The organism is Gaetbulibacter sp. M235, assembly GCF_043876835.1.
In the GTDB taxonomy this organism is placed as follows: Bacteria; Bacteroidota; Bacteroidia; order Flavobacteriales; family Flavobacteriaceae; genus Yeosuana.
The window spans coordinates 229,953-343,402 of record NZ_JBAWJZ010000004.1; the positions used below are offsets into that span (position 1 = coordinate 229,953).

Genomic DNA, 113,450 nt, shown 5'->3' on the forward strand with positions numbered 1-113,450 from the left:
AAACTGTGTGAAAAAATGGTGCAGGCAGGCATTACGGCGGCGGCTATACATGGCAACAAAAGTCAGGGAGCCAGAACCAAAGCGTTAAGTGGTTTTAAACATGGTGATGTAAGGGTATTGGTAGCTACCGATATTGCTGCCCGCGGACTGGATATTCCGTTATTGCCCCATGTTATTAATTTTGAATTGCCTAATATTCCTGAAGATTATATTCACAGAATAGGCAGAACGGGCAGAGCAGGAGCCAGAGGTGAAGCTTTATCGTTAGTAAGTGCTGATGAAACTACCTTTTTAAGAGATATTGAAAAACTGGTAGGGATGCGCTTTCCGGTAGAAATCATCGAGGGTTTTGAACCCGACCCCAATGCATCAACCGAGCCAGAAAAAAGACAACAACGAACAGGCGGCAACAGGAGTAGAAATAATGCAGCTCCCAAAAATGCCGGTGGAGACAGTTCAAGACGACGCAATAATAAAAGCAGACGAAATTAACACCCATGCAAAAGATTTTAAGAGATAAAATTCTGGAAGTATGCGATAAAAAGATTGCCGAAAAAGGAGATCAGGTTGGTATTTCTTTTTATGCCTTTTTTAAAAATAAAAATGAAAATCCGGAGTTGTTAATGGAAGCGGCACAGTGGTGGATTATGACCCATAAGTTAGACCACTTTGAGAAAGCTGTAAAAATTAAACGTTTAATACATGGAAACACAACCCAATAATCCGCTACACGGCATTACTTTAGAAAAAATCTTGAATGATTTAGTGGCGCATTACGGTTGGGAGTATATGGGGTATACCATTAAAATTAAATGTTTTACCGATAATCCTTCGGTAAAATCCAGCTTAACATTTTTGCGCAAAACACCTTGGGCACGTGCCAAAGTGGAAACCATGTATTTAAAAATGCTTAAAAAGAAGTTTTAATATAATTTTTTAGGCAAGCGCTTCTAGTTTTTCTTTTTATCGGTGATATAAGCTTTAATAATATAATCTAATTTAGGGTAGTTTTTCTTTAGATACTTATTTCCTAAATCATGAATGGAATCTTGCTTATTATCCAATTCGTCTTCATAACCATTATAAAATGTTTCTACAATGTCCATTCCTTTTATTACTTTGGCAACTACAGGAAACCCTTTAACTTTTGAATAGTTAAGGGTGTCTAAGCGTATATTATCTTTTAAGTTTATAAAAATTTGATTGGTTCTGGTTCCGGGCGTACTTCTTGCAAATGCTATGGTAGCTTTTAAATTGCTTTCAATTACCGGTTCATCTGGTACTTTAAATTTGTTCCAGGCATTCGTTTTTATACTGTCGTTATGAATACCAAATTGCGCAACAAAATCTGGGATTACCCTAAAAATGGCAATATTGGTATAAAAACCTTTATGGATTAATTGGTAAAGACGATCGACTGCGTATGGAGACCAGGTTCTTTTGGCTTCAATTTCAAAATTTCCTTTTGTGGTTTCAAATGTAGCCTTAAAATATTCAGGGGCTTTTTCTTTGGTCCACTTTTCATGAAACGCTGTATGGCATGAAAATATTTGAAAAGCAAGCACTATCATTAATGTTTTATAAATAAATGGTCTGTTGTTGTAAAATTTCATAGGTAACTGTTGTTATTTAAAATGATACGCTGGTTAATACATTTTGTTTCCGCACTAAAACACCTTGTTTAAAAAAGTGGCAATGTTTTCCTGATTCGCCCTGATGAGTTCTGCTTTGGCGTTGGCTATATCCTGTGGTTTTTTGTCTTGCGAGAGCTTAAATTTACCTTCCCAATGGGTAATGGTTATTTCAAAACCGTTCACATACGATAAGGCACCTTCCATACGTGGGTTGTTGGGTTCTAACACATACCTGTGCTCGGGTTGTTCTAAAAACTCGGTCATTGTTATCATGCTTTCTTTAATGGCTTCGGCATCGTTTATGGCTTTTACCGTTCCTTTTATGTGCACTTTTATATAGTTCCAGGTTGGTAACTGGGTGGTGGTATAAATGCTTGGCGAAATGTAACATTGTGGGCCTGAAAAAATAAGGGCTATCTCGTTATTATCCTGCAACAAACTGGCATGCGGATTAAATTTGTCGATATGCCCGATAAGTTTACCATCGGCTTCTCTGTAAATTAAGGGTAAGTGTGTAATAAACGGTTCGTTGTTTTTTACAGAAATGAGGGTAGCTAACGGATAGGTTTTTATCACCTCTATCATATGATGGATGTTGCTGTCCTGATGATGTTTTGGAGGATAACTCAAGTTGTTACTAATTTAAATTAATGATTGTTGATTTATAAAATTACAATATTTATCTTTATCAGATGCAAGAAAAACCTACCTCGTTTTCCATTAAAAATTGGTCGCAGGATGACCAGCCACGAGAGAAATTACTTTATAAAGGTAAAGCTGCCTTAAGTGATGCAGAGCTGGTTGCTATTTTAATAGGTTCTGGCAATAGAGAGGAGAGTGCCGTTGATTTGTGCAAGCGCATTCTGGCAAGTGTTGATAATAACTTAAGCGCGTTGGGTAAACTATCCATCAAGCAACTTATGGATTTTAAAGGCATAGGTGAAGCAAAGGCCATAACCATAGCTGCCGCCTTAGAGTTAGGAAGACGGCGTAGAGGCGAAGAGGCTTTAGAAAAAAAGAAAATTACTTCGAGCCAATCGGTTTTTGAGTTGATGCAGCCTATAATTGGCGAATTGCAGCATGAGGAATTCTGGATTATTTATTTGAACAATTCCAATAAAGTGATTCAAAAAAGCCAGTTAAGTAAAGGCGGTATTACCGGTACGTTGGTTGATGTTAGACTGGTTTTAAAAAATGCTTTGGAAGTAGGTGCAACAGGTATTATTTTGGCACATAACCATCCGTCGGGAACTCTAAAACCCAGCGAGGCAGATAAACAACTTACCAATAAACTAAAACTGGCTTCAGAAAGTTTAGATATAAAAGTATTGGACCATTTGATTGTAACAGAAAAGGCATACCTTAGTTTTGCCGATGAAAACCTATTGTAAATGCTTTTAGTTTATACACATAAAATTGCACCACGATTGCGATATGTATTTAAACATATCTGCACCAGGGTTTTAGGTATTGAGGTTTCTTTTACTACTACTATTGAAGAGTTTATAGCGCATGATAGTTTAAAAATGTCGTACACCAAACAGCAACTGGGTAACGAGTTTTTTGTGAAAAGTAACGATATACTGTATGAACAAGGTCTGTCGGATATAGAGATTAATGTGCATGACTGGGAAAATACCAAATGCTTTTTTTATATTGGAGAGAAGAGTGCGATTCCTTTTGATATTTTTGCCGCTTCGTTTTATTTGTTATCAAGATATGAAGAGTATTTGCCCCATGTAAATGATGAATACGGACGGTTTTCGGCAACGGAAAGTATCGGGTACAAATATGGGTTTTTACATCAGCCAGTTGTAGATATCTGGGCTTACAAGTTTAGAGACAAATTGCAAAGCCAATATCCTGAATTTGTGTTTCCAAAAAGAACTTACAGTATAAAACCAATTATAGATGTGCCTAGTGCCTATAATTTTAAATTAAAAGGTTTTATGAGAACTTTTGGGGGCACTGTAAAAGATTTAAGTGAATTAAAACTAAAACGATTGTATTACAGATATATGGTTATTTTAGGCTTTAAGCACGACCCGTACGATACCTTTAAGTACATTGTAAACAAACAAAAGCAAACTAAATATAAATTCCTGTTCTTTTTTTTAATAGGCGATTATTCTACTTACGACAAAGGCATTAACCCTAATAAAAAGAAATTTGTATCGCTTATAAAACGCGTAGCAGATTACTGTAAAGTTGGTTTAAAAGCGTCGTATTTTGCAATTCACGACCCTGCCATTTTGAAAAAGGAAAAACTAAAAATGGAGGCCATTATAAATAGGTCGTTATCAGCTTCAAGACAGTCTTTTTCAAAACTTAATTTACCAGAATCTTACAGAAGTCTTATAGAACTTGAAATTAAGGAAGATTATACCATGGGTTACGTAAATCAAATAGGTTTTAGAGCCGGAAGCTGCACACCTTTTTTGTTTTATGATTTAGATTACGAGGTGCAAACCCCTTTAAAAATATGGTCGTATAATTTACTGGATTATACCTTGTTAAAAACACATTCTCTTTTAGACAAAAAGAAAGCTTTAATGAAAATTATTAACGAAATAAAACAGGTTGACGGCGTGTTTGTACCTGTTTTTCATAATTATACCTTTAGTGAATTGGAGCGCTGGAAAGGATTTAAGGAATTGTTTAATATTATTTTAGAATCTACTAATGACATCCCACCTGTAGAATAATAAAAACCAACAGATGAAAATTGATAATATAACCGATATATTTTTTGATTTAGACCATACACTTTGGGATTTTGATAAAAATTCTGGTCTGGCCTTCGAAAAAATATTCAATATTAACAACATAAAAGTTGATACAACCCAGTTTTTAAGTTATTATGAACCCATAAATTTAGAATACTGGAAACTGTACCGCGAAGAAAAAATTGATAAAGCATCTTTACGGTTTGGCAGATTAAACGATGCCTTTTTAGCTGTGAATCAGGTAATTGATAAAGAATTGATCTTTAAGTTGTCTGAAGATTATATAACGCACCTTACTACATTTAATCATCTTTTTGATAACACCATTGATGTTTTGGAGTATTTAAGCGTAAAATACAATCTGCATATTATTACGAATGGTTTTGCAGAAGTTCAGCAAAAAAAGCTAACATATTCTAAAATTGACCATTATTTTAAAACGGTAACAAATTCAGAACAGGTTGGAGTAAAAAAGCCAAACCCTAAAATTTTCAATTTCGCCATCGACATTGCAAAAACCCATGTTAAAAAAAGCATTATGGTAGGCGATAATTTTGAAGCGGATATATTAGGGGCCAGAAATATTGGAATGGATGTTATTTTTTTTAATGTTAAAGCAGAAAGTACCGATAACAGTGTCAAGCAGATTGATAATTTAATTGGGTTAAAAAACTATTTGTAAAACCATACTAAGTACCCAATATTGTCGTTTTTATATATTTATGCTCAAATTCGTTTTTAAATATCTTATAATAGTGGTTTCATTTGCTTTGACAACCATATCCTGTACCAAGGATGTCGATTTTAATCAAGCCAATGACATACTGCTGACTCCGGTTTTTGAGTCTGATTTGGTATATATCAATGTGCCTGCCAATAAGTTCCTTGTTGAAGGGCAAGAAGTTGTTAATCTTAAAGATTCAGTTAATATTGATTTTTTTCAAGATGAATTTATTGTAGACTATTTGGTTAAAGCTGAGTTTATGCTTGAAACCACCAACACCATCAATAGGGCCTTTACCGTTCAGATTGATATGTTTGATGATTTTAACCAATTGCAACATACCTTTTCGTTTTTCTCGAGTGCGTCACCAAATAACAGTGAAGTGGTTACCGAACATGTCGAGATTTTTGAAGGGAACACCCTAGTGGCACTAAAAAACACCACGAAGCTTATTTTTACATTAACGATTCAGCCTGGCGAACAAATAAACGAAAGCACTCCTGGTAGAATTATTTTAAAGTCTAAAGGAACTTTTTATTTGAACATCGATAGTTGATTATGAAAAGTGCCTGTTTATTCTTTATGATAGTCTCCTTTTTATCTTGGTCTCAAAACAAGCAGATACTTTATGGGTTTTCTGAAATTCCGCAGTCATTATTGATAAATCCGGGAGGAAAAGTAACCAACGACTGGTGTTTTGGAATTCCGTTACTATCGCACATCCATGTCAATGCCGGAACCTCGGGAGTAACTGTTTACGATTTGTTTGCCAATGATGGTTTGGATTTTAATTTAAAACTGCAAAAAGCCATTTATAGCATGCAGGCAAACGATTTTTTTACTCTAAATGAGCAGTTGGAACTGTTCTCGGGAGGCTTTGCAATTGGCTCTAGTTACAATAAAAACCAGTATATTAGTTTTGGTATGTATCAAGAGCTGGATTTTATAGGGTACTTTCCAAAAGATTACGCCATTTTAGCCTATGAAGGGAATCAATCCAACATCAACAGGGTTTTTGATGCCAGTGATTTTAGTGCCAAGGGAGAACTTATTTCTGTATTGCATGTGGGATATAACAAAAAGGTCAATGATAACTTTACGGTGGGTGTTAGAGGAAAAATATATTCGGGCATCATGGATTTCAATTCAACAAAAAATAGAGGCTCGTTTGTAACGGTTAACGGAACCAATAATTTTTACGACCATATCTTTAATTTAGACTTGCAAGTGAGAACTTCGGGTTTATTGGCAGTAACAGATGATAATGCAAGCTCAGATAAGGTGGTTAGCGATATAAAAAAAAGGCTATTTTTGGGTGGAAGTTTAGGTTTGGGCTTTGACGTTGGGTTTACCTATCAGATCAATAAACAGTGGATGATTGATGGGAGTTTGCAAGACGTTGGTTTTATAAGGCACAGTAAAGATGTTGAAAATTACAGTGTAAAAGGCAACTATGTATTTGAAGGTGTAAACCCTATATTTCCAGAAACGGGTTCAGGACAAACTGCCGAAGAGTACTGGGATGAGATAGAAAATGAGTTTGAAGATTTGTTTAATGTTGATACAACCAATACAAAATATACAACCTGGAGACCCGTAAAACTGAACGCATCATTAAATTATGCTTTTGGAAAAAGAAGAGACAAAGAGTGCAATTGTTTGCCTGATGAGGATGGTTACCAAAACGCAGTTGGCTTACAGGTATTTGCCATAAATAGGCCCAAACAACCTCAAATGGCGTTAACGGCCTATTTTTTAAGAAAAATTTTTAAAGGACTGCAAGCTAAAGCTACGTACACCATAGATTCCTACTCCTTTAGCAATATTGGGTTAGGGCTTTCTGCCAATGTTGGAAATATGAATTTTTATATTATGGCCGATAATTTTTTAGAATACCAAAACATATATAATGCACAAAGTGTATCTTTACAATTAGGATTTAACTATATATTTAAAAAAAATGAAGATTAAGATTTTTACAGTATTAGCAATATTAATGGCAACTTTAAGCACATTTTCACAAGAAAACCTTAATGCCTACAAATATATTATTGTTCCAAAAAAATATGATTTTTTAAAGACAGACGATCAATATAAAATCAATTCGTTGTCTAAGTTCCTGTTTGAAAAATATGGTTTTGAAACCGTAATGGAAGGAGAAGACTATCCGGAAGATTTAATTAGAAACAGATGTTTAGGATTAAAGTCGAATGTAACTAAAGAGTCTGGACTTTTTAAAACAAAATTAGTTGCAGAGTTAAAGGATTGTTATGATAAAACGGTTTTTACAAGCAGAGTAGGAGAAACCAGAGAAAAAGAATATGAAAAAGCCTATAATTTGGCGTTAAGAGATGCTTTTACATCGTTTGAAGCACTAAACCATAAGTTTGACCCTAGCGAAAGCCATATGGCTGCAAATGCACAAATAGCAGAGGAGGAGAAAAGCGAAACCGCGCAGGAAATTCAAAAACTTAAAGAAGAAATTGAAAGTTTAAAACAAGAAAAAATAGTTGAGGTTGCACCAGTTGAACCTGCAATGGAAGTTAAAGCTGTAAAGCAAGTAGATCCTGTAAAAGTTGAAGCTATAAAGGCTGAGGTTGTAAAGGAAACCCCTAAAGAAACCATAAGCATGGAGGCTAAGTCAGGCGTATTGTATGCACAAGAAATTGATAATGGGTTTCAATTGGTTGACAGCACCCCAAAAGTTGTATATAAAATTAAAAAGACAGGTTTAGACAATGTATTTTTAGTTGAAAACATGAATGCGACTTTATATAAAAAAGGGGAACAGTGGATTCTAGAATATTATGAAAATGGTGTGTTAAAACAAAATACACTCAATATCAAGTTCTAGAAGTTTAAAACTAATAGTTGTATTTATCTTTCCAGCGTTGTTTTAAAAAATCCAGATAGGCTTTTTCGCGGGCATTATTTCCGGGTTCATAAAGTTTAGTACCTTTAAGTTCATCGGGCATAAACTCTTGGTTTGCAAAATTGTTTTCGTAGCTATGGGCGTATTTATAATGTTCGCCATAACCAAGTTCTTTCATTAATTTGGTCGGGGCATTCCTTATATCTAATGGCACAGATAAATCACCTGTTTCTTTTACCAGTTGTTGCGCATTACTTATAGCCATATAAGAAGCATTACTTTTTGGAGAGCATGCCAGATAAGTGGCACATTGACTGAGAATAATCCTTGATTCCGGGTAACCTATAGCTGCAACCGCCTGAAATGCATTGTTGGCAATTACCAAAGCCGTTGGGTTAGCATTGCCAATATCTTCGCTAGCTAAAATAAGCATGCGTCTGGCAATAAACTTTACATCTTCACCACCTTCTATCATTCGGGCTAACCAGTAAACGGCAGCATTGGGATCACTTCCTCGAATGGATTTTATAAAAGCCGAAATAATATCGTAATGCTGCTCACCGGTTTTGTCATATCTAACCGTATTATTCTGGATTTTTTTCAGTACAGACTCATCTGTGATGATGATTTCGTCTGTATCTTCTGAATTGATAATAAGTTCAAAAATGTTTAAAAGTTTTCTGGCATCACCACCCGAAAGCTTTAAAAGGACATTAGTTTCTTTAAGTGTTATGTTTTTTTTTGATAGATAAACATCTTGTTCAACGGCCCGCTTTAAAAGCGTTTCCAGATCGTTTTTATCAAATGAATTAAGTATATAAACCTGACAGCGAGATAAAAGTGCAGGTATCACTTCGAAACTGGGGTTTTCAGTAGTGGCGCCTATAAGAGTTATCCAGCCTTTTTCGACAGCCTGCAATAAAGAATCTTGTTGCGATTTACTAAAGCGATGAATTTCATCAATGAATAAAATAGGATTTTTCGTGGTAAACAACCCGCCACTTTGTTTGGCCTTATCAATAACATCGCGAATGTCTTTTACGCCAGAATTGATGGCACTTAAGGTATAAAATGGCCTACCAGATTCTGTAGCAATAATATTTGCCAAAGTTGTTTTGCCTGTGCCCGGTGGACCCCAAAAAATCATGGATGGAATAAGCCCTTGCTTTATCTGTGGCGTTAATGAACCCTGTTTACCAACTAAATGGGATTGACTCAAATAATCGTTGAGGGTTTTGGGTCGTAATCGTTCGGCTAAAGGTTCATTCATAGAAGTAAAATTAAAGTAATTTTTTAATTTTTGGTCTTGGCTTCAATAAAAAATATTTGATATTTAACTGACATTTTAGCATTTATAATAATGTTGGTTGACTATTTGCTACTTTTATTATTATGAAAGAAGAAGAGCATTTTAAATTTTCTACAGGTGTTGTTGCTTATCCAATTGCAATTACCCTTTTTATTTGGCTGGTATTTTGGTTTGAAGTTCGCTTTGGGTTTAATTTCACAAAATTTGGAATTTATCCGCAAGAAATTAAAGGGTTGAAAGGAATTATTTTTAGCCCTTTTATACATGGCGATATTTACCATATTTACCATAATACTATTCCTTTATTTATATTATCGATGGCCTTGTTTTATTTTTACAGACCAATTGCATGGAAAATCCTTCTTTTTGGAATTTTAATATCTGGATTTTTAACTTGGTGTATTGGGCGACCATCCTACCATATTGGCGCTAGCGGATTAATATATGTACTTGTTAGTTTTATTTTCTTTAAAGGCGTATTTGCAAAATATTACCGACTTATAGCCTTATCGTTACTTGTGATTTTTCTTTACGGAAGTATGATATGGTATGTGTTTCCAATAGAAGAAAACATGTCTTGGGAAGGACATTTATCTGGATTGATTACCGGATTAGCCTTTGCCTTATATTTTAAAAAGGAAATTCCTAAACCTCAAAAATATATATGGGAAGATGAAAATTATAATGCCGATGATGACCCTTTTTTAAAACAGTTTGATGAAAATGGAAACTTTATAGAATATATAGAACCTAAAGTTGAACAACAGGAACAACCAACTATTAACTATAACTATAAAGAAAAAGAGGATTAAATACGTTGTCTCACCACTTCATACAAAAACGCACCACAGGCAACAGATACATTAAGGGATTCGATGTCTCCAAGCAACGGTAATTTTGCTTTATCATCAACAATTTTCAATATGGATGGATTGATGCCTCTATCTTCAGATCCCATGATAATGGCACAAGGTTCAACAAAACTTACGTCATATAAAGTGTTTTCTGTTTTTTCGGTGGCAGCAATAACTTTTATGCCGGAGGCCTGCATATAAAAAACAGCATCTTTTATATGATCTACTTTGCAGATGGGAACTTTAAAAACGGCACCAGCACTCGTTTTAATGGTGTCGCCATTTACAGGGGCACCACCTTTTTTTTGTATTATGATACCATTTACGCCAGTGCATTCGGCAGTTCTAATGATGGCTCCAAAATTTCTAACATCACTTATTTGGTCTAACAATAGAAATAAAGGCTTTTTGCCAGATTCAATAACATTTACCACTAACTGATCTAAATCATAAAATTCTATAGGAGATATTTGGGCAACAGCCCCTTGGTGATTGCTTTTAGTAAGTCTGTTCAGTTTTTCAACCGGAACATATGAAGAGCTCACGTCTTTCTTTCTCAACAAACTTTCTAGCTCTGTAAAAAGTTCGCCTTTTAAACCTTTTTGAAGAAATACTTTATCAATAGTTTTATCGGCATTTATTGCTTCAATAATTGCTCTTATTCCAAAAATTTGTGTTTGATCTTGCATGGGGTAAAGGTATAAAAAAACCACCTTTATATAAGGTGGTTTTTTAAATAATCTAAATCAAGATTTAAGGATAATCTTCTATTTTAGCAGTGCTTTTATAACCTTCATATATCCATGGTTCACCAGGAATATCAGAAAATTCTACTTCAAAATGAATACTATCTACTGTCTCCCCACTTGGGGTAGTAGCACCACCTTTAGTGATTGAGCCGTTAATAGTAACAGTTACACCATAATAGTGCTCATCTGCATCGGTAGCAGAAAAAGTCAAAGTATTAGGATCAAAATTTACTTTAGCAAGCAAACCCCAGCCATGACCTTGGTCATCTATCCATATTTTATCTGCGTCATTGTCGCCAGTATTAAGAGTTGATATGGTATTATGATCATAAAAGTCTCCATCCCAATACATGTCAACAACCCATGTTCCTCGTACATCATCAGTAAGGACTCCATTAGGTTCTGGAGTAACATCGTCTTCTTCACAAGAAACAAAAGAAGTCATTAATGTAAGACTTAATAATAAAAGGCTTAACTTTTTTAAAATTATATTATATTTCATTTTTTTAATTTTTGATTAATAGTAATCTTCAGTTTGAGTAAAGACAGTTACGAACGCATAAGGGCCAGCATCCCAGTTAACTTTTAGTGTTAGAGTTTTGGCAACAGGATCTACTGTTAAACTAGTAAAAGTATTAACTCCTCCGAATGTATTAGTAGTAACAGTACCTTCGCTAGTAAAATCGTTTGCTGCTATATTATTGGCTTTAAGGACCAAACCTAGTGTGGCATAAGCGACACCAAGTCCTCTTCCGTATTCATACCAACCACCTTGTGCATCAGATATTGCATATCTATCATTGCCCAAGTCCTTAATAATAAAAGGACCGTTATCCTGGTATCCAGAAGGAGAACTGCCGTTCCTTGAAACGGAAGCTGTATACATACCAGCGATACTAGTTACAAGATCACCATTACATTCAGGGTACAAGACTACTCTATTTGAAGTAGCTGCAATGCCGTCGTCATTAAAAGCGCTATATGAGACTAAATAAACATCAGGACCACCTTCTACTGAAGTTCCTCCAAAGTATTTCCCTTTTACACGTGTTTCTAAATCTATTTCTGCCCCTCCAGCTGTTGCCACTGCTCCTGGATCAGAATAAGAGGTTGCATTACAATCAAGCACAACATTACCTCCATCGAGCGTAATCTTAGGTAAATAAGTGATTCTTGATGCATTATCACCAAGATATGGTGTATCACTATCAGTACAATTGGTCAGCATCAATCCAATGATTGAAAATGTAAATAATAATTTAAATCTTTTCATATTTAATTTTTTTATTAATTATCCCAAAATATTTTATCCGTAATAAGTCTTTGCGGTAATGCATTAGGGTTTAAACTTCTTTCTGTTTCTGGATATAACCATGTAGAAGGGAAGCCGTTATTTGGTAGCACCGATAATGGTGGATTTTGCCAAATTCCATCAGAAAATAATCTACTCTGAGTTCTATCAAACCTACGGGCTTCTATCCATCCCTCATCTTCTTGAGTTCCGTTTAAAGATATCCATTTTTGAATTGCAATCATATCAATTTTATCAACCAATGGATCTGAACTGGAGTATCCAAGAGCGCTTAAATAAGATGCTGAATCTGCAGCAAGACCCATGTAAGTAAAATTTAATGCAACTGCTGTTTCGAATGCATCTGTTTCGTCGTCTGCTGTTCCATATCGTGCATCGGCTTCAGCTCTTAAAAACCAAACCTCCCATGGACTCATTAAAAGGACAGGCTTATCTTGGCCATAAGAATAGTTGTTAGCCAAGCTGTAATTAGTTGCTGGTGCTGTAAATGGTTCATCATCTATGGTACCTTGATCTATACCATGTAATTGTCCTGCAAAAGTTCCTGTAGTTGCTTTTGTATACAATACCTCACCTCTAGGATCTTCTAAATCTGTAATCACATTTAAAAATGCATTACTAGCAAAATAAAACATACCAACTCCAAATTCAGCTCTGGCAAACATTGGATTTTGATCACCGGAAGCACCAGAAAAAGGTATAACAGGCATGTCTGCTACGGTCTCAATAAACGTACCAGAAGATATTAGACTTTGAATAACGGCTCCTTGAGGATTAACTTCAGAAGTTCTCATAAGAACTCTCAATTTCAAAGAATTGACAAATTTTTTCCATTTAGAGATATCACCACTATAAATAAAATCTGCGCTTCCAACTTCTCCTTCAGCGGCCACATCGAATTCACTTAATGCTTCATCTAACATAGTTACTAAAGCAGGGTAAATTACAGTCTCAGCAGAATCATAATTTGGAGCCAATATTGAACCATCATTAATAGCGCCTGATACGGCTTCTGTAAATGGAATATCTCCAAAATGGTCTACCAACCCTTGATACATATAAGCTATTAAAGTTTTAGAGATACCGCGATAGGCAGCGGAATTACTATTTTTATTAATATAACTTAAATCTGCAAGGACATTGGCATAAGCACGTTGCCAGTAACCATTATTATCAGTAGCTGCTGAAATGTAACGTTCTGGATTTCCAGTTGAAACTCCAATACCCCAAGTGTTGTATTGTGACCATAGAAATGAGTCACTGTAATTTAAATCTGTCTCGATAACGTATCCCATAAAGCCAAGAGCCGAAGCTAAAATCTGTGAATCACCAGCTGAAGGGAATGTATTAGGGTCTATATTAACTTCTTCTAAACTATCTTCACATGAAAAGCTTAGTGTTAAAAATAGAATAAGAATTATTTTAAAATTGTTCTTCATCGTATTATTTTTTTTGTTAAAATGACAATTGTATGTTAAGCCCAAAGCTTCTAGAAGAAGGTGTTTGAGTGGTCTCAATACCTTGTGCATTGCCTGTTAAAGCAGGTCCATTTACTTCTGGATCTGCATATTTATTTCCGTCTGGTAACCAGTATTTTAGGTTTTTACCATAAAGTGATAATCTAGCATTTGTCAAAAATACATTTTCCAACATCTTTTTTGGAAATGTATAACTCAATTCAACCTCTCTTAATTTCAAATAACTTGCATCAATTAAATGATCTGTAACTGGCGCATCAAAATCAGTCCAATATTGTTCTTCAGTTATTATATTTGTATTTTCAGAATAAGTTCCGTCACCATTATCTACTACGGAATTTGGAAATATAAAAGGCTCTCTATTAAATTCAGTAGTTCTAAGAGCAGTACCATTAAAATGAGTATTATATGAGGTTTGAGAAGCAAAGTATCCTCCTTTTTTCATATCAAATAAGATTTTAAATCCAAAACCTTTATATTGGGTATTGGCACCAAAACTCATTAAGTAATCAGGTTGAAAATTGCCTATATAGTCATCATCAGCATATACTGGATAGCCAGTGTTAGGATCAACAATAACTTGTCCTTGATCATTATACTTATAATCATTACCTTTGAAAGTACCAAAAGGTAGACCTTCCTTCGCTACTAAAGTAATTGTTGTACCAGCAGCAAACCCAAATTGTCCTACGGTTAATTCATCTATATCATCAGAAATTTTGATAACTTCACTTTCGTTTTTGGAATAAGTTCCAAATAGTTCAAAATCCAAACCATCAACTACTCCGTTAAGTGGTTTAAGACTTAAAGTAACTTCATGACCTTTATTCACCATCTTACCAATATTACTTGTAGTTGTTGTATACCCTGTAGATCTAGGTAGGCTAATAGATACGATTTGATCTGAATGGTCTGAATGATAATAAGTATAAGAAACATTTACTTTATTATTAAAGAAACCAAGATCAGCACCAACTTCATAAGTAGTAGTAAGCTCTGGTTTTAAATCAGGATTTCCAATCGTATTTCCAATGGTGAATCCTGGTACTCCATTTTTCGGGAAGAATAATGAATAATCTCCTAAGCCAACAATATCAGGGTTTCCAATAAAATATGAATTTAGAAGATATATACCTGCATCTTTACCTGAAGTACCATAACTTCCTCTAATCTTACCGTAGTTTAAAATATCGTTTTTAATATTGAAAAGGTCAGTAATTATAACTGAAGCTCCTACCGCACCATATAGAAATGAATTGCTTTGTGCAGGAAGTGTAGAAGACCAGTCATTTCTGGCAGAAAATTCTAAAAATGCTGCATTCTTGTAACCAATACTGGCATTACCTAAAACACCATAAATTCTATATTTGCTTCTAAACATATTAGAACCAGGTGTTTGTACACTATTTGATAAGTTAAATACATCAGGAACAACCAATCCTCCAACTGTAAATCCAGTTAATGATTTAGATTCTTTTTGAAAGAAATTATAACCTGCAGAAGCAGTTATTTTAAAATCTTTATTAAGTTCTTTGGTGTAATTTGCTAAAAAACTAGCATCAAGTGTTAATGTTCTATCATTATAATTAGTATAATCTCCTAAGGAACTATGTTTAGTATTACGTGTTGCAATTTCTGCATTATCAGTCCAAACTAATTGTGGTGCTGGAGTAAAAGTTGGTGTCCATATATCTGTTTGAGTAGTTACAATATTTCCACCAAAACGACCTGTTAAGGTTAGATCACTAATAATTTCATAGGATAGGGATGCATTTGCAAGAAAGTTATCAATATTCGCCTCATTCCCATATTCATTTAAAATGAAATATGGATTTACAGAGGAATAAGAACCCCAATAACCATTTATGTCGTGAAATGGACTTTTATAATCTCTTAATTCAGTAAATGGAATATTAATTGGAGATTGTACTGCCATGGCATAAGCGTTGTTACCTTCAAACGCACGAGATCCTTCTTGTGCAGTATTTTGTTTAACATTGGCATAACTAACTTTAAAATTTGATTGCAACTTATCGCTCAATTTAGCCGAAGAGTTGAAAGTAATGTTATTCCTTTTGTAGTAGGTGTTATCTAGAACCCCTGTTTGATTTGTATTGCCATAAGATGCAAAGTATGAAAATCCATCAGTAGTACCAGATATGTTGAAACTATGCGTTTGAGTATAACCAGTATTAAAAAAATCTTCTAATTGGTTTGGTACTGCACTATATGGTCTAAGCAATGCTTCTAAGGAACCATCACCATCTGAATCAATTGGGGAAGTCCAAGGCCTAATAACACCATCTACTCTAGGTCCCCAAGACCAGTTCTCACCTGAATCAAGGCTAATATTACCATATCCTTGACCGAATTGATTTTGGCGTTTTAAAATAACATAAGCCTCTTCCATAGAAGAAGAACCATTATAATTAATTTTCAATTTATCGCCTTTACTACCAGATTTGGTTGTAATCAAAACAACACCAGAAGCACCACGAGAACCATATAAAGAGGTTGCAGAAGGGCCTTTAAGTATAGTTACAGATTCAATATCATCTGGATTTATATCATTAAATCTATTTCCAAAATCTGAATATCCAGTTGTAGAACCTCCATCTCCACCTCGAGTAGCAGAGTTGTCAATAGCTACACCATCAACAACGATTAATGCATTGTTATTTCCTGTAAGCGATCCTTCGCCCCTAAGTACAATTCTTGTAGACGCCCCTACAGAACCTGAACCAGTTGATAATTTTACACCAGCAGTTTTACCTCTTAATGCTTCTAAAGCATTTTTATTAGGTGTTGATAATAAGTCTTCAGATTTTACCGTTTGGTTAGCATAAACTGTTTCTCTTGCATTTCTGTCACCAGTACCCAAAGCAGTTACAACAACTTCTTCTAAAGTTTCTGCATCTTCTTTCATAGAGACATTAACTGTGCTGGAAGCACCAATAGGTATTTCTTGTGTGGTATATCCAACAAAACTAAAGACAAGAGTAGACCCTTGACTTGTTGAGATTGAATACTTACCATCGAAATCTGTTGAAGTACCTGATGTAGTACCTTTAATTAAGACTGTGGCTCCAGGAAGCGGTAAACCAGAAGCGTCTAATACTGTGCCTGAAATAGTCTTTTCTTGAGCAAACGTTATTTGCACAACAAACGCTAGAAATAGCGTTAGAATTCCACTAAACTTTGTTTTCATTTTACGATTTATTTGAATTAGTCAATGCCAAAAATCATAATAAAAAGTTAATAAAACAATAAATTTTGGTTAAAATTCACATTTTACTTAAAAAAAAAATCAAAATACATGAGTATATGCCTAAAAATTCGCTGTTAAACTAACGTGAATCTGAGAATTTGAGAATTTTAATTTTTGATTGTTGGTTTTTCCGTTAGCAAAATTCAGTTTTAAAAGCCCAACATTGGATAGTATTCCAAAGCCAAAACCGTACGCGTAAAGTTTTTCTTTGGTATTGGTAATTTTATTTTCAAATGTAGCAGCATCAATTATTGAATGTATATATATTGTAGAATTTAATTGAAGTCTGTATTCAGTATTAATAATTCCATATGAAGTGCCTAAAATGCTATTCTCATCAAAACCCCTAATAGAGTTTATACCTCCAAATCGATATAATTCGTTTTCAAAGTAATTATCTGATAAAAGACCAGAACCATTTATTCGTAAATAAATGCTGTTTTTCTGATTGAGATTAAAAATTTTAAAAGCATCTAAAACCAATTGAGTTTGTTTTTCTGAAGTATCTGAATTCTTCCGTTTTCCAAATCCAGTTTCTACATATAAATTTGAATTTACTGGGAATAGTAAGTTGGAGTATTGTGGTTTTCTAAATTCATAACCTAGTGTTAAGTAATTAGATTTATAATCTGAAACTGCTAAGTATGAATTTGTTTTTAATAGATTATTGGATTCTGTAGTTTTAATCCCTGTGTATAACTTGTGTTTAGAATTTATTTGATAATTAAGTTTTACAGATTGATTTATGGTTGTAAATGATGAATCTTGTTTAAAAATGTGAAGTTGTAAATCCACTCCAACAGGAGTATTTAATATGTATGGCATATTAATTTCTGCCTGAAAAAGTTTTTGGCTACTTTGAGTGCTTTTGTATTGAAGGTTGAATGATTCACCATAATTTAATGTGTTTATTAGATTTAAATTTAAATACCCATTTAAATCAAGCTTATTGGTTTGTTCGTTTGTCCCAAAACCTAAAAACCCATCAAACGTATTGCTTTTTGTTTTTTCTACATATATATATAATGTAGTAGAGTCTCTTGTAAATAAAACTTCAGGTGATTTTATTTGCTTAGCAAATCTTAGGCTATTTAGTTGTTCGGCTTTCTCTTTTAAGGTTTTTAAATCAAATATTTGATTAGGCTTAATTTTTAAATAATGTTTTAAATACGATTTTGGAAATTTCTCATAACCTTTAATGATTATGTTGTTTAGGTTTCTTTTTGCTGTTTCTGAATCTAATATTAAATCGGCCTTTAAAATACCATTGTTATCTGTTTGAATATTAGATAAACTTAATTTGGAAAATGGAAATCCTTTATTTGAGATTTCAGAGTTAATAATGTTTAAAGCGCTTTCTGTTTTTGTTATTGGCAATTCAAAATAGTTAGGATGTACTTTTTTTGAAACTGAGTTTAGTATAGATTTATAGAGATTAGATTTATCATAGTATATATATATGGTATGATATTTCTTTTTTAATTGAATTTTAACCAAATAGGATGAGTCATTTTCTTTTTCAATTTTTGAAGACTCGTTTTCAATATATCCAATTTTGAATAGTTTCTTTTGAACAGAATCTATTTCAGAGGATATTAACGAATAATTTTTATGACTTTTTGAATACCCTATTGAATCAACTAACCTGCTTTCAATATCATCATTACCAAAAATTTTAAGTCTTAAATTTTGGCCAATTGCTTTACAAGAAAAAAGTAGGTATATAATTAATATTGTGATTGATGTTTTTTGCACAACTAATAATCAAGGTTAATACATCGTAAAACTAACGGAAAAAGAACATTTATTATATAGTGTATAAATTAATTTTTGAATTCAAATGAAATTATTGCTCTACCTTTTATTAAAAAAGATAAAATAATTAATAAAAACACAAATTTAAAGTGTTGAATACTAATCAAAACGAGCTTATATTATAACTACTTTAAAAAAAATATGGTTATGTTGTGAAAATTAATCTTTTAGGGTTTGAAAAATACTTTTTTATTTCTACATTTGCAGCCCTCTAAACAGAGGTAATTTAAATAAACATATAAATTATATGCCAACAATTTCACAATTAGTACGAATAGGAAGAGCCAAAATAACCAAGAAGAGTAAATCGGCTGCTTTAGATTCGTGTCCTCAAAGACGTGGAGTATGTACTCGTGTTTATACTACAACACCTAAAAAACCAAACTCAGCAATGCGTAAAGTTGCAAGGGTAAGGTTAACAAACGGTAATGAAGTAAACGCATACATTCCAGGAGAAGGACACAACCTACAAGAGCACTCGATAGTATTGGTTAGAGGTGGAAGAGTAAAAGATTTGCCAGGAGTTAGGTATCACATCGTTCGTGGAGCTTTAGACACAGCAGGTGTTGCAGGTAGAACACAACGTAGATCTAAGTATGGAGCAAAACGTCCAAAACCAGGACAAGCCCCAGCAGCAACTGGTAAGAAAAAGTAATTAAAATCTTTTAAAGAAAAGACATGAGAAAAAGACAAGCGAAAAAAAGACCGCTTTTACCAGATCCACGATTTAATGATCAGTTAGTAACACGTTTTGTTAACATGATGATGTGGGACGGTAAGAAGTCAGTAGCTTTTAAAGTATTCTATGATGCAATGGATATTGTAGAAGCAAAAAAAGCTAGTGAAGAAAAAACAGCATTAGAAACTTGGAAAGATGCTTTATCAAATGTTATGCCTCACGTAGAAGTACGTAGTCGTAGAGTTGGTGGTGCAACATTCCAAATCCCAATGCAAATACGTCCAGACCGTAAAGTTTCTACGGCTATGAAATGGCTTATTAGCTATTCGCGTAAAAGAAATGAAAAATCAATGTCACAAAGACTTGCTTCAGAAATTTTAGCAGCAGCTAAAGAAGAAGGAGCAGCTGTTAAGAAAAGAGTTGACACTCATAAAATGGCAGAGGCAAACAAAGCGTTCTCTCACTTTAGATTTTAATAGGAAATGGCAAGAGATTTAAAATATACAAGAAATATAGGAATTGCGGCTCACATTGATGCTGGTAAAACAACAACAACAGAGCGTGTTCTTTATTATACTGGAGTATCTCACAAAATAGGTGAAGTGCATGATGGTGCAGCAACTATGGACTGGATGGAGCAAGAGCAAGAGCGTGGTATCACTATCACATCTGCTGCTACAACATGCGAATGGGTATTTCCAAGAGAAAATGGTGTTCCGACTGATGATTCACATAGTTACCATTTTAATATTATTGACACTCCTGGTCACGTTGATTTTACGGTTGAAGTAAACCGTTCATTACGTGTATTAGATGGTTTAGTGTTTCTTTTTAGTGCAGTTGATGGTGTTGAGCCACAATCTGAAACTAACTGGAGATTAGCTGATAACTATAAAGTGCCAAGAATTGGTTTTGTGAATAAAATGGACCGCCAAGGATCTGATTTCATGATGGTTAATAGACAGGTTAAAGAAATGTTGGGTTCTAATGCAGTGCCTATCGTTTTACCAATTGGTGAAGAAATTGATTTTAAAGGTGTAGTAGATTTAGTAAAGAACAGAGCTATTATTTGGCATGATGAGACACAAGGATCTACTTTTGACATCATTGAAATTCCTGAAGAATTAAAAGCTGAAGCTAAACAATACAGGGCATTACTTATTGAAGAAGTTGCTGGATATGATGAAAATCTTCTTGAAAAATTCATGGAAGATGAAGATTCAATTACAGAAGATGAAATTCATGCTGCTCTTAGAGCTGCAGTTATGGATATGTCAATTATCCCTATGATTTGTGGTTCTTCATTTAAAAATAAAGGAGTACAGTTCTTATTAGATGCTGTTTGTCGTTATTTGCCTTCTCCAATGGATAAAGAAGGTATTATAGGTACAAACCCAGATACTGAAAAAGAAGAAATCCGTAAGCCAAGTGTTAATGAGCCATTTGCTGCATTGGCATTTAAAATTGCTACCGATCCTTTTGTTGGTCGTTTAGCATTCTTCCGTGCTTATTCAGGTCGTTTAGACGCAGGTTCTTATGTGTTGAACAATCGTTCAGGAAATAAAGAACGTATTTCACGTATCTATCAGATGCACGCTAACAAACAAAATGCTATTGATTTTATTGAAGCAGGAGATATTGGTGCAGCTGTTGGATTTAAAGATATTAAAACAGGAGATACATTAACATCAGAAAAACATCCTATCGTTTTAGAAAGTATGAATTTCCCTGATCCAGTAATTGGTATCGCTATTGAGCCTAAAACTAAGGCTGATGTAGATAAGTTAGGAATGTCATTAGCTAAATTAGCTGAAGAAGATCCAACTTTCCAAGTGCGTACTGATGAGGCTAGTGGTCAAACTATTATATCAGGTATGGGTGAGCTTCACTTAGATATTATTGTAGACCGTTTAAGACGTGAGTTTAAGGTTGAAGTAAATCAAGGAAAACCACAAGTTGAATACAAAGAGGCTATTACAAAACTTGCACAACATAGAGAAGTTTACAAAAAACAATCTGGTGGACGTGGTAAATTTGCTGATATTGTTTTCAAACTTGAACCAGCTAGTGAAGGAAAAGTAGGTTTAGAATTCGTTAATGAAGTAAAAGGTGGTAACGTTCCTAAAGAATATATCCCTTCTGTTGAAAAAGGATTCAGACAAGCTATGGCTAATGGTCCATTAGCAGGATTCGAGGTTGATGCTATGAAAGTTACGCTTTTAGATGGGTCTTTCCATGCGGTGGATTCGGATGCACTATCTTTTGAATTGGCTGCTAAATTAGGTTTCAAAGCAGTTGCAAAACAAGCTGGAGCAGTAATTTTAGAACCAATCATGAAACTTGAAGTTATTACTCCTGAAGAAAATATGGGTGATATAGTAGGTGACTTAAACCGTCGTCGTGGTCAAGTTAATGATATGGGAGATAGAGCAGGTGCAAAAACTATTAAAGCTGAAGTGCCACTTTCTGAAATGTTTGGTTATGTAACTACATTAAGAACATTATCTTCTGGTCGTGCAACATCAACTATGGAATTTTCACATTATGCTGAAACACCTTCAAATATTTCTGAAGAGGTTATAAAAGAAGCAAAAGGTTTACAATCATAAAAAGTTAAGAAAATGAGTCAAAAAATCAGAATAAAATTAAAGTCTTACGATCATAACTTAGTAGACAAGTCTGCCGATAAGATTGTAAAAACTGTAAAAAGTACAGGTGCAGTTGTAACGGGTCCAATTCCATTACCAACTCACAAGAAAATTTTCACAGTATTGCGTTCTCCGCACGTAAATAAAAAAGCAAGAGAACAATTTCAATTAAGTTCTTACAAAAGACTTCTTGATATTTATAGCTCTTCATCAAAAACAATTGATGCTTTGATGAAACTAGAATTACCAAGTGGTGTAGAAGTAGAAATTAAAGTATAGTTAATACAACAAGGTAATTTCCTTGGAAACATGTCCTAAGCTGCGAGCGAAGGAAAAACGGTAAAAATACATTCAGGGTTGAACGTATTTCGACCCTGAATTTTTTAAATAAGTAAGTAATAAATTAAATAAATAATTATGTCTGGGTTAATTGGAAAAAAAATCGGTATGACCAGCATTTTCGACAGTAACGGGAAAAACATTCCTTGTACAGTAATCGAAGCTGGACCATGTATCGTTACCCAAGTCAGAACTGAAGAAATTGATGGCTACAAAGCTGTTCAATTAGGTTTCGATGACGCGACAGAAAAAAGTGCTACTAAAGCTGATCAAGGTCACGCTAAAAAAGCAGGAACTTCTGTTAAACGCAAAATCGTAGAATTTCAAGGTTTTGATAAGGAGTACAAGTTAGGTGATGCAATCACCGTTGAGCACTTTTTAGAAGGTGAATTTGTTGATGTATCAGGTATATCAAAAGGAAAAGGTTTTCAAGGCGTTGTAAAACGTCATGGTTTCGGTGGTGTAGGTCAAGCTACTCACGGTCAGCATAACCGTTTAAGAGCACCAGGTTCTGTAGGAGCTTCTTCTTACCCTTCAAGAGTATTCAAAGGAATGCGTATGGCAGGAAGAATGGGTGGAGAAAAAGTAAAAGTTGAAAATTTAAGAGTTTTAAAAGTAGTTGCTGAAAAGAACTTACTTGTTGTTAAAGGTTGTGTGCCTGGGCATAAAAACGCTTATGTAATTATTAGAAAATAATGAAAGTAGCAGTTTTAGATATAAACGGAAAAGACACAGGAAGAAAAGCAGAGCTTTCTCAAGATGTGTTTGCTATTGAGCCTAATAATCACGCTGTATATTTGGATGTTAAACAATATTTAGCAAATCAAAGACAAGGAACTCATAAATCTAAAGAAAGAAATGAGATTTCTGGAAGTACACGTAAGATTAAAAAACAAAAAGGAACTGGTACAGCAAGAGCAGGTAGCATTAAGTCTGGAGTTTTTAAAGGAGGAGGTCGCATGTTCGGTCCAAGACCAAGAAGCTACAGTTTTAAACTTAACAAAAGCTTAAAGCGTTTAGCGCGTAAATCAGCCTTAAGTATTAAAGCAGGAGAAAAGTCAATCGTAGTATTAGAAGACTTTAATTTTGATGCTCCAAAAACCCAAAATTTTACTGCGGTTTTAAAAGCTTTAAACTTAGAAAACAAAAAATCTCTCTTTGTGTTGGGAGCGTCAAATAATAATGTATATTTGTCGTCACGCAATTTAAAAGGGTCTGAAGTCATAACTAATTCAGAATTAAGCACTTACAAGATTTTAAATGCAAATCAAATTGTGCTTTTAGAGAGCTCTTTAGAAGGAATTGAATCGAATTTAAGTAAATAAGAAACAGATGAGTATCTTAATTAAACCTATAATCACAGAAAAAGCGACAGCTAATAGCGAAGTTAATAACTGCTATTCTTTCGCAGTTGATACAAAGGCGAACAAGGTGGAAATTAAAAAAGCAGTTGAGGCTGCTTATGGTGTTTCTGTTGAAAAAGTTCGTACTATAAATGTCCGTCCAGAAAGAAGAACCCGTTACACAAAAACAGGTATTCAACATGGTAAAACAAATGCTGTTAAAAAGGCAATTGTACAACTGGCGGAAGGTGAAATGATTGATTTATACAGTAACATGTAATTAAAGACTAATGTCAGTAAGAAAATTAAAACCAATCACACCAGGACAGCGATTTAGAGTAGTAAATGGATTTGACGCCATCACTACTGATAAGCCGGAGAAAAGTTTAATTGCTCCGCATAAAAAGTCTGGTGGTAGAAACAGTCAAGGAAAAATGACCATGCGCTACATAGGTGGTGGTCATAAAAAGAAGTATCGTATCATTGATTTCAAAAGAAACAAAGCAGGAATTCCTGCTGAAGTTAAATCAATTGAATACGATCCAAACAGAACAGCTTTTATCGCATTATTAAATTATCAAGACGGCGAAAAAAGATATATCATTGCTCAAAACGGTTTACAAGTAGGTCAAACTGTAGTTTCAGGAGAAAATATTGCTCCAGAAATTGGAAACGCAATGCCTTTAAGTCAAATTCCTTTAGGAACTATTATTTCTTGTGTAGAGTTAAGACCGGGCCAAGGAGCTATTATGGCTCGTAGTGCTGGAGCTTTTGCTCAATTAATGGCAAGAGATGGTAAATTTGCAACAATCAAATTGCCTTCTGGTGAAACAAGATTGATACTTGTTAATTGTTTAGCTACTATTGGAGTTGTTTCAAACTCAGATCATCAATTGTTAGTATCTGGTAAAGCAGGTAGAACAAGATGGTTAGGTAGAAGACCAAGAACTAGAGCAGTAGTAATGAACCCAGTTGACCATCCAATGGGTGGTGGTGAAGGTAAATCTTCAGGAGGACATCCACGTTCTAGAAATGGTATCCCAGCTAAAGGATATAGAACTCGTTCTAAAAAGAATGCAAGTAATAAATATATTGTAGAACGTAGAAAGAAATAAGACATGGCAAGATCATTAAAAAAAGGACCTTACGTTCATTATAAATTAGAGAAAAAAGTAGCTGTAAATGTTGAAGCTAACAAAAAAACAGTCATCAAAACCTGGTCTAGAGCTAGTATGATTACTCCAGATTTTGTTGGACAAACAATAGCTGTTCACAATGGACGTCAATTTGTACCAGTGTATGTAACTGAAAACATGGTAGGTCATAAATTAGGAGAGTTTTCACCAACAAGATCATTTAGAGGTCATGCAGGTGCTAAAAATAAAGGTAAAAAATAGTAAGCAATGGGAAGTCGTAAAAAACAAATGGCAGACACTATTAAGGAAGAGAAAAAGCAAGTTGCTTTTGCTAAACTTAACAATTGTCCTACATCACCAAGAAAAATGCGTTTAGTAGCCGATTTAGTAAGAGGTGAACGCGTAGAAAAAGCGCTTAGTATTTTGAAATTCAATCAAAAAGAAGCTTCTAGTAAATTAGAGAAATTGTTGTTATCAGCAATTGCTAACTGGCAATCTAAAAACGAAGAAGCAAGTATTGAAGATGCTGAATTAATAGTAACAGAGATTAGAGTTGACGGTGGCGCAATGTTAAAAAGATTACGTCCAGCACCTCAAGGTCGCGCACACAGAATTAGAAAACGTTCTAACCACGTAACATTGGTAGTTGGAGCTAACAATAACACACAAAGCTAAGATAGAAGTATGGGACAAAAAACAAATCCAATCGGAAATCGCTTAGGTATTATCAGAGGATGGGAATCTAACTGGTACGGAGGTAATGATTATGGAGATAAGCTTGCCGAAGACGATAAAATTAGAAAATACGTACACGTACGTTTATCTAAAGCTAGTGTATCAAGAGTAATTATTGAAAGAACTTTAAAGCTTGTAACCGTTACTATCACAACGGCTCGCCCAGGTATCATTATTGGTAAAGGCGGTCAAGAGGTAGACAAGTTAAAAGAAGAACTTAAAAAAATTACCGGTAAAGAAGTTCAGATTAACATTTTTGAAATTAAAAGACCTGAACTAGACGCATTTTTAGTAGCATCAAGTATCGCTCGTCAAATTGAAAACAGAATTTCATACAGACGTGCAATAAAAATGGCAATTGCAGCTACTATGCGTATGAATGCAGAAGGAATAAAAGTTCAAATTAGTGGCCGTTTAAATGGTGCTGAAATGGCACGTAGTGAACACTACAAAGAAGGACGTATTCCATTATCAACCTTTAGAGCCGATATTGACTATGCTTTAGTTGAAGCGCACACTACTTATGGTAGATTGGGTGTAAAAGTATGGATCATGAAAGGTGAAGTATACGGAAAAAGAGAACTTTCTCCACTTGTTGGAATGACCAAGAAGCAAGGAAAAAGTGGAGCAACATCAAATGCAGGTCGTCCTGCAAATGGTCCCGCTAAACCTCGTCGTAGAAAGTAATTTTTTATAAAGTAAAGAAAAATGTTACAGCCTAAAAGAACAAAATTTCGTAAAATGCAAACAGGACGTATGAAGGGGATCTCTCAAAGAGGGCATCAACTTTCAAACGGTACTTTTGGTATAAAATCGATCGATTCAAGTTTTTTAACATCACGTCAAATAGAAGCTGCGCGTATTGCTGCTACACGTTACATGAAAAGAGAAGGGCAACTTTGGATTAAAATATTTCCAGATAAGCCAATTACAAAGAAACCTCTTGAAGTACGTATGGGTAAAGGTAAAGGTGCCGTTGAATATTGGGTAGCTGTTGTAAAACCAGGAAGAATTTTATTTGAAGTTGGAGGAGTGCCTTTAGATATCGCAAAAGAAGCGTTACGTTTGGCTGCACAAAAACTTCCTGTTAAAACTAAGTTTTTAATCGCTAGAGATTACGAAGCATAATTTATTTGATATCATGAAACAATCAGAGATTAAAGAATTATCTGTAACTGAGTTACAAGAGAAACTTAGTGAAACAAAAAAGAGTTATTCAGACCTAAAATTAGCTCATGCAATATCTCCTTTAGAAAATCCAATTCAGTTACGTAATGTAAGACGTACTGTAGCTAGAATTGCGACAGAATTAACTAAAAGAGAATTACAATAATTCTGCTATAAGATGGAAACAAGAAATTTAAGAAAAGAACGTATAGGAGTTGTTACTAGTAACAAAATGCAAAAGTCTATTGTAGTTGCAGAGGTTAAAAAAGTAAAACACCCTATGTATGGTAAGTTCGTGTTAAAAACAAAAAAATATGTTGCACACGACGAAACAAACGATTGTAACATTGGAGATACAGTAAGGATCATGGAAACAAGACCTTTAAGTAAATCTAAATGTTGGAGATTAGTTGAAATAATTGAAAGAGCTAAATAATTATGTTACAGCAAGAATCAAGATTAAAAGTAGCAGATAACACTGGAGCAAAGGAAGTTTTAACTATCCGTGTTCTAGGTGGTACTAAAAGAAGATACGCTTCTGTTGGAGACAAAATAGTTGTTTCTATTAAAGATGCAACACCAAACGGTAACGTTAAAAAAGGTGCTGTTTCAACTGCAGTTGTAGTACGTACTACAAAAGAGGTAAGAAGACCAGACGGATCTTATATCAGATTTGATGATAATGCATGTGTGCTTTTAAATGCTCAAGGTGAGATGAGAGGAACACGCGTTTTTGGTCCTGTTGCTAGAGAACTTCGTGATAAACAATTCATGAAAATTGTATCATTAGCACCTGAAGTGCTTTAATGAATTATAAGATGACAAAGCTTAAAATAAAATCAGGAGATACTGTAAAAGTAATTGCCGGAGACCATAAAGGTTCTGAAGGTAAAGTACAAAAAGTATTGTTAGATAAGAATAAAGCGATCGTTGAAGGTATAAACGTGGTTAAGAAACATACTAAACCAAGCGCAAAAAACCCTCAAGGTGGAATCGTTGAAAAAGAAGCACCTATTCATATTTCTAACTTATCGTTGTTAACTGCAAAAGGTGAAACAACAAGAGTTGGATTTAAAATTGAAGGTGATAAGAAAGTAAGATTTTCTAAAAAATCTAATGAAGTAATTTAGTTATGGCATATATACCTAGACTTAAAGAAGAGTATAAAAGCAAAGTAATTGCTGCTCTTACAGACGAATTTGGATATAAAAATGTAATGCAAGTTCCTAAACTTAAAAAGATAGTAATATCTAAAGGAGTTGGAGCTGCAGTTGCAGACAAAAAGTTAGTTGACTACGCTGTAGAAGAATTAACTACTATATCAGGACAAAAAGCTGTTGCAACAATCTCTAAAAAAGACGTTGCATCATTTAAATTACGTAAAGGAATGCCAATTGGTGCGAAAGTAACTTTACGCGGTGAAAGAATGTATGAGTTTTTAGATCGTTTAGTTACTTCAGCCTTACCACGAGTAAGAGATTTTAACGGAATAAAAGCAACTGGTTTTGATGGAAGAGGTAACTACAATTTAGGAGTTACTGAACAAATTATATTTCCAGAGATTAATATTGATAAAGTTAATAAAATCTCAGGTATGGATATTACATTTGTAACTTCTGCAGAAACAGATAAAGAAGCAAAATCATTATTAACTGAATTAGGATTACCTTTTCAAAAGAACTAAGTTATGGCTAAAGAATCAATGAAAGCCCGTGAGGTAAAAAGAGCTAAAACAGTAGCTAAATATGCTGAAAAACGTAAAGCTTTAAAAGAAGCTGGAGATTATGAAGCATTACAAAAGTTACCAAAAAATGCTTCTCCTATTCGCATGCATAATAGATGTAAATTAACTGGAAGACCAAAAGGATATATTAGAGATTTTGGAATTTCACGTGTTACCTTCAGAGAAATGGCCAATCAAGGCCTTATCCCTGGAGTAAGAAAAGCAAGTTGGTAATATTATTTTAATAATCAGATTTAAGGTTCAACAAGAGGTTGAAAACCAAAATCACAAAATCAATTCATTATGTATACAGATCCAATAGCGGATTATTTAACAAGAATTAGAAACGCAGTGCGTGCTAACCACAGAGTGGTTGAGATTCCTGCTTCTAATTTGAAAAAAGACATTACAAAAATATTATTCGAACAAGGATATATTTTAAGCTACAAGTTCGACGATTCTTCTGTACAAGGAACAATTAAAATTGCTCTTAAATACAATAAAGAAACAAAAGAACCTGTAATTAAGAAAATTGAAAGAATAAGTAAACCAGGTTTACGTAAATACGCAAGTTCAAAAGAATTACCTAGAATTCTTAATGGTCTTGGAATTGCCATCGTTTCTACTTCTCACGGAGTAATGACTGGTAAACAAGCAAAAAGAGACAATGTAGGTGGTGAAATTTTGTGTTACGTTTACTAAAAAGATAAGACATGTCAAGAATAGGTAATAACCCAGTAGTAATTCCACAAGGAGTTACAGTTGATATAAAGGACGGAATAGTTACAGTAAAAGGAAAATTAGGAGAATTATCTCAAAATTTTGACTCTGTAGATATTAAAGTTGAAGATGGCAATGTTTTAGTAACGCGTTCTTCTGATACAAAAGACCAAAAAGCAAAACATGGTCTTTACAGATCATTAATGCTAAACATGATTCATGGTGTATCTAAAGGATGGACTAAAGAATTAGAGTTAGTAGGTGTAGGATATAGAGCTAGTAACCAAGGACAAACCCTTGAATTAGCTTTAGGTTTTTCTCATAATATTGTAATGAGTTTAGCTCCAGAAGTTAAAGTTGAAGCGGTAAATGAGAAAGGTAAAAATCCAATCATTAAATTAACGTCACATGACAAACAACTTGTAGGTCAAATAGCTGCTAAAATCCGTGATTTTAGAAGACCAGAACCTTACAAAGGAAAAGGTATTAAGTTTGTTGGTGAAGTATTAAGAAGAAAAGCAGGTAAATCAGCTTAATAAGTAAGTTATGGCATTGACAAAATACGAAAGAAGAATAAGAATTAAAAGCAGGATTCGTAAAATAGTTTCTGGAACAGAAGCTAGACCAAGATTAACTGTTTTTAGAAGTAATAAAGAAATTTATGCTCAAATAGTTGATGATGTTACTGGTAAAACTATCAGTGCAGCATCTTCAAGAGATAAAGATATTAGTTCTGTTAAAGCAAATAAAACAGAAGTAGCTACATTAGTAGGGAAAGCTGTTGCAGAAAAAGCTTTAAAAGCAGGTGTAGAAACCATCGCTTTTGATAGAGGTGGATATTTATATCATGGTAGAGTAAAATCACTAGCTGATGGAGCTAGAGAAGCAGGACTTAAATTCTAAGAAATTATGTATCGTAAATACAAAAGCGCAGAGTTAGTAAAACCAGGTGGATTAGATCTTAAAGATCGTTTAGTTGGTGTACAAAGAGTTACAAAAGTAACAAAAGGTGGTAGAGCATTTGGTTTTTCAGCAATTGTAGTAGTTGGTGATGAAGCTGGTGTTGTAGGACAAGGTTTAGGAAAATCAAAAGACGTAGCAAGTGCAATTGCAAAAGCTATTGAAGATGCTAAGAAAAACCTAGTAAGAATTCCTATTAAAAAAGGAACTTTACCACATGAGCAAAAAGGTAAATATGGTGGAGCAAGAGTAAATATTATTCCTGCAGCTGCCGGTACTGGAGTTATTGCTGGTGGAGCTGTTAGAACGGTTCTTGAAGCAGTTGGAGTTCATGATGTATTGTCAAAATCTCAAGGATCTTCAAACCCTCATAATGTTGTAAAAGCTACGTTTGATGCTTTACTTCAATTAAGAGATGCTAAAACAATAGCTAAAGATAGAGGTATTTCACTTGAAAAAGTTTTTAACGCATAATCACGATAGAGATGGCAAAAATTAAAGTAACAAAAGTTAAAAGCGCAATCAATCGTACTTTAAGACAAAAAAGAATTTTAGAATCTTTAGGTCTTAGAAAGATTGGTCAAGTAGTAGAGCACGAAGCTACATCAAGTATTCTTGGTATGGTAAATAAAGTAAATCACTTAGTTTCTGTAGAAGAAATTAAATAATAATAATACTGAAATGGATTTAAGTAATTTAAAACCTGCAGAAGGTTCAGTTAAAAATCAAGGGAAAAGAGTAGGTCGTGGTCAAGGATCTGGTAAAGGTGGTACAGCCGCTAGAGGTCACAAAGGAGCTAAATCTCGTTCTGGATATTCTAAGAAAATTGGTTTTGAAGGTGGTCAAATGCCACTTCAAAGACGTGTTCCTAAATTTGGTTTCACAAACATAAACCGTAAGGAATATCAAGGAATCAATTTAGATACTCTACAACTTTTGGTTGATGATAAGAAAATTAAAGATACAGTAGATTTAGATACATTATTCACAAACGGATTGACTACCAAAAACGATTTGGTTAAAATCATGGGAAGAGGTGAACTAAAAGCTAAATTAAAAGTATCAGCTCATAAGTTTACTGCTACAGCAAAAGCTGCAATAGAAGCTGCGGGTGGAGAAGCTGTAACTTTATAAGATCTTATTAAGAATATGAAATTTATAGAATCAATAAAAAATGTTTGGAAAATAGAGGAACTGAGAAACCGTATCATTCTTACACTTGGAATGCTTTTAGTGTATAGATTTGGTGCTCATGTAACTATTCCAGGTATTGATGCCGCACAGTTAGAGGGACTTAACTCAAGTACAAGTACAGGTATATTAGGTTTGCTTAGTGCATTCACTGGTGGTGCCTTATCTAGAGCTTCTGTTTTTGCATTGGGTATTATGCCATACATTTCAGCTTCTATTGTTGTTCAATTAATGGGAATAGCCATTCCATATTTACAAAAACTTCAAAAAGAAGGAGCAAGCGGTCAAAAGAAAATAAATCAGATTACACGTTGGTTAACCATAGCAATCTGTTTATTGCAAGCTCCAGGTTATTTGGCAAGTTTACCTGCTTTAGGTGTGCCACAAAGTGCCTTTTTATTAGGAACAGGGTTTACATTTTATTTTTCATCAGTAGCTATTTTAGTAACAGGTTGTATTTTTGCTATGTGGTTAGGTGAAAAAATTACTGATAAAGGGATTGGTAATGGTATTTCACTATTAATTATGGTGGGTATTATTGCTAGAATGCCAGCTGCATTTATTCAAAATGCTGCTAACCGATTAGAAGGTAATAACGTAATGCTTATTCTTTTTGAGTTAGTTATTTGGTTTGTTATCATTTTAGCTGCAATATTATTAGTAATGGCGGTTAGAAAAATAGCTGTTCAATACGCAAGAAGAACTGCATCTGGAAGCTATGAAAAAAATGTGATGGCAGGATCTAGACAGTATATTCCTTTAAAGTTGAATGCTGCTGGGGTAATGCCAATTATATTTGCTCAAGCAATTATGTTTGTTCCTGGATTAATCGGTCGTTCTTCTTTTCTTAAAGAAACTGCTACCGGAGCTTGGTTACAAACTAATTATGCAGATATTTTTGGGTTGGTATATAATATTACTTTCGCTTTATTAATAATAGTATTCACATATTTTTATACAGCGATTACTGTTCCAACAAACAAAATGGCTGACGATTTAAAACGTAGCGGAGGTTTTATTCCAGGTATTAGACCAGGTTCTGAAACTTCTGAATATTTAGATAAAATAATGTCGCAGATTACTTTGCCAGGATCTATATTTTTAGCACTTATAGCTGTGTTCCCAGCATTAATAGTTAAAATTATGGGTGTACAACAAGGTTGGGCGCTATTTTTTGGTGGAACTTCACTAATTATTTTAGTAGGTGTTGCCATTGATACTATGCAACAAGTAAATTCTTATTTGTTAAATAGACATTATGATGGCTTGATGAAAACTGGTAAAAATAGAAAAGCAATAGCTTAATACCATGGCAAAACAAGCAGCAATAGAACAAGACGGAACCATTATAGAAGCATTATCAAATGCCATGTTTCGTGTTGAATTAGAAAATGGTCATATTGTGACTGCGCATATCTCTGGTAAGATGCGTATGCATTACATTAAATTATTACCAGGAGATAAAGTAAAATTAGAAATGAGTCCTTATGATTTATCTAAGGCTAGAATAACTTATAGATACTAATACGATGAAATCGTGAGATTACATCTGACAGTAAAAAACAACTAATAAGAAACAGATGAAAGTAAGAGCATCAGTTAAAAAGAGAAGTGCAGATTGTATAATCGTGCGCAGAAAAGGTAGACTTTACGTAATTAACAAAAAGAATCCTAGATTCAAACAAAGACAAGGGTAGTTATGGCAAGAATTGCAGGTGTAGACATACCAAAAAACAAAAGAGGAGTTATCTCTTTAACTTATATCTATGGAATAGGTAGAAGTAGAGCAAAAGAAATTTTAGCAGCAGCTAAAGTTGATGAAAGCATTAAAGTGCAAGATTGGACAGACGATCAGATTGGAAACATTCGTGAGGCTGTATCTTCCTTTACAATTGAAGGTGAATTACGTTCAGAAACACAATTGAACATTAAGCGATTAATGGATATTGGCTGTTACAGAGGTATTCGTCATAGAGCTGGTCTTCCGTTAAGAGGACAACGTACAAAAAACAACTCTAGAACAAGAAAAGGTAGAAGAAAAACAGTTGCTAACAAGAAAAAAGCAACTAAATAATAATTAGTAATATGGCAAAGGCAAGTACTAAAAAACGTAAAGTTATTGTAGATTCTGTTGGTGAAGCACATGTTACTGCTTCTTTCAATAACATCATTATTTCACTTACCAACAAAAAAGGAGACGTTATTTCATGGTCTTCTGCTGGTAAAATGGGATTTAGAGGTTCTAAGAAAAACACACCTTATGCGGCTCAGTTGGCTGCAGAAGATGCTTCAAAAGTAGCTCAAGAAGCTGGTTTAAAGAAGGTAAAAGTGTACGTTAAAGGTCCAGGAAATGGTAGAGAATCTGCTATTCGTTCAATCCACAATGCTGGTATAGAAGTAACTGAAATCATTGATGTTACTCCACTTCCACATAATGGTTGTAGACCTCCAAAACGTAGAAGAGTTTAAGTTTAAACTGAAATTTTCAGTTAGCAATAATTATTTAACAAGTATCAACGGGAGATCAACGTTTATCGAAGGATAAGATTAAGACCTTAATTCATAAACACTCTCAAAACTAAATTTTAAAAATGGCAAGATATACTGGTCCTAAAACTAAAATAGCTCGTAAATTTGGCGAAGCTATATTTGGAGAAGATAAGTCTTTTGAAAAAAGAAATTATCCTCCAGGTCAACATGGTGCAAACAAGCGTCGTGGAAAAAAATCTGAATATGCAATCCAATTAATGGAAAAACAAAAAGCAAAATATACTTATGGTGTATTAGAGCGTCAATTCAGAAACATGTTTAAACGTGCAAGAGCTGCTCAAGGAATTACAGGTGAAGTTCTTTTACAACTATGTGAGTCTAGATTAGACAATGTGGTGTTCAGAATGGGTATTGCTCCTTCTCGTAGTGGTGCAAGACAATTAGTGTCTCACAGACATATTACTGTTAACGGAGAAGTTGTTAATATACCATCTTACTCTTTAAATGCTGGAGATGTAGTTGCTGTAAGAGAAAAATCAAAATCACTTGATGCTATTGATAGATCTTTATCAAATTCAAGTCACGTTTACGAATGGATTACATGGAACAATGAAACTAAACAAGGAACTTATGTAAGCATTCCTTCTAGAATTCAAATTCCAGAAAGCATTAATGAGCAATTCATCGTCGAATTATATTCTAAATAATAAATTAACAACATTGGTATTTAGCCAAAGGGTTTATTCGTCCTTCTTCAAACTTATAAACCGCGCAACTAAGTAACAATTAAAAAGAAGAAAAATAGTATGGCAGTATTTAATTTTCAAAAGCCCGACAAAGTAATCATGATTGATTCTACAGATTTTGAAGGGAAATTCGAATTTCGTCCTTTAGAACCTGGGTATGGATTAACAGTAGGAAATGCTTTAAGAAGAGTTTTATTGTCTTCTTTAGAAGGATTTGCTATTACATCGGTTAGAATTGAAGGTGTGGACCATGAATTTTCTGCAATTTCTGGTGTAGTAGAAGATGTTACAGAAATCATTTTAAATTTAAAACAAGCACGTTTTAAAAGACAAATAGAAGATATAGACAATGAGTCTATTTCTATTTCAATTTCTGGACAAGAACAAATCACAGCGGGTGATTTCCAAAAATTCATTTCTGGATTTCAAGTTTTAAATTCAGAATTAGTAATCTGTAATTTAGACCCAAAAGTGAGTTTAAATATGGAAATTACTATTGAAAAAGGTAGAGGATATGTTCCTGCTGAAGAAAACAACAAACCTTCTGCTCCAATAGGAACTATTTTTACAGATTCAATTTATACGCCTATAAAAAATGTTAAGTATAGTATTGAAAACTATCGTGTTGAACAAAAAACTGATTATGAAAAATTAGTTTTTGAAATCATTACTGATGGATCAATTACGCCTCAAGATGCTTTAACAGAAGCTGCTAAAACATTAATTCACCACTTTATGTTGTTTTCTGATGAGAGAATAACTTTAGAAGCTGATGAAATTGCACAAACTGAAACTTATGATGAAGAATCTCTTCATATGAGACAGTTGCTTAAAACTAAGTTAATTGATATGGATTTATCTGTTCGTGCATTAAATTGTTTAAAAGCTGCAGAAGTTGACACATTAGGAGACTTAGTATCTTTCAATAAAAATGACTTAATGAAGTTCCGTAATTTCGGTAAAAAATCTTTAACAGAGCTTGAAGAGCTTGTAATAGTAAAAGGTTTAAACTTTGGAATGGATTTAAGCAAATATAAATTAGATAAAGATTAATTACTTCATAATTTGCTCCTCAATAGTGGGTTGAAGCAAGATGAAGTTTAAAAACAAATGTCATGAGACACGGAAAAAAAGTTAACCATTTAAGTAGAAAAACAGCTCATAGAAAATCAATGTTGGCTAATATGGCTTGTTCATTAATTGAACACAAACGTATTAATACAACAGTTGCTAAAGCAAAAGCTTTAAAACAATTTGTTGAGCCAATGATTACTAAATCTAAAGAAGATACTACACACAACAGACGTCTTGTTTTTAGTAGTTTAAGACAAAAAGAAGCTGTAGCTGAATTGTTTAGAGATGTAGCTGCTAAAGTTGGTGATAGACCAGGAGGTTATACAAGAATTATTAAACTTGGAAATCGTTTAGGAGATAATGCTGATATGGCTATGATAGAACTTGTTGATTACAATGAAATCTACAACGCAGACAAAGCTAAAAAGAAAACAACTCGTAGAAGTAGAAGAGGTGGTACTAAAACAGAAGCCCCAGCTGCTCCAGTTGTTGAAACTCCAGCTTCAAATGAAGAAGAATAAATGTTATAAACATTCATAAAATTTAAGGATAAACTTTTTAGTTTATCCTTTTTTTTGCAATTTTGCCAAACCTTTCGAAAAAAATGAAATACCAAAAAAGACAAATAGCTATTATTTTACTGGCAGATGGAACTATTTTTTATGGAAAATCTGTAGGAAACAAACAAGGAACAGCCTTTGGAGAAGTTTGTTTCAATACCGGAATGACCGGATATCAAGAAATTTTTACCGACCCTTCTTATTTTGGTCAGCTAATGGTTACCACCAATGCTCATATTGGAAATTATGGAACCAATGTTGACGAAGTAGAATCAGATTCAATTAAAATCGCCGGTTTAATATGCAAAAATTTTAGTTATGATTATTCTCGTGACGCAGCAGATCAATCTTTAGAAGATTTCCTTAATACTAATAATTTATTTGCAATTTCAGATGTAGATACAAGAGCATTGGTTAGTTATATAAGAGATCATGGTGCTATGAATGCTGTTATAACTACAGAAATTGATGATGTTGAGAAATTAAAAATGCAATTAGCAGATGTGCCTAGTATGAATGGTTTAGAACTTGCATCAAAAGTATCTACAAAAGAACCTTATTATTTTGGAAACGAGAATGCAACTTATAAAATTTCTGCACTGGATATTGGTATAAAAAAGAACATCTTACGCAACTTGGCTAAACGTGATGCTTATATAAAAGTGTTTCCATATAATGCAACTTTTGAAGAGTTGCAGGCCTTTAATCCAGATGGATACTTTTTATCAAATGGCCCAGGTGATCCAGAACCATTAGTTGAAGCACAAGCTCTAGCAAAAGAAATAATTAAAAGAGATTTACCTCTTTTTGGAATTTGTTTAGGACATCAGGTTATAGCCTTGGCAAATGGGGTTTCAACCTATAAAATGCACAATGGACATAGAGGAATTAATCATCCTATTAAAAATTTAAAAACAGGTAAAGGTGAAATTACTTCACAAAACCACGGTTTTGCTGTTAATAGAGAAGAAGCCGAATCACATCCAGATTTAGAAATTACCCATGTTCATTTAAATGATAATACGGTTGCTGGTTTAGCAATGAAGTCTAAAAACTGTTTTTCAGTCCAATACCATCCAGAAGCTAGTCCTGGTCCTCATGATTCGTCTTATCTTTTCGACCAGTTTATTGAAAATATTAAAATAAAATAAATAAAAACCTCAGATATGTATTTAATGTTTGAGGTTTTTATTTTACTAAAACGTTATAGACAAGAATTTCTGTAATTCTTTAAAAACAAGTGAATTAAAACAAGATTAAACCGTAAATTTGAATAATAAAAGTTTTTAAATAAAAGTACTTATGAGTATAATAATTAATATCCATGCTAGACAAATTTTAGATTCTAGAGGAAATCCTACTATTGAAGTAGATGTTGTAACTGAAAATGATGTTTTAGGAAGAGCGGCAGTTCCGTCTGGGGCTTCTACAGGAGAACATGAAGCTGTTGAATTAAGAGATGGCGGAAAAGCCTATATGGGAAAAGGTGTTTTAAAAGCTGTAGATAATGTAAATTCTATAATTGCACAAGAACTGCTAGGTGTTTCTGTTTTTGAACAAAACTTAATCGATCAAATGATGATTGATTTAGATGGTACACCAAACAAATCAAAATTAGGCGCTAATGCTATTTTAGGAGTGTCTTTAGCAGTTGCTAAAGCAGCAGCAGCAGAGTTAAATATGCCATTATATCGTTATGTTGGTGGTGTTTCTGCCAATACACTTCCAGTACCAATGATGAATATTATAAATGGAGGCTCACATAGTGACGCTCCTATTGCTTTTCAGGAGTTTATGATTATGCCAGTAAAAGCGAAAAACTTTACTCATGCTATGCAAATGGGAACTGAGATTTTCCATAACCTAAAAAAAGTATTACATGATAGAGGATTAAGTACTGCTGTAGGTGATGAAGGAGGTTTTGCACCAACTTTAGCAGGAGGAACTGAAGATGCTTTAGATTCTATTAAGTTAGCTGTAGAAAATGCAGGTTATACTTTTGGTGGAGATGTCATGATTGCTTTAGACTGTGCTTCTGCTGAGTTTTATGTAGATGGAAAATACGATTATACTAAGTTTGAAGGTGATAAAGGAAAAATTAGAACCAGTGCAGAACAAGCTGATTATTTAGCTGAATTAGTTTCTAAATATCCAATTATTTCTATTGAAGACGGTATGGATGAAAATGACTGGGCAGGATGGAAATTATTAACCGATAAAATTGGTGGTAAAGTTCAATTAGTTGGTGACGATTTATTTGTTACTAATGTAAAACGTTTATCTCGTGGTATTGAAGAAGGAATTGCCAATTCAATTTTAGTAAAAGTTAATCAAATTGGATCTTTAACTGAAACTATTGCTGCTGTAAATATGGCAAAAAATGCAGGGTATACTTCTGTAATGTCTCATAGGTCAGGTGAAACTGAAGATAATACTATTGCAGATTTAGCAGTAGCTTTAAATTGTGGTCAAATTAAAACAGGTTCTGCATCACGTAGTGACCGTATGGCTAAATACAATCAATTACTTCGTATTGAAGAAGAATTAGGAGAAACAGCTTATTTTCCACAAGAAAAAGCATTTAAGGTTAAATAAACCTTGAACAAAATATTTTAGAAAAGCCAAATTCTTATGAATTTGGCTTTTTTTATGCCTTAAAAGCAACCCATTCATTTGTAACAATTGATACATATCTGATATTTAGTGACATAAGTCATTTTTTTTCTGGTTATTAAATAATAAATTTATAAACCTACACTTCATGCTAAACAAATTAAACTAATGATATGAACAATTTAAAAGACAAATTATATAGTAAAATTCTAGAGCATAGGCCCAGAACAGAAAGACTACTAAAGGAACACGGAGATGAAATTATTGATCAAGTTTCGGTTTCTCAAATAATAGGTGGAATGAGAGGGATTAAAAGTCTAATAACAGATATTTCCTATTTAGATCCTTTTGAAGGAATTCGTTATAGAGGTTATACATTGCCTGAGGTTTTAGAAAAATTACCAAAACCGGAAAATGCGGAGATGCCTTACGTAGAAGGGTTATATTATTTGCTGTTAACAGGTGAAATCCCCACAAAAGATGAGGTTGAGTCTTTAGTAGTGGATTTTAAAAATCGTAGAGTAGTTCCAAGATATGTATGGGATGTTATTGATGCATTTCCAAGTAATAGTCACCCTATGGCTATTTTATCTGCAGCTGTAATGAGTCTGGAAAGAGAGTCTCATTTTAGTAGTAATTATAAAAAAGGAATGAGTAAGATGGATTATTGGAGCTGTACTTATGAAGATGCTACCAATCTACTTGCTAAAATGCCATTAATTGGAGCTTACATCTATAATAAATTATATCATCCGGAACACGGTCATCGTTTCCCCGATCCATCTTTAGATTTAGGAGCTAATTTTGCTTATATGATGGGTAAAGATAAGCCTTACGATGATGTTTCAAGAATGTATTTTATTATTCATGCAGATCACGAGAGTGGTAATGTAAGTGCACATACTGGTCATTTAGTGGCAAGCTCTCTATCAGATGTTTATTATGCTACTTCAGCTATGATTAATGGATTGGCTGGTCCACTTCATGGATTGGCAAATCAAGAGGTCCTTAGATGGTTACAAGGATTAAAAGATCAAATGAATGGTAAAATACCAACAGAAGAAGAGATGAAAAACTATGTATGGGAAACTTTAAACAGTGGTCAGGTTATACCAGGCTATGGACATGCAGTTCTTCGTAAAACAGATCCAAGATATACTGTGCAAAGAGAATTTTGCTTAAAACACATGCCAGATGATCATTTATTTAAATACGTTGATGTTTTGTATAAAGTAGTTCCAGATATTTTAAGAGAACAAGGTAAAGCCAAAAACCCATGGCCAAATGTAGATGCACAATCAGGTGTTGTACAATGGCATTATGGGGTTACTGAATATGACTTTTATACTGCTTTGTTTGCAATAGGCAGATCTTTTGGGGTTTTATCTAATATAATTTGGGATAGAGCTTTAGGATATTCACTTGAAAGACCAAAATCAATAACAACTGAAATGTTAGAAAAAATGGTTGAAACTAAAAATCAAATGGCATTATCAAATTAGATTATTGTAAAAAAAGTATTTAAATTTTTAAATAAAAATAACAAAAGCGTTTATTTCTAATAAATGCTTTTTTTTGTATAACAAATTACCAATAATTGTATATTCTTAACCAAAATGTAGTAGTAATTTTTGTAAATTAGCATACCACAAAAAAAAATTAAACTTTATTATTTATGTCAGAAAAAGCCACTTTAGAAGTAAACGGTAGAAAATATGAATTTCCATTAAAAACAGGAACAGAAGATGAAGTTGCTATTGATATTAGTAATCTTAGAAGTGAAACAGGTGGAGTAATAACTTTAGATTCTGGATTTAAAAATACAGGCTCTTGTGAAAGTGCCATTACATTTTTAGATGGAGAAAAAGGAATTTTAAGATATAGAGGATATTCTATTGAAGAGTTAGCTGAAAAAGCAGATTTTTTAGAAGTAGCATACCTTCTAATTTTTGGTGAACTTCCAACAAAAGCACAACGCGATAAATTTCATGCCGATATTAAAGCGCAATCAGTTGTTGATGAGGACGTAAAAAAGATTTTAGATGCATTTCCAAAGTCCGCTCATCCAATGGGAGTTTTATCATCACTTACAAGTGCTTTAACTGCTTTCAATCCATCTTCAGTAAATGTAAATTCTGAAGAAGATATGTATAAAGCTATTGTTAAAATAATGGGCAAATTTCCAGTTTTGGTAGCTTGGACACACCGAAAAAAACAAGGCTTACCTTTAGATTATGGAGATAAAAATCTTGGTTATGTTGAGAATGTTTTAAAAATGATGTTCAGGCAACCTAATGAAGATTATGTTCAAAACAGAATTTTAGTTGATGCATTGGATAAACTTTTAATTCTACATGCCGATCATGAACAAAACTGTTCTACTTCTACAGTAAGAATAGTTGGTTCTTCTCATGCAGGTTTATTTGCCTCTTTATCTGCAGGAATTTCAGCACTTTGGGGGCCACTTCACGGAGGTGCAAATCAAGCAGTTTTAGAAATGCTCGAAGCTATTAAACTTGATGGAGGAGATACCAAAAAGTATATGGCAAAAGCCAAAGATAAAGACGACCCTTTCCGTTTAATGGGATTTGGACACAGAGTTTATAAAAACTTCGATCCACGTGCAAGAATCATTAAAAAAGCTGCCGATGAAGTATTGGATGATTTAGGAATTGAAGATCCAATATTAGATATAGCAAAAGGTTTAGAAAAAGAAGCTTTAAGTGATCCTTTTTTTGTAGACCGTAAGTTATATCCTAATGTCGATTTTTATTCTGGAATAATTTACAGAGCAATGGGAATACCAACAGATATGTTTACCGTTATGTTTGCTCTAGGACGTTTACCAGGTTGGATTGCTCAATGGAGAGAAATGCGCTTAGGAAAAGAACCAATTGGAAGACCAAGACAATTATATACCGGGGCAACCCAACGGTCTTTCGTTACGGTTGATGAAAGATAAAAAAATCTAAATTCAAAAATTTAAGCTTCATAATTTCTATGAAGCTTTTTTTATATCTTAGTCTCATGTTACAATTGAATATAAATAACGAAACATCTCGTTTAAGAGCCGTGGTTTTAGGAACTGCTCTTAGCAATGGACCTGTGCCAAAAATTGAAGAATGTTATGATCCTAAAAGCATTGAAAACGTAAAAGCTGGCACTTATCCAAAGGAAGAAGATATGATTCTGGAAATGGAAGCTTTTGAAGAGGTTTTTAAAAAATATGATGTTGAAGTTTTTAGGCCAGAGGTTATAAAAGATTGTAATCAAATCTTTTCAAGAGATATCGCTTTTGTTATTGAAGACAAAATTATAAGAGCCAATATTTTACCAAATAGAGAAGAAGAAATTCGTGCCATTGATTATATATGGAAACAAATTGATCCAGATAAACGAATAATTTTGCCAGAAGAATGTCATGCTGAAGGCGGTGATGTGATGCCTTGGAATGACTATATTTTTGTTGGCACCTATTCAGGTGAAGACTATTCAAGTTACATTACCGCAAGAACAAATATAGATGCCGTAATTGCATTGCAGGAATTGTTTCCACATAAAATGGTTAAGGCGTTTGAACTAAGAAAATCCAACACAAATGCTAAAGAAAATGCTTTGCATTTAGATTGTTGTTTTCAACCTATTGGAAAAAATAAAGCGATTTTACATAAAAATGGGTTTCTTATAGAACGGGAATACCAATGGTTGGTTGACTTCTTTGGAAAAGAAAATATTTTTGAAATTACCAAAGAAGAAATGTATAACATGAACAGCAATGTGTTTTCAATTTCTGAAAAAGTGATAGTTTCTGAAAAAAACTTTACACGTTTAAACACATGGTTACGCAAACAAGGTTTTACTGTAGAAGAAATACCTTATGCAGAAATAGCTAAACAAGAAGGTTTATTACGTTGTTCTACTTTACCTTTAATTAGGGATTAATTAAGTTTCGTTTAACTGTTAGTATAAGAATAGTTGCGTGATTAAGCACCTAATTTAGCAAAAAGAGAACGAACCAAAGGAAAATCCGTAGGATTTTCCGAATAGGCACGAAACAAGCAATTATTTTTAAACGGTGTTGTGCATTGTGTTTGTATTCAAATATGTTTAATATTAGATACTCAAATACTTAGAAATTTATTTAATAAAAATTTCTAAATTTGTATTCATGTCTCTTGAGTTACACGATTTTTTTTTAAAGTATCCAACCAATAGCAAACTTATAGGTGATGATTATTTATTTGTAGAATATAAATGTCCACTTGATTCCGGCAAATTTAAAATGTGGACAGATACACCTTTTTTAAGTTATGTTATAAGCGGTAAAAAAGACTGGACGTCTATTGATAAGACCTATACAATAAGTGCGGGAGAGGCTCTTTTTTTTAAAAAAGGACTTTACAACACTAAACAGTATTTTGAAGAAGATTACTGCACTATCGTATTTTTTATAACGGAAGACTTTATCAAGCGCTTTATGAATAGAAATCCAGAGATGTTTAAACAAAAAGATACTGAAATTGTAGAAACTCAAATTTTCAATATTAACGTTACTGATTCGCTAAAGGCATTAATTCTTTCAATTTTCAGTTATTTAAATCAAAATCATATTCCTAAAGAATTGGTTGAAATAAAGTTTAATGAGTTGCTTTACAATATTCTATTAAATTCAGCCAATAAAAACTTACTTTCTTTTTTCAATTCTTTAAAACAAGAGCAAAAGATAAATGTTGAAGAAGTAATGCTTAAAAATTTCCATTATGATCTTAAAATTGAAGAATATGCAAGATTGTGTGGAAGAAGCTTATCAACTTTCAAAAGAGATTTTCAGCAATATTTTAAAGTAACACCAGGAAAATGGTTAAATAACAAAAGATTAGAATATGCAAAAACGTTACTTAGCAACCTTGATTTAAATATCAACGATGTTTGTTTTGAGAGTGGATTTAAAAATATTTCACACTTCAACAGCAGTTTTAAAAAACACTACAAGTATCCTCCAAACCAATATCGAAAACTTTTTACAAAGGCTTAATAATTAAATATTTGCCAATTTTTTTAATTTGAACTTCTAAACAAAAAAAATGAACTTTTAAAAAAAATCAAAGAGTTAAAGACGCTATAGATTTGCATTATTATTAATTTTAAAAACAATAAAAATGGAAACATTAGCAAAAAAACTTAATGGATTTAGTTTAGAAGGGATTTCTAACACAGTAAGCGCTATTCAACAAAACCCAGAAATTGCAAAATTTGAATTACGCGCAAAAAACAAATGGATAACAGGAGGGCACAACAGAAGTAATATACAAGGTTTTTACGGTGCTTGCCAAGAAGATACATCTCGCGTAGTTCCATTTGTGTATGATAATGATGAACCACCAATTTTACTAGGAGAAAACAAGGGAGCAAACCCTGCGGAGGTTATTTTACATGGATTGTTGGGATGTATGACTACGTCAATGATGTTATTAGCATCTGCTCATGGTATAGAAGTTTCTAGCGTTTCATCTAGTGTTGAAGCTGATTTTGATTTACAAGGCTTTTTAGGTTTAGATCCTTCTATTGAAAAAGGAAGCCAACAAATTAGAGTGGAATTTGAGGTAGAAGGTGTTACAGAAGAACAAAAACAAGAATTGCTAAGTTTAGCAAAGCAATCTCCTGTTTATAACACAATCTTAAACCCAACCGATGTTCGAGTTGAGATTAAATAAGACTGTTTATTTGGCATTAATTAATTACATAAAAATCTCAGAAAATTTTCTCTTTCTGAGATTTTTATGTAATATTTAAAATTATGTTGCCTTTATTCAGGAAGGGTCAGCATTATGCACAACTATTATGATATGAAATCGTTTTAATATTTCATGTCAGACGTTAAACGAAGTTAGTTAAAAATTCTTACAGAATCAAGTTTTTTGAACCCTTAAAAAAGGAATCCATAATATTATCAAGTAAACACAATTAGCTTTACTTTTGTACTTTATAATATCATTATGAAACAAACTACTAACACTATTTTAATGATTCGTCCTGTAAATTTTAGGATGAACGAACAAACTGCTGTAAACAATTATTACCAAAAGGTTTTAGATAATTTACTGCCAGAAACGGTTAATGCTAAAGCACAGAAAGAGTTTGACACTTTTGTTGAAAAACTTCAGCAAGTTGGAGTGCATGTTATTGTTGTTAATGATACTAAAGATACTGATACACCAGATTCTATTTTTCCAAACAACTGGATATCGTTTCACCAAAATGGAACTGTTGGCTTATACCCAATGTTTGCAGAAAACAGACGTTTGGAACGACGTGATGATGTATTAGATATTCTTGAAGCCAAAGGATTTGTAATAAACGATATTGTTGATTATACAAGCGCAGAAGAGCAATCGGTTTTTCTTGAAGGTACAGGAAGTTTGTTGCTTGATCGAGTAAATAAAAAAGCTTATTGTGCAATTTCTCCAAGAGCAGACGAGGATTTGTTTATAGAGTTTTGTGAAGATTTTGATTATATGCCTGTTTGGTTTACAGCTAATCAAACCGTTAACGGAAAGCGAATGCCTATTTACCATACCAACGTCATGATGTGTTTGGGAGAAACTTTTGCTGTGATTTGTTTGTCAAGTATTGATGACAAAAAAGAGCGAAAACTTGTGGTTCAGCATTTAAAAGAAACAGGTAAAGAGATTATTGATATTTCTGAAGATCAGGTAAATTGTTTTGCAGGTAATATGTTACAAGTAAAAGGAGCTAACGATGAATTATATTTGGTGATGAGCCAATCTGCTTACGCCTCACTTACCAATACACAGTTAGAAACCCTGAAAAAACATAATAAGGCTATTGTTTCCAGTTCTTTGGATATTATTGAGGCTTGTGGCGGTGGAAGTGCAAGATGTATGATGGCTGAGGTTTTTTTACCTAAAGCTTAATAATTAATTTATTTAGATTTTGGAAGCTGTACATAAAAAGTGCTTCCAACATTTAAGTTACTTTCAACCCAAATTTTACCGTTATTTAACTCAACGAGTTCTTTACAAATAGAAAGCCCTAAACCAGTACCTTTTTCATTCTTGGTTCCAATGGTGGTGAATGAATTATTTTTAAAGAGTTTTTCAATGTTCTCTTTTGAAATTCCTATACCCGTATCGGCAATACTAATAATACAACTACCATTACTTATGTGATTTGAAATGGTAATTGAATCTCCATTTTTACAGAATTTTACAGCATTTGCAAGCAAGTTTTGAATTACAATTTCGAACATACTTCTATCGGCATAAACAAAATCACGTAGTGAATGGTCAATTAAATCAATGCCTTTACTGTCTAAACGTTGTTCTATTAATTTAATTTTGTCTTCAAAAACCTCTTGTACATCAAACAAAGTTGGTTTTGGCTCTAGTGAATGCATCTGGGATTTAGACCAGTTGAGTAAATTAAAAAGCAGTAAAGAAGCATTGTTTGCATTTTCACTTAATTCTGGAATTAAATTGTCGAATTCATCTCTAGATAATGAACCGTCTTTTAATAAATCGATAAAACCATTGATAGAAGAAAGAGAATCTTTTAAATCGTGTGAAATGATGGAGAACAACTTGTCTTTTACATTATTTACGTTTTCAAGATGTTTGGTTTGTTCTTGAAATGCTTTGTTTTGCAACTCAATTTTAATGTTCTTTTCTTCTAATTCTTGGGTGTATTTTATACTATTATTTCGTTTTAAATAAATCAAAATTAAGAAAGTAGAAACAATAGCCAATGCACCTAAAAGGGCATAAAATATTAATTGAAAACGATTTAATTTTTCATCATCTTCAATTTTAGTTTCTTTTAATAAAGTAGTGTTGTCTGTCTTTTCAATAATATTATCAAAGTCTGGATTGAGTTCTAAAGAGCTGTTAGATAAGGAGTCTTTAAAAGCATTATTATCATCAATACTATTCTTTAAATTATAATACTCTCTTTGCCAGGTGAAAGCTCTATCAAATTTTCTTTTGGTAGAATCTATAGCTTTCATGAGCTTGTAATACTTTAATAATTCTGTTTTATTATTAATGGATTTGGCAAGTGTGCCAGCTTCATAAAGCTGATTTTCGGCAAGTATTAGTTTTTTTTGATTATAGTTTAATTCACCAAGATTATTCAATGAAATTACTAAACCTAACTTGTTGTTCGATTTTCTGTTTAAACTTAATCCTTCAAGTAAATATTTGGTAGCCGCTTCATAATCGTTAAACTTCAAATACTCACCGCCAAGTTTTGGTAATACGTTTCCTTTAATAGAATCGTTAGAATTACCAACCATTTTAATAACGGTTTCATAATATTCTATAGATTTTCTGTATTCTTTTTTAGCAGAAAATAATTCAGCCAAACGGCTATTTGATTCAATTATTTCAGGCTTTTTATGTAGCTCGGTTTGAAGTTGTAAAGCTTTTAAATAGAATTCTAAGGCTTTATCTTTAGCATGAATACTGTAATAGGCTTTAGCTAAATTACTATAAGCTGAACAAAGTTCTGGTTTTAAATTACGTTTCTCAAGTTCCTTAATAGCAGATAATGAGTACTGCAAGCCTTTGGCGTAATTCCCGCGCTTAATTTCTATTAAACCAATACTATTGTTAACTTTTGCAACACCTAATGTATCCTTTAAATCTGTATATAATGCTTTAGATTTTGCATAACCGGTAACAGCATTTATATAATCGTTTTTGTTGGCGTAAATTAAAGATTTATAATAAGTAGTTTCAGCAATTCCATGAGTGTAATTCATGCTGCTTGAAAGTTTTTCACTTTCAAAAATATATTTTAAAGCTCTGTCATATTCGCTAATATCATATAGCTTTTGAATAAGTTTTAAAGAGGTTTCAACCTTTAATGTGTCAGATTCTTCGTAGGCTAATTGTATAAAAAGACTATCTATCTCTTTGGTTTGAGAATAACCAGAGTAAACGAGTAAAAAGAGTAATAGAGTAATAATTTTCCTCATACAATATTTAACATACAACCATCAATATTATAATCATATAATGTTTCTTGTTGAGGGAATTAAGACTATTTTATATAAGTTGTATTTGTTAGTTATTTTTTGTTAGTCTTCCGTTTAAAAAGAGAACAATAGCAATACAGTAACAAAAGTTGCGAAAAGCCTTTGAAAAATCTAATTTTTGCGTTTTACTACCAATAAATTAGATTAAATGAATATGGAGATTTGCAAAAATATCGACGAATAGATGAACGGTAAAAATCATAGAAAAACAACACTTTTTTTCTGAAAGGCAACCACTTTTATTCTTTTGTTTTATAAGGTTTTTATAAATATTTTTTTAGAATTATTTATATTTCTATTAATATTTAATACCTTAAAACAAAATATAAAATTTATAATATGAATAAAACGGTAACAGTGATACTATTAGTAGTAGGAGTAGTTCTATTAGGTTATGGAATTTATACATTAATTGCACCAGAAACATCTTTTAGCCTAGGCGATCTTAGTATTGAAACTCAAGATAACACAAATGCATACATAACAATAGCCTTAGGTTTAGTAGCCGTTGCTTTAGGTTATATTGGAGGCAAAAAAACGAAGTATTAATTTTGTTATAAAAAGCTAAATTCTACAATTTCATAATGTCAAGCTTTTATGTTTAAATTCAAAAAACATAAAAAACTTGTTATCTTTGCTCCCTTAAAAAGATATAATTAATGAGCCTTCAAGAAACTTTATCAATACAGGTAAAACAAGCCGTACAATCAACTTTTAGCATTTCTATAGATACAGTAGAGTTTCAAGCTACAAGAAAGGAATTTGCTGGAGATATTACAGTTGTTATTTTTCCTATGTTGCGTTTTATTAAAGGAAATCCTGTTCAAATTGGAAATGATATTGGAAACTATTTAGTTGATAATGTTGATGAAGTTAAAGCCTTCAATGTGGTAAAAGGGTTTTTAAATATTGAAATTGAAGATTCTTATTACATTCATTTTTTTAATGAAATAAACACCAATAACCAATTTGGTTTTGTAAATCCTACTACAAATGAAAAAGCGATTATGGTTGAATATTCTTCACCTAACACAAACAAACCACTGCATTTAGGACATGTTAGAAATAATTTGTTAGGCTACAGTGTTGCCGAAATATTAAAAGCTTCTGGAAAAAAGGTTTATAAAACCCAAATCATCAATGATAGAGGTATACATATTTGTAAAAGTATGTTGGCTTGGAAACGTTTTGGAAATAGTGAAACACCTGAAAGTACCGGTTTAAAAGGTGATAAGTTGGTTGGTAATTATTATGTGAAGTTTGACCAAGAATATAAAAAGGAGATTCAGTTATTAATTTCTAACGGAAAAACTGAAGATGAAGCCAAAAAACAAGCTCCAATTTTATTAGAAGCACAAAATATGCTTTTAAAATGGGAAGCAGGTGATGAAGAAACGGTAGCTCTTTGGAAAAAAATGAATCAATGGGTTTATGATGGGTTTGATATTACCTATAAAAATCTTGGGGTTGACTTTGATGCACTTTATTATGAAAGTAACACCTATTTATTGGGAAAAGAATTTGTTGCAGAAGGATTAAAATCGGGTGTTTTTGTAAAAGAAGAAGATGGTTCTGTTTGGTGTGATTTAACAGAAGACGGTTTAGATAAAAAAATAGTACAACGTGCAGATGGAACTGCTGTTTACATGACCCAAGATATTGGAACTGCTATTCAGCGAATTAAGGATTTTCCCGATGTTGGCGGAATGGTTTATACGGTTGGCAACGAGCAAGATTATCATTTTAAAGTTTTGTTTTTAATCTTGAAAAAACTTGGATTTGATTGGGCAAAAAACCTGTATCATTTAAGTTATGGAATGGTAGATTTGCCTTCTGGAAAAATGAAGAGTAGAGAAGGAACCGTTGTAGATGCCGACGATTTAATTGATGAAATGGCTTCAACCGCTGGAGAAATTTCAGAAGAACTTGGTAAACTTGATGGGTATTCTGAAGACGAAAAACAAGAACTTTATAAAACTATAGGGTTAGGTGCTTTAAAATATTTCATCTTAAAAGTTGACCCAAAGAAACGTATTTTATTCGACCCAAAAGAATCCATAGACTTTCAAGGAAATACGGGGCCTTTTATTCAATACACTTATGCAAGGATTCAGTCAATTATTCGCAAAGCGGATTTTGATTATTCTAAAACATTGACAGATATAACTTTAAATGAAAAAGAAAAGGAACTTTTAAAACAGTTGCAATTATTTCCTGAAGTTATTCAAAATGCAGCAGAAATGCATAGTCCGGCTTTAATTGCAAATTACACCTATGATTTGGTAAAGGAATTTAATTCGTTTTATCAGAATGTTTCTATACTTGGCGCCGATGATTTAAATGATAAAATTTTTAGAGTTCAACTTTCTAAAAAAGTAGCGTTAACTATTAAAAATGCTTTTAAATTATTAGGTATTAATGTGCCTGAAAGAATGTAATACTATTTAGGCTTTTTATTCGTTTAAAGAAAGGAACTTAACTATATAAAAATCGAAATGAGCAAAGAAGATAAATTATATAAAACAGCTTTTGCATTGGCTATTTTTACAATAATTTATAATATTGCTGAAGGCATTATCTCTACATATTTAGGATTTGAAGACGAAAGTTTAACCTTATTTGGTTTTGGTTCAGATAGTTTTATAGAAGTTATTTCTGGATTAGGAATAGCACATATGATTTTAAGGATTAAAAAGCATTCTGATAGTAAAAGGGACGATTTTGAAAAAACAGCTTTACGAATTACCGGATTTGCTTTTTATTTACTTGTTGTTGGTTTAGTAATTACAAGTATTTACAATATTTATATTGGTCACAAACCTATTACAACTTTTTGGGGAGTTGTAATCTCAGTTATCTCAATACTGGTGATGTGGGTTTTGGTAATATGGAAAAGAAAGGTTGGAGGTGAATTAAATTCTGAACCAATTTTAGCAGACGCCAATTGCACGTTGGTTTGTATATATATGTCTGTTATTTTATTGGTAAGTAGTGGTTTGTACGAACTAACCCATATTGCATATTTAGATAGTTTAGGAACTTTATTGCTTTCATACTTTGCTTTTAAAGAAGGAAAAGAATGTTTTGAAAAAGCAAACAGCGACAAATATTGTAGCTGTAAATCGCATTAAGCTATAATTCATTTAATTGTTTCAACCCTTCATAAATCACAATTCCAACGGCATTTGCAAGGTTAAGGCTTCTTACATTACTATTGTATATTGGAATTTTATATGTTTTTTTTGAAAAGTTTGCAATGATGTCTTTTGGCAATCCTACAGATTCTTTGCCAAAGATTATAAACATGTCGTCTTCAAAAGGAATTTCCCAATGTGTTTTGCTGCCATGACTTGATAGAAATACCATATTTGCCCCTTTGTTTTTGTCAAAGAATTCTTCAATATTTTCATAATAAAGAATGTCTAGATGTTGCCAATAATCTAAACCGGCACGTTTCAAACGAGTATCATCAATTTCAAAACCAAAAGGTTTTACCAAATGTAATTTAGAACCAGAAGCTAAGGCTAACCTTCCAATGTTCCCTGTATTATTTGGTATTTCAGGTTCAATTAAAACAATATTAAGAGGCATTTTTATTTATTAATTTAATTATAACAAGGCGGATTAGTAAAATGAAAGGAAAACCATGAAGTACGGTATCGAACCAATCCATGAGTTTCATTCCATTAGCACCACCAGCGATCCACCTTATTTTCCCGACAATATGAGGCTCTGGAAAAAATGGAGCTAAACCTAATGTTAGGCAGAGCAATAAAACGAGTTTCCAATTATTAAATGCGCTCATGATTAGTTTGTTTTAGGGTTTAGTTTTTTTAATTCAAAAAGATCCTTACGCCTGTCCTTTAAATTTCTAACACTTCCAAATTGATTTAGTTCTCTTAATAGATCAATATCTACATCAGCAATTAAGATCATTTCGGTGTTTTGTGTAGCTTCTGCCTTTACACCATTGGTTGGGAATGCAAAATCACAAGGCGTAAATACCATTGATTGCGCAAATTGTATGTCCATATTTTGAACTTTTGGCAAATTGCCAACACTTCCTGCAATGGCAACATAACATTCATTTTCAATGGCCCTAGCTTGGGCACAATGGCGAACTCTTGAGAATCCGTTTTGAGTATCAGTTAAAAATGGCACAAACAGAATATCCATGCCTTCATCAGCTAACAACCTACTCAACTCAGGGAATTCAGAATCATAACAAATTAAAATACCTATTTTACCGCAATCTGTATCAAAAGCTTTTAATTGGTTTCCACCAACCATTCCCCATACTTTGGATTCGTCTGGAGTTACATGTAATTTTTCATATCGTTCCATACTACCATCGCGCCTGCATAAATAACCCGCATTATGAAGTGTGTTTCCAACCATTTCTGGCATGCTACCAGTTATAATATTAATATTATATGAGATGGCCAGTTTTGAAAAACGTTGTACAATTTCAGACGTGTGTTTTGCTAATTCCCTTATTGCTTCAGGAGTTGACAAATGATTGTTTTCTGCCATTAATGGTGCATTAAAAAATTCTGGAAAAAGAGCAAAATCACTGCGATATCCAGAAACGGCATCAATAAAAAATTCAGCTTGCTGCATTAATTCGTCTAAATCTTTATATAGACGCATTTGCCATTGAACTAAACCAAGTCTAACAATTTTTTTAATGGTTGAAGCTTTTTTATTTTGTTTTTCATAATAGATATTGTCCCATTCTAGTAAAACAGCGTATTCATGCGAAGACGCATCGCCTTCTAAGTAATTTTTCAAAATTCTAGCAGGATGAAAATCATTTGAAATTTGAAAGTTTAAAACCGGGTCATGAATTTCTTTTCTTCTAACTTTTTCAATATATTGTTTTGGTGTTAATTTGTCGGCGTATTTGTGGTAATTTGGAATTCGTCCACCAAAAGCTAATCCTTTTAGATTCAATCGTTCACATAAATCTTTTCTGTAATCATAAAGACGTCTGCCTAATCTTAATCCTCTAAATTTTGGCAGAATAAATACGTCTATACCATAAATAACATCTCCGTTTTTAGTATGTGTGCTGAATGAATAATTGCCTGTAATTTCTTTATAAGTATGGTTATCATCAAATTTATCATAATCGATAATAATAGATAAGGCACATCCTGCAATTTGATCATTAACTTTAATAACAACTTGTCCTTCTGGAAAAATGTCTATCAATTTTTTAATTTGATGTTTTTTCCAAATGGCATCCGGCATTGTTGTGTACGAAGCAATCATCGCTTCTTTCAACTCCTGATAATCATCTAAGCTTAAAAAAGCTAATTCAATATTCTCAATGTCTTTCATGGATATAATATAAATAATTATTAGTATTAAACTAATTTTTTGTTTTATAATTTTATGAGAATACTTGATGAATAAGCCAGATTATTCTTTTATATTTTTTGTAAACTCGTTGATAGTTTTGATTCCGTTGTTTGAAACATATTTGATAAAAGCACTCCCTATAATGGCGCCTTTTGCATATTGAGTGGCTTGGTTAAATGTTTTATTATCTGAAATTCCAAACCCTATAATTTGTGGGTTTTTTAAATTCATTTCTGCAATTCGCTTAAAATAATTGGTTTGTTCTTCGCCAAAACCAGACTGACTTCCAGTAACACTGGCACTGCTAACCATATAGATGAATCCGTTTGAAATGGAATCAATAAAATTGATGCGTTCTACACTTGTTTGTGGTGTAATTAAAAACACATTGATCAACCCATACTTTTCAAAAATAGTTTTGTATTCGTCATGGTAAACATCAACTGGCAAATCAGGAATAATTAAACCGTCTATACCAATTTCCTGACATTTTTTACAGAAAGCCTCCACACCATATTGAAGCATTGGATTAAAATATCCCATAATTATTAATGGAATTGAAACAGTTTTACGAATATCTTTAATTTGGTCAAAAAGAACTTCCGTAGACATGCCATTTTTTAAAGCTTGCGTAGAACTTGCTTGAATAGTAGGGCCATCGGCAAGTGGATCACTAAAAGGTAAGCCAATTTCTATCATATCAGCACCACTTTTTTCTAAATCTTGAATAATAGATACAGTGTCATTAAGGTTTGGATAACCTGCTGTAAAATATATGGAAAGAAGTTTTTTATTTTCTTGTAATTTTTCTTGAATTCTGTTCATAATTATATGTTTTTCGTCATTGCTAGGAACAAAGTGACGTGGCAATCTGTTTGTTGAGATTCCTTCACTGCGTTCGGAATGACGTTATAATTTAAAATAGTTTATGTATGTATTCAAATCTTTATCACCTCTACCTGATAAACTAACTACCACGATGTCATTATGTTTGAATTTTTTATGTTCAAAAATAGCCAAGGCATGAGAACTTTCAATGGCAGGAATAATACCTTCTAATTTACAAAGCTCTAAACCAGCTTTCATGGCATCATCATCAGTAATAGACATGAATTCTGCACGACCAGTTTTGGCTAAATGCGCGTGCATGGGTCCAACACCAGGGTAATCTAATCCTGCTGAAATGGAATAAGGTTCTGTAATTTGCCCATCTTTGGTTTGCATTAATAAGGTTTTACAGCCATGAATAATACCTACTTTACCTAAAACCGAAGTTGCAGCACTTTCACCAGAATCGATACCTAAACCAGCAGCTTCAACCGCAATAATTTTCACATCTTCTTCGTGTAGGAAATTGTAATAGGTACCGGCAGCATTACTGCCACCGCCAATACAAGCTACAACATAATCAGGCTTTTCTGTACCTTCATGCTCTTTTAACTGCCATTTAATTTCTTCTGAAATGATTGATTGAAAACGAGTTACCATATCTGGATAAGGATGAGGTCCAATAGCAGAGCCAATGATATAATGTGTGTTTACAGGATTGTTAATCCAATCGCGAATGGCTTCGTTTGTGGCGTCTTTTAAAGTTCTGCTTCCTGATAATGCAGGCACTACTGTTGCTCCTAACATTTTCATACGGGCAACGTTTGGTGCTTGCCTAGCAATATCAATTTCACCCATATACACAATGCATTCAAGCCCCATTAATGCACAAACGGTAGCCGTTGCAACACCATGTTGGCCAGCACCAGTTTCGGCAATAATTCTTGTTTTTCCTAAGCGTTTAGCCATTAGTATTTGGCCAATAGTATTGTTTATTTTGTGTGCGCCAGTATGGTTTAAATCCTCACGCTTTAAATAAATTTTTGTATTGTATTTTTCTGAAAGGCGTTTAGCAAAATAGAGAGGAGATGGGCGACCAACATAATCTTTTAAAAGCTGATTGAACTCTTCCTTAAATGAAGGTTCTGCCATTATTTTTAAATAATTCTGACGTAACTCTTCAACATTTGGATATAGCATTTCGGGGATGTATGCACCACCAAATTCACCATAATAGCCTTTTTCATTAACGTTATAATTTTTCATGTTTTTTTGTTTTGTCAGGTCGAGTGAAATTCTTTTTCTAGAATTTTGTATCGAGACCATTTGACTTCTCGATATAATTTTTTCGTACCTCAAAAATCACTCGAAGTGACATAATTTTGCTTTAAATTCGTTTAATTTTTCTATATTTTTTAATCCAGGTTCCACTTCAAATTTGCTATTTACATCAATGGCATAACAATATTTTGAAACTTCACTTTTTTGAAATTCCTTTATTTTTTCAACTTCATCAATTCCAATACCACCGCTTAAAAAGAATGGTTTTGTAGATGGATAAGCATTTAAAACTTTCCAATCGAAAGTAAAACCATTACCTCCAGGCAATTTTCCTTTAGTGTCGAATAAATAATAATCACATACAGGTTCATAAGGTTTTAAAACTTCGAAATTGAACTCGTTCTGTATTGAAAATACTTTAATGATTTCAATATTATTTGATCTTAACTTATTGCAAAATTCAGGAGTTTCATTTCCATGGAGTTGTACTGCTTGTAAATTATGAGTATTTATTGTTTTGATGACTTCATCTAAATTAGCGTCAACAAAAACACCTACTTTTTTGATTGATTTAGGTAAATGAGGTATTGTTGAATTAAAATATCTAGCAGATTTTTCATAAAATATAAATCCAAGATAGTCTGGTTGCAAAGTAGCAACTTGTTCTATATTGTCCTGATACTTCATGCCGCAAATTTTCAACTTCATTTTTCTAATTCTTTTATAAATTGTTTTGCGCTTTCGCCTGCGTTATCAGTTTTCATGAAATTCTCACCAATTAAAAAACCTTGGAAGCCGTAAAACTGTAAATCTTTTATGGAAGCAACATTGCTAATGCCACTTTCAGAGACTTTTACAAAATCATTTGGTATTAATTTACTTAGTGTTTTACTGGTTTCTAAACTTACATCAAATGTTTTTAGATTCCTGTTATTTATACCTAACATGTCTAAACTTGGCATTAAAGATTTGTGCAATTCTTCTTCATTATGAACCTCTAATAATACATCTAGTTTTAGGTTTTTAGCAAATTCTGAAAATTGTTTAATCTCGTCTCGTGATAATATAGCTGCAATTAATAAAATAACATCGGCACCAAATGCTTTTGCTTCTAATAATTGGTATTCGTCAATAATAAATTCTTTTCGCAAAAGAGGCAAATTACAACTTGCTCTGGCTGTTAACAAATCATCTAAGGAACCACCAAAATATTTGCCATCGGTTAAAACAGACATGCCACAAACACCAGCATTTTCATAACCTTTTGCAACTTCAAACACATTTAAGGTTTGATTGATGAGCGATTTTGAAGGAGAACGACGCTTGTGTTCTGCTATAATGCCTGTTTGACTAAGTCGCAATTTATTTGCTAATGAAATTGTTTCTCTTTCAAATAAAACCGAATGTTCCAGTTGCTTAACCGGAATTAATGATTTTCTCAAATCAACTTCAACACGCTTATCTGCTACTATTTTATCTAAAATGTTCATTTACTTAATTCTTGTATTGTTTGTAAAGCTTTAAAACCTTTTCCGGAAAGTAAAGACTCTTTAGCTAATTCAAATCCTTGTTTGTGGTCTATTTGTTTCGTTGTAGCAATAGCTAAACCAGCATTCGCACAAACCACATTATTTTGTTGTTCGGTTCCTTTTCCTTGAATGACATTCATGAAAATTTTCGCGGCTTCTTCAACTGTATTTCCTCCAAAAATAGATTCCTGTGAAACTTCTGGAACTCCTAAATCTTCAGGCGAAAACATGGTTTCGGAATGATTGGAAATTACTTTTGTTTTTCCTGTTAATGAAATTTCGTCATAACCATCTAATGCATGTACAATGGAATAATTTGTGTCTGTGTTTTGATATAAATATCCATAGAGACGTAATAATTCTAAATTAAAAACACCAACCATTTGATTTTTAGGGAATGATGGATTAACCATAGGACCTAACATGTTGAAAAATGTTTTAACACCTAATTCGCGACGGATTGGGGCCACGTTTTTCATAGCAGGATGAAACAATGGTGCATGTAAAACACAAATTCCAGCTTTATCAATAGTACGTTTTAAAAAGTCAATATCATTTGAGAATTTAATGCCTAAATATTCCATAACGTTTGATGAACCACACGCTGAAGAAACACCATAATTGCCATGTTTTGCTACATTTACACCAGCGCCTGCTGTGACAAATGACGATAAAGTTGAAATATTGAATGTGTCTTTTCCATCACCACCTGTTCCACATAAATCAATGGCATTAAAATCTTTTAAATCAATAGAGATGCAAAGTTCTAAAAGTGCATCTCTAAAACCTTGCAATTCGTCCAGTGTGATACTTCTCATCATGTAAACCGTGAGAAAAGCAGCAATTTGACTTTGATTATAATCACCTTTTGAAATATTTACCAGTACCTGTTTTGCCTCTTCACTTGAGATGCTTTCGTGATTTATAAGCCTGTTTAATACGTTTTTCATTGTTTAACTATTAATCCAGTTTTTAAGAATTTGTTTTCCGTTTGGTGTTAATACCGATTCTGGATGATATTGTACCCCTTTTACATCATAAACCTTATGGCGTAATGACATGACTTGTCCGTTTTCATCAAAAGATGTTGCTTCTAACTCATCGGGCAAATCTGAATTTACAACCCAAGAGTGATAACGACCAACTTCAATTTCTTTTTCAAGACCATTAAATAAAGATTCATCATCTACGGTAATATTCACCTTTGTTGAGACTCCATGATATACGTCATCTAAATTTACGAGTGAACCGCCAAAAACTTCACCAATAGCTTGTTGACCTAAACAAACACCTAAGATGCTTTTTGTTGGTGCAAAGCGTTTAATTATGGCTTTTAATAAACCTGCTTCATCCGGAATTCCAGGGCCAGGTGATAATACAATTTTATCAAATGGTTCTACATCATCTAAGGTTAGTTTGTCATTTCTAACAACGGTAACTTCGCAGTTTAAATCTTCTAAATAATGAACAAGATTATATGTAAAACTGTCATAATTATCTATAACTAATACTTTTATCATCTCTAAATAGTTTCTGCTAAATCAATAGCTTTTGTTAGGGCACCTAATTTATTATACACTTCCTGTAATTCGTTTTCTGGATTAGATTTTGAGACTAAACCTGCGCCTGCTTGCCAATGTAATTTGTGGTTTTTACTTAAAAATGTTCGAATCATAATGGCATGATTGAAGTTGCCTTCAAAATCCATAAAACCAATAGCGCCACCATAAAACGATCTATTTGTTTTTTCGTATTGTTCTATTAATTGCATAGCACGATGCTTTGGAGCGCCACTTAAAGTACCAGCCGGAAAAGTGTCTGCAACTACCTGCATCGTTGAGGTTTCTTTATGTTTTTGGCCAGTAACTTTGCTAACTAAATGAATAACGTGTGAAAAAAACTGAACCTCACGATAAGTGTCAACAGTTACATTGCTTCCATGTCGGCTTAAATCATTTCTAGCTAAATCTACAAGCATCACATGTTCAGCATTTTCTTTATCATCTACCACTAATTTTTTTGCCAATTCAGCATCTTGAATATCGTTTCCGGTTCTTCTAAAAGTTCCAGCAATGGGATGAATTTCGGCTTTACCATTACTGACTATTAATTGGGCTTCAGGTGAACTTCCAAAGATTTTAAAGTTCCCATAATCAAAATAAAACAAGTAAGGAGAAGGGTTAATGCTTCTTAATGCACGATATACATTAAATTCGTCTCCTTTGAATTCTTGAGAGAAATTTTTTGATAAAACTAATTGAAATACATCACCACGAGCACAATGTTTTTTTGCTAACTCAACATGCTCTTTGTATTCACTATCAGATAAATTTGATGAAATCTCTCCTTTGGAAGTAAAACCATATGACGCAAAATTTCTTGCTTTTATAAGCTGATACACATCTTCAATATTGCTTTCATTTTCATAACAATGAGCAAAAATGAACGCCTCATTTTTATGATGATTAATGGCTATTATGTTTTGATAGACAGCGTAATAAATATCAGGAATATTTATTGAATCTTCTTTTTTAGAGATGTCTATGTCTTCAAAATATCTGACCGCATCATAAGCTATATATCCAAAAATTCCATTATTGATAAATTTAAATTCTGTTTCAGAATTCACTTTGAATTTTTTAGTGAACTTATTAATTTCATCAGTGACATCTGTGGATTCTGAAATATTTAAACTTGTAGAACTACCATCGGGAAAAGTTTGAAGAATTGTTTCATTTTCAACTTTAATAGATGCAATTGGGTTAAAGCAGATGTATGAAAAACTATTACTGTTAGCGTGATAATCACTACTTTCAAGCAATATGCTATTAGGAAAATTGTCCCTAATTTTTAAGTAAATACTAACAGGAGTTATGGTGTCTGCCAGAATTTTTTTGTAATGAGTGTAAAGGTTGAATGTTTTCATTTTTATTCATTAAAAAAGGCTTGTCGTGAATGACAAGCCTTTTGATATTATTAGTTTTTAAATATACTAAGCGACTACTTCACGAAATTTTGTTTCATAAGGCTCCACCACCAAGTATTATTTAAAATTGTGTTCATGTTTTTAATTTGGTCAAATATAGAAAAGACAATATTATTATACAATAGTTTGATGTTTTTTTAATTAAAAATTTGTTAAACGGGATGTGATTGACATTGTAATATTTAATTTTAGCCATATGAAATATATAGCATTAATTGTTTTAACTGTAATTCTTATAAGTTGCAAACAAAATAAGAGTGACAACAATTTATCTGAAATAAAAGAAGAGATAGTTGAAAACATGAAGTCTAGTGGAGATAGTATTCAACTGGATGTTTACGATTTTAATGGGTTTAAAAAGTTTTTAAATAAGAAAGACGATAAAATACATGTTATAAATTTTTGGGCGACTTGGTGTGCTCCTTGTGTGAAAGAGTTGCCTTTTTTTGAAAAACTTAATACTCAATTTGCGGATAAAAATATTGATGTTGTTTTGGTAAGTTTAGATTTTCCACATTTATACGAATCGAAATTAAAACCTTTTATTGCAGAGAATCATATCAAATTGAAGGTTATAGCTTTAGATGATGTTGATATGAATGCATGGATACCTCAAGTTAATAAAGATTGGTCGGGATCTATTCCAGCAACGATTATATATAAAAATGATAACTCTAAATTTTTTGAACAATCATTTACTTACGAATCTTTAGAGAACGAAATAATTAAATTCTTAAAACAATAAATTATGAAAACACCAGTTTTTTTGTCAATTATGTTAGTAACATTTATTAGTGATTACACTAGTAATAATGTTACTCTTAGAGAAGGTTATCAAGTTGGAGATGTGGTATCTGATTTTGAATTAAAAAATGTAGATGGTAAAATGATATCCTTATCCGATTTTAAAGAAGCTAAAGGATTCATTATAACATTTACTTGCAATACATGCCCTTTTGCTAAAGCCTATGAAGATAGAATAATTGCATTAGATAAAAAGTATGCTTCTAAAGGATATCCTGTAATTGCGATCAATCCTAACAATCCGCAAGTTCAACCAGGCGATAGCTATAAAAGTATGCAAGAAAGAGCTCAAGAAAAAGGCTATACATTTCCATATTTAGTTGATGAAGGTCAGCATGTATATCCAGAATTTGGTGCAACCAAAACACCACATATGTTTGTATTGCAAAAAACCAAAAAAGGAAATGTGGTTAAATATATTGGTGCCATTGATGATAATTATAAAGATGCAGGTGCTGTTAAAACAAAATATGTTGAAGATGCCGTTGATGCTTTATTAAAAGGAGAAGCTGTTAAACAAACAGAAACAAAAGCGATAGGTTGTTCCATAAAAGTTTAATTCAACAATATTTTTTATCAAATAAGTTATTGATAAATATTATTTTTGTGACTTAAAAATTTTAAAAAATGGAAAATTTATCACAAGACGAATGGGTAGAACAGTTAGAAAATGATTCTAATGCTGTGATTTTAGATGTAAGAACAGATGCTGAAGTTGCAGATGGAAAAATACCTAATTCAATACATATAGACATTTATAGAGGTGCAGAATTTGTTTCAGAAGTTGAAAAACTTGATAAAAGCAAAAACTATTATGTATATTGTAGATCAGGAAATAGGAGTGGGCAAGCTTGTAAAATCATGGAACAGATCGGATTTGAAAGCACCTATAATCTTATTGGAGGTATGATGCAATGGGAAGGAGAAATAGAATAATAATAAACAATCCATGAAAAATCTATTTATAGTTTTAAGTGTACTAACTTCTTTTATTTTTTTTAACTGTAAAGGACAGACAGATTCTGAAATTAAAAATATTTCTGTTCAGGAAATGAAGGAGCTTTTAAAAATGGATGATGTTCAGTTGGTTGATGTAAGAACGCCTGAAGAATATCATTCAGGATTTATAGCAAATGCTGAAAACATGGACTATTTTTCACCTTCTTTTGATGAAGAGATTAAAAAATTAGATAAAGAAAAACCAGTAGTTTTATATTGTAAGTCTGGTAACAGAAGTTATAAGTCTTCTGTAAAGCTTTTGGAATTAGGTTTTCATAAAATATATAATCTGGATGGTGGCATTATAAAATGGCAACAGGAAGGATTAGATGTTAAAAAAGAATAAAAAAAGCCTCTCAATTTTGAGAGGCTTTTTTTATCTATACTATTAAAAGCTTTCATTTTCAGTTATATATAAATTAATTTATTATATTTGAGTTACTCCAAACGATGAGCCTTCATCTTAAATGAATTAGTAGCGTTTTTCATTTATTATATAATTAAAATCCCCGATTATTTTTTCAAAAGTAAACTTTGCAATAGTTGCATAGTCATTAACCAACCAAACTTTTTAATTATGATTAAAAAACCAATTTTATTAGTATGCATGGTTGCCATGGTATTTGGCAACATGTTTATTTCGAATGCCCAAGATGATTCTAAAGATTACAAAATGTGGGAAGATATTATGTTAACTCCTGATAACACAAAACTTAAAGTTTTGCAAGAAAACATGAGAAAGCATAATGTAACCTATCATAAAGATGGACCTACAAAGTCAACGGTTTATAATATTGCTTCAGGACCAAATGCAGGTAATATTATTTGGGAAATGGGACCAATGATGTTTAAGCATAATGATATGCGCCCAGGTGAAGGTGCTCATGATGCCGATTGGAGGGATAACGTTATGCCTTATATAAAAAAGGTTCAAACTATTGAGTATTGGACAGCTGATAAAAAGCTAAATAATACAGATATGATTGAAAAAATGTCGCAATATCCAATTTCTTTTGTAAGATATTATGAAGTGGTTGATGGGACAGCTCCAGGCGTAAAAACATTCTTTGAAAGAATTAGTAAAACGGTAAAAGCTTTAGATGGAGTACATCCTTGGGGTGTTTATTACAACGAGTTCAGACAAGGAAATCTTGGTCGTCACATTGCTACTTTTTCGTTTAGCCCAAATTGGACAGAATTTGATAAAGATGTAAATTTTGTTGAGACGTTTAATAAAGTTAATGGTGAAGACTCTTGGCAAAATCAGCTAGACTTATATCAAGTAACATTTAAAAACACTTGGGATGAGATTTGGATGTATAATGCTCAAATGAGTGGAGATTAAACGGTTTTTAAGAGATTTTTTTAATAATTTAACCAATATTAAACCTCTGTTTTTATTTTAAAAAGGAGGTTTTATGTTTTGGATTCTTTATTTTAACTACTTTTTTTAGTTGTTTAACTATTAATTTATTATCACAAAATCAATTTATATATTTTTGTTTTAAAATTAATAGATTCGTAATAATTGTATTAAAATTTTGATAATATTAATTTTTAAGATAGATTTTTTATTATTCAATTTAATTAACATATGGAAAACGGTTACGTAATTTTAGGTATTATTGCTTTGTTGTTTCTAAGTATGTATGGGTATGCTTATGCATCTGTTACATTAGAAAAAATGCGCGATAAAAAAATAGAAAAAATTGAGCTCAAAAAAGAACAATTGAGGCTTGAAGAAATGGCTTTAAAGCAAAAAGCCCGAGACGAAAAAATGAGTCAATTAAATAAACGTAGCGAAGAAATAAGGCTTGAACTTGAAAAGCTTGAGAAAAAGAAGCAACAACAAGAAATAAAAAAGCTTAAAATAAGCTAAAGCTGTTTTTTTAATTAGATATTTTTTAAATAATATTCTAATTATATCAACTACGAAAGTCCTTAACGGTTCAATTTCCGTTAAGGACTTTTTGTTTATTATTTAAACATGATAACAATCACAAAATATTTAAATATATATCTTTAATATTGTGCAAGAATATAATCTTTTATTAATTTTAAAATAATCATATAATTAAAAAAACCTCATACAATGAAGCATATTAACCTTATTTCTGTACTTGTTATTTTTTTGTTTTTTGGCTGTAAAGACAAATATAAAACTGTTCCAACTGTTGTAAATAACGGTTCTCATGTTAATCCGCAAGTGTCAAATCCTGAGGCTGAAAAATTGCACACTGTAGTTGTTAAGGAGGTTATTCAAACACCAACCTACACTTATCTAAATGTAAATGAAGGCGATAAAAACTTTTGGATTGCTGTAAATAGTGGAGAGGCTAAAGTAGGAGAAACTTATTTTTATGTTGGAGGTCTTTTAAAAGAAAACTTTGAAAGTAAAGAATTAAACAAAACATTTGATGAATTATATCTTATAGGGAATTTAGTTTCGGCAAACCATGGAAATCAAATGAGTTCAAATGATTCAAAAAATGAGGATCTTGGAGCAGTCAAAGAACCTGTTACTAATTCGGTTAAAACAAATATTATTAGACAGAGTGGTTCTGTTAAAATCTCAGAAATAGTTAACAACCCAAAAAAGTACGAAGGACAAACTGTTCAAATTGATGGTGAGTGTACTAAAATTAATAATGGAATAATGGGTAAGAACTGGATTCATTTAAAAGATGGAAGCAAAGATGATTTCGATTTGGTAATAACTTCAAATGATGAGGTTACTGTAGGTTCTGTTGTTACAATTAAGGGAGATGTGATTTTAAATAAAGATTTTGGAGCTGGTTATAAATATGATTTAATTTTGGAGAATGGTGTTATTGTAAAAAAATGATAACAAGTAAGTAATCTTAAAATGGTTAGCCCATAATTTATTATTTTTTAAACATAAAATAAACGGCTAAAATCAAAAAAACAAAAGAGATAATATGATTAAATCTAAAAGTCTCTGTTTTAAACACTACTAACGTAAACACGGCAAAGACTAGTAACGTAATAACTTCTTGAATAACTTTTAATTGGATGAGTGAAAATGGTCCGCCATTTTCTTTAAAACCTATTCTGTTGGCTGGAACTTGAAAAACATATTCAAATAAAGCAATACCCCAGCTTATAAGAATAATTGTTATTAATCCTAATTTATTAAACCATTTCCATTCAGAAAATTTCAAGTGACCATACCATGCCATAACCATAAAGCTGTTGCTTATTATAAGGAGGAAAATTGTTAAAATTGCTTTCATAAATTTTAAGTTGAATATTTATTTAAATATATATTCAATTATGATATAAAGCAATTACTTGATTTATTTTTAAAAGGGAAGTTTTTAAAATAGAAAAAGGAAACACATCGCAATGTACTTCCTTTTTCCTCCATAATATTAGGTTACTATTCCTTTGTAGGAACCCTTAATATTACGTCACAATATACAAAAATATTGCTAAATAAAAAATGACTTTTGTCATGAAATGATTCTTATTTTTTGATTAAATTAATTGATTAAATAATCATGTTTACTATGACTAAGCTTAACAGTATTTTCCTTAATAAATTAAATAGTCTAAAAAAATCTGAAGATTTTAAACAAAATGAAAATCAAGATAATAATCCATATTCTTTGTATTCAAATCAATATTTAAATGCAAGTGAAGAACAAAAAAAATGGATGGATAAAAACTCTGATTATATTTTGAATAAAATTAAAACCTTGGAAAAAAAATATTGGTAAAAATATTTGCTATTTGACTTTAAAAATCCATAATCTCCATTGCTTAGATTATGGATTTTTTTATTTGGTCTAATTCGGTTTAAACTGTTATTTTTTCCAATTTAACCGTAAAGTGTCTCATAATGGGGGCTTCCTCAATGATTCTGTAACCTCTTTTAGCTTCGCTTCTGGTGGCATAAATTTCTTTAATCACAGAAGCAATATATTTCATATGATTTAAAGAATAGGTTCTGCGGGGAATTGCTAAACGAACCAATTCTAATTCCGGATATCTGTTTTTGTGAGTAAAAGGGTCTCTGTCTGCCAGTATCGTGCCTATTTCTACACCTCTAATGCCACCAACAATATAAAGTTCAATAGCTAATGCCTGCGCTCTAAATTCATCTCTTGGTATGGTTGGTACAAATTTATTGGCATCTAAAAATATAGCGTGACCTCCAAAAGGCTGCTGAACAGGTACTCCAAATTCTACTAATTGTGCTCCTAAATAGGCCACTTGCTTTATTCTTGTTTCCAAATAATCAAACTCTGTGGCTTCATCTAAACCTACTGCCAATGCACCCATATCTCTTCCGTTTAATCCGCCATATGTTATAAAGCCTTCAAACATGATATTATAAACAGTTGCTTTTTTGTAAACGTCTTCATCATTAAGTGCAATAAATCCGCCCATATTTACCAGACCGTCTTTTTTTGCACTCATGGTCATGCCGTCTGCATATGAGAAAAATTCTTTTACTATTTCCTTAATGGTTGACTCTTTGTAGCCTTCTTCCCTTATTTTAATGAAATAAGCATTTTCAGCAAAACGTGCGGCATCAATTATTAAAGGTATGTGGTATTTTTTACAAATTTTAGAAACCTCTTTAATGTTGTTCATTGAAACGGGTTGCCCACCTGCCGAGTTACAGGTTACTGTAACAATTACAAAAGGAATATTATTATTTGTATTGTTTTTAAATGCAATTTCTAATTTTTCTATATTAACGTTTCCTTTAAAAGGATGATATACAGTAGTATTAAAAGCTTCATCAATTGTACAGTCTAAGGTTGATGCTTTTCTAAATTCAATATGTCCTTTGGTGGTATCAAAATGGGAGTTGCCAGGAATTATATCGCCTTCCTTTACCAAAACAGAAAATAAGACGTTTTCGGCCGCTCTTCCTTGATGGGTTGGTAAAAAATAGTTGAATCCAGTGATGCGTTTTACGGTATCCTTTAATTTTAAAAAGGATTGAGATCCGGCATAGCTTTCATCGCCAACCATCATTTCTGCCCATTGCTTATCGCTCATCGCGCCTGTTCCAGAATCGGTTAACAAATCAATAAATACCTTTTCTGAGGTTAAATTGAATAAATTATAATCGGCTTCCTTTATCCATTGTTTTCGCTCTTCAATAGTTGAGGGTTTTATATATTCAACCATTTTGGTTTTATAGGGTTCAGCATATGGAAGATTCATGATTTTTGTTTATTGCAAAATTAGCAATAGTACACTTCTACCATATGACAATTGTCATTAAGGCAACTTTATTAGGTTTGCAAAGTAAATAAAGCTTGTGTTTTTCTTACAAACATTATATCTAAGTATTTTAATTTCATATATTTTAGGTATTATTGAAAATCATTTTGATTGTGAATACCGAGGGGAATTAGAAGTTAAAAGCAAAGGGATGATGAAGATGTATTTTGTAAATGGGAAAAAAGTTTAGTTTTGTTAAATAGTAAGTGAAATAGGTAGTTATCATGCAAGTTTTAAATAAATTTTCATTGGGAAGAGTGGCACTTCCTTTAGCTACGCTAACCGCTGTAACGGTAGCCATAATATTTTACCTTATAAGAGGCAGGCTCTCTCTTTTTTTTCACGGTTGTCTTTTTGTATATATTGCCTTCGGATTAATAAGAACTTATATTTCTTATAAAAATGAAGGCGGCATTGCTCAGCTTTTAAAGGATGTATTAGTAATAATAATTGGGTTTTTATTGTTATTTCTTTTAAGCTTAATATTAGGTTATTTTATTAATTGATTTAAAAAATCTGATTTCAATTAAATGATTGGTTTATTGTAGTCCTACAAATTTTTATTAGGTAATTTCTCCAGTCTTTCAACCAATTTACCTACGGTTAAACCTTGGACAATAATTGAAAAAATAACCACTATATAGGTAATTACCAAAAAAAGATCTCTGTGCATTTCTTGGGTTAAACCTAATGCCAATGCTATAGAAATACCACCGCGTAAACCTCCCCAGGTCATAATAAGATTGGTATAGGGAACAAAATCAAGTTTCTTTTTAAAGAAATTAATTGGCATCATTAAAGAAGCATAGCGACATATTAAAATAACAGGGATGGCTAATAACCCGGCAATAATATAATTTCCTTCAAATACCAATACTAACATTTCCATTCCAATAAGTACAAAAAGTATGGTATTGAGTAAAATATCTATAAGTTCCCAAAATTTATCTACATACGTTTCTGTAGTGTCAGACATGGCATTAGCGCGCACGGTATCGTTACCTACAAAAAGACCAGCAGCAACCATCGCTAATGGTGCCGAAAGATGTAATTTTTGTGCAATGGCAGTGCCTACCATAACTGTTGCCAGTGTGATAATAACTTCAATATCATAATCATCAATAGACTTTAACAATCTATAGGTTACCCATCCTAAAAGTAGACCTAAAGCTATTCCACCAATAACCTCTTGGCCAAATAGTTTAAGAACATCACTTACTTCAATATTTTGGTTACCAAAAGAAGCAATCTGGAATAAAGTAAGAAAAACCACGACGCCTATGCCATCATTAAAAAGCGATTCACCCACAATTTTTGTCTCAAGCTTTTTTGGAACCCCCGCTTTTTTAAGAATGCCTAGTACCGCTATTGGATCTGTGGGCGAAATTAAAGCACCAAATAGCAAACAAAAAATATAGTTAACGTCAAGTCCTAACCATTTAAGAATAAAGAACATGGTGGTTCCAACTAAAAAAGTGGAGATCAAAACGCCTAATGTAGAAAACACTAAAACGGGCCATCTTTGTATCTTTAACTGCTCAAAATTAGTATGTAAAGCACCGGCAAACAGAAGAAAGCTAAGCATAATATCTAAGAGAACGCTTTTAAAATTAATCTGATTAATCATGAATTTTTCAGCATCTAGGAGTCTAGTGTCAAAATAACTCAATGCAAAAATGGCTAAGGTAAACAGGATTGTGATGACCATCAATCCAATACTATTAGGGAATTTTAAAAACCGGACATTGATATACCCGAATGTAGCTGATAAAGCAATAAGAATAGTAATGATAAAAAAGTAGTCCATGAAATTAGTTATTTTTTAAAAATACAAAAAAACCCTCTAAATTTCTTTAAAGGGTTTATGGTTTAAGTGGAGCCGGAGAGAATCGAACTCTCGTCCAAACAAGTAACCAAAAGGCTTTCTACACGTTTAGTTTTTTCATGGTTTTCATTTGCAAGCTGATTAAAAACACTCTACTTGCAACTTAGCTTTTTAGTTTCAAAAGGGCATCAAAGCACTACCCAATCTATGTTAACTTTTACGATGCCTCTATACAGACCGCCGCTAACCAAGGCTTTCTAGAGACATTTAGCTCTCCTACCTAGTAGGACGAGGCTCATCTTACTTTATTCAGATTAAGCAGCTAAAGCGTAGTTATTCTCGCCGTTTAAATTTTGACCTAGCCTTTTACGTGTTTCAAAGTCATTACACGACGTGCTTACAATTTAATTAATCTCGCTGTCAAAACCAGTCGACCCCATTAATTATTGTATTTGGGCGTTACCCTAAAGGGTCAGGCTTTCAGCTGTATCTTTTGCTTTTGCAAAAGGATGTCGCTTTAATCCTTAACGCGGATTGCAAAGGTATCAAAAAGTTTGTATAACCATTCAAAACCTTTTACATTAGTACAAAATTTATACCAATTAATAGGTTGGCAGTTAATTAAAAAATTCATTACATATGGGCATTAAATTTGCAATCATTAAAGAACGCAAAACTCCACCAGACAGACGTGTTGTTTTGTCACCATCAAAATTATTACAAGCTAAACAACAATTTCCAGAAGCTGTTTTTAAAGTGGAGTCGAGTGATATTCGAGTATTTAAAGACAATTCGTATCAAAAGGCAAATTTTGAAGTGGTTAACGATGTGAGTGATTGTGATGTAATGATAGGAGTTAAGGAAGTTCCAATAGATAACCTTATTCCAAATAAAAAATACTTTTTCTTTTCACATACCATAAAAAAACAGCCTTACAATAGAAAATTGTTGCGAGCCGTTTTAGAAAAAAATATAGAGCTTTATGATCATGAAACGATAGTGAACCAAAAAGGGTTTCGATTAATTGGCTTTGGTCGGTATGCTGGTATTGTTGGTACATATAATGGTTTTAGAACATGGGGCTTAAAATTTAATTCCTGGTCATTGCCAAAGGCTGAAACATTACATGACCAAAAGGCATTAATAGATGAATTAAATAATATTTCTGTTCCAAATATTAAAATACTTCTTACAGGCAACGGTAAAGTGGCGCATGGCGCTCAGGAAATGCTGGATGCTATGCACATTAAAAAAGTGCCGGTTAATGATTATTTGAATACTGTTTTTAATGGACCTGTATATTGTATAATTGATGTATTGGATTACAATAAACGAAAAGACGGTCGAGTGATTGATATGTTTGATTTTTTTGATAATCCCCAAGATTATGAATCTGATTTTATACGTTTTACTAAAGTAACCGATTATTATATTTCAGGACATTTTTACGGAAATGGAGCACCAAAATTTTTTACAAAGGAAGATGTGAAATCATCAGATTTTAACATTAAAGTTGTGGCCGATATTAGTTGTGATGTTGATGGTCCAATTGCAACAACCATTAGAGCTTCAACTATTGCAGAACCCATTTACGGTTACAATCCACAAACAGGAGAGGAAATTGATTATAAAGATGAAAAAGCTATAGCTGTCATGGCAGTTGATAATTTACCTTGTGAGCTTCCAAAAGATGCAAGTGAAGGCTTTGGAGATCAATTTTTACAACATGTTATTCCGGCTTTTTTCAATAATGATGCAGATGGAATTTTGCAACGAGCCAAAATAACTGAAAAAGGAAAACTTACAGAACGTTTTGCTTATTTGCAAGATTATGTGGATGGGTTATAAGTTTTTTAGATAATAAAAAAAGTATTATGAAACCCGTAGAGCAATATTTTCTTAATCAAAAAGAGCCATATCAATCCATCATGCTTTTTGTTAGAGGAATTATTTTACACACACTTCCAGAGGTTGAAGAACGATATAGTTATACCATCCCGTTTTATAATTGTTACAAAAAACCAATGCTCTATTTAAATGTTTTAAAAGGAACAAATTATGTAGACGTTGCTTTTGTACAGGGAATTTTGTTGGAAAAAGACTTTCCTGTTTTAAAAAACAACCATAAGCGTAAGCAAGTACGGTCTATTCAATTAAAGACCATAGAAGAGTTAGACTATGATGATTTTGTAAAACTACTACATGCCGCTTCTAATTTACTGAGCAAAAGTAAAAGAGCGTGGTTTGTTTAAATTCTAAAGATACCTCCAATAGATAAAATCCGTTGTAAATAAAAGAAATGTTGCGAAGCACTTTCTGCAGTATTACTTGTTGTCCTGATGTCGGGCATATTAATATAGCCACCTTTTAAATCTGCTTCAATAAAGAAATGCTTGAAAAAAGTTAGATTAAGCCCCGTGTTTATAGAAATTCCGTAACCTGCTAAATGAAATTCATCATATCTATCCTTTTGAAGTAGTGTTGTGTTAGTTTTTGGATATAAAATTCCACCGCCTAAACCTTCGGTGAAATTAACTTGAAATTTATCGGTGTTCTGAATATGGAAAATAGAAGAAATGTCATCTACTCTTGCAAACTCTAAATACACATAATTTAAACCATTTGTGTGTTCAAATTTTAAAAAATCTTCAGAAACCAAAAATTGTTCATTGTTGTAAACACCATTATATACTGATCCTGGTTCTGTATCTGGTAAATCTATATAGCCTTCTAATCTTCTTGATTCATTTCGATACATAACATATTTCATATGATCTATACCAAAAGAAATAGCATATTTATCAGAAATGAAATAACCCATTTTTACATTTGTTTGAGGGATAGTTATTCTAGTTGGATTTATATAATCAACATGCCAACCTTTAGGTTTATCGTGAGCAGTTGCATCTTTAATAGTGAAATTATAATCTTCTCCTTTAAACGTAATATCAGATTTTGTATAAGATTCCCTGTTTCCTCCCCAACTAACAAAAAACTGCCCTTTTTTATTTTCTGTGTATTTTGATTGTGTTGATTTTTGTGCCGAAATGTTACAAGAAAACAAAAGGGACGCTATACCCAAAATAGGTCTAAAGTAGAAATTGTTCATGTTTTTAATGAATTAAAGGGTGTTAATGGTTTTTCTGATGGCCACCAAATTGGTTAATAACTTTTCTAAATAATCTAAATGAAGCATGTTAGCTCCATCACTTTTGGCATGTGCCGGGTCAAAATGAGTTTCAATAAATAAACCATCAACGTTATTTACTACACCTGCTCTTGCAATGGTTTCTATCATGTCTGGTCTTCCGCCAGTAACACCACTTGTTTGGTTAGGTTGTTGAAGCGAATGGGTTACATCAAGAATGGTTGGGGCAAAAGCTCTCATGGTTGGAATTCCCCTAAAGTCAACTATCATGTCTTGGTAGCCAAACATGGTGCCTCTGTCGGTTATCCAAGCTTTATCGTTGCCAGCATCTTTTACTTTTTGTACAGCATGTTTCATGCTTTCAGGACTCATAAATTGTCCTTTTTTCAAATTAACTACTTTTCCTGTTTCAGCAGCTGCGACAACTAAATCGGTTTGACGAACTAAAAAGGCAGGGATTTGCAATACATCAACATACTGAGCAGCCAATTTTGCATCAGATATTTCATGAATATCAGTAACGGTAGGAACATCAAAAGTTTCAGATACTTTTTTAAGTATTTTCAAAGCTTTTTCGTCTCCAATACCTGTAAAGCTATCAATTCTGCTTCTGTTTGCTTTTTTGAAACTACCTTTAAAAACGTAAGGAATTTGAAGTGAATCGGTAATCTTAACAACTTTTTCGGCTATTCTTAATGCCATGTCTTCTCCTTCAATGGCACATGGGCCACACAACAAGAAAAAGTTGTTTGAATCTGTATATTTAAGTTTAGGAATATCGTTAAGAGTCATAATTTCACATTTAAAAATGCAAAGTTACATATTTAAAAGCTTCTATGTATACTATTTCTTAATATCCATAATGCCATGATAAAATTTGAAAAAACAAAAATTCCTCCATATATTATAAAATCATTGAAAGTCAAACTAAAAGAAGAAATTTTTAGGGCATCAAAAAGGTAGGCTAAAATTAAATAGGAAGATAGGCACACAAAAGTAATACCTAAGATAAAATTGAGTTTTTTATTTGGCTTAACAATTTGCCATAAAAAAGGGATGCCTAATAAAAGGATTGGATAGGCGGTTATACCATTACTTTTGTTAATATCTGTAAACCAATAAGCTACAATACTGATAAAATATAGGTAAGGAATAAATTTTGTATATTGATTGATAAATTTCATCATAAACTTTTTATTATAAACGAAATTAAAAAACCTATATTATTTTTTGTTTTTAATTATAACATAAGTTTAACGTATTTACAAAATATAACGTACCTTTGCGCGCTTAAAAAAGGGCACCATTATGGCTAATATAAAAAATATTGCAATCATTGCACACGTAGATCACGGGAAAACAACCTTAGTTGATAAAATTATGTACCACTGTCATTTATTTCGTGACAATGAAAATACTGGTGATTTAATTCTTGATAATAATGATTTAGAACGTGAGCGTGGTATTACAATTACATCAAAAAACGTGTCTGTGATTTATAAGAACACTAAAATCAATATTATTGATACTCCTGGTCACGCCGATTTTGGTGGAGAGGTAGAAAGAGTATTAAATATGGCTGATGGTGTTTTACTATTAGTTGATGCCTTTGAAGGGCCTATGCCACAAACTCGTTTTGTTTTGCAAAAAGCCATTGATTTAGGTTTAAAGCCATGTGTTGTTATTAATAAAGTAGATAAGGAAAACTGTACACCAGAAGAAGTACATGAATCTGTTTTTGATTTAATGTTTGAATTAGGTGCAGAAGAGTGGCAGTTGGATTTCCCTACTGTTTATGGTTCAGCTAAACAAAACTGGATGAGTGATGATTGGAAAAATCCAACCACTACTATTGAGCCATTGTTAGATATGGTTATTGATCATATCCCTTCTCCTAAAATTTCAGAAGGGACAACACAAATGTTGATTACTTCACTGGATTATTCATCATTTACAGGTAGAATTGCTATTGGTCGTTTACAACGTGGTGAACTAAAAACAGGAATGAACATTTCCTTAGTAAAAAGAGATGGTAAAGTAACTAAATCTAAAATTAAAGAGCTTCATATTTTTGAAGGTATAGGTCGTAAAAAAGTTGAAAGTGTTCAAGCGGGAGATATTTGTGCATTAGTAGGTTTAGAAGGATTTGAAATTGGCGATACAGTTGCTGATTTTGAAAACCCTGAAGCTTTAAAAACGATAGCTATAGATGAGCCAACAATGAGCATGTTATTTACTATTAATGATTCTCCATTTTTTGGTAAAGACGGAAAATTTGTAACATCTCGTCATATAAAAGATAGATTAAATAAAGAACTTGAAAAAAACCTAGCATTACGTTTAAGTGAAACTGATAGCGCTGATAAATTTTTAGTTTTTGGTAGAGGCGTATTGCATTTGTCAGTATTAATAGAAACGATGCGTAGAGAAGGTTATGAACTTCAAATTGGTCAACCTCAAGTAATTATAAAGGAAGTTGATGGTGTAAAGTGTGAGCCAATTGAAGAAATGACTATTGATTTACCCGAAGAAGTATCTGGTAAAGCTATTGAAATGGTATCTATGCGTAAAGGTGAAATGCTAAGCATGGAAGCTAAAGGCGAACGTATGATTTGTAAATTTATGATACCATCAAGAGGTATTATTGGATTGCGTAATCAATTGTTAACAGCTACTGCTGGTGAGGCTATTATGGCACACCGTTTTAAAGAATATCAACCATTAAAAGGAGGTATTCCTGAACGCCAAAATGGAAGTTTGGTTTCTATGGAGAAAGGTCAGGCTATTCCTTATTCAATTGATAAATTACAAGATAGAGGTAAGTTTTTTGTGGATCCGGGAGAAGATATTTACGAAGGTCAGGTTATTGGAGAAAACTCTCGTGGTGATGATATGACTGTGAATGTTACTAAAACAAAAAAATTAAGTAACGTACGTTCTTCAGGAGCAGATGATAAAGCCAGAATTGTACCAGCTATTAAATTTTCATTAGAGGAAGCTTTGGAATATATTCAAAAGGATGAATATGTTGAAGTAACTCCAAAGTACTTACGTTTACGTAAAATTTACTTAACAGAAGTTGAAAGAAAGCGTAACAAAGCGATTTAAAATTTTAATTTGCAAAAAACTGAAAATGTTCTTTTAAGAAGAATTGTTCACTCAAAATATATAGATATTGTGGGTGTTATTTTAGTTTTAAGTATATGTATTTATAATGGTTTTCTGGAAACCGTATATTATCAAGGAGGAATTCAATTTGGAATTCCTCTTTCTAATTTCACGGAATATATTTCAAAAGGAGCATTTCCTATCGGGTTTCTTTCAACAATTGGAGCTATTGTATCTTTATTAGCAGCTAGAATGATAGTAAAGCAACAAAATTTAGGAAATTTAATAGGTGTTTTTACAACAATCAATTCTGGGATTATTGATTATTTATTTGGAAATCGTTCTGCAATAATAACGTATCCGTTAACTTTTATAATAGCCATTATAGCCACAAAAAAATGGCATTATGGGGAGCGTATAAAAAAAGCAGACGCTACTTATTTTTTGCTGATAATAGCTGCTTTTATTGTTTCTTATAGTCTTGTATGGTTTGGATTTTATCTTTTTGGAACAACAATTAAGAATGAATTTTTCAAGCATACTGTAGCAATTATTTTTGGAATTTCGTTAGTTGGAAATATTAGTACCGCTTTTAAATATGAGCAAACATTTTTAACATGGTCTTTTTATAATATTGCTCAAATTTTAAAAAATGTAATTCAAGGAAATTTAGCAAATGTTATAAAGCATTTGTTTTATCTTGTAAATGCTATTTTAACGTTTTTTGATTGGAAGTTGAATGGCGATTTAAAACTAGAAAAAGTAACAATTTAAGTATGGAAATATTAGTAATCTCTATTTCAGAATGGGTTGGTTATTTGGCAATGGCCACTGTGTTAATATCATTTTTAATGAAATCAGTTATCAAATTACGTATAGTGAATTCTATTGGTTGCTTGTTTTTTGTAATTTATGGGTTTATGCTTCAACCATTTTCTAAGCCAATTATTATAACCAACAGTATTATTTTTGCTATTAACATTTATTACTTATTTTTTAAGAAAAATTAGATTACTTTATTTTTCAAAATCTACTGCCTAATTCTTTTTTCAGGATAGTAGCTTTAAATGATTTTGTATATTTGAGCCAATTGAAATAGCTGGAAATTTGATAAAGTTTTACAATTTTTATTATAAATCTCTGTTATTTCATACACTAACAAATACTTTATATTAATTGAAGAAATTAATAGACTACATAAATAATAATGTTTTAGTTAAAGTAACTTCTTTACAAACAGCCTCTTTATTAACCAAAATCATTGCTGGAATTTTAACCTCAAAGGCTATTGCTATTTTTATTGGAGCTGAAGGATTAGCATTAATTGGAAATTTAAGAAATTTTGTAAGTTCAGTTCAAACCATTTCAATTCTTGGTTTTTATAATGGAATGGTTAAATATGTTGCTGAGTTTAAGGATAATACTATAAAGTTAAGTAAAGCCTTATCTACCGTTTTTTATGTTGGTTTTATCTCTACTATTTTAGTATCAGCCATGTGTTATTTTTATGCAGATAATATTAATGACATAATTTTTCCAACCTATAATGATTATCCATATGTTATAAAGATTTTTTCTATTGTTTTGCCTTTTTATGCATTGAACATGTTTTCTTTTTCAATAATGAATGGTTTTTCAAACTATAAAATGCTCATTATTATAAATATTATTGGGCAAATTTTAGGGCTTTCAATTACGTTATTATTGATTTATCAAAATAAAATAGAAGGCGCTTTAATCTCTGTTGCCATTGCTGAAGCTTTAATATGTTTGATAACATTAGTTGGTATTATTAATCGTAGAAGTTTAGTGTCTCTAATTAAAGTAAAGCAAATAAGCTTTAATTTTTTAAAGAAAATGAGTTCTTATAGCATTATGGCTTTATTTTCAGCAGTTGTTTTGCCATTGGTTTTATTGGCTATCCGTAATTATATTATTGATAATGTTGGATATAAAGATGCGGGTTTTTGGGAGGCTATGACTAGAATTTCCAAGTATTATTTAATGCTCATTAATTCATTAGTGGCATTGTATATTTTACCAAGATTTAGTGAAATTGATAAGATTAAAGAATTTAGAAAAGAAGTGTTTGGTTTTTATAAAACTGTAATACCCATATTTGGTTTAGGTTTAATAATCATATATTTTTTAAGACCTTTTATTGTTACAGGTATATTTTCAGATAAATTTCAACCTGTAGAAAATTTGTTTCTCTGGCAATTATTAGGTGATTTCTTAAAAGTATTATCAATTGTAATTGCCTATCAGTTTTTGGCAAAAAAAATGTTTTGGCACTATATAATTACAGAAGCATTTTTAGTTGTAATGTTATATATTACAAGTGTGTATTTTATTGACATTTATGGTGTAAAAGGAGCAGTTATAGGTCATTTTGTTAGTTATTTTATATATTATTTAGTTGTTTTATTAATATTTGGAAGTTCGCTTTTTAGAGTGGATAGCCTTAATAAGTAAAACAAAATTTAATTTATTTTCGTTGTAAAGATTTAATAAAATAATATTTAATGGATAGTTATGAGGTTGTAAGGTATTCAGCAAATTTATATGATGAGTGGAATAACTTTGTTTTGACTTCAAAAAATGCTACATTCCTTTTTCATCGAGATTTTATGGGATATCATCAAGATAGATTTGAGGATTTTTCATTGATGGTTTATCATAAAAATAAATTAGTATGTGTTTTCCCCGCAAATATAAATGCAAATAAATTACATTCACATCAAGGATTAAGTTATGGCGGACTGATACTTCCTAGTAAAAGTTCTTTTAATTCAGTTTTAGAGTCTTTATATAGTATTTTAAAATTCAGTTATAACCAAAATATAAAATCTATCATTTTAAAGCAACTTCCAAGAATATATCATTTAAGACCATCGGATGAATTAGATTATCTGTTATTTATTTTAAAAGCCAAATCAAATAGAAAGGATATCTCAATGACTATTTCATTGAATAAAGCTTTAGAATTTTCTGCTTTACGAAAGCGCCAATTAAAAACCGCATTACAAAATGATTTGAAAATTAAGTTAGAAGTTGATTTTACAGCTTTTTGGAATGATGTTTTAGTACCTAATTTAAAATTAAAATTTGGTGTCAAACCAGTACATTCATTATTTGAAATAAATGCTTTGCATGAAAAATTCCCAAATAATATCAAACAATATAATGTATATTTAAAAGATGAAATATTAGCTGGATGTACAGTTTTTGAAACAGAAAACGTTGCTCATTTGCAGTATATTTCTACAAAAAAAGATAAGAACATTGGGGCTTTGGATTTCCTTATAAATAAATTGATTTCTGAAGTGTATAAGGATAAAGAATATTTTGATTTTGGTATCTCCAACGAAAATAAAGGAAAAAATATAAACTTGGGATTACTTAATTGGAAACAAAGTTTTGGTGCTTCTGCAATTGTTCATGATTTTTATGAAGTAGAAACCAAAAATTATCAATTATTAAAGGACATATTTATATGATCAAGTTTTTAGATTTAAAATTGATAAATAAGCCTTTTGAAAATGAATTTAAAAAGGAGTTTAACAGTTTTTTAAATTCAGGTAATTACATTTTAGGTGATGGAGTTTTAAAGTTTGAAGAAGAATTTTCTTCATATTGTGGCACAAAATATTGTATAGGAACTGGTAATGGGCTTGATGCACTTCATTTAATTTTTGAAGGGTACAAAGTTTTAGAAAAACTTAATCAAGGAGATGAAGTCATTGTACCTGCAAATACTTATATAGCTTCTGTTTTAGCCGTAAGTAATTCAGGGTTAAAACCAGTATTGGTTGAGCCAGATTTAAACACTTATAATATTGATGTTTCAAAAATTGAGCAAGCAATAACATCAAAAACTAAAGCCATCTTGGGAGTTCATTTATATGGTCAGTTATATAATGTACAAGGATTGGAAAGGATTTGTAAACAAAATAATTTATTGTTGATAGAAGATGCAGCTCAAGCACATGGAGCTCAATTTACAGACTCAAGGAAATCAGGAAATTTGTCTGATGCAGCAGCTTTTAGTTTTTACCCAACAAAAAATTTGGGAGCTTTAGGTGATGCTGGAGCTATAACTACCAATGATGAAGAGTTGGCAGAGATTATTTTTAAGTTAAGAAATTACGGAAGAGTTTCTACTTATAGCAATGAGTTAAAAGGTTACAATTCTAGATTAGACGAGCTACAAGCAACTTTTTTAAGAGTAAAACTTAAACATCTCGATGCACTTAACCAAAAAAGAAGGGAAATTGCTCAATATTATATAGAGAATATAACTTCAAAAGATATTATATTACCACCATTTAACAATATTAAGCAACATGTGTTTCATCAATTTGTTATAAGAAGTAAGAGGCGAGATGAGTTAAAAAAGTATTTATATAATAATGGAGTAGAAACTTTAATTCATTATCCTATACCAATTCATAAGCAAATGGCTTATAAAGAGTTTAAGTGCATTGAATTACCTGTTACTGAAATAATTCCTAATGAAGTTTTGAGTTTGCCTTTATATTTGGGATTAACTAAAAGTGAAATTTCAAAAATAGTTTCTATAGTAAATCTCTTTAAGTGGAACCGATAAAAAAAAATAAAGATTTTTTTTTAGTAAAATTGTTTTCAGTAAATTCTGCTGGAGTAATTTTGAGGGCTTTTTTAGGTTTTGTTTCACAAAAATTAATAGCAGTTTATTTAGGGCCAAATGGTATGGCTTTAGTTGGAAATTTAAGAAATGCCTTGAATTTGTTTAGTCTTTCTTCAACTTTAGGGGTAGATCAAGGTGTTTTAAAATATCAATCTGAATTTGAATCTAAACCTAATGAGTTAAAAAAGCTTTACGAAAGCTCATTGGCATATAGTTTAATTGGGAGTAGTATTATTTTCTTGATCTTATTTTTTGGATCAACCTATTGGAGCAACTACTTATTTAAGACACCAGAATATAATTACTTGTTTGTTGTTCTTGCTTTTACTTTGCCCTTTATGGCATTATTCAATTTATGCTTTGCAATTATTAATGGTCAGTTAAATTATAAAAAGGCCACTCTTGTTTCCTTTACAGCATATGCGTTAGTTACGGTGCTTATCTTTTTTATGGTTACAAACTATGATTTATCAGGTACATTATTAGCCGTTATTTTAACTCCAATTGCTCAAATATTGTCTTTACTGGTTTTTGCAAGAAGTGAAATGTATTTGTTTTATGGTTTGAAAATAAGATTTCATAAATTTTTTAGAAATAAACTAGTTGCATTTATTGTTATGTCTTTTGCTGCAGTTGTTCTAAATAATATTGTTGAAATTCAATTAAGAAATTATTTGATCAATAAACTATCCATACAAGAGGCGGGTTATTGGACTTCTATGTTAAGTCTTTCAAATTATTATTTATCTTTTATGACAGGAGTCTATTCATTGTATATTTTACCAAAATATTCAAAAATGAATAATATAAATGAATTTAAAAAGGAACTTTTGAACATTTATAAAATAATTATCCCAATTTTTGTTATTATGTTTATTGGGATTTATGTGTTTAGAGAATTAATTATACAAATTCTATACAGTAAAGAATTTATACCCATGCAAAACTTGTTTAAATGGCAATTAATAGGTGATTTGGTTAAGATTGTTGCCGTCATAATGGCTTATCAATTTATAGCGCAAAAGGCATGGAAAATTTTTATAATAACAGAAATCACTTCTTATGTTTTACTATATGTTTTTGGTATTTTTTTTGTTTCAAAAATGGGTGTTGAAGGCATCGTTTTTGCGCATTTTTTAAGACATGTAGTATATTTAATAATGATTATATTTTTAGTTCAATACATTTTTAAAAAAGATAAAACTATTGATGAGAGCAAGCATTCATAATTTGAAAATCCTAGATATACCCAAGATTAAGGATCCTCGAGGCAACCTTGCAGTTATTGAGAACGATGTTATTCCATTTAAAATGCAACGTGTTTACTATTTGTTTGATGTTCCAAGCGGTACAAAAAGAGGAGGTCATGCTCATAAAACACTTAGCCAATTTTTAATTGCATTAGCCGGGAGTTTTGATGTTATTGTAAAAGACGGAATTGAGGAAAACAGAATAACACTTAACAATCCTTCAAAAGGATTATTAATTATACCCGGAATTTGGCGTGAATTAGAGAATTTTTCATCTGGCGCAGTTTGTTTAGTATTAGCTTCAGATGTTTATAACGAAAAAGATTATATAAGGAGTTATAAAAAATTTACCAGTGAAAAAAAATGATGCTAAAGTATTGAGACTAACTTTCTTATTAGTTTATTTTGACTAGCAGCAAAATGAATATAATCTTTTATACTTTTCGATTTTAATTTTTTAAAAGATTCTACACCAATTTCTTTTTTTTCAAAATAACCTGCTAAAAACAATAATTCTTTATAGTAATCATTATTAAATTTTTCATTAATACTAGAATCATAATTGTACTTTTTATTAAAAAAGTCAAACAAATTTTTCATTTGATTTTTTAAAAAAAAATGACTTTCAAAACTTTTTTTATGAGAATAAGAATAATCATGAACTCTATATATATGCAATGATTCATTTATAGTTGTGAAATTTGTATTCATTGCTAAATCTACAAGAATAGGGTAATCTTCAATAGTAAGATTCATATTTAAGTAGGTGTCAAAATCAACAAATTCATTTAGATGTTTTTTTCTAAAACAAATGCCAATTGGTGTTAATTTTCCTAGAAACAGTTGTTTTTTGTATTCTTCTCTGTTAGCTTGAATGACCTCTTTATTTTTAAAAGGTTTTATAATTTTATTTTTTTCATATAGAAAATCAACACCGCTATCAACAAAACCAAGGCTAGCATCGCTTTTTAAAACATCTACCATTTTTTGTAAAGAATTTTCTTTTTTTAGCAGATCATCGCCTGCAATATCGAAAATGAATTCACCTTGACATCTTTCAAGGGTCGCTTTAAAGTTTCCTAAAATCCCAAGCTTTTGTTTGTTTTTTTCAACTTTGAAAAGATGTGGAAACATTGATTGATAGGTGTTAACAATTTTTAACGTATCATCTGTAGAACAGTCATCTCCAACTACAATTTCATAATTAAAATCAACTTTTTGTTTGAGAATGGATTGTAGAGTATCCTCAATATACTTTTCGTTATTGTATGTAATTAGATGAACCGATAAGTCTATCATATTGAAGAGATAAAAACTATTTAAATTTACTTAATATTATTAAAATTTAATTGAAATAAAGGTAAAATAGAAAAATTAATCACTTATTTTTGGTAAGTGCCATGTTGAAAAAAAATGATAAATAAAAAGATTGCTTTAGTAGGATTTAGATTAAATACAGGTGGCAGTGAAAGAGTCATGGCAAATTTATCTAATTTTTTTCATGATGAAGGGCTTGAAGTGCACATTATTATATTTCATGATGATTTGGGATATAACTTTTCTGGAACTATATTTAATCTTGGGAAATATAAAAGCCAATCCAATACTATTTTTAATAAAATTAAACGTTTTTATTATTTAAATAATTATATAAAAAAACATCAATTTGATTTTATTATAGATTTTCGCTTTAGGATAAATATAATACAAGAATTGCTAATTAATAAATGGATATATAAAGCAAAAACCATTTATACAGTGCATAGTTCACAATTATATTATTATATGCCTAATTATACACCGTTAACAAAATTAATTTATGGATTAAGCTATAGTATAGTTTCTATTACAAAGGAAATGCAAAGAATGATAGAAGAAAAGCATGGTTTAAAAAATGTGATAACAATTTATAATCCAATAAATATAAAGCAAATTGAAAAGGAGGCAAATGAATATTTAAATATGGGTTTTGAATATATCATAAGTGTAGGGCATTTCAATACTAACCAGAAACAGTTTGATAAACTTATCTTAGCCTATTCAAAATCTATTTTACCAAGAAAAAATATTAAACTTGTATTGTTAGGAGATGGTGATAAGAAAAGTGAATTAATTAAAATTGCACAGTTCAATAATATTGATAACATGATTTGTTTTCTAGGCTTTAAAACGAATCCATTTAAATACATCAAACAATCAAAATTTTATGTAATGACTAGTTTGCATGAAGGATTGCCAATGGTTCTTTTGGAGTCTTTAGCTTCTGGCACACCAGTTATTTCATTTGATTGTCCGACAGGACCAAGCGAAATTATTCAACATAAAATAAATGGTCTCCTAATTGAAAATCAAAATTTTGAAGCTTTTATTAAAGCTATGAATGAGATGTTAATAGATAAAGATTTATATTCAATATGCAAAAAGAATGCTAAAGAAAGTGCAAAAAAATTTTCTTTAGAAACCATTGGGATGCAATGGTTGGAATTAATGAAATACAATTAATTTTTTGAAGCAACTATTATATATAACAACTAATTTACAAGGGTCAGGTGGTGTAGCTAGGATACTTTCTGTTAAATTAAATTATCTCATTGAGAAGTATCATTACAAGATAGCTGTAATTAATTCTAATCAAGATAATGATGATTTTTTCTTTGATTTTGATTCAAGAATAATTTTTTATGCTGTTAAGTCTAAATCAATATCAACCTATAAAACGCAAATTAGATCATGCATAAAAAAAGTTAATCCAGATATTATTATTAATTGTGATAATGGCTTAAAGGGTTCTTTGATACCTTATCTAATAAAGAATAAGATTCCTCTAATTTATGAAAGACATTGTAGTAGAAACATTAGCGTTGCAACAATATTGGAGAAGGTCAAAATGATTATATCTAATTTGTTTTTGAGAATAAATAGTGATTCCTATAATTATTTTGTCATTTTAAATGAAGAGGAGAAAAATGATTGGAACATTAAAAATATTAAGGTATTGCCAAACCCATTGTGGTTTAGTCCGCAAAAACCAGGAAATGTTGGAAATACTAAAATTGCTGTTGCTGTTGGACGTCATTCCTGTGAAAAAAGATATGATAAATTAATAAATATATGGCAATTAGTAATAAAACAACATCCAGATTGGATTCTTAAAATTTATGGAGCCAAGGATGAAAATCTATCATTAGAAAAAATAGTTTTAGACAAAAAATTAGAAAGCAATATTAAATTTTACAATCCTGTAAAGGATATATCTAAAATATTTTCTGAAGCATCAATGCTTTTATCAACATCTGAGTCAGAATCTTTTGGTTTGGTTTTAATAGAAGCAATGGCCTTTGGTAAACCTGTCGTGGCTTTTGATGGAACTTCAGGAACAAAAACCATTATTGAAAATGGGAAAAATGGGTTTCTTGTGAAAGAAAATGATATTGATGCTTTTGTAGAAAAAGTAAATCTACTTATTGGAGATGTGAAATTGAGAGGTTTAATGGGGGAGAATGCCAAGAAAGGTATTGAAACATATGATTTAAATAAAATAATGAAACGTTGGGATACTTTGTTTAAATCTCTTAATTAGGTATTTTTAAAGTACAGAGATACCCTATTTTATATATTTTAAATAAAACTAAAGATGGATTTTTAGATAATAGTTGACTCCTTAGAATCTGTTTTATTATTTCAAATAAAAAGGCTACAAATCCCCTTAGTTTTAAAACTTCAATGATATTAAAAAGTAATAGAATCCTTACAAATTTATGAGAAATTTTATGAGTGTTGTATAAGAGAAAAATATTTTCTAATGCTGTTTCAGTTTTTTTTAAAAAGAACTCATTAGTGTCGATATCTCCATGCATTACAGCATTGTCTATGTGATCTACTTTCAAATTTAATAAGCTTGCTTTGTACGCAAATAAAGTGTCATCATGGCCGTATTTATTTGTGATTGGGTCGAACTTAATGAGATTGAAAGCTTTTTTTTTAATAAGGGTGTTGTTAAACATTAAACAAATATACTTTTTCTTAGATCGGACATTCGCTATTTTGTCTTCTATGAACTTGCCGTATTTCCAACGTAACCTTTTATTTGTATCTGTAACAGAATTTGGATGAATTCTTCCTCCATATATAACATCTATGTTTTCAGATATTGACTTTATATATTTTTGAATATAGTTTGCATCAATAACAATAGAATCACCATCTAAAAACAATAAGTTTTTATATTTTGATTTTGACACTAAACGATTTCTGTTACTGCTAAAACCTAAATTTTTTTCATTGGACAAAAATGTACAATTTTTCAATAAATTGATTTTTTCATTTTCTATGTTAAAGCTAGATTTTGAGGCATCATCATAAACTAATATTTCAAATAAAACATTGCAATTTAATGCTTGCTCATGAAGTTCCTTAACTAGAGGATAAGCATTATAATTATAGACAGGAATTAGAATTGATAGCATAATTAATTTCGTCTCTGCACTACCTCAAAAACCTGGTTTTCATCACACTTAAGTGTTTTGCTTGGGTATTTTAAAAGCAAAGCATAATCGTGTGTTGCCATTAAAATAGTGTTTCCGTTTTTGTTAATGTCCTGTAAAACTTCCATGACTTCAACACTTGTTTGTGGATCAAGATTTCCGGTAGGTTCATCAGCCAAAATAAGTTCTGGGTTGTTAAGTAAAGCTCTTGCAATAGCAACGCGTTGCTGTTCGCCTCCAGAAAGTTCATGGGGATATTTAAATCCTTTAGTTTTCATGCCTACTTTATTTAAAACTTCCTCAACTCTGGTATTCATCTCTATTTTATCTTTCCAGCCAGTGGCTTTTAAAACAAACAATAAATTGTCGTTGATGGTTCTATCTGTAAGGAGTTTGAAATCTTGAAAAACAATGCCTAATTTTCTCCTTAAAAAAGGTATATCTTTATCTTTTAGGTCTTTTAAATTATGCCCTACAATATGCCCTTCACCTTCAGTTAAAATTAAATCGCCGTAGAGTATTTTCATGAAACTACTTTTTCCTGAGCCTGTTTTTCCTATCAAATAAACAAATTCACCTTTATTGATTTCAACGTTCACATTAGAAAGGACAAGATTGTCGCCTTGAGAAATAGAAGCGTCTTTTAACTGTAAAATAGGATTGGACATAAAATTCAAAAAATATTTAAGAACTGTAAAGGTATTACTAAAATATCAAAAGTCAAAGGTTATCAATAAAGGAGTAAAAGTTAAGCTTTAACAAAGTTAAATTTTCCAAAAATTTAATTTTAATAACTCGGTTTATAATTATAGCACGATTGTTGCGTTATAAGATTTAGATTAAATTATCTTTGATTTTTAAATTAAACCTTATTTTTTAATGACTCTGAAAAAACTAGTTTTCTTTTGGATTGCCATAAGTTTTAGCTTCCACTTAAGAGCCCAACAATCTGCAGCTTACACCAACGATTTAGTAGATTATCAAAAGGCATTATCCCTATACAATAATCAACAATATTTAGCATCACAATCTTTGTTTGGCGCTATTCAAAAAACAGTAAAAGAAGAAGTTTTACAATCTGATTGTGCTTATTATATTGCCAATTGTGCTGTGAGATTGAATCAGCAAAATGCCGACAAATTGGTTGAAGATTTTGTGAAGAAATATCCAACAAGCACAAAGCGTAACACTGCTTTTGTAGATGTAGCCGATTATTACTTTGAAAACTCAAAATACGCTTATGCCAGAAAATGGTATGATAAAGTAAATGAAGATGCTCTATCCAGGAAAGAAACTGAAAAATTCAATTTTAATAATGGCTATTCGGCTTTTGCATCAAAGCAATATAAAGACGCGAAGAAATATTTAAGTAAAGTTGAAAATTCAAAAGAATATGGTTCGCAAGCCAAATATTATATTGGTTTTATGGCTTATGAAGGCGATGATTATAACAAAGCAAATGAATATTTTGACCAAGTAAGCAATCAAGAGAAATACAAAGAAAAATTATCTTACTATCAAGCCGATTTAAATTTCAAATTAGGAAATTTTGAAAAAGCTATCGAATTGGCAAAGGATAGACTTGCAACAAGTGATGATGCTGAAGTCTCCGAACTTTCAAAAATTATAGGTGAAAGCTATTTTAATTTAGAAAAATATGCCGAAGCTATTCCTTATTTAAACGCCTATAAAGGTAAAAATGGAAAATGGAATAACACAGATTTTTATCAATTGGGTTATGCCCATTACAAACAAAAAGATTATGAAAACGCCATTTCAGAATTCAATAAAATAATTGGAGGAAATGATGCAACGGCTCAAAATGCCTATTATCATTTAGGTGAAAGCTACATTAATCTTAACAAAAAGCAGGAAGCTTTAAATGCTTTTAGAAATGCATCCCAAATGAGTTACGATTTAAAAATTCAAGAAGATGCCTGGTTAAATTATGCTAAGATTAGTTATGAAATAGGAAACCCATATCAATCGGCACCTCAAGTTTTAGCCAGTTATTTAGAAAAATATCCAAAGTCAAGTTATAAGGAAGAGCTTGAAACCCTTTTAATTGATTCATACATTACTTCAAAAAATTATAAAGAAGCCTTAAAATTACTAGAAGGTAAAAAAAGTTTTGAAAATAAAGTAGCTTATCAAAAAGTAGCCTTTTACAGAGGAATTGAACTCTATAATGAAAATCAATTTCTGGAAGCAGGTACACTTTTTAGTCAATCTTTAAAAGAGCCAAGAGATGATAAATACATTGCAAGAGCAACTTTTTGGAAAGCAGAAACGGACTATAATCTAACCAATTATGAAGATGCTTTGATTGGTTTCAAACAGTTTGAGCAACAAGCTGTTTCAAAATCAACTCCAGAGTTTGAAAATATAGATTACAATTTGGGTTATACCTATTTCAAACTTAAAAATTATGAGCCAGCTACTCGTTATTTCAATCAGTTTGCTTCAAATAAGAAAGATGATAAAGTAAGATTGAACGATGCTTATTTGCGTTTAGGTGATGCTTATTTTGTAAGTAGTGATTACAACAATGCTATTAAAGCTTACAATAATGCTATTAAACTAAGTGAAGTAGATTCTGATTATGCTTTTTTCCAAAAAGCAATAAGTGCTGGTTATATTGGGCAAGCTTCCAAAAAAATCTCTGAATTAGAACAGTTTATTTCAGATTATCCAAAGTCAAAATTGCGTGATGATGCCATGTATGAATTAGGTAATTCATATGTGAAAGCAAATGAAACTGAGAAAGCGATGCAAATGTACAATCGCTTGAATGCTGAATATAAAATGAGTTCGTTTGTGCCAAAATCATTATTACGTCAAGGATTAGTGTATTATAATTCAAGTAAAAACGATTTAGCTTTAACTAAGTTTAAAAAAGTTGCTTCAGATTATCCAAACACACCAGAAGCAGTTCAAGCCGTTTCTACAGCACGATTAATATACATAGATATGGGTCGCGTTGACGAGTATGCGTCTTGGGTAAGAACACTTGATTATGTAGAAGTGTCTGATTCTGATTTGGATAATGCCACTTATGAAGCTGCTGAAAAACAATATTTAGATAATAATACCGATAAAGCAATTGCTCAATTTAATGGTTATATCAATAAATTTTCAAATGGATTACACGCATTGCAAGCTCATTTTTATATAGCTCAATTGTATTATAAAAAAGATTTAGCTTCTAATGCAGCACCTCATTATAAATATGTAGTTGATGCATCACAAAATGAATTTACAGAAGAAGCTTTATTGCATTTATCACAGTTTTATTTGGAATCAAAAAATTATAACCAAGCAATGCCATTATTACATAGATTAGAAGAAGAAGCTAATTTTCCACAGAATGTTGTGTTTGCACAATCTAATTTAATGAAAGCCAATTATCAATTAGAAAAGTATAAAGAAGCAGTTTCATACGCAGAAAAGGTATTGTCCAACTCTAAAATAGACAATAAAATTGAAGCAGATGCTCATATCATTATTGCGCGTTCAGCTATGAAAACAGGTGACGAAGCTAAAGCAAAAACCAATTATGCCAAGGTTGAAACTGTTGCAACAGGTGAAACCGCTGCTGAAGCTTTGTATTTTAATGCATATTTTAAAAATAAAGAAAGTAAGTATGAAGCCTCAAATACTACAATTCAAAAATTGGCTAAAGATTTTTCAGGATATAAATATTACAGTGCCAAAGGATTGGTCTTAATGGCTAAGAATTTTTATGCGCTTAATGATGCGTATCAGGCAACCTATATTTTAGAAAGTGTTATTGAAAACTTTAAAGAATTTGATGACCTTGTTGCTGAGGCTAAAGCAGAATTAACTATTATAAAATCTGAAGAAGCTAAAACCAATTCATCGATTAAAACCGAAGATTAATAAATCATCAATCATAGTTTAAAAATCAAAAAAAGAACATATGCGAAAGCACATAAATAAAATCATAATAGCAGTTATTGCATTAAGTACTTCTATAGTATTTTCTCAGGAAAAAGATACCATTAGTACAGGTGTTATTAATGTAGTAAAACCCTATACGCCTACAATTGCAGATGCTTTTAAAGTAAAAGAAACTCCATCAATTGATGATGAAGAAACGGCAACAAAAAAGGAAATAAAATATAATATTTTCTCTTTTCCGGTAGCTTCAACTTTTACACCAGCTAAGGGAAAAGCAGCTGTTGTTGACAAAGCGAAACCAGTTAAATTATATGACAACTATGCTACTTTAGGTGTTGGAACATATACAACGATTTTAGGTGAAGTCTATTTAAATCATGCCATTAGCAGAACAGAAAGTGTAGGGGGTTATGTAAGCCATCATTCTTCTCAAGGTGGGATTGAAGATTTACTATTGGATGATAATTTTTCAGACTCAAAAATTAATGTAAACTATGCAACTAGATTAAGGGATTTATCTTGGAATGTTGAGGCTGGTTTTCAACAACAAAGATATAATTGGTACGGTTTGCCTCAGTCTATGGTCGATGATGCAGAAGCAAACAATGTAAAAGGAGGTCACTCATTTTTCGGAGTACATTTTGGTAGTGATGTCACTTTTGAAAACACATATATCAATTCTGGAAGTTTCTTGTTTAGACGTTTTGGCGATAATCAAGGTTCGGGAGAAAACAGATTTGTTGTAAAGTCAGCCATTGATATACCAATTGACAGGGAAGAGATTTCAACAGATATTGTGTTTGATTATTTAGGTGGTTCTTTTGATAGAAGTTATTATTTAGACGAAGAGTTAAAATATGGTAATTTTCAAATAGGAGTTTCACCAACTTATGAATTAAAACAAGACGATTTAACTGTTAATTTAGGAATTTCTGCCTTTTATATGAAGGATACTGAAGCTAGTGAAAGTAAATTTTATATCTATCCAAATATCACAGCGTCTTACAGATTGGTAAACGATATCTTAATTGCTTACGGTGGAATACAAGGTGGCTTGATTCAAAATTCATATTATGATTTCGCTTCAGATAATTCGTTTGTATCACCAACATTATATATCATGCCAACCGATCAGTTGTATAATGCATCAATTGGATTAAAGGGAAAAGTGTCAAGTAACATGAGTTATAATATCAGCGGGCATTATTTAGCAGATAGAAATAAAGCACTTTTTATAAATAATGATATTACGGCAACTTCTCAAAACTACTCTTACGGAAACTCCTTTGGAATTGTGTATGATGATGTTGATACCTTTAGTCTTGCCGGAGAAATAAATGTGGATGTTAATAGAAATTTCAAGTTAGGAATTAAAGCAGAGTACTTTAGTTATTCTACAGATGGTCAGGCAGAAGCTTGGAATTTACCAGATGTAAAAGGTTCTTTGTTTTTAGATTATCAAATAAATCAACAATGGTTTGCAGGTGCTAATTTATTTTATGTAGGTGAGAGAAAAGACCAATTCTTTTTAAATGATGGTTCAACAACTACACCATTTACAGTTGTTTTAGATAGTTATTTTGATGCCAATGTTCATTTGGGCTATCATGTGAATGAGCAACTTTCGGTATTTGCAAAAGCAAATAATTTAGCTAACGATGCTTATCAACGTTGGCAAAACTTCCCTGTGCAAAGCATTCAGTTTTTAGCTGGAGCCACTTATAAGTTTGATTTTTAATCTCCTTATTTTTAAAAAATTATGTGAAGCGTTCTTTTTAGAACGCTTTTTGTATTTTTACTAGATTCAGTAAAATCACCAACATGAAAAAAATTATTTTATGGCTATTACTAATTTCAATTGTGTCTTGTCAAAAGAAAATTCAAGTAGATTCAATTGTAATAAATGCTAAGGTTTATACCGTTAATTCAAATTTTGATGAAGCTGAAGCATTTGCAATCAAAGACGGGAAATTTGTTGAGGTTGGTTCTTCTGAAAATATTCAAAAAAAATATACTTCAGAAGAAATTATTGATGCAAATGGCAAAACCATTGTTCCAGGTTTTATTGATGCTCATTGTCATTTTTTAGCTTTAGGGTTTAATTCTCAACAAGTAGATTTAGTTGGAACCACAAGTTTTGATGAGGTTGTTAATAGAGTGGTGGATTTTTCAAATGCAAATCATTCAAAATATATAATGGGAAGAGGTTGGGATCAAAATGATTGGGAAAACAAAGAATTTCCAGATAATAAATTGCTCAATAAATTATTCCCAGAAACACCAATTGTTTTAACACGTATTGATGGTCATGCCGTTTTGTGCAACCAAGCCGCTCTAAATTTGGGAAATGTAACCAAAGAAAGTAAAATTGATGGAGGAGAAATAGTAGTTAAAGAAGGGGAATTAACAGGTGTTTTAATTGATAATGCAGAAAGTTTGGTAATGAATTTTTGGCCTAAACCAACTCGAGAAGACACTATAAATGCCTTAATAAAAGCGCAAGACATTTGTTTTGAAAATGGTTTGACTACTGTGAATGATGCTGGATTGGACAGAAGTGCTATTGAAATCATTGATAGTTTGCAACAATCTGGAGCTTTAAAAATTAGAGTATATGCTATGGCTTCTGGCACACCCGAAAATGTAGATTACTATTTGGATAAAGGGATTGTTAAAACCGAAAAACTAGATGTTAGGTCGTTTAAATTTTATGCCGATGGAGCTTTGGGGTCAAGAGGTGCTTTGCTTCGTGCCCCTTATAGTGATAAACCAAATCATTTTGGACTGTTGTTAACCGATTTAGAAACTTTTAGTGACTATGCTAAACGAATTGCTAATTCAGAATTTCAAATGAATACGCATGCCATTGGTGATTCTGCAAATCATGCTGTTTTAAATATTTATAAAAGTGTGTTGGATGGAAAAAAAGGCAGACGTTGGAAAATTGAACATGCTCAAGTTATTTCGCCAGAGGATTTCGATTTATTTGATGACATCATTCCATCGGTGCAACCAACCCATGCAACCAGCGATATGTATTGGGCAGAAGACAGATTAGGTCATGACCGTATTAAAGGTGCTTATGCGTATAAAGATTTATTGAAAGCTTATGGAAAAGTAGCTTTAGGAACCGATTTTCCAGTTGAATATGTGAGTCCGTTTTATACGTTTTATGCAGCGGTTGCTAGACAAGATTTAAAACAATATCCAGAAAGTGGTTTTCAAATGGAAAATGCTTTAACGAGAGAAGAAACTTTAAAAGGGATGACTATTTGGGGTGCTTTTTCAAATTTTGAAGAAAATGAAAAAGGAAGTATTGAAGCAGGTAAGTTTGCAGATTTTATAATTCTGGACGAAAATATTGTGGAAGCACCAATTAAAGATATTCCAAACATAAAGGCAATTAATACGTTTGTTGATGGTAAGTCTGTAACGAATTAATAGATTCTGGCCAAATAATCAAAATGGTCACCTTCTAAAACAAGGTCACATTTTAAATTAACTGTTTCACAAGCCAGTTTTAAAGTTTCAAAATCTAAATATAACCATTTCATAGGTTCTTCTTTAATGCCTTTATAGCTTAAAAAATAGTCAAGCTCACCGTAATAGTTTGAATGTGTATCTATCCAAAAGCCACCATCTTCGTCTTCGTACATATATTTTATGTCAGAAGAATCTATTAAGATTTGGCCGTTAGGTTTTAATAACGATTTTAGATGTTTTAAATATTTTGAAACTTGTGACAATTCCTGAAAAATTCCGGTGCCATTCATGAGCAATAAAATAGTATCAAAAGTATCGGTTTCATCTAAAACTGATTTTTCTTCAACATGTTTTAAACCTCTTAGTTTACAGACTTCAATAGCGCCTTTTGAAATATCAATGGCTTTTACATTAAACCCTTTTTCCTGAAGACATAAACTATGGCTTCCGGCACCACAACCAACATCCAAAATCATTCCTTTGGCAAGTTTTAAGGCTTTTTGTTCTAGTTTAGGCATGTCTTTAAAATTCCTGAAAAGATAGGAGATAGGTAAAATATCATCGTCTGATATATTAGTTGAGGTTATAATATCTTCAGAAAATTGATTATTTTGATAATCTAATAAGGCTTGCCCGAATAAATCTTTCATTTAAAACAGTATTTTTGTACCATGCAAGACTTTATAAAAAATCTTCCAAAGCTCGCCAAAGATAAGCATAACGAAAGCAAAAAATTCTTTGATAAGCTAAAAAAGAAACCACCAAAGAATTTGGATTATGTGATGCTGGAGTTGCATGAACAAGAGTTTAAGCGTACCGACTGTTTGCAATGCGCAAATTGTTGCAAAACAACAGGACCGTTATTTACTGATAAAGATATTGAACGTATTTCAAAGCATTTCAGACTAAAACCGCAACAGTTTATTAGTCAGTATTTACGTATTGATGAAGATAACGATTACGTTTTGCAAAGTGTGCCTTGTACTTTTTTGGGAGCAGATAATTATTGTTCGATATATGAAGTTAGACCCAAAGCCTGTAGTGAGTTTCCGCATACCGATAGAAAGAAGTTTCAGCAAATCTCAAATCTTACATTAAAGAATGTGGCCATTTGTCCGGCAGCATATAATATTGTTGAGGAAATGAAAAAATTGATCAAGTAAATATACGTTTGGTTTTTTTGTTATATTTAAAAAACTAAACTGATTAAAATGCAAGATTTTTTAAACCACTTTGAAACCATTCCTTCTTCTCACAGGAGTTTAATTTTAGTTGGTGGCTTGACTTTTTTTTGGTTGTTAGAAAGTTCGGTACCATTATTTAAATTCAAATATAAAAAGTGGCAACACGCTATTCCTAATTTATTTTTTACTGTAACAACTATTATTATAAATTTTGTTTTGGCCTTTTTATTGTTGAAATCGGCCGATTGGGTGATGCTCAACGATTTTGGTATCCTTAATTGGTTGCCAAAAATACCGCTTTGGCTCTATATAATTTTAGGAGTTTTATTTATGGATTTTTTTGGTGCCTATTTACCACATTTTGTTGAGCATAAAATAAAGCCGTTATGGATGGTTCATTTAGTACATCATACCGATCATTATGTAGATACTACGACTGCTAACAGGCATCATCCTATTGAAAGCGTAATTAGATTTGTGTTTACACTTTTCGGGGTTTTTATTATTGGAGCTCCAATGGGAATCGTTATGCTTTACCAGTCTTTATCTTTAGTTGCTACACAATTTACTCATGCTAATATAAAATTACCTAAAAGCATAGATAAGACTTTAAGTTACGTTTTGGTATCTCCAGACATGCATAAAGTGCATCACCATTATGTGTTGCCTTATACCGATTCCAATTATGGTAATATTTTTTCTATTTGGGACAGATTGCTTGGAACCTATATGCATTTAGATAGAGAAAAACTGGTTTTTGGCGTAGATGTTTTTCCAGATGAGATTGAAAATGGACAAATTAATAACTTATTGAAACAACCTTTTCAAAAATATAAAAAGCCAACTATTATTAATCAATAAAGAAAGATTCTAGTTGATTTCCGAATTCTACCATATTTACCCCTGTTAAATTGGTTAAAACAGTTATAACCAATTCTTCTTCTGGATAAATTAATAATATTGTAGAAGCGCCAACGCCACCACCAGTATGATAATATTTAGGTGTTCCTTTTTGCGAATGCCCAACAGAGAATCCAATGCCGTAACCAGTTTTGTTTCCAGATTTTAAGCGTTGAGAAGTAATTATTTCAGATAATGCTTCTTTTGATATGATTTTTGGAAAAATAATTTCATTCCCAAATTTTACAATATCTTCTGAAGTTGATAAGAATCCGCCACTTGCAACTTTATATTCGTTTGAAACCGGTTTAGCAATAACAGGTTTCTTTAATGAGGTACTTTTATAAAACTCAGTTTTATTTGTTACTTTGATATCTGAATTATCTGTTGATGAATGAGTCATCTCAAGAGGTATAAAAATAGAGTCATTTACAAATTTGCTAAATGGAATACCGGAAGCTGTTTCCATAATTTCACTTAATAATGCATATCCCATTGAACTGTAATGGTATTGCGTGCCAGGTTCAAATAACAAATCATCATCTTTAAAAAGTGATAACCCTTCACTAATAGTCATTTTTATATTGAGCGCATATTCGTCAATATCCTTATAATGCCTAATGCCTGCAAGGTTACCACCAAGTTGGCGCACATTAAAATCATATGCTTTTTTGGGATAATTTGGTAAATAGTCATAAATACTTTTATTAATATCTATCAAGTTATCATCCATCAATTTTGCTAAAGCCACACCTGTAATGGATTTAGAAATACTGGCAATTCTGAATATTGTTTTCTTGGGTTTTACTCTAACTTTAGGTTTTAAGTTGGCATGTCCAAACCCTTTAGACCAAATAAGTTTTCCATGTTTTGAAACAGAAATTGACATACCGGGAATATGATTTGCCTTTAAAAACTCTTTCGCTAATTTTTTAGCATTTTTTGGTTTTGTATGTTGAGGGTTATCGGTTGTTTGGCTAAATCCAACAGAACTTAATGTTAGCATTATAAATGCAATAATCTTTTTCATTAATTTAATGATCACTTTTTAATTGTAAATTAAATAGTTTGCTCTGGTTTTTTTAAAAGCTTCAATACCTTCCTTCCAGGTTGCTTTTATGTCAGTTTCAGATAATCCAGCTTCAATTTGTTGTTGCAATTTTGAGGTGCCTGCATGTTTAGTGAAATTTTTTTGATTGAAAACTAACGATTTGTCATTTGCATTTTCATAAGCTTTAATTACCCATTTCACCGAAACAGATTTGATATGAGGTTCTTTGCTTAAATCTTCTCCGTAACAAAGTTTGTCTTTGTGTTTTGGATCTTTAGCTCCAGGACTTTCAATAGGTGTATAAGAAAAATTAAGTACATCCTTATTAAGAAACGGTGCACCATATCTTTGAAACTGAAATTCTGTACCACGACCAGCATTAATATTAGTGCCTTCAAATAATCCCATACTTGGATATAAATTTATTGCTTGGTCGTTTGGAAGGTTTGGTGATGGTTTAATAGGCAGACTATATTCAGTTTGATGCGTGTAATTTTTAACGGGGATTATTTTTAAATCACATTGAATACCATTTTTCAACCATTTTTCACCATTAATCATTTGTGCATATTCAGCAATGGTCATGCCATGAACCAAAGGAATTGGATGCATACCTAAAAAACTTTTATTTTCAACCTCTAAAGTCGGTCCGTCAACATATTGCCCGTTTGGGTTTGGTCTATCCAAAACCAATAACGGGATTTTAGCTTCAGCACAAGCTTCCATTACGTAATGCAATGAAGAAATATAAGTGTAAAAACGAACGCCAACATCTTGAATGTCAAAAATCATGACATCTATATTTTTAAGTTGCTCTGGTTTAGGTTTTCTGTTATCGCCATGAAGTGATAAAATCGGGATACCGGTTTTAGCATCAACACTATCATTTACATGTTCTCCAGCATCTGCTATTCCTCTAAAACCATGTTCTGGAGCAAATACAGTCTTAATATCCACTTTTAAAGCCAATAATGAATCAACAAGATGTGTGTATTCATTTTTTGATTTAAAAATAACACTCGTTTGGTTGGCAACAATACCAACTCTTTTACCTTTTAAAAAAGGTAAATAAGCATCAGTTTGATTAGCTCCTACAATAGGAACGGGATTTTGATTACAACTAACTTCTTTTTTAGTTTCAATTTTGGCAAAGTTTCCATAAGGAATCATCGCTAAAACAAAGAATAAAACTGTATTTTTGAAAATATTAAATATCATATTAAATTGAATTACGAGTATTTTATAGCTAAACGTATTATTGGTAGCAAAGCGTATAAAAGTAGCATTTCGGCACCAATAATAAAAATTGGTATTTCGGCTATTGCTATAGGTATTGTAGTTATGATGATTGCTATTGCAACTGGTATTGGTTTGCAGCAAAAAATACGTGATAAAGTGGTTGCATTTAATGGACATGTTATTATTTCAAATTTTGATAGTAATAATTCTCAAGAAAGCATTTTCCCAATTTCAACCAAACAAGATTTCTATCCTGAATTTAAATCGGTTAGTGGTATTAAACATATTCAAGCAATCACTACAAGATTTGGAGTTATACGAACTGAAACAGATTTTGAAGGCGTGGTTTTAAAAGGTGTTGGTGCAGATTACAGTTGGGATTATTTTAAAGATTTTTTAGTAGAAGGACGTTTGCCAGATTATACAAAAAAAAGAAACGAAGAAGTTTTAATGTCTCAATACATTGCCAACAGATTAAAATTTAAAGTAGGCGACACGTTTCAAATGATATTTGCCAAAGATGACCCTGATAAATTGCCAAATATTATTACTTATAACATTGTTGGAATTTATAATTCGGGCTTTCAGGATTTTGATGCAACTTACGTTATTGGAGACATTCGTCATTTACAGCGTATCAATAATTGGGAAGATGACCAAGTAGGAAGCTTTGAAGTATTTATTAACGATTACAACGAGTTGCAACAAAAAGGTGTTGAAATTTATAAAAACACGCCTTCAACTTTAAATACTCAAACGATTAGTGAAAAGTATTTTTCAATTTTTGAATGGATAAAAATATTCGACAAAAACATTTATGCCATTATAGCTATTATGATTCTGGTTGCAGGCATCAATATGATAACTGCCTTATTGGTTTTAATTCTTGAGCGCACACAAATGATTGGGATTTTAAAAGCCCTGGGAAGTAATAACTGGAGTATTCGAAAACTATTTTTATATAACGCATCTTATTTAATCCTTTTAGGATTGTTCTGGGGAAATCTTATAGGTTTAGGTTTACTGTTTGCTCAAAAGTATTTTAAATTATTTCCGTTAGACCCAAGCATTTATTACGTAAGTGAAGCACCCGTTTATATTAATTTTGGTTATATAATCACATTAAATATATGTACGCTCATACTTTGTTTAATCATGCTTTTGGTGCCATCATATATTATCACAAAAATATCACCAGTAAAAGCCATCAGATTTGAATAGTTTTGGGCGTTCCCATGCTTTTCAGCATGGTCGTGCTTTATTCTTTGTTTTATATTTTAAATTATGGAACTCATGAATATAAATATTTCGCCAGTCGCTTTTTTCAAAGAGCTCTAACAATGGTTCTATCACTAACGCAACTTATCATACTTTTAACAGTTTACAATTTCCTTTTTGTTATTTTTGAAAACAACAACTAACTCATGGATTACAAAAAAAACATACTAGAAACTATAGGCAACACACCAATGGTAAAGATTAATAGACTTACCAAAGATTTACCTTGCTTGGTTTTGGCAAAATATGAAACTTTTAACCCAGGCAACTCTACAAAAGATAGAATGGCTTTAAAAATGATTGAAGATGCTGAAAAAGCAGGTCTTTTAAAACCAGGCGGAATAATCATAGAAGGAACCTCAGGTAATACTGGTATGGGCTTGGCATTGGTTGCGATTATAAAAGGATATAAGTGCATTTTTGTTATAGGAGATAAACAGTCTAAAGAAAAAATGGATGTACTTCGTGCCATGGGAGCACAAGTCATAGTATGCCCAAATAATGTTGATTCAACAGATCCTAGGTCTTATTATTCTGTGTCTAAAAGATTGGCTGAAGAAAATCCAAATTCATGGTATGTTAATCAGTACGATAATCCAAGTAATTCATTGGCGCATTATGAATCTACTGGTCCAGAAATTTGGAAACAAACAGATGGTAAAATCACGCATTTTGTTGTTGGAGTGGGTACAGGTGGAACCATTTCTGGTGTGGGTAAATATTTAAAGGAACAGAATCCTAATATTAAAGTTTGGGGAATTGACACCTATGGTTCTGTATTTAAAAAATATCATGAAACAGGTATTTTTGATGAGAACGAAATTTATCCATATGTTACAGAAGGAATAGGTGAAGATATTCTTCCTAAAAACGTAGATTTCTCTGTGATTGATGGTTTTACTAAGGTAACCGATAAAGATGCTGCTATTTATACGCAACGGTTGGCTAAAGAAGAAGCCATGTTTTTAGGAAATTCAGCTGGGGCTGCTATTAAAGGAGTCCTTCAGTTACAAGAACATTTCACGAAAGATGATGTTGTTGTGGTATTATTCCATGACCACGGAAGTCGTTATGTTGCCAAAATGTTTAATGACGACTGGATGCGAAAAATGGGGTACTTGGATTGATTTTTTTAACGATTGTATAAGAATAGTGTGTTTTTGTTTTCTTTTATTTTCCTTCGGAAAATCAAAAGCTAGTAAACGAGCAACTAACATTGGTTTAGCTAAATCTAGCAATTTTTTATATACGGCTTGTTGTAGGTAGTGTTTTTATTCCGATTTTTCATATTCTGAATAATTATCCACAGTCGTTTTTCCGTTTATAACTAAAGTGTTCATTATATCAGCATAATTGGCTGTTTGGTTGTCAAAATCTTTTTCGAAAGTCAAGAACAGAATATTGTACAGATATTTACCACTTACAAAACTTGAGTTAATTCCTTTAAATTTATTTTCCCCTTTTGATGTCGAAATGAAATGTCTTAAAGGTTTTATGTTGTTGTAAAGAACTAAATCAATTTCTGACACCTCGCAACCACAGGTTTCTTGGTAATAAGTCTCATATTGTCCGTCCAAAAGATTTCCTTTTTCAAATCCGTGTTCGGTTATTTTGGATATCAATAAAGTATATTGAAATTCATTCCCAGATGTTTTTACAAATACATCAATTTCCGCATTTGGTTGATTCCGATTAGAGTATTTTAAGTCCGAGTCCGATAAAAAAACATAATCTTGATTGTCATCCACGAAGAATTTTTTTTCAGTCTGCGAAAAGGATACATTTGAAACAAGTCCAAATAGCATTATTAATCTAGATAGTTTATTCATTTACGATTTAGTTTACATTACCTACAATGCTCCGATATGATTTGTTTTAATTGATTATATCGGACGTTAAACGAAGTTAGTTAAAAATTCTTACAAAGTTATCTTAACTATTTTCAATATCACTTATATGATGCTCTAATGCTTTTACCGAAATTTGAATTTCTTTAATTAATAAAGCCAAAGAAATAATTAATAAAATTAGTGCCAAACCAAAAACCCAAACTGCTATGGTTTGTTGTTGTATATAAATCAAAAACATGGTAAGAACGCAAAGCAATAAACTGGTTATACCAAATATTTGCATAGATCTGGTAAGATACAAACGTTGTTTTATGTTTTTAATTTGGTCAATATATACTTGTTCTTTTTTTTGAAGGTATTTATCATGTAAACCTCTTATAACCGAAGCATAGGCCAAAAACCTATTGGTATATGCTAGCATGATTAACGAAATTGCCGAAAATAATAATGCAGGCGTAGTAAGGGTTAATTGTTCCATGGGCTTAAAGTGTTAATAGTTTTTCTCCAAAGGCATGCACTCTATCCCATTTGGTATATTCTATTTCGGCATCTCTGTTGGTTGGTCCATGTGTCATCCACATAATGAGCTGAATCATTATTCTATCAAAAAAAGTGTATTTTTTATAATCTATTTTTCCAGCAAATACTTCAACATAGGTTGGTTTCCAGGTAATGGTTTTAAAAAATTTCACCACATAGGGATTCGTGTCTGGTGCACTTTTTTCTGGTTTGCGCGCCACTAAATTGACCGAAAAGAAAATAGAAGTTTTAGCTTCCAATTCTTCTTTATGAGTATTTATAAATTCAATAATTTTTTTGTTGTGAACTCCATAACGTATGCTAGCTCCAATAACTATTTTGTCGTAAGGACTGATGTTTCCATCAAAATCATCAATAGAAAATAAATCAACCGATTGGTTGTGTTCATTTAATTGTTTTGTAAGGGCATTACAAATTTTTAGGGTTTGTCCATCTACAGATGAATATATAATAAGAAGGTTTGCTTGCATGGTTTTTAATAATAGATAAAGTTACACATTTATTGACTTTAAAGCAAAAATGCAGAACCACTATTATTAAACTTTTAAACCTTTGATTTTTATGATATTTTACATGATGTTTTTTTATTTCAAATCAATTACATAGCCAACAGAAATGCTAAAAAAGCTATTTGATTTTAGTTTGGGTTCGGTTTCAACTCGTGAAGGGAGGTTAATGTTATAGCCTAATTCAAAATCCCAAGATTTTGTTGACAACGTTAGCGGTATATTTATTTGAGTGTTTAACAAATCAAAAATATCATTATATATATACTCAACAGTAGTAACATCACCTTGTACATTCAATTGCTCCAATGCCGTGGTCTGTTGTGCAACGATAAAATTAATTTGTGGTCTGAATTTTAGGTTGAAATCTCGTTCTTTTGCAATGGTAAGACTGGCATAACTATGTGAAACAATTTGAAAGGATTGATCGGTTCCAAATAAATAAGAAGTTGCCAGTTTTGTACCAAGGGTTCTTTTTTTGTTTCTAACCCCAAAACTTAAATCTAAAGAGTTTGTAAAGGTGTCCCAACCGTTGGAATAAAAATACCTAGTGTAGCCAACATTATAATGAAAAAGTTTATCTTTTCCAATGGTGTTATAATAACCCAGATAAACATTGGTAAAGTCCCAATTAGGACTAAAGGTTTCATAATAAATGCCTGAAACACTCACATTAAATCCAGAAGAACTATAATAGGATATTTGCGGAACTACATTAAACTGGTCAATTCCAGAATCGCGACCGGTAAAAAATGTATTGCTGTTAAATGATACGCTGGTATAAATAAAATTATAGGTATTAAAAGAATCTAAAATATCATTGATAAATTGCTCGTCATTAAAAAAGAGTTCGTCTAGAAGGGCATCTATTTCATCTTCTTTGGGGTCTTGGGCATATAAATTAACAGAGGTTGCCACTGTAAACAGCAGCAACCAAAATGTTAATAAGTGTTTATTAAATAACGAATGGGTTTTCATTGTTTAGAGATTTTAGTTACCTCCGTTACCATTTCTATTTCCACTGCCAGTTCGAGTTCCATCATTGTTTCTGGTTTTGTCTCCATTACCGCCAAAACCTTCACTGTTTTTCATTTCACCTTGACCAGATTGTTGTCTAGTTTGTTGCATACGTTCTTGTAGCATTTGTCTTTGTTCTTGGGTTAATGTTTGTCTGAATTGTTCTCTTAATTGGCGTAATTGCCCTTCTTGACTTTGTACCATTTGATTTTGGGCATCAGTAAATGTTTCTCTCAAACGTAATCTTATTTGTTCTTTTGTTTGAGTTTTGTCTTGTAAAATTGCTAACTGTTCATCAGTTAAGGACGCTTTAAGTTGTTCTCTGTTTTGTAACATTAACTGACGTTGGGTTTGCAACATTTCTTTTTGCTTAAGGGTTAATTGTTTCATAATTGGTGTATAATTATCGTCTTGGGCAAAAAGTACACTACTAGTAGATAATAGCATGATAAAACTAAAGAGTGCAATAACTGTTTTTAAATGTGTTGTTTTCATAATGTATGAATTTAAATTATTTATGTGTGTTTTATTACTTAGAACTTAAAATTTGAAAATAGTTTGGAATTTTATAAAATTATATTTTCAATCAAGCTTTTGTCTAGGTAATTGTTTATTAATGAGTCTTCTATTAAAACAGAATCCATGAAAATGTTTTCTAATTGTTGTTCAGATAATTCGGCTTCAATTACAACATTTTTAACAATATAATGATCTAAGTAGTTTTCCATATTGGAGTCTTCTACCATAAGTGATGATATTAAAAAATCACTGTCAAGCAAATCTTGGTTTATTAACTTAAAATCTTCTGTATTTGTGATTTGATGTTTAATTTCTTCATCATCATTACTCATCCAAAATGTTATTGAAATGGCAATAATAATAGTTGCCGCAATAGGATATGCAATAATTGGTCTTAACCAGAAAACAGTTTGTTTTGATTTTTTAGGTTTAATAACCATATTAAGAATATCCTTTTTTGATTTTGCAAAGTAATCATCAGGAATGTCCATTCCCAATTTGTCTTTGTGCAATTTTGTGATATCTTCTTTATGTAATTTCGATTTTTTCATGTTGTTGTTTGCTGTGATTTTGTTAGACCTTAGTTCTTTTAAATAGTTTGTTCAGCATTCGGTTAATATTTTGTCTTCTATGGTTTTTACCGCACTGTAATAGGCTGACTTTAGGGTATTCTCACTAATGTTTAAAATATTTGATATTTCACGAAAACTCAAATCATCAAAGTATTTCATTTGAAAGACCCGTTGCTGTTTTTTTGGTAGTTTTAAAATGAGATTGTTTAATTTTAATTGTAGCTCATTACCATTAAAAAACTCATCTTGTGTTAAGTTTTTAGTATAAGTATTGTTGTGTTCTATTGAAACAGATGTTTTTGTTTTTTCTAAAAATCTAATGGATTCATTATAGGCAATTCTATACATCCAGGTATGTAAGGCGCTTTTCTCTTCAAATTTGTCAATTCCTTTAAATATTCTGATAAAGGTCTCTTGTAATACATCGTTGGCATTGTCATGGGTAATAACTATTTTACGTATATGCCAGTACAACCGTTCTTGATATAAATCAAGCAAGTCCGAGAAGGCTTCGTTTTTAAGCTTCGGGTTTTTAAGCCTTTCTATAAGTTTGGTATCTTGGTTCAAAACACAAAGATTTTACTATTTAGACCTTACTTTTCGCAAATAGTTTGTTTTAAATTACAAAAAAAATATTTATTTAAATTGCATGGGTTTTTATTAGTTTAGTGGTATGCAAGAAGATTTTTTACATTATATATGGCGATATAAAAAGTTTGAGTTGTCAAATTTAAAAACGACAGAGAATGAAACTATCTCTATTGTTTCTTTTGGCAGTTATAATCAAAATTCTGGACCTGATTTTTTTAATGCGCAAATTAAATTAGGCAATCAACTTTGGGCTGGTAATGTAGAAATTCACGTAAAATCGTCTGATTGGTTTTTGCATAATCATGAAATGGATTCAAATTATGATAATGTGATTCTTCATGTTGTTTGGGAGCATGATACCAATGTGTTTAGAAAAGATAATTCTGGTATTCCAACTTTAGAGTTGAAGGATTATGTTTTTAAAGATGCATTGAACAATTATGAAAAGCTTTTTTTAAAATCAGAAAAATGGATTAATTGCGAACTTGATTTTTCAAAGGTTGATGATTTTACTGTAAATAATTGGTTGGAGCGTTTGTACTTTGAGCGCCTTGAAAGGAAATCAGAAAATATAAAGCAACTTTTGGTCGATTCTAAAAACGATTGGGAATCGGTTCTATTTAAAATGTTGGCTAAAAATTTTGGTTTAAAAGTTAATGGTGAAGCTTTTTTGAGTGTTGCTAATTCTTTTGATTTTTCAATAGTTAGAAAATTGCAATCTAATCAAATGGCATTAGAATCCTTATTTTTCGGGCAATCAGGATTATTGGAAGACGACATACAAGATGCTTACTATTTGAAATTAGCAAGAGAGTTTGAATTTTTAAAGCAAAAATTCAAAATATCAAACCAGAATGTATTACCTATTCAGTTTTTTAGATTAAGGCCACCAAATTTTCCAACCATTAGACTGTCTCAATTGGCAAGTTTGTATAACAAAAACCAGAATCTGTTTTCAAAAATCATCGATCTAAAAAGCATTAAAGAATTTTATAATCTTTTTTCGGTAGAAACTTCATTGTTTTGGGAGTCACATTACACATTCAATAAAGTGTCTAAATCTTCAAAAAAGCAGATTTCTAAATCATTTATAGATTTGTTGTTGATTAACACAATTATACCAATTAAGTTTAGTTATGCGCTTCATTTAGGAAAAGAAATAGATGATGAAATTCTAAAATTGGTTCAGGAAATTGCTTCAGAAAAAAACAGTATCATAGAAAAATTCGAGTCTTTAAAACCAATTTCCACTTCAGCTTTACAATCTCAGGCTTTAATTCAGCTTAAAAATGAATATTGTAATAAAAACAAATGTTTACAATGCGCTATTGGTAGTGCAATATTAAAGGGAAATTGTTAATTTGCAGCATGAATATTTTTTATAAAATCTTATTGTATTTTCAAAAACGAGGCTATTACGTTTGCCAGCGTATTGCAGACAGATTAGGTATAAGAGCTAAAATAATTAGAACAACTTTTATGTACTTAACTTTTGTAACATTAGGTTTTGGTTTTGCACTTTACTTATTTATTGCTTTTTGGATGCGTATTAAAGATTTATTGCATACTAAACGTTCATCGGTTTTTGATTTATGAATCCACTTTTAATTTTTTTTAAGAAAAAAGTTTATACAGCAATATTTTTATTGCTTGCTGTTTTGGCTTCCGGCATAATTGGATTTAGGTTGATTTCAAATTATTCTTGGATTGATGCCCTTTACATGACAGTAATTACCATTACAACCGTTGGTTTTGGCGAAGTTGTTCCGCTTGATAACCAATCGAAAGTCTTTACAATTTTTTTAATTTTAATAAGTATTGTAGTTGTTGGGTATGCCTTATCGATTATTACCGAATATATTTTGAGCAAAAATAATGTTGAAGAATTAAAACAAAAAAAGATGCAAAAATTGATTGATAGTTTTAAAAACCACGTTGTTATTTGTGGGTATGGTAGAAACGGAAAACAGGCAGCAATAAAATTGGCAGCCCATAAAAGATCGTTTGTTGTTATAGAAAAAAACCGGGATGTTATTGAAAAACTTCAAATGGATAATGTACCATATGTAATTGGAAATGCCAATGAAGATGAAATTTTATTGCAGGCAGGAGTTGATAGAGCATCTTGTTTTATTACTGCTCTACCAAATGATGCCGATAACCTTTTTGTGGTGCTTTCAACTAGGCAAATAAATAAAAACATAAATATTATTAGTCGAGCCTCTCAAGAATCGTCTTATGAAAAATTAAAATTTGCAGGTGCTAATAATGTTATCTTACCCGATAAAATTGGGGGCGATCATATGGCATCATTGGTTGTGGTTCCTGGCTTAATGGAGTTTCTTGATAATCTCTCGATTGTAGGTAAGTCAAATATAAATATTGAAGAGATTGCAGTTGAAAAATTATATGATACTAAACGAGCTAGGACAATTAAAGATTTAGATTTAAGACGAAAAACTGGATGTACAGTTATTGGGTATAAAGATGAAAACGGAGAATATATTGTAAATCCTGAAGCAGATCTTGAATTAGCTCCAAATTCAAAAATAATTGTATTAGGAAGACCAGAACAGATAGAAGGATTAAATAACGAATATAATATAGATTGATATAATCAATGATTTTAACAACAGATTTTTTAAAAAACCATTTTTTTTTAGCATCTTGCTGCCTTTTAATAAGAATTTTTCAATAAAACACTAATTAACTCCAACCTTATGAAGAAATATCTTCTTTCAATTGTCACTTTAATAATACCTTTTTTAAATTTTGCTCAGCAATCTGCTGAAAAAGGAATTGATGAAAAAGTTAATGATGCCTTTATGCCATTTGCTACTTGGTGGGAAGGATTTATTTTAACAAGAGTTCCTATTGGAGACTATCAAATTCCTTTTGTTGTGCTTCTTTTAGTATGCGGAGCAACATTTTTCACTATTTATTTTAAGTTTCCAAGCATTACTAAGTTTTGGACTGCTGTAAGCACCGTTCGTGGAAAATATGTTGATATTGAAAAACATGGCGTTGATAAGCTTTATAATAATGATGAAGCTCTAGCTGTTGAAGATATTCCAAATACAATAAGAGACGAAAGTGCTCACGGTGAAGTTAGTCATTTTCAAGCCTTGGCAACAGCAGTTTCTGGTACTGTAGGTTTAGGAAACATTGCAGGAGTAGCCGTAGCTATTGGTCTTGGTGGTCCAGGTGCTACTTTTTGGATGATAGTTTGTGGATTATTAGGGATGTCAACAAAATTTGTTGAATGTACACTTGGTGTTGCATATAGAGATATAGGAAAAGATGGTACTGTTTATGGAGGCCCTATGTATTATCTTTCAAAAGGATTGAAAGAAAAAGGTTTTGCGACATTTGGTAAAATTTTGGCTTTTATTTTCGCACTACTTTGTGTGGGCGCTTCTTTTGGAGGAGGTAATGCTTTTCAATCTAATCAGGCAGCCGTTCAAATTTCTTCTTTACTTGGGTTAACTGGAGGTTCTTCTGGTTTTATAATTGGAATTATTCTGGCTATAATTGTTGGAGTCGTTATTATTGGAGGTATTAAGCGTATTGCTAGTATCACAGAAAAAATTGTTCCATTTATGGCAGGTTTATATATTATAGCTTCATTGATAATAATTTTTGCTAATTTCAGTGATATTGGTTTAGCATTCTCATTAATAATTGATGGTGCATTTTCTCCAATGGCAGGACTTGGTGGTCTTGTAGGAGTTTTAATTGTTGGTTTTCAAAGAGCTGCGTTCTCAAATGAAGCAGGTGCAGGTTCAGCAGCAATTGCCCATTCAGCTGTACGAACAAAATATCCAGCTTCAGAAGGGATTGTTGCATTACTGGAACCATTTATAGATACGGTTGTAATTTGTACCATGACTGCTTTGGTAATTATTTTCTTCAATATTAATGGTACAGATCCACAATCTGTTTTCGATTATACAGCACAGCATGGAAGTAGTGTTATTTTAAAAGCTACTGAAATGCCTATTAGTGGTGTTGATTTAACCTCGATGGCATTTGATTCTGTGATACCGCATTTTTCTTATGTATTAACAATCGCTATAGTCTTATTTGCTTTTTCAACCATGATTTCTTGGTCATATTATGGTCTTCAATCTTGGAAATATTTATTTGGAAAAGGAAAAACAGCAGACTTGGTTTATAAAGTTTTATTTTTATTATTTGTAGTTATTGGTGCCGCAGCAACATTAGATGCAGTAATTAAATTCTCTGATGCTATGATTTTAGCATTAGTATTCCCAAACATGGTAGGTCTGTTATTCTTATTTCCTAAAGTGAGAAAAGAGATGAAAAGATATTTGGATGCTATTTCAATTAAAAAAGAAGCTATTCAAGATGGAGCAGTAGATATTACGAAACATATGTAACTAATTAATACGCCTAAATATGAAATCCCATTTCAAGTTTTCTAAAAGTCAACGAAATGGGATTTTTTTATTAGTAGTCATTATTATTGCTTTACAATGTATTTATTTTTTTGTTGACTTTTCAAACCCCAAATATTCAGTTGATACCGATGAATTAAATAGATACCAGCAAGAAATAGACTCATTAAAACAAGTTGAGTTATTGGAAAAAACTCCAAAAACTTATCCGTTTAATCCTAATTATATAACAGATTATAAAGGTTACACTTTAGGAATGAGTAGTGAAGAAATTGATAGGCTTTTAAAATTTAGAAGTCAAGGGGAATGGATTAATTCGGCAAAACAGTTTCAGGAAGTCACACATGTTTCAGATTCGCTTTTAAATAAAATATCACCATTTTTTAAATTTCCAGAATGGGTTTCGAAACCAAAGGCAAATACAAATTTCTATAATGATAAATCAAAATCTTTTGAACAAAAAAGAGATTTAAATACTGCAACAGCAAAACAACTTCAAACTATAAATGGTATTGGAGAATATTATTCTGAACGTATTATAAAACTTAGGAATACATTTATCGGCGGTTTTATTGCTGATATACAATTGCAGGATGTAAATGGGCTAACTCATGAGGTTATTGAAAAAATAACCAATGAGTTTACGGTTAAAACTCCCAGACAATTTCAAAAAATCAATTTAAATACTGCTACAGTCGATCAACTTGTAACTGTTCAGCATATAGATTACGATATTGCTTACAATATTATTGAGCAAAGAAAATTAAGAGAAGGATTTAAGTCTCTGGACGAATTAACAAAAGTAAAAGACTTTCCAATTAATAAAATCGAGATAATTAAATTATATTTGTCGCTCGATTAAAAAAAACAATAAAATAGCGTGTATGAATAGTATGTACTTCACAGAAGAACATAAGCTTTTTAGAGAGAGTATTCAAGATTTTTTAAAAAAAGAAGTAGTTCCGCACATTGATAAGTGGGAAAAATCCGGAACCATTGAAAGATTTATTTGGAAGAAATTCGGAGACATGGGCTTTTTCGGAATTTCTTATCCTGAAGCCTACGGAGGGTTAAACCTAGATCTTTTTTATGCAGTTATTCTGTTAGAGGAACTTCAAAAAATTAACTCTGGTGGTTTTGCTGCGGCCATATGGGCACACATGTATTTAGCAATGACACATTTAAATAAAGAAGGCAGTCATGAGATAAAACAACAGTATTTAGTGCCAAGTATTTCCGGTGATAAAATAGGCTGTTTATGTATTTCAGAACCGTTTGGTGGAAGTGATGTTGCAGGTATGCGAACTACTGCTGTAAAAGATGGTGATCATTATATTATTAATGGTTCAAAAACATTTATTACAAACGGAGTTTATAGTGATTATTTAGTAGTTGCGGCAAAAACAAATCCTGAATTGGGAAATAAAGGAATAAGCATTTTTGTAGTTGATAGAGATTCAAAAGGTTTGTCGGCTACCAAACTAGATAAGTTAGGTTGGAATGCTTCAGATACAGGGGAAATAGCGTTCGACAATGTTAAAATTCCAGCTACCAAACTTTTAGGAAAGGAAAATGCTGGCTTTGGTTATATCATGCAGCATTTTGCTTTAGAAAGATTAATTATGGGGATTAATGCACATGCCAGAGCAGAATATGCTTTAGAATATGTGTTAGAATATATGTCGCATAGAGAAGCTTTTGGAAGAACCATTGATAAATTTCAAGCCTTACGTCATAGTATTGCCGATTTATATACAGAGATGGAAATATGCAAAGAGTTTAATTACTCTGTTGCTTACAGGTTGAATAATAATGAATATATGGTTAAAGAAGCTTCCATGTCTAAACTAAAATCAACTAAAATGGCTGATGAGGTTATCTATCAATGTCTTCAATTTATGGGCGGTTATGGATACATGGAAAATTATCCAATGGCACGACTTTTAAGAGATAGTAGGTTAGGGCCAATAGGCGGAGGAACCTCAGAAATACTAAGAGAAATATTGGCTAGAATTATTATTGATAAAAAAGAATACAAGCCCGTAACATAATTTTTTAAATATTAATTGTTAATTATCAATTAGTTTATATATTTGCAAACCGAAATTTAAAAGAGAGGAGGTTAAGACACTATGTTAATAATACCAATAAAAGAAGGAGAAAATATAGATAGAGCGCTAAAGCGTTTTAAAAGAAAGTTCGATAAAACAGGCATTAAACGTCAGTTACAAACACGTAAACAATTTACAAAGCCTTCAGTAGAACGTAGAGCTCAAGTACAAAAAGCTCAATATATTCAAGGTTTAAGAGATGCGGAAGACAATATTTAATTGTTTTTAATCTCATATAATTTAATTCCCACTTTATGTGGGAATTTTTTTTGCCCAAAACTTAAATACAAATAAAACTTTGTACATTTAGCAGAAGCCTTAATTAGAAACATGTCATTCAAAGCCTTTACAGATTATTTATTGTTAGAAAAAAACTATTCTAAATTAACAGTTATTGCTTACCAAAATGATTTAATGAATTTTGAACAATTTATTAAGGCAGAATACGATTCTGAAGACGTTAAATCGGTTAATTATCCTCAAATAAGAAATTGGATAGTTTCCTTAGTTGAAAGTAATATTTCAAATAGAAGCATAAACAGAAAAATATCTTCGTTAAATACATACTTTAAGTTTCTTCTAAAAATCGGTGAAACTGATAAAAACCCATTAGCAAAACATAAAGCTTTAAAAACAAGTAAAAAAATTCAAGTGCCTTTTTCAGAAACTGAAATAAATATGGTGCTAGATGAATTGCATTTTGAAGATGATTTTGAAGGGATAAGAAACAAATTGATAATTGAACTTTTTTATTCAACAGGAATTAGGCGCATAGAATTAGTGGAATTAAAACTTTCTAGTATTGATTTTGATACTAAAACGTTAAAAGTATTAGGAAAGAGAAATAAAGAACGAATCGTTCCTTTAATAAAGCCGGTATTAGACACGATGGTTAAGTATCTAAAGGTCAGAAGTCAATTAAAATGTGTCGATATTAATAACTTATTTTTAACAAAAAAAGGAGTTAAAATATATGAAACACTTGTTTACAGAATAATAAATGAGTATTTTAGTATTGCATCTACTAAGTTAAAAAAGAGCCCACATATATTACGGCATTCTTTTGCGACACATTTACTAAATCAAGGTGCCGATTTAAATGCTGTTAAAGAACTTTTAGGACATTCCAGTTTAGCTGCCACACAAGTTTATACTCATAATAGTATTGCTGAGTTAAAAAAGGTGCATATAAACTCACACCCAAGAAGTAAAAAATAGCAGTATAAGTTATTGTCTAACCTAAATATAAAAAGTATGAAAGTTAACACGCAATCAGTCAATTTTACTGCAGATAAAAAGCTGATAGATTTTATTCAAAAGCGTATGGATAAGTTGGATTTATTTTATGATAAAGTCATTTCTTCCGATGTTTATTTAAAAGTTGAAAACACCAGTGATAAAGAAAACAAAATATTTGAAGCCAGAGTGAGTGTTCCAGGTGATAGCTTTGTTGTGAAAAAGCAATGCAAAACATTTGAAGAAGGAGCAGATATGGCTGCGGCTTCTTTAGAAAGACAGTTAAAAAAGAGAAAAGAAAAATTAAGGGAACATTTACAATAAAATTTATTGAAAAATGTTTTGATTAAAAAAATAATTCTATACATTTGCAGTCCGTTAGAAATAGCGGGCTTTTTTTTGTGAAAAAAAGGCAGAAAAAGCCGATGTAGCTCAGCTGGCTAGAGCAGCTGATTTGTAATCAGCAGGTCGTGGGTTCGAGTCCCTCTATCGGCTCAAGTTCTTTAAATAGAGTGAATAGTTTTTAATTGGGGAGATACTCAAGCGGCCAACGAGGACAGACTGTAAATCTGTTGGTTTCACCTTCGCAGGTTCGAATCCTGCTCTCCCCACATTTTAAACATAGGATTTTGAAATAATTGCGGGAGTAGCTCAGTTGGTAGAGCGTCAGCCTTCCAAGCTGAATGTCGCCGGTTCGAACCCGGTCTCCCGCTCTTTTTTTAAAGCCGGTGTAGCTCAGGGGTAGAGCGTTTCCTTGGTAAGGAAGAGGTCACGGGTTCAATTCCCGTCATTGGCTCTATCAAAGTTTAAAAAATAGACACTAATATTATTATATAACTAAGATTAAATAAATTAAACATGGCAAAGGCAAATTTTGATCGTTCAAAACCACATTTAAATATAGGTACAATTGGACACGTAGATCACGGTAAAACAACTTTAACTGCTGCTATTACAACTGTTTTAGCTAAAGCAGGATTGTCTGAACTGAGAAGTTTCGATTCAATCGATAATGCTCCAGAAGAAAAAGAAAGAGGTATTACTATTAATACATCTCACGTAGAGTATTCAACTGCAAATCGTCACTACGCACACGTTGACTGTCCAGGTCACGCGGATTACGTTAAGAACATGGTAACTGGTGCTGCTCAAATGGATGGTGCTATTTTAGTGGTTGCTGCTACCGATGGTCCTATGCCGCAAACTCGTGAACACATCTTATTAGGTCGCCAAGTTGGTATTCCTCGTATGGTTGTTTTCTTAAACAAAGTTGACATGGTTGACGATGAGGAGTTATTAGAACTTGTTGATATGGAGGTTAGAGATTTATTATCTTTCTATGAATATGATGGTGATAATGGTCCTGTAATTCAAGGTTCTGCTTTAGGTGCTTTAAATGGTGAGCAAAAATGGGTTGACACAGTTATGGAATTAATGGATGCTGTTGATAGCTGGATTGAATTACCTGCTCGTGATGTTGATAAGCCTTTTTTAATGCCTATTGAAGATGTATTCTCTATTACTGGTCGTGGTACTGTTGCTACAGGTCGTATTGAAACAGGTATTGCTAATACTGG

The 113,450-nt window shown here is 31.8% G+C and carries 130 protein-coding genes, 4 tRNA genes and 1 other RNA gene (2 of these 135 cut by a window edge); 95 read left to right on the plus strand and 40 right to left on the minus strand.

From position 1 onward, the window contains the following. The 3 genes in view from V8G69_RS08520 to V8G69_RS08530 are tightly spaced (at most 5 nt apart) and all read left to right on the plus strand, a layout consistent with a single transcriptional unit that may run on beyond the window. On the plus strand, positions 1-492 hold the end of the coding sequence (locus V8G69_RS08520; RefSeq protein ID WP_394881411.1) for a DEAD/DEAH box helicase. Its footprint begins 771 nt before the window's first position; 492 of the gene's 1,263 nt are visible here — the last part of the coding sequence; its start codon lies off the left edge, out of view; its stop codon occupies positions 490-492. A gap of 5 nt (positions 493-497) precedes the next feature. After that, positions 498-722 (plus strand): DUF6500 family protein, encoded by a 225-nt coding sequence (locus tag V8G69_RS08525; RefSeq protein WP_394881412.1) that lies wholly within the window; start codon positions 498-500, stop codon positions 720-722. Beyond that, a complete protein-coding gene (locus V8G69_RS08530) occupies positions 703-927 on the plus strand; it encodes a VF530 family DNA-binding protein (protein WP_394881413.1) in 225 nt (74 codons plus the stop codon). The genes V8G69_RS08525 and V8G69_RS08530 overlap by 20 nt, the downstream gene beginning before the upstream one ends. Before the next feature lie 23 nt (positions 928-950). Here the strand turns inward: V8G69_RS08530 and V8G69_RS08535 are convergent, their stop codons facing one another. Together V8G69_RS08535 and V8G69_RS08540 are read right to left on the minus strand one after the other, a co-directional pair. Further along, positions 951-1,613, minus strand: coding sequence for a peptidylprolyl isomerase (locus V8G69_RS08535; protein ID WP_394881414.1), 663 nt, complete (start codon positions 1,611-1,613; stop codon positions 951-953). 54 nt (positions 1,614-1,667) lie between these two features. Further along, the gene (locus V8G69_RS08540; RefSeq protein WP_394881415.1) at positions 1,668-2,264 is read right to left on the minus strand and encodes an FMN-binding negative transcriptional regulator; all 597 of its coding nucleotides are present in this window, start codon (positions 2,262-2,264) and stop codon (positions 1,668-1,670) included. 62 nt (positions 2,265-2,326) lie between these two features. On the opposite strand from V8G69_RS08540, the gene radC reads away from it, so the two are divergent. From radC to V8G69_RS08570, 6 genes are all read left to right on the plus strand, one after another. After that, on the plus strand, positions 2,327-3,025 hold the full coding sequence (radC, locus tag V8G69_RS08545) for a DNA repair protein RadC (RefSeq protein WP_394881416.1): 699 nt from the start codon (positions 2,327-2,329) through the stop codon (positions 3,023-3,025). Then, a complete protein-coding gene (locus V8G69_RS08550) occupies positions 3,026-4,339 on the plus strand; it encodes a polysaccharide deacetylase family protein (protein ID WP_394881417.1) in 1,314 nt (437 codons plus the stop codon). Between the two features lie 13 nt (positions 4,340-4,352). Beyond that, a complete protein-coding gene (locus tag V8G69_RS08555; RefSeq protein WP_394881418.1) occupies positions 4,353-5,042 on the plus strand; it encodes a YjjG family noncanonical pyrimidine nucleotidase in 690 nt (229 codons plus the stop codon). 73 nt (positions 5,043-5,115) lie between these two features. Beyond that, entirely contained in the window at positions 5,116-5,640 is a 525-nt protein-coding gene (locus tag V8G69_RS08560; RefSeq protein ID WP_394881419.1) for a hypothetical protein, read from the plus strand. A 2-nt stretch (positions 5,641-5,642) separates the two neighbouring features. After that, positions 5,643-7,055, plus strand: coding sequence for a DUF5723 family protein (locus V8G69_RS08565; RefSeq protein ID WP_394881420.1), 1,413 nt, complete (start codon positions 5,643-5,645; stop codon positions 7,053-7,055). Beyond that, a complete protein-coding gene (locus V8G69_RS08570; RefSeq protein ID WP_394881421.1) occupies positions 7,045-7,938 on the plus strand; it encodes a hypothetical protein in 894 nt (297 codons plus the stop codon). The genes V8G69_RS08565 and V8G69_RS08570 overlap by 11 nt, the downstream gene beginning before the upstream one ends. A gap of 10 nt (positions 7,939-7,948) precedes the next feature. On the opposite strand, the gene V8G69_RS08575 is transcribed toward V8G69_RS08570, so the two are convergent. Next, positions 7,949-9,226, minus strand: a complete 1,278-nt coding sequence (locus V8G69_RS08575) for a replication-associated recombination protein A (RefSeq protein WP_394881422.1) — start codon at positions 9,224-9,226, stop codon at positions 7,949-7,951. 122 nt (positions 9,227-9,348) lie between these two features. Between V8G69_RS08575 and V8G69_RS08580 the strand changes: the two genes are divergently transcribed. Next, positions 9,349-10,077, plus strand: coding sequence for a rhomboid family intramembrane serine protease (locus tag V8G69_RS08580; protein WP_394881423.1), 729 nt, complete (start codon positions 9,349-9,351; stop codon positions 10,075-10,077). On the opposite strand, the gene rlmB is transcribed toward V8G69_RS08580, so the two are convergent. From rlmB to V8G69_RS08610, 6 genes are all read right to left on the minus strand, one after another. Then, complete coding sequence (rlmB, locus tag V8G69_RS08585; protein WP_394881424.1) at positions 10,074-10,808, minus strand: 23S rRNA (guanosine(2251)-2'-O)-methyltransferase RlmB; 735 nt, start codon at positions 10,806-10,808, stop codon at positions 10,074-10,076. The genes V8G69_RS08580 and rlmB overlap by 4 nt on opposite strands. Positions 10,809-10,872: 64 nt before the next feature. Continuing rightward, complete coding sequence (locus V8G69_RS08590; RefSeq protein ID WP_394881425.1) at positions 10,873-11,370, minus strand: lipid-binding protein; 498 nt, start codon at positions 11,368-11,370, stop codon at positions 10,873-10,875. Positions 11,371-11,385: 15 nt separating this feature from the next. After that, positions 11,386-12,141, minus strand: coding sequence for a hypothetical protein (locus tag V8G69_RS08595; RefSeq protein WP_394881426.1), 756 nt, complete (start codon positions 12,139-12,141; stop codon positions 11,386-11,388). Positions 12,142-12,155: 14 nt separating this feature from the next. After that, entirely contained in the window at positions 12,156-13,619 is a 1,464-nt protein-coding gene (locus tag V8G69_RS08600; protein ID WP_394881427.1) for a SusD/RagB family nutrient-binding outer membrane lipoprotein, read from the minus strand. Positions 13,620-13,635: 16 nt separating this feature from the next. Then, the gene (locus V8G69_RS08605; protein WP_394881428.1) at positions 13,636-16,866 is read right to left on the minus strand and encodes a SusC/RagA family TonB-linked outer membrane protein; all 3,231 of its coding nucleotides are present in this window, start codon (positions 16,864-16,866) and stop codon (positions 13,636-13,638) included. A 120-nt stretch (positions 16,867-16,986) separates the two neighbouring features. After that, positions 16,987-18,681, minus strand: a complete 1,695-nt coding sequence (locus tag V8G69_RS08610; RefSeq protein ID WP_394881429.1) for a POTRA domain-containing protein — start codon at positions 18,679-18,681, stop codon at positions 16,987-16,989. 307 nt (positions 18,682-18,988) lie between these two features. Between V8G69_RS08610 and rpsL the strand changes: the two genes are divergently transcribed. The 40 genes from rpsL to ctlX all read left to right on the plus strand — a co-directional run bounded on the left by rpsL (position 18,989) and on the right by ctlX (position 45,800). Further along, positions 18,989-19,396 carry a 30S ribosomal protein S12 gene (rpsL, locus tag V8G69_RS08615; protein ID WP_394881430.1) on the plus strand — a complete coding sequence of 136 codons (408 nt, stop codon included), beginning with the start codon at positions 18,989-18,991 and terminating at the stop codon, positions 19,394-19,396. Between the two features lie 23 nt (positions 19,397-19,419). Next, entirely contained in the window at positions 19,420-19,896 is a 477-nt protein-coding gene (rpsG, locus tag V8G69_RS08620; RefSeq protein ID WP_394881431.1) for a 30S ribosomal protein S7, read from the plus strand. Positions 19,897-19,902: 6 nt separating this feature from the next. Beyond that, positions 19,903-22,029 carry an elongation factor G gene (gene fusA, locus V8G69_RS08625; RefSeq protein ID WP_394881432.1) on the plus strand — a complete coding sequence of 709 codons (2,127 nt, stop codon included), beginning with the start codon at positions 19,903-19,905 and terminating at the stop codon, positions 22,027-22,029. Between the two features lie 12 nt (positions 22,030-22,041). Then, a complete protein-coding gene (gene rpsJ, locus V8G69_RS08630) occupies positions 22,042-22,347 on the plus strand; it encodes a 30S ribosomal protein S10 (RefSeq protein ID WP_100610637.1) in 306 nt (101 codons plus the stop codon). Positions 22,348-22,485: 138 nt separating this feature from the next. Then, positions 22,486-23,103 carry a 50S ribosomal protein L3 gene (gene rplC, locus V8G69_RS08635; protein WP_394881433.1) on the plus strand — a complete coding sequence of 206 codons (618 nt, stop codon included), beginning with the start codon at positions 22,486-22,488 and terminating at the stop codon, positions 23,101-23,103. Continuing rightward, positions 23,103-23,732 (plus strand): 50S ribosomal protein L4, encoded by a 630-nt coding sequence (gene rplD, locus V8G69_RS08640; protein ID WP_394881434.1) that lies wholly within the window; start codon positions 23,103-23,105, stop codon positions 23,730-23,732. Before rplC ends, rplD begins: the two co-directional genes overlap by 1 nt. Before the next feature lie 7 nt (positions 23,733-23,739). Next, positions 23,740-24,030: a 50S ribosomal protein L23 gene (gene rplW, locus V8G69_RS08645; protein WP_394881435.1), complete on the plus strand. Its 291-nt coding sequence runs from the start codon at positions 23,740-23,742 to the stop codon at positions 24,028-24,030. Between the two features lie 10 nt (positions 24,031-24,040). Continuing rightward, a complete protein-coding gene (gene rplB, locus V8G69_RS08650; RefSeq protein ID WP_394881436.1) occupies positions 24,041-24,865 on the plus strand; it encodes a 50S ribosomal protein L2 in 825 nt (274 codons plus the stop codon). 3 nt (positions 24,866-24,868) lie between these two features. Next, positions 24,869-25,147: a 30S ribosomal protein S19 gene (gene rpsS, locus V8G69_RS08655; protein ID WP_044399704.1), complete on the plus strand. Its 279-nt coding sequence runs from the start codon at positions 24,869-24,871 to the stop codon at positions 25,145-25,147. A gap of 6 nt (positions 25,148-25,153) precedes the next feature. Continuing rightward, a complete protein-coding gene (rplV, locus tag V8G69_RS08660; RefSeq protein WP_394881437.1) occupies positions 25,154-25,561 on the plus strand; it encodes a 50S ribosomal protein L22 in 408 nt (135 codons plus the stop codon). 9 nt (positions 25,562-25,570) lie between these two features. Continuing rightward, positions 25,571-26,308, plus strand: coding sequence for a 30S ribosomal protein S3 (gene rpsC, locus V8G69_RS08665; RefSeq protein WP_394881438.1), 738 nt, complete (start codon positions 25,571-25,573; stop codon positions 26,306-26,308). A 21-nt stretch (positions 26,309-26,329) separates the two neighbouring features. Then, positions 26,330-26,749 carry a 50S ribosomal protein L16 gene (gene rplP / locus V8G69_RS08670; RefSeq protein ID WP_100610629.1) on the plus strand — a complete coding sequence of 140 codons (420 nt, stop codon included), beginning with the start codon at positions 26,330-26,332 and terminating at the stop codon, positions 26,747-26,749. 13 nt (positions 26,750-26,762) lie between these two features. Continuing rightward, positions 26,763-26,954 (plus strand): 50S ribosomal protein L29, encoded by a 192-nt coding sequence (gene rpmC / locus V8G69_RS08675; protein WP_394881439.1) that lies wholly within the window; start codon positions 26,763-26,765, stop codon positions 26,952-26,954. Positions 26,955-26,966: 12 nt separating this feature from the next. After that, complete coding sequence (rpsQ, locus tag V8G69_RS08680) at positions 26,967-27,224, plus strand: 30S ribosomal protein S17 (RefSeq protein ID WP_117172447.1); 258 nt, start codon at positions 26,967-26,969, stop codon at positions 27,222-27,224. 2 nt (positions 27,225-27,226) lie between these two features. Next, entirely contained in the window at positions 27,227-27,595 is a 369-nt protein-coding gene (gene rplN / locus V8G69_RS08685) for a 50S ribosomal protein L14 (protein WP_394881440.1), read from the plus strand. Positions 27,596-27,606: 11 nt separating this feature from the next. Further along, positions 27,607-27,918 carry a 50S ribosomal protein L24 gene (rplX, locus tag V8G69_RS08690; RefSeq protein WP_394881441.1) on the plus strand — a complete coding sequence of 104 codons (312 nt, stop codon included), beginning with the start codon at positions 27,607-27,609 and terminating at the stop codon, positions 27,916-27,918. 2 nt (positions 27,919-27,920) lie between these two features. Continuing rightward, the gene (gene rplE, locus V8G69_RS08695) at positions 27,921-28,472 is read left to right on the plus strand and encodes a 50S ribosomal protein L5 (protein WP_394881442.1); all 552 of its coding nucleotides are present in this window, start codon (positions 27,921-27,923) and stop codon (positions 28,470-28,472) included. Between the two features lie 3 nt (positions 28,473-28,475). Then, positions 28,476-28,745 carry a 30S ribosomal protein S14 gene (rpsN, locus tag V8G69_RS08700; RefSeq protein ID WP_394881443.1) on the plus strand — a complete coding sequence of 90 codons (270 nt, stop codon included), beginning with the start codon at positions 28,476-28,478 and terminating at the stop codon, positions 28,743-28,745. 69 nt (positions 28,746-28,814) lie between these two features. Then, complete coding sequence (gene rpsH / locus V8G69_RS08705; protein ID WP_157207451.1) at positions 28,815-29,213, plus strand: 30S ribosomal protein S8; 399 nt, start codon at positions 28,815-28,817, stop codon at positions 29,211-29,213. Between the two features lie 11 nt (positions 29,214-29,224). Further along, positions 29,225-29,767 (plus strand): 50S ribosomal protein L6, encoded by a 543-nt coding sequence (gene rplF, locus V8G69_RS08710; RefSeq protein WP_394881444.1) that lies wholly within the window; start codon positions 29,225-29,227, stop codon positions 29,765-29,767. Between the two features lie 10 nt (positions 29,768-29,777). Next, positions 29,778-30,134, plus strand: coding sequence for a 50S ribosomal protein L18 (gene rplR / locus V8G69_RS08715; protein WP_394881445.1), 357 nt, complete (start codon positions 29,778-29,780; stop codon positions 30,132-30,134). A 6-nt stretch (positions 30,135-30,140) separates the two neighbouring features. Next, positions 30,141-30,665, plus strand: a complete 525-nt coding sequence (rpsE, locus tag V8G69_RS08720; RefSeq protein WP_394881446.1) for a 30S ribosomal protein S5 — start codon at positions 30,141-30,143, stop codon at positions 30,663-30,665. A gap of 11 nt (positions 30,666-30,676) precedes the next feature. Then, positions 30,677-30,859 (plus strand): 50S ribosomal protein L30, encoded by a 183-nt coding sequence (rpmD, locus tag V8G69_RS08725; RefSeq protein WP_394881447.1) that lies wholly within the window; start codon positions 30,677-30,679, stop codon positions 30,857-30,859. Positions 30,860-30,872: 13 nt separating this feature from the next. Next, positions 30,873-31,325: a 50S ribosomal protein L15 gene (gene rplO / locus V8G69_RS08730; RefSeq protein WP_394881448.1), complete on the plus strand. Its 453-nt coding sequence runs from the start codon at positions 30,873-30,875 to the stop codon at positions 31,323-31,325. A 15-nt stretch (positions 31,326-31,340) separates the two neighbouring features. Next, positions 31,341-32,687: a preprotein translocase subunit SecY gene (secY, locus tag V8G69_RS08735; RefSeq protein ID WP_394881449.1), complete on the plus strand. Its 1,347-nt coding sequence runs from the start codon at positions 31,341-31,343 to the stop codon at positions 32,685-32,687. A gap of 4 nt (positions 32,688-32,691) precedes the next feature. Beyond that, on the plus strand, positions 32,692-32,907 hold the full coding sequence (infA, locus tag V8G69_RS08740; protein ID WP_028289261.1) for a translation initiation factor IF-1: 216 nt from the start codon (positions 32,692-32,694) through the stop codon (positions 32,905-32,907). Between the two features lie 55 nt (positions 32,908-32,962). Continuing rightward, positions 32,963-33,079, plus strand: a complete 117-nt coding sequence (gene ykgO, locus V8G69_RS08745; RefSeq protein WP_074961360.1) for a type B 50S ribosomal protein L36 — start codon at positions 32,963-32,965, stop codon at positions 33,077-33,079. Positions 33,080-33,081: 2 nt separating this feature from the next. Then, positions 33,082-33,456 (plus strand): 30S ribosomal protein S13, encoded by a 375-nt coding sequence (rpsM, locus tag V8G69_RS08750; protein WP_394881450.1) that lies wholly within the window; start codon positions 33,082-33,084, stop codon positions 33,454-33,456. 11 nt (positions 33,457-33,467) lie between these two features. After that, complete coding sequence (gene rpsK, locus V8G69_RS08755) at positions 33,468-33,851, plus strand: 30S ribosomal protein S11 (RefSeq protein ID WP_331632774.1); 384 nt, start codon at positions 33,468-33,470, stop codon at positions 33,849-33,851. A gap of 122 nt (positions 33,852-33,973) precedes the next feature. Next, positions 33,974-34,579, plus strand: coding sequence for a 30S ribosomal protein S4 (gene rpsD, locus V8G69_RS08760; RefSeq protein ID WP_394881451.1), 606 nt, complete (start codon positions 33,974-33,976; stop codon positions 34,577-34,579). Positions 34,580-34,678: 99 nt separating this feature from the next. Next, positions 34,679-35,671 (plus strand): DNA-directed RNA polymerase subunit alpha, encoded by a 993-nt coding sequence (locus V8G69_RS08765; protein WP_394881452.1) that lies wholly within the window; start codon positions 34,679-34,681, stop codon positions 35,669-35,671. A gap of 62 nt (positions 35,672-35,733) precedes the next feature. Continuing rightward, positions 35,734-36,213 (plus strand): 50S ribosomal protein L17, encoded by a 480-nt coding sequence (gene rplQ, locus V8G69_RS08770; RefSeq protein ID WP_394881453.1) that lies wholly within the window; start codon positions 35,734-35,736, stop codon positions 36,211-36,213. Between the two features lie 83 nt (positions 36,214-36,296). After that, a complete protein-coding gene (carA, locus tag V8G69_RS08775; RefSeq protein WP_394881454.1) occupies positions 36,297-37,403 on the plus strand; it encodes a glutamine-hydrolyzing carbamoyl-phosphate synthase small subunit in 1,107 nt (368 codons plus the stop codon). Between the two features lie 151 nt (positions 37,404-37,554). Next, positions 37,555-38,847, plus strand: a complete 1,293-nt coding sequence (gene eno / locus V8G69_RS08780) for a phosphopyruvate hydratase (RefSeq protein ID WP_394881455.1) — start codon at positions 37,555-37,557, stop codon at positions 38,845-38,847. Between the two features lie 191 nt (positions 38,848-39,038). Beyond that, entirely contained in the window at positions 39,039-40,367 is a 1,329-nt protein-coding gene (locus V8G69_RS08785) for a citrate (Si)-synthase (RefSeq protein ID WP_394881456.1), read from the plus strand. Positions 40,368-40,540: 173 nt separating this feature from the next. Beyond that, the gene (locus V8G69_RS08790) at positions 40,541-41,827 is read left to right on the plus strand and encodes a citrate synthase (protein WP_394881457.1); all 1,287 of its coding nucleotides are present in this window, start codon (positions 40,541-40,543) and stop codon (positions 41,825-41,827) included. Positions 41,828-41,892: 65 nt separating this feature from the next. Next, complete coding sequence (locus V8G69_RS08795; protein ID WP_394881547.1) at positions 41,893-42,807, plus strand: dimethylarginine dimethylaminohydrolase family protein; 915 nt, start codon at positions 41,893-41,895, stop codon at positions 42,805-42,807. A gap of 226 nt (positions 42,808-43,033) precedes the next feature. Continuing rightward, the gene (locus tag V8G69_RS08800; RefSeq protein WP_394881458.1) at positions 43,034-43,900 is read left to right on the plus strand and encodes a helix-turn-helix domain-containing protein; all 867 of its coding nucleotides are present in this window, start codon (positions 43,034-43,036) and stop codon (positions 43,898-43,900) included. 124 nt (positions 43,901-44,024) lie between these two features. Beyond that, positions 44,025-44,579 carry an OsmC family protein gene (locus tag V8G69_RS08805; protein WP_394881459.1) on the plus strand — a complete coding sequence of 185 codons (555 nt, stop codon included), beginning with the start codon at positions 44,025-44,027 and terminating at the stop codon, positions 44,577-44,579. Positions 44,580-44,861: 282 nt separating this feature from the next. Next, a complete protein-coding gene (ctlX, locus tag V8G69_RS08810; RefSeq protein ID WP_394881460.1) occupies positions 44,862-45,800 on the plus strand; it encodes a citrulline utilization hydrolase CtlX in 939 nt (312 codons plus the stop codon). 8 nt (positions 45,801-45,808) lie between these two features. On the opposite strand, the gene V8G69_RS08815 is transcribed toward ctlX, so the two are convergent. Further along, entirely contained in the window at positions 45,809-47,860 is a 2,052-nt protein-coding gene (locus V8G69_RS08815; RefSeq protein ID WP_394881461.1) for an ATP-binding protein, read from the minus strand. A 399-nt stretch (positions 47,861-48,259) separates the two neighbouring features. Here V8G69_RS08815 and V8G69_RS08820 point away from each other — a divergent pair, with 399 nt between their 5' ends. The 3 genes from V8G69_RS08820 to V8G69_RS08830 all read left to right on the plus strand — a co-directional run bounded on the left by V8G69_RS08820 (position 48,260) and on the right by V8G69_RS08830 (position 51,051). Further along, a complete protein-coding gene (locus tag V8G69_RS08820; RefSeq protein WP_394881462.1) occupies positions 48,260-48,469 on the plus strand; it encodes a hypothetical protein in 210 nt (69 codons plus the stop codon). 110 nt (positions 48,470-48,579) lie between these two features. After that, positions 48,580-50,358, plus strand: a complete 1,779-nt coding sequence (gene argS, locus V8G69_RS08825; protein WP_394881463.1) for an arginine--tRNA ligase — start codon at positions 48,580-48,582, stop codon at positions 50,356-50,358. 57 nt (positions 50,359-50,415) lie between these two features. Beyond that, the gene (locus V8G69_RS08830; RefSeq protein WP_394881464.1) at positions 50,416-51,051 is read left to right on the plus strand and encodes a cation transporter; all 636 of its coding nucleotides are present in this window, start codon (positions 50,416-50,418) and stop codon (positions 51,049-51,051) included. 1 nt (position 51,052) lies between these two features. Here the strand turns inward: V8G69_RS08830 and V8G69_RS08835 are convergent, their stop codons facing one another. The 10 genes from V8G69_RS08835 to V8G69_RS08880 all read right to left on the minus strand — a co-directional run bounded on the left by V8G69_RS08835 (position 51,053) and on the right by V8G69_RS08880 (position 59,848). Further along, the gene (locus V8G69_RS08835; RefSeq protein WP_394881465.1) at positions 51,053-51,511 is read right to left on the minus strand and encodes a tRNA (cytidine(34)-2'-O)-methyltransferase; all 459 of its coding nucleotides are present in this window, start codon (positions 51,509-51,511) and stop codon (positions 51,053-51,055) included. Beyond that, positions 51,501-51,725, minus strand: a complete 225-nt coding sequence (locus V8G69_RS08840; RefSeq protein ID WP_394881466.1) for a hypothetical protein — start codon at positions 51,723-51,725, stop codon at positions 51,501-51,503. The genes V8G69_RS08835 and V8G69_RS08840 overlap by 11 nt, the downstream gene beginning before the upstream one ends. Before the next feature lie 2 nt (positions 51,726-51,727). Further along, positions 51,728-53,263, minus strand: a complete 1,536-nt coding sequence (locus tag V8G69_RS08845; RefSeq protein ID WP_394881467.1) for a bifunctional GNAT family N-acetyltransferase/carbon-nitrogen hydrolase family protein — start codon at positions 53,261-53,263, stop codon at positions 51,728-51,730. Positions 53,264-53,344: 81 nt separating this feature from the next. Further along, complete coding sequence (gene trpA / locus V8G69_RS08850; protein WP_394881468.1) at positions 53,345-54,109, minus strand: tryptophan synthase subunit alpha; 765 nt, start codon at positions 54,107-54,109, stop codon at positions 53,345-53,347. A gap of 84 nt (positions 54,110-54,193) precedes the next feature. Further along, positions 54,194-55,378 carry a tryptophan synthase subunit beta gene (trpB, locus tag V8G69_RS08855; protein ID WP_394881469.1) on the minus strand — a complete coding sequence of 395 codons (1,185 nt, stop codon included), beginning with the start codon at positions 55,376-55,378 and terminating at the stop codon, positions 54,194-54,196. A gap of 96 nt (positions 55,379-55,474) precedes the next feature. Beyond that, positions 55,475-56,101, minus strand: coding sequence for a phosphoribosylanthranilate isomerase (locus V8G69_RS08860; RefSeq protein ID WP_394881470.1), 627 nt, complete (start codon positions 56,099-56,101; stop codon positions 55,475-55,477). After that, entirely contained in the window at positions 56,098-56,883 is a 786-nt protein-coding gene (gene trpC / locus V8G69_RS08865; protein WP_394881471.1) for an indole-3-glycerol phosphate synthase TrpC, read from the minus strand. The genes V8G69_RS08860 and trpC overlap by 4 nt, the downstream gene beginning before the upstream one ends. Next, positions 56,880-57,872 carry an anthranilate phosphoribosyltransferase gene (trpD, locus tag V8G69_RS08870; protein WP_394881472.1) on the minus strand — a complete coding sequence of 331 codons (993 nt, stop codon included), beginning with the start codon at positions 57,870-57,872 and terminating at the stop codon, positions 56,880-56,882. The genes trpC and trpD overlap by 4 nt, the downstream gene beginning before the upstream one ends. Positions 57,873-57,875: 3 nt before the next feature. Next, positions 57,876-58,442, minus strand: a complete 567-nt coding sequence (locus V8G69_RS08875) for an anthranilate synthase component II (protein ID WP_394881473.1) — start codon at positions 58,440-58,442, stop codon at positions 57,876-57,878. A 2-nt stretch (positions 58,443-58,444) separates the two neighbouring features. Then, the gene (locus V8G69_RS08880) at positions 58,445-59,848 is read right to left on the minus strand and encodes an anthranilate synthase component I family protein (RefSeq protein WP_394881474.1); all 1,404 of its coding nucleotides are present in this window, start codon (positions 59,846-59,848) and stop codon (positions 58,445-58,447) included. Positions 59,849-60,104: 256 nt separating this feature from the next. Between V8G69_RS08880 and V8G69_RS08885 the strand changes: the two genes are divergently transcribed. The 7 genes from V8G69_RS08885 (at position 60,105) to V8G69_RS08915 (ending at position 64,556) form a co-directional block, all read left to right on the plus strand. Next, a complete protein-coding gene (locus V8G69_RS08885) occupies positions 60,105-60,653 on the plus strand; it encodes a TlpA disulfide reductase family protein (protein WP_394881475.1) in 549 nt (182 codons plus the stop codon). Between the two features lie 3 nt (positions 60,654-60,656). Continuing rightward, on the plus strand, positions 60,657-61,271 hold the full coding sequence (locus V8G69_RS08890) for a thioredoxin family protein (RefSeq protein ID WP_394881476.1): 615 nt from the start codon (positions 60,657-60,659) through the stop codon (positions 61,269-61,271). A gap of 68 nt (positions 61,272-61,339) precedes the next feature. Then, a complete protein-coding gene (locus V8G69_RS08895; RefSeq protein WP_394881477.1) occupies positions 61,340-61,648 on the plus strand; it encodes a rhodanese-like domain-containing protein in 309 nt (102 codons plus the stop codon). Positions 61,649-61,661: 13 nt separating this feature from the next. After that, complete coding sequence (locus tag V8G69_RS08900) at positions 61,662-62,057, plus strand: rhodanese-like domain-containing protein (RefSeq protein WP_394881478.1); 396 nt, start codon at positions 61,662-61,664, stop codon at positions 62,055-62,057. 231 nt (positions 62,058-62,288) lie between these two features. Beyond that, the gene (locus V8G69_RS08905) at positions 62,289-63,056 is read left to right on the plus strand and encodes a hypothetical protein (RefSeq protein ID WP_394881479.1); all 768 of its coding nucleotides are present in this window, start codon (positions 62,289-62,291) and stop codon (positions 63,054-63,056) included. Positions 63,057-63,395: 339 nt separating this feature from the next. Next, positions 63,396-63,590, plus strand: coding sequence for a hypothetical protein (locus tag V8G69_RS08910; protein WP_394881480.1), 195 nt, complete (start codon positions 63,396-63,398; stop codon positions 63,588-63,590). Positions 63,591-63,803: 213 nt separating this feature from the next. After that, the gene (locus V8G69_RS08915; RefSeq protein ID WP_394881481.1) at positions 63,804-64,556 is read left to right on the plus strand and encodes a GW dipeptide domain-containing protein; all 753 of its coding nucleotides are present in this window, start codon (positions 63,804-63,806) and stop codon (positions 64,554-64,556) included. Positions 64,557-64,596: 40 nt separating this feature from the next. Here the strand turns inward: V8G69_RS08915 and V8G69_RS08920 are convergent, their stop codons facing one another. After that, positions 64,597-64,965, minus strand: coding sequence for a DMT family protein (locus V8G69_RS08920; RefSeq protein WP_394881482.1), 369 nt, complete (start codon positions 64,963-64,965; stop codon positions 64,597-64,599). A 276-nt stretch (positions 64,966-65,241) separates the two neighbouring features. On the opposite strand from V8G69_RS08920, the gene V8G69_RS08925 reads away from it, so the two are divergent. After that, a complete protein-coding gene (locus V8G69_RS08925; protein WP_394881483.1) occupies positions 65,242-65,451 on the plus strand; it encodes a hypothetical protein in 210 nt (69 codons plus the stop codon). Positions 65,452-65,530: 79 nt separating this feature from the next. Here the strand turns inward: V8G69_RS08925 and V8G69_RS08930 are convergent, their stop codons facing one another. Then, the gene (locus tag V8G69_RS08930) at positions 65,531-66,913 is read right to left on the minus strand and encodes a tryptophanase (RefSeq protein ID WP_394881484.1); all 1,383 of its coding nucleotides are present in this window, start codon (positions 66,911-66,913) and stop codon (positions 65,531-65,533) included. A gap of 284 nt (positions 66,914-67,197) precedes the next feature. Between V8G69_RS08930 and V8G69_RS08935 the strand changes: the two genes are divergently transcribed. Further along, positions 67,198-67,479: a hypothetical protein gene (locus tag V8G69_RS08935; protein ID WP_394881485.1), complete on the plus strand. Its 282-nt coding sequence runs from the start codon at positions 67,198-67,200 to the stop codon at positions 67,477-67,479. A 44-nt stretch (positions 67,480-67,523) separates the two neighbouring features. Here the strand turns inward: V8G69_RS08935 and V8G69_RS08940 are convergent, their stop codons facing one another. Both V8G69_RS08940 and ssrA read right to left on the minus strand, forming a co-directional pair. Continuing rightward, complete coding sequence (locus tag V8G69_RS08940; protein WP_394881486.1) at positions 67,524-68,780, minus strand: cation:proton antiporter; 1,257 nt, start codon at positions 68,778-68,780, stop codon at positions 67,524-67,526. Between the two features lie 64 nt (positions 68,781-68,844). After that, positions 68,845-69,236: a transfer-messenger RNA gene (gene ssrA, locus V8G69_RS08945) on the minus strand. A gap of 207 nt (positions 69,237-69,443) precedes the next feature. On the opposite strand from ssrA, the gene V8G69_RS08950 reads away from it, so the two are divergent. Further along, entirely contained in the window at positions 69,444-70,646 is a 1,203-nt protein-coding gene (locus V8G69_RS08950) for an NAD(P)-dependent oxidoreductase (protein ID WP_394881548.1), read from the plus strand. Between the two features lie 26 nt (positions 70,647-70,672). After that, positions 70,673-71,050: a DUF1801 domain-containing protein gene (locus V8G69_RS08955; RefSeq protein WP_394881487.1), complete on the plus strand. Its 378-nt coding sequence runs from the start codon at positions 70,673-70,675 to the stop codon at positions 71,048-71,050. Here V8G69_RS08955 and V8G69_RS08960 read toward each other — a convergent pair. From V8G69_RS08960 to V8G69_RS08970, 3 genes are read right to left on the minus strand one after another with little or no spacing between them, the layout of a single operon-like run. Next, positions 71,047-71,907, minus strand: a complete 861-nt coding sequence (locus V8G69_RS08960; RefSeq protein WP_394881488.1) for a hypothetical protein — start codon at positions 71,905-71,907, stop codon at positions 71,047-71,049. The genes V8G69_RS08955 and V8G69_RS08960 overlap by 4 nt on opposite strands. A 12-nt stretch (positions 71,908-71,919) precedes the next feature. After that, complete coding sequence (kdsA, locus tag V8G69_RS08965; protein ID WP_394881489.1) at positions 71,920-72,738, minus strand: 3-deoxy-8-phosphooctulonate synthase; 819 nt, start codon at positions 72,736-72,738, stop codon at positions 71,920-71,922. A 32-nt stretch (positions 72,739-72,770) separates the two neighbouring features. Next, positions 72,771-73,133 (minus strand): hypothetical protein, encoded by a 363-nt coding sequence (locus V8G69_RS08970; RefSeq protein ID WP_394881490.1) that lies wholly within the window; start codon positions 73,131-73,133, stop codon positions 72,771-72,773. A 121-nt stretch (positions 73,134-73,254) separates the two neighbouring features. Here V8G69_RS08970 and typA point away from each other — a divergent pair, with 121 nt between their 5' ends. The 8 genes from typA (at position 73,255) to V8G69_RS09010 (ending at position 81,340) form a co-directional block, all read left to right on the plus strand. Then, the gene (gene typA, locus V8G69_RS08975; RefSeq protein WP_394881491.1) at positions 73,255-75,054 is read left to right on the plus strand and encodes a translational GTPase TypA; all 1,800 of its coding nucleotides are present in this window, start codon (positions 73,255-73,257) and stop codon (positions 75,052-75,054) included. A 9-nt stretch (positions 75,055-75,063) separates the two neighbouring features. Continuing rightward, on the plus strand, positions 75,064-75,828 hold the full coding sequence (locus V8G69_RS08980; RefSeq protein WP_394881492.1) for a nicotinamide mononucleotide transporter: 765 nt from the start codon (positions 75,064-75,066) through the stop codon (positions 75,826-75,828). Between the two features lie 2 nt (positions 75,829-75,830). Then, on the plus strand, positions 75,831-76,064 hold the full coding sequence (locus V8G69_RS08985; protein WP_394881493.1) for a uroporphyrinogen decarboxylase: 234 nt from the start codon (positions 75,831-75,833) through the stop codon (positions 76,062-76,064). Positions 76,065-76,230: 166 nt separating this feature from the next. Further along, positions 76,231-77,529: an O-antigen translocase gene (locus tag V8G69_RS08990; protein WP_394881494.1), complete on the plus strand. Its 1,299-nt coding sequence runs from the start codon at positions 76,231-76,233 to the stop codon at positions 77,527-77,529. A 50-nt stretch (positions 77,530-77,579) separates the two neighbouring features. After that, complete coding sequence (locus V8G69_RS08995) at positions 77,580-78,554, plus strand: GNAT family N-acetyltransferase (RefSeq protein WP_394881495.1); 975 nt, start codon at positions 77,580-77,582, stop codon at positions 78,552-78,554. After that, positions 78,551-79,663, plus strand: coding sequence for a DegT/DnrJ/EryC1/StrS family aminotransferase (locus V8G69_RS09000; RefSeq protein ID WP_394881496.1), 1,113 nt, complete (start codon positions 78,551-78,553; stop codon positions 79,661-79,663). The genes V8G69_RS08995 and V8G69_RS09000 overlap by 4 nt, the downstream gene beginning before the upstream one ends. Beyond that, positions 79,651-80,952 carry an O-antigen translocase gene (locus V8G69_RS09005; protein WP_394881497.1) on the plus strand — a complete coding sequence of 434 codons (1,302 nt, stop codon included), beginning with the start codon at positions 79,651-79,653 and terminating at the stop codon, positions 80,950-80,952. Before V8G69_RS09000 ends, V8G69_RS09005 begins: the two co-directional genes overlap by 13 nt. Beyond that, positions 80,933-81,340 (plus strand): sugar 3,4-ketoisomerase, encoded by a 408-nt coding sequence (locus V8G69_RS09010; protein ID WP_394881498.1) that lies wholly within the window; start codon positions 80,933-80,935, stop codon positions 81,338-81,340. The genes V8G69_RS09005 and V8G69_RS09010 overlap by 20 nt, the downstream gene beginning before the upstream one ends. Before the next feature lie 2 nt (positions 81,341-81,342). Here V8G69_RS09010 and V8G69_RS09015 read toward each other — a convergent pair whose 3' ends face one another. Further along, positions 81,343-82,272 carry a glycosyltransferase family 2 protein gene (locus V8G69_RS09015; RefSeq protein WP_394881499.1) on the minus strand — a complete coding sequence of 310 codons (930 nt, stop codon included), beginning with the start codon at positions 82,270-82,272 and terminating at the stop codon, positions 81,343-81,345. A 114-nt stretch (positions 82,273-82,386) separates the two neighbouring features. Between V8G69_RS09015 and V8G69_RS09020 the strand changes: the two genes are divergently transcribed. Beyond that, positions 82,387-83,475, plus strand: coding sequence for a glycosyltransferase (locus V8G69_RS09020; RefSeq protein WP_394881500.1), 1,089 nt, complete (start codon positions 82,387-82,389; stop codon positions 83,473-83,475). A gap of 4 nt (positions 83,476-83,479) precedes the next feature. Next, a complete protein-coding gene (locus tag V8G69_RS09025; RefSeq protein WP_394881501.1) occupies positions 83,480-84,553 on the plus strand; it encodes a glycosyltransferase in 1,074 nt (357 codons plus the stop codon). On the opposite strand, the gene V8G69_RS09030 is transcribed toward V8G69_RS09025, so the two are convergent. After that, the gene (locus V8G69_RS09030) at positions 84,546-85,439 is read right to left on the minus strand and encodes a glycosyltransferase family 2 protein (RefSeq protein ID WP_394881502.1); all 894 of its coding nucleotides are present in this window, start codon (positions 85,437-85,439) and stop codon (positions 84,546-84,548) included. The genes V8G69_RS09025 and V8G69_RS09030 overlap by 8 nt on opposite strands. Positions 85,440-85,441: 2 nt before the next feature. Then, complete coding sequence (locus V8G69_RS09035) at positions 85,442-86,125, minus strand: cell division ATP-binding protein FtsE (RefSeq protein ID WP_394881503.1); 684 nt, start codon at positions 86,123-86,125, stop codon at positions 85,442-85,444. A gap of 211 nt (positions 86,126-86,336) precedes the next feature. Between V8G69_RS09035 and V8G69_RS09040 the strand changes: the two genes are divergently transcribed. The 3 genes from V8G69_RS09040 to V8G69_RS09050 all read left to right on the plus strand — a co-directional run bounded on the left by V8G69_RS09040 (position 86,337) and on the right by V8G69_RS09050 (position 92,819). Beyond that, the gene (locus V8G69_RS09040; protein WP_394881504.1) at positions 86,337-89,357 is read left to right on the plus strand and encodes a tetratricopeptide repeat protein; all 3,021 of its coding nucleotides are present in this window, start codon (positions 86,337-86,339) and stop codon (positions 89,355-89,357) included. A 40-nt stretch (positions 89,358-89,397) separates the two neighbouring features. After that, positions 89,398-91,116, plus strand: coding sequence for a TonB-dependent receptor (locus V8G69_RS09045; protein ID WP_394881505.1), 1,719 nt, complete (start codon positions 89,398-89,400; stop codon positions 91,114-91,116). Positions 91,117-91,199: 83 nt separating this feature from the next. Beyond that, the gene (locus V8G69_RS09050; protein ID WP_394881506.1) at positions 91,200-92,819 is read left to right on the plus strand and encodes an amidohydrolase; all 1,620 of its coding nucleotides are present in this window, start codon (positions 91,200-91,202) and stop codon (positions 92,817-92,819) included. On the opposite strand, the gene V8G69_RS09055 is transcribed toward V8G69_RS09050, so the two are convergent. Next, on the minus strand, positions 92,816-93,511 hold the full coding sequence (locus tag V8G69_RS09055; RefSeq protein WP_394881507.1) for a class I SAM-dependent methyltransferase: 696 nt from the start codon (positions 93,509-93,511) through the stop codon (positions 92,816-92,818). The two genes, V8G69_RS09050 and V8G69_RS09055, sit on opposite strands and share 4 nt — an antisense overlap. Before the next feature lie 21 nt (positions 93,512-93,532). Here V8G69_RS09055 and V8G69_RS09060 point away from each other — a divergent pair, with 21 nt between their 5' ends. Together V8G69_RS09060 and V8G69_RS09065 are read left to right on the plus strand one after the other, a co-directional pair. Continuing rightward, complete coding sequence (locus tag V8G69_RS09060) at positions 93,533-94,024, plus strand: YkgJ family cysteine cluster protein (protein WP_394881508.1); 492 nt, start codon at positions 93,533-93,535, stop codon at positions 94,022-94,024. Between the two features lie 48 nt (positions 94,025-94,072). Continuing rightward, positions 94,073-94,906 (plus strand): sterol desaturase family protein, encoded by an 834-nt coding sequence (locus V8G69_RS09065; protein WP_394881509.1) that lies wholly within the window; start codon positions 94,073-94,075, stop codon positions 94,904-94,906. Here the strand turns inward: V8G69_RS09065 and V8G69_RS09070 are convergent. Both V8G69_RS09070 and V8G69_RS09075 read right to left on the minus strand, forming a co-directional pair. Continuing rightward, a complete protein-coding gene (locus tag V8G69_RS09070; protein ID WP_394881510.1) occupies positions 94,896-95,975 on the minus strand; it encodes a serine hydrolase domain-containing protein in 1,080 nt (359 codons plus the stop codon). The genes V8G69_RS09065 and V8G69_RS09070 overlap by 11 nt on opposite strands. A gap of 18 nt (positions 95,976-95,993) precedes the next feature. Next, positions 95,994-97,214 (minus strand): exo-beta-N-acetylmuramidase NamZ domain-containing protein, encoded by a 1,221-nt coding sequence (locus V8G69_RS09075; RefSeq protein ID WP_394881511.1) that lies wholly within the window; start codon positions 97,212-97,214, stop codon positions 95,994-95,996. A gap of 6 nt (positions 97,215-97,220) precedes the next feature. Here V8G69_RS09075 and V8G69_RS09080 point away from each other — a divergent pair, with 6 nt between their 5' ends. Beyond that, entirely contained in the window at positions 97,221-98,456 is a 1,236-nt protein-coding gene (locus tag V8G69_RS09080; protein ID WP_394881512.1) for an ABC transporter permease, read from the plus strand. A 203-nt stretch (positions 98,457-98,659) separates the two neighbouring features. Beyond that, a complete protein-coding gene (locus tag V8G69_RS09085; protein ID WP_394881513.1) occupies positions 98,660-99,640 on the plus strand; it encodes a PLP-dependent cysteine synthase family protein in 981 nt (326 codons plus the stop codon). A 144-nt stretch (positions 99,641-99,784) separates the two neighbouring features. Here V8G69_RS09085 and V8G69_RS09090 read toward each other — a convergent pair whose 3' ends face one another. From V8G69_RS09090 to V8G69_RS09120, 7 genes are all read right to left on the minus strand, one after another. Beyond that, complete coding sequence (locus tag V8G69_RS09090) at positions 99,785-100,342, minus strand: hypothetical protein (RefSeq protein WP_394881514.1); 558 nt, start codon at positions 100,340-100,342, stop codon at positions 99,785-99,787. Positions 100,343-100,445: 103 nt separating this feature from the next. Continuing rightward, the gene (locus V8G69_RS09095) at positions 100,446-100,841 is read right to left on the minus strand and encodes a DUF2721 domain-containing protein (RefSeq protein WP_394881515.1); all 396 of its coding nucleotides are present in this window, start codon (positions 100,839-100,841) and stop codon (positions 100,446-100,448) included. Between the two features lie 4 nt (positions 100,842-100,845). Then, entirely contained in the window at positions 100,846-101,373 is a 528-nt protein-coding gene (hemG, locus tag V8G69_RS09100; RefSeq protein WP_394881516.1) for a menaquinone-dependent protoporphyrinogen IX dehydrogenase, read from the minus strand. Between the two features lie 114 nt (positions 101,374-101,487). Beyond that, positions 101,488-102,387, minus strand: a complete 900-nt coding sequence (locus tag V8G69_RS09105; RefSeq protein ID WP_394881517.1) for a hypothetical protein — start codon at positions 102,385-102,387, stop codon at positions 101,488-101,490. 12 nt (positions 102,388-102,399) lie between these two features. Next, positions 102,400-102,921, minus strand: a complete 522-nt coding sequence (locus V8G69_RS09110; RefSeq protein ID WP_394881518.1) for a hypothetical protein — start codon at positions 102,919-102,921, stop codon at positions 102,400-102,402. Positions 102,922-102,992: 71 nt separating this feature from the next. Then, complete coding sequence (locus V8G69_RS09115) at positions 102,993-103,496, minus strand: hypothetical protein (protein WP_394881519.1); 504 nt, start codon at positions 103,494-103,496, stop codon at positions 102,993-102,995. Between the two features lie 51 nt (positions 103,497-103,547). After that, positions 103,548-104,084, minus strand: a complete 537-nt coding sequence (locus V8G69_RS09120; RefSeq protein ID WP_394881520.1) for an RNA polymerase sigma factor — start codon at positions 104,082-104,084, stop codon at positions 103,548-103,550. Positions 104,085-104,190: 106 nt separating this feature from the next. Here V8G69_RS09120 and V8G69_RS09125 point away from each other — a divergent pair, with 106 nt between their 5' ends. The 14 genes from V8G69_RS09125 to tuf form a co-directional block, all read left to right on the plus strand. After that, the gene (locus V8G69_RS09125) at positions 104,191-105,468 is read left to right on the plus strand and encodes a DUF2851 family protein (RefSeq protein WP_394881521.1); all 1,278 of its coding nucleotides are present in this window, start codon (positions 104,191-104,193) and stop codon (positions 105,466-105,468) included. Positions 105,469-105,476: 8 nt separating this feature from the next. After that, the gene (locus V8G69_RS09130; protein WP_394881522.1) at positions 105,477-105,704 is read left to right on the plus strand and encodes a PspC domain-containing protein; all 228 of its coding nucleotides are present in this window, start codon (positions 105,477-105,479) and stop codon (positions 105,702-105,704) included. After that, positions 105,701-106,720, plus strand: coding sequence for a potassium channel family protein (locus tag V8G69_RS09135; RefSeq protein WP_394881523.1), 1,020 nt, complete (start codon positions 105,701-105,703; stop codon positions 106,718-106,720). The genes V8G69_RS09130 and V8G69_RS09135 overlap by 4 nt, the downstream gene beginning before the upstream one ends. Before the next feature lie 108 nt (positions 106,721-106,828). After that, positions 106,829-108,508 (plus strand): alanine/glycine:cation symporter family protein, encoded by a 1,680-nt coding sequence (locus tag V8G69_RS09140; RefSeq protein ID WP_394881524.1) that lies wholly within the window; start codon positions 106,829-106,831, stop codon positions 108,506-108,508. A 19-nt stretch (positions 108,509-108,527) separates the two neighbouring features. Then, positions 108,528-109,388, plus strand: coding sequence for a ComEA family DNA-binding protein (locus V8G69_RS09145; RefSeq protein WP_394881525.1), 861 nt, complete (start codon positions 108,528-108,530; stop codon positions 109,386-109,388). A 22-nt stretch (positions 109,389-109,410) separates the two neighbouring features. After that, entirely contained in the window at positions 109,411-110,577 is a 1,167-nt protein-coding gene (locus V8G69_RS09150) for an acyl-CoA dehydrogenase family protein (RefSeq protein WP_394881526.1), read from the plus strand. An 81-nt stretch (positions 110,578-110,658) separates the two neighbouring features. Further along, positions 110,659-110,856 carry a 30S ribosomal protein S21 gene (gene rpsU, locus V8G69_RS09155; RefSeq protein ID WP_394881527.1) on the plus strand — a complete coding sequence of 66 codons (198 nt, stop codon included), beginning with the start codon at positions 110,659-110,661 and terminating at the stop codon, positions 110,854-110,856. 111 nt (positions 110,857-110,967) lie between these two features. Beyond that, positions 110,968-111,855, plus strand: coding sequence for a tyrosine-type recombinase/integrase (locus tag V8G69_RS09160; RefSeq protein WP_394881528.1), 888 nt, complete (start codon positions 110,968-110,970; stop codon positions 111,853-111,855). 36 nt (positions 111,856-111,891) lie between these two features. After that, on the plus strand, positions 111,892-112,197 hold the full coding sequence (gene hpf / locus V8G69_RS09165) for a ribosome hibernation-promoting factor, HPF/YfiA family (protein WP_394881529.1): 306 nt from the start codon (positions 111,892-111,894) through the stop codon (positions 112,195-112,197). A gap of 97 nt (positions 112,198-112,294) precedes the next feature. Further along, positions 112,295-112,368: transfer RNA gene (locus tag V8G69_RS09170), tRNA-Thr, on the plus strand. A gap of 34 nt (positions 112,369-112,402) precedes the next feature. After that, a tRNA-Tyr gene (locus V8G69_RS09175) sits at positions 112,403-112,484 on the plus strand. Positions 112,485-112,513: 29 nt separating this feature from the next. After that, positions 112,514-112,586, plus strand: a tRNA-Gly gene (locus V8G69_RS09180). Positions 112,587-112,597: 11 nt separating this feature from the next. After that, a tRNA-Thr gene (locus tag V8G69_RS09185) sits at positions 112,598-112,669 on the plus strand. A gap of 62 nt (positions 112,670-112,731) precedes the next feature. After that, positions 112,732-113,450, plus strand: partial view of an elongation factor Tu gene (gene tuf, locus V8G69_RS09190; protein ID WP_394881530.1) — the 5' portion only. Its footprint extends 469 nt past the window's final position; only the first 719 of its 1,188 coding nucleotides appear in the window; the start codon lies at positions 112,732-112,734; its stop codon lies off the right edge, out of view.

What these genes read in the sequence shown, in the direction of transcription:
- V8G69_RS08525 (WP_394881412.1), top strand. Translation starts at nt 498, where the DNA reads ATGCAAAAGATTTTAAGAGATAAAATTCTGGAAGTATGCGATAAAAAG.
- V8G69_RS08530 (WP_394881413.1), top strand. Translation starts at nt 703, where the DNA reads ATGGAAACACAACCCAATAATCCGCTACACGGCATTACTTTAGAAAAA.
- V8G69_RS08535 (WP_394881414.1), bottom strand. Translation starts at nt 1,613, where the DNA reads ATGAAATTTTACAACAACAGACCATTTATTTATAAAACATTAATGATA.
- radC (WP_394881416.1), top strand. Translation starts at nt 2,327, where the DNA reads ATGCAAGAAAAACCTACCTCGTTTTCCATTAAAAATTGGTCGCAGGAT.
- V8G69_RS08550 (WP_394881417.1), top strand. Translation starts at nt 3,026, where the DNA reads ATGCTTTTAGTTTATACACATAAAATTGCACCACGATTGCGATATGTA.
- V8G69_RS08555 (WP_394881418.1), top strand. Translation starts at nt 4,353, where the DNA reads ATGAAAATTGATAATATAACCGATATATTTTTTGATTTAGACCATACA.
- V8G69_RS08565 (WP_394881420.1), top strand. Translation starts at nt 5,643, where the DNA reads ATGAAAAGTGCCTGTTTATTCTTTATGATAGTCTCCTTTTTATCTTGG.
- V8G69_RS08570 (WP_394881421.1), top strand. Translation starts at nt 7,045, where the DNA reads ATGAAGATTAAGATTTTTACAGTATTAGCAATATTAATGGCAACTTTA.
- V8G69_RS08575 (WP_394881422.1), bottom strand. Translation starts at nt 9,226, where the DNA reads ATGAATGAACCTTTAGCCGAACGATTACGACCCAAAACCCTCAACGAT.
- V8G69_RS08580 (WP_394881423.1), top strand. Translation starts at nt 9,349, where the DNA reads ATGAAAGAAGAAGAGCATTTTAAATTTTCTACAGGTGTTGTTGCTTAT.
- rlmB (WP_394881424.1), bottom strand. Translation starts at nt 10,808, where the DNA reads ATGCAAGATCAAACACAAATTTTTGGAATAAGAGCAATTATTGAAGCA.
- V8G69_RS08590 (WP_394881425.1), bottom strand. Translation starts at nt 11,370, where the DNA reads ATGAAATATAATATAATTTTAAAAAAGTTAAGCCTTTTATTATTAAGT.
- V8G69_RS08595 (WP_394881426.1), bottom strand. Translation starts at nt 12,141, where the DNA reads ATGAAAAGATTTAAATTATTATTTACATTTTCAATCATTGGATTGATG.
- V8G69_RS08600 (WP_394881427.1), bottom strand. Translation starts at nt 13,619, where the DNA reads ATGAAGAACAATTTTAAAATAATTCTTATTCTATTTTTAACACTAAGC.
- V8G69_RS08605 (WP_394881428.1), bottom strand. Translation starts at nt 16,866, where the DNA reads ATGAAAACAAAGTTTAGTGGAATTCTAACGCTATTTCTAGCGTTTGTT.
- rpsL (WP_394881430.1), top strand. Translation starts at nt 18,989, where the DNA reads ATGCCAACAATTTCACAATTAGTACGAATAGGAAGAGCCAAAATAACC.
- rpsG (WP_394881431.1), top strand. Translation starts at nt 19,420, where the DNA reads ATGAGAAAAAGACAAGCGAAAAAAAGACCGCTTTTACCAGATCCACGA.
- fusA (WP_394881432.1), top strand. Translation starts at nt 19,903, where the DNA reads ATGGCAAGAGATTTAAAATATACAAGAAATATAGGAATTGCGGCTCAC.
- rpsJ (WP_100610637.1), top strand. Translation starts at nt 22,042, where the DNA reads ATGAGTCAAAAAATCAGAATAAAATTAAAGTCTTACGATCATAACTTA.
- rplC (WP_394881433.1), top strand. Translation starts at nt 22,486, where the DNA reads ATGTCTGGGTTAATTGGAAAAAAAATCGGTATGACCAGCATTTTCGAC.
- rplD (WP_394881434.1), top strand. Translation starts at nt 23,103, where the DNA reads ATGAAAGTAGCAGTTTTAGATATAAACGGAAAAGACACAGGAAGAAAA.
- rplW (WP_394881435.1), top strand. Translation starts at nt 23,740, where the DNA reads ATGAGTATCTTAATTAAACCTATAATCACAGAAAAAGCGACAGCTAAT.
- rplB (WP_394881436.1), top strand. Translation starts at nt 24,041, where the DNA reads ATGTCAGTAAGAAAATTAAAACCAATCACACCAGGACAGCGATTTAGA.
- rpsS (WP_044399704.1), top strand. Translation starts at nt 24,869, where the DNA reads ATGGCAAGATCATTAAAAAAAGGACCTTACGTTCATTATAAATTAGAG.
- rplV (WP_394881437.1), top strand. Translation starts at nt 25,154, where the DNA reads ATGGGAAGTCGTAAAAAACAAATGGCAGACACTATTAAGGAAGAGAAA.
- rpsC (WP_394881438.1), top strand. Translation starts at nt 25,571, where the DNA reads ATGGGACAAAAAACAAATCCAATCGGAAATCGCTTAGGTATTATCAGA.
- rplP (WP_100610629.1), top strand. Translation starts at nt 26,330, where the DNA reads ATGTTACAGCCTAAAAGAACAAAATTTCGTAAAATGCAAACAGGACGT.
- rpmC (WP_394881439.1), top strand. Translation starts at nt 26,763, where the DNA reads ATGAAACAATCAGAGATTAAAGAATTATCTGTAACTGAGTTACAAGAG.
- rpsQ (WP_117172447.1), top strand. Translation starts at nt 26,967, where the DNA reads ATGGAAACAAGAAATTTAAGAAAAGAACGTATAGGAGTTGTTACTAGT.
- rplN (WP_394881440.1), top strand. Translation starts at nt 27,227, where the DNA reads ATGTTACAGCAAGAATCAAGATTAAAAGTAGCAGATAACACTGGAGCA.
- rplX (WP_394881441.1), top strand. Translation starts at nt 27,607, where the DNA reads ATGACAAAGCTTAAAATAAAATCAGGAGATACTGTAAAAGTAATTGCC.
- rplE (WP_394881442.1), top strand. Translation starts at nt 27,921, where the DNA reads ATGGCATATATACCTAGACTTAAAGAAGAGTATAAAAGCAAAGTAATT.
- rpsN (WP_394881443.1), top strand. Translation starts at nt 28,476, where the DNA reads ATGGCTAAAGAATCAATGAAAGCCCGTGAGGTAAAAAGAGCTAAAACA.
- rpsH (WP_157207451.1), top strand. Translation starts at nt 28,815, where the DNA reads ATGTATACAGATCCAATAGCGGATTATTTAACAAGAATTAGAAACGCA.
- rplF (WP_394881444.1), top strand. Translation starts at nt 29,225, where the DNA reads ATGTCAAGAATAGGTAATAACCCAGTAGTAATTCCACAAGGAGTTACA.
- rplR (WP_394881445.1), top strand. Translation starts at nt 29,778, where the DNA reads ATGGCATTGACAAAATACGAAAGAAGAATAAGAATTAAAAGCAGGATT.
- rpsE (WP_394881446.1), top strand. Translation starts at nt 30,141, where the DNA reads ATGTATCGTAAATACAAAAGCGCAGAGTTAGTAAAACCAGGTGGATTA.
- rpmD (WP_394881447.1), top strand. Translation starts at nt 30,677, where the DNA reads ATGGCAAAAATTAAAGTAACAAAAGTTAAAAGCGCAATCAATCGTACT.
- rplO (WP_394881448.1), top strand. Translation starts at nt 30,873, where the DNA reads ATGGATTTAAGTAATTTAAAACCTGCAGAAGGTTCAGTTAAAAATCAA.
- secY (WP_394881449.1), top strand. Translation starts at nt 31,341, where the DNA reads ATGAAATTTATAGAATCAATAAAAAATGTTTGGAAAATAGAGGAACTG.
- infA (WP_028289261.1), top strand. Translation starts at nt 32,692, where the DNA reads ATGGCAAAACAAGCAGCAATAGAACAAGACGGAACCATTATAGAAGCA.
- ykgO (WP_074961360.1), top strand. Translation starts at nt 32,963, where the DNA reads ATGAAAGTAAGAGCATCAGTTAAAAAGAGAAGTGCAGATTGTATAATC.
- rpsM (WP_394881450.1), top strand. Translation starts at nt 33,082, where the DNA reads ATGGCAAGAATTGCAGGTGTAGACATACCAAAAAACAAAAGAGGAGTT.
- rpsK (WP_331632774.1), top strand. Translation starts at nt 33,468, where the DNA reads ATGGCAAAGGCAAGTACTAAAAAACGTAAAGTTATTGTAGATTCTGTT.
- rpsD (WP_394881451.1), top strand. Translation starts at nt 33,974, where the DNA reads ATGGCAAGATATACTGGTCCTAAAACTAAAATAGCTCGTAAATTTGGC.
- V8G69_RS08765 (WP_394881452.1), top strand. Translation starts at nt 34,679, where the DNA reads ATGGCAGTATTTAATTTTCAAAAGCCCGACAAAGTAATCATGATTGAT.
- rplQ (WP_394881453.1), top strand. Translation starts at nt 35,734, where the DNA reads ATGAGACACGGAAAAAAAGTTAACCATTTAAGTAGAAAAACAGCTCAT.
- carA (WP_394881454.1), top strand. Translation starts at nt 36,297, where the DNA reads ATGAAATACCAAAAAAGACAAATAGCTATTATTTTACTGGCAGATGGA.
- eno (WP_394881455.1), top strand. Translation starts at nt 37,555, where the DNA reads ATGAGTATAATAATTAATATCCATGCTAGACAAATTTTAGATTCTAGA.
- V8G69_RS08785 (WP_394881456.1), top strand. Translation starts at nt 39,039, where the DNA reads ATGAACAATTTAAAAGACAAATTATATAGTAAAATTCTAGAGCATAGG.
- V8G69_RS08790 (WP_394881457.1), top strand. Translation starts at nt 40,541, where the DNA reads ATGTCAGAAAAAGCCACTTTAGAAGTAAACGGTAGAAAATATGAATTT.
- V8G69_RS08795 (WP_394881547.1), top strand. Translation starts at nt 41,893, where the DNA reads ATGTTACAATTGAATATAAATAACGAAACATCTCGTTTAAGAGCCGTG.
- V8G69_RS08800 (WP_394881458.1), top strand. Translation starts at nt 43,034, where the DNA reads ATGTCTCTTGAGTTACACGATTTTTTTTTAAAGTATCCAACCAATAGC.
- V8G69_RS08805 (WP_394881459.1), top strand. Translation starts at nt 44,025, where the DNA reads ATGGAAACATTAGCAAAAAAACTTAATGGATTTAGTTTAGAAGGGATT.
- ctlX (WP_394881460.1), top strand. Translation starts at nt 44,862, where the DNA reads ATGAAACAAACTACTAACACTATTTTAATGATTCGTCCTGTAAATTTT.
- V8G69_RS08815 (WP_394881461.1), bottom strand. Translation starts at nt 47,860, where the DNA reads ATGAGGAAAATTATTACTCTATTACTCTTTTTACTCGTTTACTCTGGT.
- V8G69_RS08820 (WP_394881462.1), top strand. Translation starts at nt 48,260, where the DNA reads ATGAATAAAACGGTAACAGTGATACTATTAGTAGTAGGAGTAGTTCTA.
- argS (WP_394881463.1), top strand. Translation starts at nt 48,580, where the DNA reads ATGAGCCTTCAAGAAACTTTATCAATACAGGTAAAACAAGCCGTACAA.
- V8G69_RS08830 (WP_394881464.1), top strand. Translation starts at nt 50,416, where the DNA reads ATGAGCAAAGAAGATAAATTATATAAAACAGCTTTTGCATTGGCTATT.
- V8G69_RS08835 (WP_394881465.1), bottom strand. Translation starts at nt 51,511, where the DNA reads ATGCCTCTTAATATTGTTTTAATTGAACCTGAAATACCAAATAATACA.
- V8G69_RS08840 (WP_394881466.1), bottom strand. Translation starts at nt 51,725, where the DNA reads ATGAGCGCATTTAATAATTGGAAACTCGTTTTATTGCTCTGCCTAACA.
- V8G69_RS08845 (WP_394881467.1), bottom strand. Translation starts at nt 53,263, where the DNA reads ATGAAAGACATTGAGAATATTGAATTAGCTTTTTTAAGCTTAGATGAT.
- trpA (WP_394881468.1), bottom strand. Translation starts at nt 54,109, where the DNA reads ATGAACAGAATTCAAGAAAAATTACAAGAAAATAAAAAACTTCTTTCC.
- trpB (WP_394881469.1), bottom strand. Translation starts at nt 55,378, where the DNA reads ATGAAAAATTATAACGTTAATGAAAAAGGCTATTATGGTGAATTTGGT.
- V8G69_RS08860 (WP_394881470.1), bottom strand. Translation starts at nt 56,101, where the DNA reads ATGAAGTTGAAAATTTGCGGCATGAAGTATCAGGACAATATAGAACAA.
- trpC (WP_394881471.1), bottom strand. Translation starts at nt 56,883, where the DNA reads ATGAACATTTTAGATAAAATAGTAGCAGATAAGCGTGTTGAAGTTGAT.
- trpD (WP_394881472.1), bottom strand. Translation starts at nt 57,872, where the DNA reads ATGAAAAACGTATTAAACAGGCTTATAAATCACGAAAGCATCTCAAGT.
- V8G69_RS08875 (WP_394881473.1), bottom strand. Translation starts at nt 58,442, where the DNA reads ATGATAAAAGTATTAGTTATAGATAATTATGACAGTTTTACATATAAT.
- V8G69_RS08880 (WP_394881474.1), bottom strand. Translation starts at nt 59,848, where the DNA reads ATGAAAACATTCAACCTTTACACTCATTACAAAAAAATTCTGGCAGAC.
- V8G69_RS08885 (WP_394881475.1), top strand. Translation starts at nt 60,105, where the DNA reads ATGAAATATATAGCATTAATTGTTTTAACTGTAATTCTTATAAGTTGC.
- V8G69_RS08890 (WP_394881476.1), top strand. Translation starts at nt 60,657, where the DNA reads ATGAAAACACCAGTTTTTTTGTCAATTATGTTAGTAACATTTATTAGT.
- V8G69_RS08895 (WP_394881477.1), top strand. Translation starts at nt 61,340, where the DNA reads ATGGAAAATTTATCACAAGACGAATGGGTAGAACAGTTAGAAAATGAT.
- V8G69_RS08900 (WP_394881478.1), top strand. Translation starts at nt 61,662, where the DNA reads ATGAAAAATCTATTTATAGTTTTAAGTGTACTAACTTCTTTTATTTTT.
- V8G69_RS08905 (WP_394881479.1), top strand. Translation starts at nt 62,289, where the DNA reads ATGATTAAAAAACCAATTTTATTAGTATGCATGGTTGCCATGGTATTT.
- V8G69_RS08910 (WP_394881480.1), top strand. Translation starts at nt 63,396, where the DNA reads ATGCGCGATAAAAAAATAGAAAAAATTGAGCTCAAAAAAGAACAATTG.
- V8G69_RS08915 (WP_394881481.1), top strand. Translation starts at nt 63,804, where the DNA reads ATGAAGCATATTAACCTTATTTCTGTACTTGTTATTTTTTTGTTTTTT.
- V8G69_RS08920 (WP_394881482.1), bottom strand. Translation starts at nt 64,965, where the DNA reads ATGAAAGCAATTTTAACAATTTTCCTCCTTATAATAAGCAACAGCTTT.
- V8G69_RS08925 (WP_394881483.1), top strand. Translation starts at nt 65,242, where the DNA reads ATGACTAAGCTTAACAGTATTTTCCTTAATAAATTAAATAGTCTAAAA.
- V8G69_RS08930 (WP_394881484.1), bottom strand. Translation starts at nt 66,913, where the DNA reads ATGAATCTTCCATATGCTGAACCCTATAAAACCAAAATGGTTGAATAT.
- V8G69_RS08935 (WP_394881485.1), top strand. Translation starts at nt 67,198, where the DNA reads ATGCAAGTTTTAAATAAATTTTCATTGGGAAGAGTGGCACTTCCTTTA.
- V8G69_RS08940 (WP_394881486.1), bottom strand. Translation starts at nt 68,780, where the DNA reads ATGGACTACTTTTTTATCATTACTATTCTTATTGCTTTATCAGCTACA.
- V8G69_RS08955 (WP_394881487.1), top strand. Translation starts at nt 70,673, where the DNA reads ATGAAACCCGTAGAGCAATATTTTCTTAATCAAAAAGAGCCATATCAA.
- V8G69_RS08960 (WP_394881488.1), bottom strand. Translation starts at nt 71,907, where the DNA reads ATGAACAATTTCTACTTTAGACCTATTTTGGGTATAGCGTCCCTTTTG.
- kdsA (WP_394881489.1), bottom strand. Translation starts at nt 72,738, where the DNA reads ATGACTCTTAACGATATTCCTAAACTTAAATATACAGATTCAAACAAC.
- V8G69_RS08970 (WP_394881490.1), bottom strand. Translation starts at nt 73,133, where the DNA reads ATGATGAAATTTATCAATCAATATACAAAATTTATTCCTTACCTATAT.
- typA (WP_394881491.1), top strand. Translation starts at nt 73,255, where the DNA reads ATGGCTAATATAAAAAATATTGCAATCATTGCACACGTAGATCACGGG.
- V8G69_RS08985 (WP_394881493.1), top strand. Translation starts at nt 75,831, where the DNA reads ATGGAAATATTAGTAATCTCTATTTCAGAATGGGTTGGTTATTTGGCA.
- V8G69_RS08995 (WP_394881495.1), top strand. Translation starts at nt 77,580, where the DNA reads ATGGATAGTTATGAGGTTGTAAGGTATTCAGCAAATTTATATGATGAG.
- V8G69_RS09000 (WP_394881496.1), top strand. Translation starts at nt 78,551, where the DNA reads ATGATCAAGTTTTTAGATTTAAAATTGATAAATAAGCCTTTTGAAAAT.
- V8G69_RS09010 (WP_394881498.1), top strand. Translation starts at nt 80,933, where the DNA reads ATGAGAGCAAGCATTCATAATTTGAAAATCCTAGATATACCCAAGATT.
- V8G69_RS09015 (WP_394881499.1), bottom strand. Translation starts at nt 82,272, where the DNA reads ATGATAGACTTATCGGTTCATCTAATTACATACAATAACGAAAAGTAT.
- V8G69_RS09020 (WP_394881500.1), top strand. Translation starts at nt 82,387, where the DNA reads ATGATAAATAAAAAGATTGCTTTAGTAGGATTTAGATTAAATACAGGT.
- V8G69_RS09030 (WP_394881502.1), bottom strand. Translation starts at nt 85,439, where the DNA reads ATGCTATCAATTCTAATTCCTGTCTATAATTATAATGCTTATCCTCTA.
- V8G69_RS09035 (WP_394881503.1), bottom strand. Translation starts at nt 86,125, where the DNA reads ATGTCCAATCCTATTTTACAGTTAAAAGACGCTTCTATTTCTCAAGGC.
- V8G69_RS09040 (WP_394881504.1), top strand. Translation starts at nt 86,337, where the DNA reads ATGACTCTGAAAAAACTAGTTTTCTTTTGGATTGCCATAAGTTTTAGC.
- V8G69_RS09045 (WP_394881505.1), top strand. Translation starts at nt 89,398, where the DNA reads ATGCGAAAGCACATAAATAAAATCATAATAGCAGTTATTGCATTAAGT.
- V8G69_RS09050 (WP_394881506.1), top strand. Translation starts at nt 91,200, where the DNA reads ATGAAAAAAATTATTTTATGGCTATTACTAATTTCAATTGTGTCTTGT.
- V8G69_RS09055 (WP_394881507.1), bottom strand. Translation starts at nt 93,511, where the DNA reads ATGAAAGATTTATTCGGGCAAGCCTTATTAGATTATCAAAATAATCAA.
- V8G69_RS09060 (WP_394881508.1), top strand. Translation starts at nt 93,533, where the DNA reads ATGCAAGACTTTATAAAAAATCTTCCAAAGCTCGCCAAAGATAAGCAT.
- V8G69_RS09065 (WP_394881509.1), top strand. Translation starts at nt 94,073, where the DNA reads ATGCAAGATTTTTTAAACCACTTTGAAACCATTCCTTCTTCTCACAGG.
- V8G69_RS09070 (WP_394881510.1), bottom strand. Translation starts at nt 95,975, where the DNA reads ATGAAAAAGATTATTGCATTTATAATGCTAACATTAAGTTCTGTTGGA.
- V8G69_RS09075 (WP_394881511.1), bottom strand. Translation starts at nt 97,214, where the DNA reads ATGATATTTAATATTTTCAAAAATACAGTTTTATTCTTTGTTTTAGCG.
- V8G69_RS09085 (WP_394881513.1), top strand. Translation starts at nt 98,660, where the DNA reads ATGGATTACAAAAAAAACATACTAGAAACTATAGGCAACACACCAATG.
- V8G69_RS09090 (WP_394881514.1), bottom strand. Translation starts at nt 100,342, where the DNA reads ATGAATAAACTATCTAGATTAATAATGCTATTTGGACTTGTTTCAAAT.
- V8G69_RS09095 (WP_394881515.1), bottom strand. Translation starts at nt 100,841, where the DNA reads ATGGAACAATTAACCCTTACTACGCCTGCATTATTATTTTCGGCAATT.
- hemG (WP_394881516.1), bottom strand. Translation starts at nt 101,373, where the DNA reads ATGCAAGCAAACCTTCTTATTATATATTCATCTGTAGATGGACAAACC.
- V8G69_RS09105 (WP_394881517.1), bottom strand. Translation starts at nt 102,387, where the DNA reads ATGAAAACCCATTCGTTATTTAATAAACACTTATTAACATTTTGGTTG.
- V8G69_RS09110 (WP_394881518.1), bottom strand. Translation starts at nt 102,921, where the DNA reads ATGAAAACAACACATTTAAAAACAGTTATTGCACTCTTTAGTTTTATC.
- V8G69_RS09115 (WP_394881519.1), bottom strand. Translation starts at nt 103,496, where the DNA reads ATGAAAAAATCGAAATTACATAAAGAAGATATCACAAAATTGCACAAA.
- V8G69_RS09125 (WP_394881521.1), top strand. Translation starts at nt 104,191, where the DNA reads ATGCAAGAAGATTTTTTACATTATATATGGCGATATAAAAAGTTTGAG.
- V8G69_RS09130 (WP_394881522.1), top strand. Translation starts at nt 105,477, where the DNA reads ATGAATATTTTTTATAAAATCTTATTGTATTTTCAAAAACGAGGCTAT.
- V8G69_RS09135 (WP_394881523.1), top strand. Translation starts at nt 105,701, where the DNA reads ATGAATCCACTTTTAATTTTTTTTAAGAAAAAAGTTTATACAGCAATA.
- V8G69_RS09140 (WP_394881524.1), top strand. Translation starts at nt 106,829, where the DNA reads ATGAAGAAATATCTTCTTTCAATTGTCACTTTAATAATACCTTTTTTA.
- V8G69_RS09145 (WP_394881525.1), top strand. Translation starts at nt 108,528, where the DNA reads ATGAAATCCCATTTCAAGTTTTCTAAAAGTCAACGAAATGGGATTTTT.
- V8G69_RS09150 (WP_394881526.1), top strand. Translation starts at nt 109,411, where the DNA reads ATGAATAGTATGTACTTCACAGAAGAACATAAGCTTTTTAGAGAGAGT.
- rpsU (WP_394881527.1), top strand. Translation starts at nt 110,659, where the DNA reads ATGTTAATAATACCAATAAAAGAAGGAGAAAATATAGATAGAGCGCTA.
- V8G69_RS09160 (WP_394881528.1), top strand. Translation starts at nt 110,968, where the DNA reads ATGTCATTCAAAGCCTTTACAGATTATTTATTGTTAGAAAAAAACTAT.
- hpf (WP_394881529.1), top strand. Translation starts at nt 111,892, where the DNA reads ATGAAAGTTAACACGCAATCAGTCAATTTTACTGCAGATAAAAAGCTG.